Raw genomic sequence first — 102,003 nt, forward strand, 5'->3', positions numbered from 1 at the left:
CCTCATCATGTCCAATCGCCTTTAATAGGTCATCTATGACAGAATAGATAGTAACTATTTCATTTAACATATTTCCCTCCTAATTTTCTGTCTAGAGGGATTTTATTGTTTTTATACCCCTATGTCATCTTTCTTGGTATGTAACTAGCAACTTGAGTTATTAGCCATAATTATCCCTTTTTTTCTTGCTCAGATTATGCCGAACAGCAAGTGGCTAATAGGTTATGCTATTTGTTTTGGAACTTTTGCTATTTCTGAGTATTATAATCACTTAACAACGCCAATCGAGCAACGAGGAAATGGTTTTGTTTACGCCTGGGCAATGCTTGCGAATTATTTAATAAATACATCGGGAACTGTGGGAATAATCGATAGAGCTATTGTATTATACTGTAAGTCAAGAGGTTATAAAATCAATATATGGTTCATAGTTAATATAATTTTTCTTGATTGGATGCTTGTTTACATAGCAGTATTGATAGTTAGCATTCCTAAATAGATAGGCATTATTAAACAGAAAACAAGGATTGTCAGGACTAAAGTCCTTACTACAAACTTTAATTGATTTACGTCTAACGACTTAGTGAGTATCCCTTGATTTCTACTAATTTAAAATCCACTATTGAGGCTCATAGTATACCTCACTAAAATAGGAAAAGCTATAGTGAAGTTCACATAACATCAGGAGTATTCACAGTGAATCAGATACAACTGACTTTAACTATTAGTTACTTGTTAATGACATGCTACTTTTTAAGTAATTGGTTAATATTTTCCCTACGTAATCCTGCTTCTACTCCAGAAGATAAATTTCTATCAGTTGTGATGTTTCTACTAACAACTATCTTCTGGCCTCTGATGATTCCGATGTCTTGTTTAGAAATGCTTCAAAAAAAGCGAATAGACTTTAGTAAAATGATTCCTGTTATTTTAGCAATATTTGTTTTTAGTATTTCATATTATTTGACCAATTGACACTCCCCTTTTCTATTGAGACGGGGATTCTTGGTTCCCTGACTCGCCGTTAGACAGCAGGCTTGCGCCCTTACGGGTGCGGCAGTCGCTCATGGAGGAGACCCCCAAGACCGCGCTGCCTTACCAACAGCCTAAGAGGGCAAATCTCCTGATTATGCCTTCAATCATCAAGTTTGAATATCTCAAGTCAAGTCTCCATTGGACTTGCATAACATATTTGTTATTTTTATCTTTGAGCTAATTTTATAGGATAGAAATTCTAAGCACTGTTTGACCCTATCCTAAGATAGAGCTTTTTATTGCCCACTGTTAGGAGAGAACTTTGGTAAACACCACAATTAAAACAACAAAATCACAAGAAGTCTTCGCCGCCGCTCAAAACCTGATGCCAGGAGGAGTCAGTTCTCCTGTTCGTGCCTTTAAATCTGTGGGTGGACAACCCATTGTATTTGATCGTGTTAAAGGCGCATATATTTGGGATGTAGATGGCAACCAATACATAGACTATGTAGGCACTTGGGGGCCAGCTATTTGCGGTCATGCTCATCCAGAAGTCATTGCAGCATTGCATGAAGCTTTAGAAAAAGGCACTAGTTTCGGCGCTCCCTCAGTCCTCGAAAATGTTTTGGCAGAAATGGTCATCGATGCCGTTCCTAGCATCGAAATGGTTAGATTTGTCAATTCGGGAACTGAAGCCTGTATGGGAGTTTTGCGGTTAATGCGGGCTTTCACCAACCGGGAGAAAATCATCAAGTTTGAAGGTTGCTACCACGGACACGCCGATGCGTTTCTAGTGAAGGCGGGTTCTGGTGTTGCCACACTTGGCTTGCCAGACTCACCGGGAGTACCTAAATTGGCAACTAGCACTACTCTAACCGCGCCTTTCAATGACCTAGAATCCGTCAAAGCCTTGTTTGAAGAAAACCGCGACGAGATTGCTGGTGTCATTCTTGAGCCAGTCGTTGGCAATGCTGGGTTTATTGCACCTGATGCTGGGTTCCTAGAAGGATTACGGGAACTGACCCACGAGTATGGAGCATTATTAGTATTTGACGAAGTGATGACCGGCTTCCGCATTGCTTACGGTGGCGCTCAGGAAAAATTTGGCGTCACTCCTGATTTAACCACCTTGGGTAAGGTAATTGGTGGTGGTTTGCCAGTAGGAGCTTATGGTGGTCGTCGAGATATTATGTCAATGGTTGCCCCCGCAGGCCCCGTATATCAAGCTGGGACACTTTCTGGTAATCCTTTGGCGATGACTGCTGGCATTAAGACTTTAGAATTGCTGCAAAAGCCAGGTACTTACGAGTATCTTGACCGGATTACTAAAAAGCTAGCAGATGGTTTGTTGCAAATTGCTAAAGAGACTGGTCATACAGTTTGTGGTGGTCAAATCAGCGCGATGTTTGGCTTATTCTTTACCTCTGGCCCAGTTCATAACTACGAAGATGCGAAAAAGTCTGATACAGCAAAATTTGGACGCTTTCATCGGGGTATGTTAGAGCATGGTGTTTACTTAGCACCTTCTCAATTTGAAGCTGGGTTTACATCTTTTGCTCACACCGAAGAGGATATTGATCAGACTTTAGCAGTAGCAAGGGATGTAATGTCTAGCCTGTGATGCGAATTATAGCAGTTCTCGTTTGGATGCAACCCACCTACTAAGCACAGCAATACTCATTGGTGTCAACTTAACGTCAAAGTTAGTCAACGAGAATGCTTTGAAACATTACCTCGTTCCCAGTCGGAGGCTGGGAACGCCCCTTGTTGGGGTTACCTCCTCCCTGACTCGCAGAAGATATTTACAAAAAAACCGTCCAAAATTACCATCTGAACGGGATTTTTTCCTATTAAGATTTAATGTCAACCTAATCTACTAAAGGTTGCACTATGATTTCAAAACTACAAGTCAGGAGGCAAAATCACCTGATCAATTGCGTGAATTACACCGTTGCTGCCTGTGATATCTGCCTGTGTCACTCTAGCATCATTGACAGTCACACCAGTAGCAGGATCAACTTTAACATTGATTGCGCCACCTTCCAGGCTTTTAACTTCGCCAGACTTCAAATCAGTGGACAATACCTTACCAGATACTACATGGTAAGTTAAAATCTTGAGCAACACTTCTTTGTTATCTGGTTTTAACAATTCTTGCAAAGCATCTGGTGGCAACTTAGCAAAAGCTGCATCAGTGGGTGCAAAAATAGTTAAGTTATCTGTGCCTTGCAAAGCTCCGGTTAATCCTGCTGCTTTCAAAGCCTTGGTTAAAGTTGTAAAAGAAGCGTTTGACTCTGCCAACGCTAACAAATTTTTGCCTTGATTATCGCTTGCCCCTGGTGCTGGTGGAGTAGTCGGTGTACTAGGTTGAGTTTCTGGTATAGGACGTGGGGTGCGGGGTGTAGGTTCACTAGGTGTAGCACCACCACGGTTATAAGGAGGCTCGTTAAAAATACTCGGTCTGGGATTTAGCGTTCCACCGCCAGTGTTCTGTGCTACTTCTTGGCGTTGTGTGTATTGAGCGTTTGCTTGAAGGTCTTGACCCTGATTATAGGGAGCTTCGTTGAAAATACTGGGGTTAGGATTTAGTGCCGATTTCGCATCAGATGGTAAAGTAATTAGGAGGCTGAAACTAGTAAATCCCGCTATGCCTGCTAACGTAGTCAGCAATTTGCTGTAATTTGTCTTCATAAATTTTGTTTGTCTTTTTGTCCACACATTACATAAAGATTTATAACATTTTGCTAGGCACAAAATCTAACCCAAGAGGAGAGTAAGATTTTTCACCAGAATAATTTGTGCTGGTGAGGTAAAATATCTAACTCCGGCTCACGCTGACATGCATGAAACATATCTAGCATATATTTTATGTAAATTGAGCAAATTTTCTCAATGACACCAAATAAATACTTAAAAAGCCCCATTTAGTGTAGTGTCAGCTATAAGAAAGTGTGAAAATCTTACATCTACAAGTTATAAATTACAATAGGCTTAGAGTAAGATTCTACTTAAAAGCCAATTTATATACAAATCTGTACGTAAAATAGTAGTTTCACAAATCCTGCACCCCAGATGGAAGAAGGCTATATCTCTGAATTAATCATTGATTATTCAACAAAAGTACAGAAATTAATTACGTAAATATCTCAATAGGCTGACGGTGACAGAAATTCAACTAACGGCTGAAGACTTGTGACTGAGCAGTTAGGTTTATTTATGTATCCCGAATTAAATTATTTAATTATTTGATATTTGAATCAATTAGAAAATAATATTTTTTAATCGATAATTTTGCCAAAAATCAGGCATCCGTTCAACGCTGATGTCAATTAAATAGACAACTAAGCAACTAACGCCAATACAAATTACTTTAACTAAAGATACAATTGTTAAAGTTAACAAAGTTGAGCAGTTACAAGGTATACAATATGCTGGAATTATACCAATGGGAACTCTCTCAATACTCAGAGAAAGTGCGCCTAATTCTAGATTTTAAAGGACTAGATTACCGCAAAATAGAGGTAACACCTGGGATTGGACAGGTAGAATTGTTCCGGCTGACTGGTCAGAAACAAGTCCCAGTATTAAAGGATCGTAATAGATACATTGCGGATTCTACGGAAATAGCTAAGTATTTAGACTTAGAGTATCCCGATCGCCCAATAATACCGCAAGATCCCAAAAAACGGGGTTTAACTTTATTAATAGAAGAATGGGCCGATGAGTCCATAGGCATCAAAGGTCGCAAAGCACTATTTGCAGCCGTAAGTCAAGATCAAAATTTCCGTAAGTCTTTATTACCCACCTCAACACCAGATATATTTAAAAGTCTGATTGGAGGAGTACCTAGCGACTTACTGACAGTGTTGGGTTTTGGCGTAGGTTACAGCCCAGATTTGATCCAGTCAGCGATCGCATCTTTGAAACAAGACTTGGAAGCCTTAACATTATTATTGGCAGATAGTCCTTATTTAACAGGAGATGAGCCGACTTTAGCTGACTTGGCAGTAGCCGGGTTATCGATATTGCTAAAGTTTCCCTCTGGCCCCTATCTGGATTTACCAGCTTCTATCAGAGGTAAAGGATTACCAATCTTTTCAGAGAATATAGATTATCAACCATTCTTTACCTGGCGCGATCGCCTTTACGCCCAATTCCGCAGACCGTTAATCACTACCACTTCAGCAACAGGGAGTGCGCCAACTTCGATTCAAATTGATTAGATAATGGGCATGGGGACTGGGGACTGGGGACTGGGGATTGGGAATTAGGGATTAGGTAATGGGAGAGAATAACTTAAGACAAATAACCAATGACCAATGACAAATGACAAATGACAAATGACTAATCAGATGAATTCGGGACAGCCATTAGGTTCGGTCATTCAAGGTTCTCTAACTGAAGGTTTAGAAGTACGATTGCATCCTGACATTTCTGTAGAAGATATGCGAGTAGGTAAATTTCTCGTTGTCCAAGGGATGCGATCGCGTTTTTTTTGTATGCTGACAGATGTAGCATTGGGAGCCGCTAATGCACGAATTATTGCTAATCCCCCCAGTTGGGAAGACACTTTTTTACGAGATGTTTTAGCCGGAAGTGGGACTTATGGTACTATCAACCTCGCGCCGATGTTGATGTTCACTCCCGAATCTGAAGAATCTTTCTCTCCAACAAATGGCAAATCGGCAAATCCCTTCCTCCCATCAATGACAGGTTTGGCTTCATTTGTGCCACAAACTAGCACGACGATGGAATTGTTACCTGTTAAAACTATTCCTAGCCACTTTAGTCAAGTTTACGAAGCCAGTGTTGACGATTTTCGCCGGGTATTTGGTTGGGAAGATGACCCCCAAAGGCGGAATTTTTCTATCGGCAAACCTTTAGACATGGATGTGCCCGTTTGCATCGATTTAAACCGCTTCGTGGAACGGAGTAATGGGGTTTTTGGGAAATCTGGTACTGGTAAATCTTTTCTAACACGGTTACTTTTGGCTGGGGTTATCCGTAAAAATGCGGCAGTCAACTTAATTTTTGATATGCACTCTGAGTATGGCTGGGAAGCTGTTGCAGAAGGTAAGAACGTCAATACTGTTAAGGGACTAAAGCAATTATTTCCTAGTAAGGTGGAAGTCTACACCCTCGACCCGGAATCGACAAAGCGCCGGGGTGTACGTGATGCTCAAGAACTTTATTTGAGTTATGAGCAAATTGAAGTTGAAGATATTAAATTATGTAGCCGAGATTTAGGACTCTCTGACGCAGCCTTAGATAACGCCAACATTCTATACAGCGAGTTTGGCAAATCTTGGATTGTCCAGTTGCTAAATATGACTAACGAAGAAATCGAGATGTTCTGCGACGAGAAGCGCGGACACAAAGGCTCGATTATGGCATTGCAGCGCAAACTCTTGCGGATGGATAGCTTGAAGTATATGCGAGCAGTTTGCCCCCAGAATTACATTAGTAAAATTGTCCAGTGTCTAGAATCTGGGAAGAATGTTGTGATAGAATTTGGTTCCCAGTCTAATATGCTCTCTTATATGTTGGTGACAAACATGATCACCAGGCGGATTCACGAGCATTACGTCAAAAAAGCAGATAAATTTTTGCAAAGCAAGAACCCGAACGATCGCCCCACACCATTGATGATTACCATTGAAGAGGCGCACCGTTTTCTTGATCCAGCGATCGTACAAAGTACTATCTTTGGGACTATTGCCCGTGAATTGCGAAAGTATTTTGTCACACTTTTGGTAGTTGATCAACGTCCGTCGGGCATAGATAATGAAGTTATGTCCCAGATCGGGACTCGCATTACCGCTTTGCTTAATGACGAAAAAGACATTGACGCAATTTTTACAGGTGTATCTGGTGGTAGCGGACTGCGATCGGTGTTGGCAAAGTTAGACTCGAAGCAACAAGCTTTAATATTGGGTCACGCTGTTCCTATGCCAGTAGTAGTGCGTACCCGGCCTTATGACGCAACTTTTTACGAAGAAATTGGTGAGCCAGCCTGGGAAGAAAAACCTGACGCAGAAGTATTCGCTGCGGCTGAACTAGCCAAAGCTGACCTGGGATTTTAGATAGTCATTTGTCATTGGTCATTAGTTATTGGTCAAATAATGAGTCATAACCAATGCCCCATGCCCAATGCCCCATTCCCCATGCCCAATTCGTAACATCCCTCCATCCTGACAGCAAATTAAGTTCGGTTATCCGGATAGTTTTTGGCAACAGAAGAGGAGTTTTTGGCGTCACTATAGATATAGTCAGTGATTTCAAGGAAGTTTAATTTTTTTTTGCAAACAGGCAATTTTGAATTATAATTAGAGGCTTTATCTTAAGATACTTTACTATCTGCCTGATTTATCGTACTATAAAGCTAAGTGAACTCATTCCGACTTCGGATTTATCGGTTGCTGTAAGTGACTGCTAAAAAGAAGAATTATCAAAAAGAACCAGTGTGCTTATAAAAGATTAGATTGAAAATTTAGGAAAGGTAGGGGAACCTATCATTGGGAGCTTACCGTCTTAACAACGGCTGTATCAATTGATTAATTGCTTTTGGTAGCTCCCAATATTTCGTGATAGATGTACTACTTTTTCCAAACCATTTTAGTAAGAAAACATACATTTTATTTACGGAGTAGAGGACATCGCACCAATGCCTACTGTCAATACCCAAACGGAAAACCTCAACACCAAATTTACGGCTGATATGGTGCGAACCTATCTGCGAGAAATTGGTCGTGTAGCACTACTAACCCGTGAGCAAGAAATTGTTTTTGGGAAGCAGGTGCAACAAATGATGACGCTCATCGACGCCAAAGAAGCTTTGGCGAAGAAGTTGCAACGGGAACCGAATATGTCAGAGTGGGCTGACCACGTTCAAAAATCGGAAACCGAGATACAACAAACGGTGGCGCAAGGTAAGCGGGCAAAGCAAAAAATGATCGAAGCGAATTTGCGCTTGGTTGTTGCTATTGCCAAAAAGTACCAAAAGCGGAATATGGAGTTTCTGGATTTAATCCAGGAAGGAACACTAGGATTAGAGCGGGGTGTGGAGAAATTTGATCCAATGAGGGGTTATAAATTCTCGACTTATGCTTACTGGTGGATTCGCCAAGCGATTACCCGTGCGATCGCTCAACAAGGTCGTACTATCCGCTTACCGATCCATATTACCGAAAAACTGAACAAAATCAAAAAAGTGCAACGCGAGTTGGCTCAAACCTTGGGGCGATCGCCTACTCCAGCCGAAATTGCCAAAGAATTGGAAATAGAACCTGCTCAGATTCGGGAGTACCTGAATATGGCGCGTCAACCAGTGTCTTTGGATGTTAAAGTTGGCGATAACCAGGATACTGAGTTGCAAGAAATGCTCGAAGATAACGGCCCGTCACCAGAGTATTACACCAACCAGGAATTCTTACGCCAAGACTTGAACAACCTGCTAGCAGAACTAACCCCGCAACAGCGAGAAGTTGTAGCTTTACGCTTTGGTTTAGAAGATGGTAATGAAATGTCATTGGCGAAAGTCGGTGAGAGATTGAATCTCAGTCGCGAACGTGTGCGCCAGTTAGAGCATCAAGCTTTGGCTCATCTGCGTCGCCGTCGTGCCAATGTCAAAGAATACGTTGCTAGTTAAAACGAGAGACGCGAAACCCCGCGTCTTTACACCACCTTGGTGATGCGCCTCCTGAATTCAGGGGGCGATTTTTTTATGCTGAAAACATTTTCTGCCAAACAGTTATAGCAGGAGGCAGAAGGCAGNNAACTCCAAAAATTCTAGTTTTGTGGCTCTTTTTCAGGAGGGGTTTGAATCCTATAAGTGAAAAAAAACCTTCTGCCTCCTGCCTCCTTCAATAACTTTTTTGGTAAAAAATGACTGCATTGATACTGATGACAAGCGATCGCATCTAGAAGCGCTTGTAAATCATCCACCCAGAAGATGTACATATAATTCTTTATTTGTATAAAATTATATACAAACTTTTATACTATCAATAAAAAATTTAATTTGATATAAGTCTGACGATAGATAAATTTTATGTAAACATGGTTTAGATTTGTAACAGGTTACACATAACTAGGTAAAACACATGGCCAACATAATTGACACTGCCACTAATAATGGTTCTTTCAAGACACTAGTTGCAGCAATCGAAGCAGCTGGTCTGGTAGATACACTGAAAGGCGCTGGCCCATTTACCGTCTTTGCACCTACTGATGCAGCTTTTAATAAGCTTCCAGCAGGTACAGTAGATGCATTACTGAAAGATATTCCTAAGCTCAAGAAAATCTTGACCTATCATGTTGTCTCAGGCAAAGTACTGGCTGCTGACGTGGCTAAACTGAAGACAGCCAAAACAGTTGAAGGTTCAGATGTGAAAATTGATGCTTCTAATGGCGTCAAGATAAACGATGCAAAAGTTGCAACCGCAGATGTTGCTGCTGATAACGGTGTCATCCACGTAATTGACACAGTTTTGATTCCTGCATAAGCAAACCTCACAATAGCGAATGCTATTTGTAGGACGGCGACTACCTAATAGTCGTTTCTCTATTACAGTCTGGTTGAATGTTTTTTAGTAAACACTAACTACCAACAAATCCATCTAGATGCTGTCTAGATGGATTTATTGTTTTATTGGTGTAGGGACGTTGCAATTGCTAGTACAACATGGCGGAAATAAACCAATCATTCCAAATCAACGAAACCCTTATGCTGTATTCATTTTTAATTTTTAATTTTTAATTCCGCCTTGCGGTACTAGTCTCTCTTTATTAGATGTAATCAAATTTTTAATTTTGCCAAACCCAAATAACGGATACCTTCGGGGGAAATGTCAAAACGGCAAGGTAAGACTTCTAAACCGAGAGCGATCGCATCCCTTAATAATTTACCATAGACGGGATCTGTGCGATCGCCAGGAGAGAACTCAGTACAATCACTGCGATTGATAAAGTAAAGCATCACCGCACGAGTAGAAGGTAACAGCGCCATTAGTTCTCGCAAGTGCTTTTGTCCTCTTGTAGTCTCGGTGTCAGGAAATAGGGCTAATCTCCCCTCAGACAAAGTTGTATTTTTCACTTCTAAATAAATCGGGCGTTCTTCATCACTCCCCGTCAAGAAAAAATCCACTCGACTTTTTTTATCTAGTCCATAAACCACCTCGCCCTTGATTTGGCTATAGTCGCCCAATTCTGGGAAAAGGTGTTTCGCCAAAGCTAGTTTCACCACCCGATTGGGCAAAAAAGTATTTATGCCTACCCAAGTCGGCTCATTGTCATGTACTTGAATTAGTTCTAAAGTGTAAGCCAATTTGCGGTTAAGATTATCGCTTTTGGAAAGCTGTACCGCACTTTGGGGAGTCGATACTCCAGTCATCGGCCCTGTATTCGGACAGTGTGCTGTAACTATCTCGCCAGAAGTAAGTTGAACGTCAGCAAAAAATCGCTTGTAGCGTTTTAGCAGAATACCTGGATATAAAGGTGGGTAACGGTAAAGCCAATCTATCATTATGAAACCTTGTTGCTGCTAGTCAATATACGTCGATTCCTTACCCACCGAACCCATATCTGCAAATCTTTTCAGCAGCTACTCTGCCCTGTCAGAGAATTTGAGTAACTTTACATATCATGGATTGTCAATTTTTGTAGTTAAATTAACAACATAGTAATAAAAAGTATTATATACTAAGTACTATAAGTCTCCCATAAAAAATCCGGGAGAATTCAATATGCAAGGAGGTAAATCCTATGCAAAAAGTGTGGACAGCAACGGAATTAGAATATGCTTTTCTTTTTACTCTTAGAAAAGTAAATTCGATAAATCTAGAAGGTTTCAAACCATTTTTTAGTAATATGCCTGTTGATCCTTATATCAAAGGCAACTATCGTTCCAGAAGATTATCTCGATTCACCATTTCGGGAAATGAGTTAATCAAATTACCTCATGGCTACTTCTTTCAAAGTAAAGAGCATAATCCATTGTTGGGCAATATAAAAAGAGAGTTTGCAGAATTAGATGATGCACTCATAAAGCTTGATATTTTTAGAAATCTTGTTTTAGCATTTAGTGATTCTTGTAAACTTCATCCTGAAGCTGAAATCGGAGTTCATCAAATTAGAATTAGTTGTTCACCAAATAATTTTAGTAATCCAGCGCCGGAGGGTATCCATCAAGATGGTACTGATTTTATTGGCATATTTTCCGTAGATAGAGATAATATTCAAGGTGGAGAAACACATCTCTATACTGACAAAAAAGAAAAACCTGTGTTTAGCAAAGTTCTAAATCCGGGTGAACTTTTATTGATAAATGACCGTGATTTTTTCCACTTTGCCAATCCCATAAAACCACAAACTGACGCTCAAGGGAGTTTCGATGTTTTTGTACTGACTTCTCCCAGCTTGCTTTCAGAATAATTTTAGTCAACTGTAAATATTTTACAATCTACGAGATATGGGGAATTGAATGTAGTCATTTCCCCAGCTTTTTTATTTGGAATCGGAAATAATCTGGCTGAGAGTGGTTTATTCAACTTGATAGCTAAAGTTGCCATATCAATTAACAAAGCTGTAATTTTTTCTATTGTTATATCACCTGGAATCGGAACTGTGTCCAGTCCGCAGCCACAAACTGCTGAATATAATAATAAATTTGTAATATCATAGGTTTGCTCATTAGCTCTTGCAGCTAGTCCAACATCTTCACACACTGGAAGCATCAGTCCAGAGTAACCACAGATTTTTACTGATACGCTTTTCAACACACGAGTCAGCATCCCAGAAATTGCGAGAGTTCCTGAATGCCCAAACTTGCCACTCATCAATTTTTCATAAGCAAAAGCAATACTAGTTTGTTTATCCAAAGATGGCGCAATAGATGTATCAATTCCTTTATATGATACGGCAAATTTATCAGATAGTTTTTCAGCAATAACTGCGATTTTATTTAATTCTAATTCTAAAATTAATTGTAGGTTTTGCTCTGCTGTTGTAATATTGTTAGCTTGTGATAATGCTTGCATTATCAAGTCGCCTAACTCTAAGCCAATAGTAAAAGATGTATTACCTGTATGGTATGCAGTAGGGAAAAAGGGAATATCTGGCTGGCAGTTTGCCCATACACAAAAACGAAAGTTGCCATAACCATTTTCACTCTCTTGGGAAATACGTTTAATAGTTTTGGCTGATTCTCTAGCATTCTCAAAATTGATGCCAGTTTCTCTATCACCAATTTTGCTAGAGCAATAAATAATCGATGTATATTTGTTAATATCTGGAATTATATCTATGGTTTCGGGTTTGCTAGCATAACCAATATTGAAAAAGCTGATATTCAGACTTTGGCAAAGTTGTTCTAGAGTTTGAATTTCATTGATCATTTCAATTTTAGATAAGCCTTGCAGATATTCTTCCCAGGTATTAGTGGCAATTCTAGTTGTTTGTACCTCATATCCTTGTTTTTCAAAAAAAATCTGCGCTTGCCGATTAAACTCAGCAGCTTGCTTAATTTTTTCCTGCTTTTGTAGGGATTGAAGTGATATACCTGTTGTAATAGTTCTAATTTTCATTGGTATAAAATTGTTATTGATATTTGTATTAAATCTACCTCCAAAACCGTGGTGTGTTGGTTTTATTTCACAGAAAACATGAAATTAAGCAAAGCCACGCTGGATACTTAGAATATTAAGGGTGAGTGCATAGGTTAGGCTATGAAGCAAGTCTGCTGGAATTCAACTAACTGAATCAACAAACAAATGCCATGAATGACGAATTCTACAATAGAGGATTGGAAAAGGCTAGGCGAAAAGACTACGCTGGAGCAATTGAGGAATTTAACCATGCTTTACAATTGACACCTTACCTTAGCGAAGCTTACTTGCAACGGGGTTTGGCATATTATGACTCAGGAGCAGTCCTTAAGGCTGTTTCAGATTATACCGAAGCCCTGAAGCTGAATCCTGATAGTCTAGAGGCGTATTATTGTCGTGGATTAGCCAGGGTGGCGCTGAAAAATTTACCGGGGGCGCTGGAGGATGTGGAACGGGCTATTCGTCTTAATCTCAATTATGCTGCTGCTTATAATCTACGGGGGATGGTGCGGCGCAAACAGGGTTATATTCAAGATGCGATCGCTAATTTTAAAAAAGCTGCACAATTATATCTAGAGCAACAGGACAAAGAGAATTGTCGCCTGTGTCTGGAATTAATTAAACAGCTACAACCCCAAGAATTACCTGTTGTACAGCAAACACATTCCACTAATACGCCAATTTTATCCACAAAGGAATATTTCACACAATTATTAGAAAAGGCTGAAAAAGGAGATACCCAAGAGGCACTTGCCGATTTAAACTGGGTATTAAAAGCCGATCCGCAAGATGCCCAAGCTTACTGCTGCCGTGGTGTTGTCCGTTGTAAAATGGGAAATTATCGAGAAGCGATCGCAGATTTTAATCAAGCATTGCGACTAAATTTCCAAGATGCCATTGTCTATCGCAACCGAGGCAAAGCCCGTTCTGTATTGGGAGATCATCAAGGAGCGATCGCAGACCTTAATCAAGCACTCCAAATACAACCCGAAGATGCCTTAGTTTATATTGCCAGAGGTAATGCCTATCGGGCAATGGGCAATTATATCGATGCAATTCAAGATTACACCCAAGCGCTGCAAATTAATCCTGATGATGCTCATGCTTACTACAATCGCGGCATTGCCTATACTTGCTTAGAAGAAATGCAAAATGCCGTGGAGAATTATCAACAGGCGGCGAGTATTTTTTGTGAACAAGAAGATTGGGGAAATTATCAACAAGTCTTAAGTAGCCTAGAAAAAATCCAGAAATTTAGTCCAGAGTCAAAAAAGCAAAAATATAACTTGCTACGTCAGCGACTTTTACGAATGGTGGGGGGATACTGGGAAATTGCCGAACGATTGATTGAGCAAAAGCAAGATTACTATCCTGGGATGTCAGACGAGTGGTATTTGCAAAAAGTGATTGATGATTTAGAACGCGATCGCGGTAGATAAAATATAAATGCCACTAAACACATAAATTCACCCGTACACTTGTACGGGTGAAAATGCGATCAATCACTTCTTATATTAAACGCACCCTATATTAACAACGTTTTAAAGTTTAGTTAGAAGTGCGAGTTTGACGGCGACGACGCAATCCAAACATACCAATTGCTCCCACTGCGAACATTGACAGAGTAACAGATGGTTCAGGAACGGTAGCGCCAATTAACTCTCTAACATTTGCCTCGCCGACATCAAGAACGACAATAACATCATTAAAGTCACGGTCAGAACCTTCATTCCACTTGCCAGTTGCAGAATCTACCCCTGAAGCGTGTAAACCTCCGTATAAATCCTCGAACGCCAGTATGATGTAGTTGTTGTAAGCGTAAGCAACGGCGTGCTGTAGTCCGTCAGCATTAGAGGCAGTTTCAGTACCAAATATATTGGCAGAGGTGCCACGATTGAGACCATCAGCTCTCAACCATAAGTCGAGTTGAGTACCTGCCGTAACATTACCAATATTGACCCCATCGCCAAATTTTAGGGCATTACCGCCCCAACCACCAACACACCCGTCTCCTTCACAAGAAATATCATTAAAAAGCAGCCCAGACTTGTTAGTAGTTCCTGTGGCATTAAAGGCTAACTGGTTTCTATAACCTGCGCCCTCATTGATAAAGTAAACAGAAACATCATGGTCGTATTTTAAGTTTAATTGAGTGGGGTCTAATTTAAATTGTCCGCTGTTTGGGAGAACAACACTTTCAGCTTGGACAAATTGTTGAAAAGGAGTGTCGTTAAAACCAGTTTGAGACTTATTGTATACCGTTGGTTGAGTCCAGGAATTATCCCAGCTAAAATCAGCAGCAGATGCAGTTTCTACTTTGGAAACTAATCCGGTTAAGGTAGCTGTAGCGGCAATCAAGGCAGTGAGTAAATTAAGTTTCATATCAAGAGTCATTAGTAGGGAAAACAATTTAGATAATGCTTTTGGGAGCAACTATCTGTGTTCTGTCGTCTCTTACTTCTAACAGCTATTCTTCTGCAAAGTCAATCGATAATTTAGCCTTTATTGGTATATTCAAATAGCTCTTTATCTAAAGTAATTCCACTTAAAACAGACTATTTTGTATCAGTTCATTTACTGTTATTAGTACTTAGCATTGAAACTGATAGATGATGAAAAATTTATGAAGAACTTATACTTCTTATGAAAATAAGATGTGCAATTTCGATACTAAAAAGCTAAAAGCTTAATCTATAGGAATTTTCATTTGAATGAGGTAAATAAGTATGGGTATAGTGTCGTGCGTGTCAACTTAAGCTTTGGCGAAGGTTATTCGCCGCTATACAAACAGAGTTTATCTCCGTACCTACGTTGATAAACTTAGTATTCGATCAAGTCAAGGAAACCTGATTAAATAAGTTTGTAGTCAAGACTGAAGTCGTCGCCGGAAGCACTGAAGTGCTTACTATGTAAGAATATTTCGTTGACTTGATGAAGTAGTATTAGTCTGTCAACATCCAGTGGGGTATCGTTAGAAGCTGTAAGTTCTGCCAAGGATGGTAGACAATCTGGGGGTTGTATTTTAGGATGACAGTTCTTGCTTGGACTTGATGACTATACTTTAGAGTGAAATAATCAAGCTTTTCCAGAGCTACATTCCCCTTCTCCCAGATAAAATTTATATATGAATGCTACACAAGAACAACTAAAAGAGCAGGTTGAGCAGGCTTTAGTCGCGGCTTTTGGCGCTGACTTCGCTGGAGTAGATCCAATTTTGGTTCCTGCTAGCAACCCTAAATTTGGCGATTATCAGGCGAATGTGGCATTATCCCTGAGTAAAAAATTAGGAAAGCAACCAAGAGCAATCGCAGGTGCGATCGTTGAGAAACTAAATGTATCCGAAATCTGCGAACCACCAGAAATCGCTGGGCCAGGATTTATCAATCTAAAACTCAAAACGGCATACTTAGAAGCACAACTCAATGCGATTCAAGCAGATCCCAGACTAGGAGTTCCAGCCGCGAAAACGCCAAAGCGGGAAATTGTGGATTTTTCCAGTCCAAATATTGCCAAAGAAATGCATGTTGGACACTTGCGTTCTACAATTATTGGCGATGCGATCGCTCGGATTTTAGAATTTCAAGGACACGATGTACTGCGGTTAAATCATGTAGGTGATTGGGGTACGCAATTTGGCATGTTAATCGCCTATCTCCGGGAAGTTTACCCAGACGCGCTTACTACCGCAAATGCTTTAGATATTGGTGATTTAGTCTCTTTTTATCGCAAAGCCAAACAACGCTTTGATGCAGATGAAGCTTTTCAAGAGACAGCACGCCAAGAAGTCGTCAGATTACAAGCAGGTGCAGAAGATACACTCCATGCTTGGAAACTATTGTGTGAACAATCACGGCGGGAGTTTCAAGTAATTTATGAGTTGCTGGATATCAAGTTAACTGAACGCGGAGAATCTTTCTATAACCCTTTACTATCTGGTGTTGTAGAAGATTTAGATAAATCTGGATTACTGGTAGAAAACCAAGGCGCAAAATGCGTTTTTCTGGAAGGGTTTACAAATAGAGAAGGTGAACCTTTACCCTTAATTGTGCAGAAATCAGACGGCGGTTATAACTATGCCACTACAGATTTAGCATCTCTCCGCTACCGGATTCAGCAGGATCAAGCAAAGCGGATAATTTATGTAACCGATGCTGGACAAGGAAACCATTTCGCCCAATTTTTCCAGGTAGCACGCAAAGCCGGATGGATTCCTGATGATGTAGAATTAGTCCATATTCCCTTTGGATTGGTGTTAGGAGAAGATGGCAAGAAATTCAAAACTCGTTCTGGAGATACTGTTCGGTTGCGAGATTTGTTAGATGAAGCTGTTTCTCGTTCCCATGCAGACTTAAAAACTAGATTACAAGAAGAAGAACGCCAAGAAACTGAAGAATTTATTAATGAAGTTGCTAGGGTAGTTGGCATCAGTGCAGTTAAATATGCAGACTTAAGCCAAAACCGCACCAGTAACTACATCTTCAGCTACGACAAAATGCTGGATCTCAAAGGTAATACTGCGCCCTATATGCTGTATGTTTACGCCCGGATTCAGGGAATTAGCCGCAAGGGTGATATTAACTTTAAGGAGTTGGGAAACAATGCTGTCCTGTTGCAGCATGAAACAGAATTAGCGCTGGCAAAATATTTACTTCAACTAGATGAAGTTATTAGTAGTGTAGAGCAAGACTTGCTGCCCAACCGTTTATGTGAGTATTTGTACGAACTGAGTAAAAAATTTAATCAGTTTTACGATCGCAATCAGGGAGTTCAGGTGTTAGAAGCGGAGGAACCGCAGCGCACATCCCGTTTAGTTTTATGTGATTTGACTGCTAGAACCCTGAAATTGGGACTATCGTTGTTAGGAATTCAGGTATTAGAAAGAATGTAAAATCATCTAGATGAGATTTTTTAACGCAGATGCACTTCGCTGAGTTTGTGATTAAGATTCCCCTGATCCAGGATTCGTCAACATAATTCGTAATTAATAATACTCGCCTCTGGCAAGAAGCAATCTACGTAAGTCATAGTAGAGATTATAGCTACTGGATACAGAAGCTCCTCTAATGTGTTCTCATAACTGGTTTAGTTTTAGAGGTTGTTTGAAAAGTAGTATGTTGTGATTTTAATCGAATTATTACCCCCCTTAGTCCCACCTTATAAAGGGGGGAAACAATAAAATCCAGTTCCCTCACGCCACATGCTTCAAGTCGGCGAAGCCGCCCAACGCAGTGGCTCCCCTTTATAAGGGGAGGGCTAGGGTGGGGTAAAAAAATTTTATACATCAATCATGACTTTTCAAACATCCTCTTAGGGACTCTCAAATAAAAAAACATCCCAAATTTTCTTGTGGGATGTTTTTTTATTTGGAACTCCCTAACCTAATCTCCTTGTTACCGCAAAAAGCAAAATATCCCTAATTCCCAATTCCCTGTAAATACCACAAGTTAAAGATGGGTTTGCTTGTTGCATCCATATTTAGTCTGGGAATAATAAATACTAATCATCATTATTGGTAAGAATTCAGAATTCAGAATGGGCTAAACGCCCCGCTATCGCTAACAGGATTCAGAATATAGGACTCATATTTGATTTCTGAAAAAACTCAGTACAACTAAGAAGCCTTCTTTCCTGTTGCCTGTTGCCTGTTGCCTATTGCCTGTCTACGCAAATTCGTTCATAAATCAAAGCGGATTCCTATAGTTAAACAATTAGGAGAAAATTTGATACATAAATTTACTAATTATGATGCTGCATTCCTTTGAAATTCTGACTTCTGACTTCTGAGTGCTAATTTCTTGCAATTATTGCTTAATTTTAGAGATAAATTCTGGTATGAACCATCCTAGATTCTTAGATAACCCCGCACCAAAACAAAACACGCAGCCACAAAACTTCTCCTTGGTATTTCTGCATCAGATGATCAATGGCATATCTGACGCAATTTTTGTCAAAGACCGTCAACATCGCTGGGTGTTACTCAACGATAATTACTGTGATTTCATTGGTCATAGTCGAGAAGAATTAATTGGCAAGTCAGACTATGATTTTTTTCCGCAAGCAGCAGCCGATGTGTTCCAGCAAACAGATGAACTGGTTTTCACTACAAATATTACTAATGAAAGCCAGAATATTTTTACCGATGCTCAAGGTATAACCCATCTCATATCTACAAAAAAGTCTTGCTTTGAAGATGAGGCTGGTAATAAATTTCTGGTGGGTAGTATTCGAGATATCATTTTACAGAATGAAGCCGAGAAAGTTTTGGGTGTAAATGGCAGAGCTAATGATATTACTGGACTCATGCAAAATAGTGAGGTACTTCGGGAAACCCTAGAAGAACTCCGGATAGTTGAAGAAGAACTGCGCCAAAAAAACGAAAAATTAGCGATCGCTCGTGAAACGGCAGAATTAGAGCATCGGCGTTATCAGGATTTGTTTGATCTCGCTCCAGATGCTTACTTAGTTACCGATGTAGACGGCATCATCAAAGAGGCTAACTATGTAGCCGCAGCCTTATTATCTGTGAGACAAAACTATCTGATAGGTAAACCATTCATCCTCTTTGTCGCTGAAGCAGATCGCCAAATTTTCATTAGCCAACTGTCAAATTTGCAGCAGGTGCAGGATTGGGAAGTCCATCTCAAGTCACGAGGAGGTACAATTTTTCCCACTAGTGTCAAGATGGTTGCAATGTATGATTCACAGGGTCAGCAGGTCGGCTGGCGTTGGTTGCTTCGCGACATCAGCGAACAGCAAGCCATACTACGCTTACGCCAGCAAGCAGAATCAGACCTACACCGCATGAATGCCGTACTCCAAGCTCAACAAGAAGCTTCCATCGACGGAATTTTAATTATTGATGAAAATCGTATAGTTACATCATCAAATCAGAAATTCTCCCAGCTATGGCAAATTCCTGCCGCACTACTTCAAACAGGCGACGATCGTCAACTTCTGAAATGCGTACTAGATCAACTAGTAAAGCCAGACGAATTTCTGGCTAAAGTGGAGTATCTTTACCAGCATCCAGAAAAAAGCAGTCGTGATGAAATTTTCCTCAAGTCTGGAAAGGTTTTTGAGCGCTATTCTGCACCCGTGCATAAACACCAAAGAGCTTGTGGTCAGACATTAGCTTTAAAAGACTATTACGGTAGAATTTGGTATTATCGCGACATTACCGAATACAAGCAAGCAGAAGCAGAACTCAGGGCTTCACAGCAAAGACTGGCGTTGCTGATTGAACAAACACCTTTAGCCATTGTTGAATGGAATACCAACTTTGAGGTTCAGACCTGGAATCGGGCAGCAGAAAGAATCTTTGGATACACCGTCGAGGAAATGTTGGGTACTGGTTTTGAGATCATAGTACCTGAAAACGCCAGAAAGCAAGTAGATGAGATTATAACCGCCCTATTAACACAACGTGGAGGAAGTTTTAGTGTCAACGAGAACATCACTAAAGATGGTAGGACAATAATCGGTGAGTGGTATAACAATCCGTTAGTGGCTCCTGATGGCCAAGTAATTGGCGTTGCTTCAATGGTGTTAGACATCACAGAACGCAAACGCGCTGAAGAGGAACAGCAAAAATTTGTCGCGTTGATTGAAAACAGCAGTGACTTTATTGGCATTTCTTCAATGGAAGGGCAAGTTCTCTATGTGAACCCCGCCGGACTCAAGATGGTGGGACTTAGTAACTTGGAAGTAGCTAAAACCAAGTCAGTGGTTGATTTTCATTCACCAGAAGCTTTTGCCGAGTTTCAGCAACAAATTATTCCTTTGATGCTTGAACATGGTTTCTGGCAAGGTGAGTTTCGCCATAGACATTTTCAAACAGGTATAGAAATTCCCACAGATTGCAGCCTATTTATGGTTAAACATCCTGAGACAGGAGAGCCTTTCTGTCGGGTAGCTGTTGTTAGAGATATCACAGAACGTAAACAAGCCAAGGAAGCTCTGCTAAAGTCGGAAGCGCAACTCCGACAACAGGCTGAAGAACTTAAAGAAGCACTCCGCGAACTTCAGTATACCCAGACTCACTTAATTCAAAGTGAAAAGATGTCCAGCTTAGGTCAACTAGTCGCAGGAGTGGCACACGAAATCAACAACCCGGTCAATTTTATTTATGGCAACCTCACTCCTGCCCAGGAATACACCCAAGATTTACTTTCACTTTTGCAACTCTACCAAAGTCATTATCCTCAACCTGTGCCAGAAATTGAGGATTTTGTAGAACTAATCGAACTGGAATTTTTGAAATCAGATTTGCCACAAATAATTAACTCAATGAAAGGTGGGGCAAACCGGATTCGGGAGATTGTGCTTTCTCTGCGAACTTTCTCACGCTTGGATGAAGCCGAAATGAAAGCTGTTGATATTCATAAAGGAATCGACAGTACTCTGATGATTTTACAAAGCCGCCTCAGTTTTAATGACAAACGCCCAACAATTGAAATAATCAAAGAATACGCCAAACTACCGCTAGTTGAATGTTACGCTGGGCAGCTAAACCAAGTATTCATGAATATTTTGTCAAACGCGATCGATGCTTTGGAAGAGTCATTTGTCATTAGTCATTTGTCATTAGTAAACAATACTGAACAAAGGACAAATTACCAAGGACAAATAACTTCCCCACAAATTCGCATTTGCACCCAACTACAAGAGCCAAATCAGGTAACAATTAGGATTGCCGATAATGGATTGGGAGTAACAGAAGATGTTAAAAAACAGCTATTTGACCCCTTCTTTACCACCAAGCCTATTGGTCAAGGTACGGGGATGGGGCTTGCCATCAGCTACCAGATCATTGCAGAAAGACATGGCGGTTCTTTAGAATGTATTTCGCAGCCAAGACAAGGCGCTGAGTTTGTGATTAAGATTCCTCTGATCCAGGATTCGTCAACATAATTCGTAATTTTAACCCGTAAGTAAAAAACAAAGTATTTCTACTACCGACAGCTACCCCTTCTGAAAAGATTAATACGAATTACGTTAGCGCAGCGTTAGCGACGTAGGAGCGTCATTACGAATTACGAATTAGTAATTATCTAAATGTCTCCACTTCTTCAGGAACCTTCATTTGGTCGAGAATTCTCCAAATTTCCTGTAACATTGGGTCTAACCCGGAGCGAGTAACTGCTGAAATCACAAAAACCGGAGCGTAGGAGAGATGATTAAGTTGGGTGGCTAACGCTTCCAAATCGACGGTTTCCCGATCAACTGCATCAATTTTGTTCAGTGCCAAAATTTGCGGGCGTTCTGCTAAACCCCGGCCATAAGCTTGCAATTCTTCCTTAATTGTGTTGTAGTCTCTAACCACATCATCACTAGTGGCATCAATCAAGTGAAGTAGCACTCGCGTGCGCTCGATGTGGCGCAAGAAATCATGTCCCAACCCTGCACCGTGCGCTGCTCCCTCAATCAGTCCGGGAATGTCGGCAAAAACAGTCCCATCACCAGTAGGTTTCCGCACTACACCTAAATTTGGGATCAGGGTAGTGAAAGGATAATCTGCGATTTTGGGACGTGCTGCTGATAAAGATGAAATTAAAGTAGATTTACCAGCATTTGGTAAGCCAATAATCCCCACTTCTGCCAAAAGTTTCAACTCCAGACGCAGCTGCTTTATTTCTCCTGGTAATCCTGGGAGAGCGTATTCTGGGGCGCGGTTACGGTTACTTAAGAAATGCTGATTTCCCAGTCCGCCTTTACCACCTTGGGCAATCAGCAAAGTCTGCTTAGGCTCAGTTAAATCCCCCAGTAATTCGCCAGTTTCAGCATCATAAATGGTTGTACCGCAGGGAACTTCGATGATCAAATCCTTTCCTCCGGCTCCAGTACAGTTACTTGGCCCACCACGAGTCCCCTTTTCTGCCTGAAAGCGATGGTTGTATCTGAAGTCCAGCAAGGTTTGTAGGTTTTCATCGGCAACGAAAATTACCGAACCGCCTCGTCCCCCATTACCACCAGAGGGGCCACCAGTCGGCACGTATTTTTCCCGGCGGAAGGCGACAATACCATCGCCGCCCTTACCAGCTTCAACTTCAATTTTTGCTTGGTCGATAAATTGCATACTTAAATAATAGTGAGAAGTGAGGAGTTAGAAGTTAGGAGTTAAAAATTATAACTCTTCACTACTCACTCCTCACTCCTAACTCTAACTAAATATATGGTGAAACATCTTCACCACATTTATCTGCCAGATAAGAGAGGGCGCGGAAACGTAAGCCTACCAGTTGGTCATACAAGGGATTAATTTTACACATCGGCGGGATGTGGACAATCTTGCGTCCAAATAAGGTGACATCCCGCTCGAAGGGACACTGGGAGGGAATCATTTTACATAAAAATCGGGCTACTCTTGGGTCTTGGATATCTAGCCCATCTAGCCAGTCACGCAGGGGGTGTAGTGCATCAATTTGAGGCTTTGTAAGTCCAGGGCTGGTGATAGTGGCGGTAACTAGCTCTGGATGTTCTAGGGTTTGGCGAAGGGCTTCTAGTAGATTTTCTGGCTGTTCTAAGGCTTGGCAGAACTGTTGCAGAACTTGATCTTCGCTGGGAGAATAAGTACCATCTGCGATCGCTACCATCACTGCTGTCCTTAAGAAATTTTCCGCTGCTGGTGTACCTTTACCCAAGACTGCGGCCAATTCTTCTGGCGTAATTATCTCTAGTGAGTCCCATTTAATCTTAGGAGCTAATTCATCTTTGGTGATGTTGGCAATTATTTTCTGTTCTTGGTCATCAAAATTACCATCAGCCCAAGCAATAGTAAGCAGTCCACGCAACCAAGCGGCAATCTGTTCGCTGCTGTAGGGGGATTGAACGGTACTTGTCATAAACTCACGTCTCAAGCTTTCCTCAGTCACTACTAAGCTACCCTACACAGTGACTATGAAGATAGTGAGAAAAGCAAAAATCAAGAAAGTGCGTAAGAATTCAGCACTCAGGAGTCAGAATTCAGAAGTCAGAATTTAAAAGGAATGCAGCATGACTAGTACCGCAAGGCGGAATTAAAAATTAAAAATTAAAAATGAAGACAGCGTAAGGGTTTTGTTGATTGGGAATGGGTGGTTTATTTACGCCGTGCTGTACTAGTGCATTTATGTATCAACTTTTTTCCTAATTATTTAACTATTCTGAATCCTGTTAGCGATAGTGGAACGTTTAGCCCATTCTGAGCGGAGGCGGAGCGTCTCCGGCTCCGCTCCTGAATTCTTACAAAAGTGCGTAGGCATCGCCACCTCAAGAAATCAACCAGAGAAGTTTTCAAATCGCAACAGTCGGTCTTGGGGTAAAATCCATTTGAGAGTAATCTTGAGAATTTTTTCTACTTAAACTGAAAAGGAGATTTAATCTGTGCTGTGGAGGTATTCATGAATAAAACCAAAGTTAATCTCGGCATCATTCAAGAAACACTACTAATTACCCTCTGGGCTAGAGCTTGTGAGCTTCAGGCAGCAGATCCAATTATAGTAGATCCTAAATCATCTGAGATTCTTGCAGCGCTCGACTACGAATTTGATAAATTCACTACTGCTAAATCTTCTCAGATAGGCTCTTGTTTACGAGGAACTATCCTCGACAACTGGGTACGCAACTACCTTAATCAACATCCCCAAGGTTCTGTTATCGAGATTGGTGCAGGACTGAACACACGTTTTGAGCGAGTAGATAACGGCAAGGTTTGCTGGTTTGACATAGATTTACCGGATGTCATGGTTCTGCGACGACAGTTTTTTGAAGAAACGGAACGCCGTAAATTAATCGCTGCTTCTGCCTTAGATACCAATTGGATTGAGCATGTCAAGTGCACTACTAAACAACCTGTTATGTTTGTCGCCGAAGGTGTGTTGCAGTATTTCAATGAACAGGAAGTGAAACTATTGTTTGCGAATCTTTTCCAGTATTTTCCTGGTTCATGGTTTGCTTTTGATTCCTTATCACCGCTAATTGTGAAGAATCAGAAATACCATGACTCACTCAAATACACTTCGGCAAAATTTGATTGGTGTATCTCAAATATTCATAAGATTAAAGACTGGAATTCATGTTACGAAGTAATGGAAGTCTGTAATTATGCCAATCTGCCAACTAAATATCGCCGACGGTTTTCTCTAATAAATCGTTTCCTGATGTTATTTCCTCCTCTGTGTGATTCGTCTCGTTTGGCATTAGTTAAATTAGGTTAAATCTAAAAAATTAAGGTATATATAATGTTTCTATTTGGCATTGAGCATGAAGTCGCTTTCTTGAATGAAGAAGGAAATTTTGCTGATTTTTCGCACACCAAATTTGCTGATTTAAATCAAATTATTGAAAAGCTACCCACATACCCTAGCGACTATCCTCAACTGCGGGTTGGGGATGCGGGTATTAAGATGAAAAGATGGTACATTGAGGGATTTGAAAGGTTTGCAGATTCCGATGAAGTGATAGATTGTCATGTTAAAGGTATTGAAATTAGAACAACTATACATTCTAATATTCAAGGCGCGATTACTGAATTATCAGAAAGTTTTCACTTGCTACGTGAGGTTGCCGCTAGCTTTGGGTTATCACCAGTTTTGGTCAGTTTTAATCCCTACAATCCGGTTTTTGAGCCTCAACCCCCATTAAACGATTATGAAATTAAACAGCTAGAGGCTTATCCTGACGAACAAACTGCTAATATTCACATGGTTTCATACGGGCCAGATTTAAATATCTCAGTGGCAGATTTATCTACTGAAGATGTAATTGATATTGGCAAAAAGTTAACCTATTACAGTCCCTATATTGTCCCTTTTAGTTATAGTTCCCCTTTTTATAAAGGAGGTTTATGGGATGGGCTATCGGTACGAACGTTTATCAGAACTGGAAAAAGACCAGCAGCCCTGGTTTTTATTCAGGAGCAGGAACAACTGATTAATAGCATACCTTCCTTGACAAAAATTGCCCGCATTCCGGCTGAAGTGGGACGTATTGAGTTTAAAGCTTGTGATAGTTGTGATGATTTTTCTATCTATGCGGCTTTGCTGACATTATTGAAAGGTTTGGTGTTAGATAAAACCTTGCTGGGTAAAGCAACTGTACCCAATGCAATGTTACACCAACTTTCTGCAAAAGAAGGGTTTGACAATGAGGATATTTTTAGTAATGCGACAAAAGTCTTACAAGCAGCCGAAGTTGCCTTAGAAGATGACCCAGATATTCATTATTTAACGCCGTTAAAAGTGCTGCTGGCGAAGCGAAAAACAAGATCCCATGAATTAATAGAAATGTTCCATCGCCTAAGTTCAATAGAAGAGGTAATAAGGCAGACTTATCAAGTTTAAAGGTAAGATTCATTTCCTCTCTCCTTTAAAAAGCTACTGTGTATACACAAGTCGAGTTGAGAATCAAATGGACAGAAAAGAACGGAAAATGATTTTTAAAATCCTTGGTTTTCCGTTATATCTTTATCAATAAATTGACACTATTGATAATCAACTTGCTCAACTCAAAACCTTGCCTACTAATGCTTGTATATTACCAAACAAGGATTTTAGAACTTGTATATATACCGTAGCTTAAAAAGCGGGGTCATAAGAGATATTTATATAACTTTATCCTTTACAAATATCCTCTAAGGTGCATATCAATTAAATTCCTTTGATTGGATAAAGTTGAGCTAAATGAACATAAAATAGTAGAGGGATTAGCCTGCGAAAACTATTGCGAAAACTATATTAAGTCGATATGTCTAGAGACTGATATTATTGTAACTACAGATATAGGAAACTTCATTCTAGAGATTGATGCAGACGTTAGCGTTTTCAAAGTAAAAGTATAAACAGGGAACCTGGAAAGAAGAACGTCAATATGAAGTGTAATCATTTTGCTAAAGAATTAAGGTGGTATTTGCCTATTATCCCTAGCTAATTCTTATATGCAGAAATACTAAAGACAATTTCTTCCTTCGTCAGGTTCGTTTTTCAATAACTTTCCTATTGCAGTGTAACTTGCTAGTTTTATTATTGCTCAAGTTTGCAAAATAAAGTTACTTGCTTCCACTCTTTCAGTGAAAGTTTTGCGTTGTTAAAGCTGTTATTGAGGACTTCAAATGAAAATTGTTGCTTCTGTTTTATCTGTGTTACGTCCAGTACGTGTTCTAGTTGTCGCTTTTACTTGCGCCATACTATTGTTCTCTAATGCTTTTCCTGCTTTTGCAATGGATAGCTACCAAAGTAACCCTACCGAAGGTACTACACAACTGCTTGACATTCAGCGCAAAACTGATGAAGCCGCTAAAGAACCACCACAAGGATTGAAAAAGGTTCAAAAGGAGTCCAATCAAGGACTCAATGAGGTTCAGGGAGCTGCTGATATTGACAAGCAAAAACGTCCTGAAAATTCACAGGGTGCAACCTCAGTGGAAGAGAATGTAAAGAATTTGTTGGAAAAAGTTACAGGTAAGTAACAGAGTTAATACCTTGATAATTTTTCAATAGTAATGAATGGGTGATTGCTTAAAAAGCAGTGACCCATTACTACTTAGTAATGTTAATATCCCAACTTCAATTCAATATAAAAATGACAAACAAAAATCCTGATTTATTTGAGAAATTGGGGTTTTTAGGTTTTTAATATTACAAACCAAATAGGACTGCGATAGCTAATTATTAAATTGGCTGAATAATACTACCTATTAAGGCATAGGTATTACTATATAATGTGATAATTAATCTAAACTCATAATGTTTCCTTTGGTTGATGTGGATTAGGTGGAAAATTTGAGAAATTAATAAAGAAGTTTGCTTAGGGATGGAAAACAATGCGTGCGATAAACATTGGTTTGACCGAAGAACAGCGTCAAGGTGTAATTAATCTGTTGAATCAAGATTTGGCAGATGCCTATCTACTGTTGGTGAAAACCAAAAAGTACCACTGGGATGTTGTCGGCCCTCAGTTCCGCTCTTTGCATCAGCTTTGGGAAGAACACTACCAAAAGCTAACTCTAAATATTGATGCCTTGGCAGAACGGGTTCGTACTTTGGGCGGTTATCCGGTTGGCACATTAGAGGGATTTCTCAAGCTTGCTACCCTCAAGGAACATGGTGGTAATGTTCCCACAGCAACGAAAATGGTAGCTAATCTAGTACATGATCACGAGCAGGTTATTCGCAACTTAAGAGACCATGTAGATCAGTCTGGTGAAGAGTTTCACGATCAGGGAACTGCTGACTTTTTAACTGGACTACTAGAACAGCATGAAGAGATAGCTTGGATGCTACGTTCATTTATTGAAGGGGAAGCAATAGATCCAGATGGTAAACAGCCAGCAACAAAAGGTAAGACTGCTGTGGGTGTGTAGTCATAACGTTTTTTAAGACCCAGTTCTATTTATCTCCCCAAAATCCGAGAGGCTTTGATTATTGCTCAATACGCTTGGGTTAAGGCTAAAAACTAAAACTGGCGTAGGCATAGGTTGGGTTGAGGAACGAAACCCAACATTATCAAGGCTTTGTTGGGTTTCGCTGTTGCTCAACCCAACCTACTATTCTTCTTAACCCAAGCGTATTGGATGATTGCTCTCCTGCCCTGCTTTTGGCACGCTGCACGAACGTAGGGAAGTTGTTGGGATTACGTTTGAGAGAAAGTTGCACACAGGGTTCATTCTGCGTGCATTTACCTATTCACCATATTTATTGCAAAAACAACATAATACATACAAGGAGTATTTAAATGGCAGAAGTTTATAAAGCAGAACGTACCATTTCTGCTGTATTCAAAGAACAGAAGCAAATTGATGATGTGATTCGACGTTTATTAGACAGGGGTGTGCCTAGAGATCATATTTCGGTCATGGGCAGAAATTTCCAGTCGGAAACGAGAATTGCTGGGTTTATTAGTAAAAAAGATGTGATTCTAGGAGGTTTGAGAACAGGGGCAGTTTTTGGTTCCTTGTTTGGTTCCTTTCTCAGCTTGCTCACGGGTGTAGGCGTATTGTTTATTCCTTTTGTCGGCCCAATTGTGGCAGCAGGGCCCATAGGTGCAGTGCTGCTGGGGGCTGCTAGTGGAGCGATCGCAGGTAGTGCAGGTGCCGGTCTAGTATCGGTTCTAACTACTTTAGGAATGCCAGAAGATAAAGCGACTATCTACCAAACCCGCTTACAAGCTGGCGAATTCTTATTGATGGCAGAAGTTCCGAGCGATCGCACTGGCGAATTTCAATTGCTGCTCGAAAGTGCTGGTGCTGAAGAAATTAACACAATTGAAAAAACCTTTGCTCGTCCTTGTCCTGGACAGTGCAATAGTCCAGAAGATTTGTCTCCAGAGGTTCGCGCTCATCTTTCTAATGAAGCTCAGAGTACATTCATTGAGTGTTATAACACCGTTTTAAATGAGAAAAATGACGAGTTCACTGCTGAACAAGCCGCCTGGGAGTCTGTTCATCAGCAATATGATGAAGATCAAAATGGCGTTTGGTCAAAAGCTAAGGTTAAAGCTTAAGAATTTCCAAGACATAAATTATCCAATCTTATTTGGTGGGTATCTTGTCGCCCTTTAGAGGTTGTTTTCCAAGTGTTTGGCTGTGATTTTAGGTGCTTTTAGATTCCGTTAAAAAGCTACAGTGTATATACAAGTTATAGAATCACAACCAGTCTGTCGAATTACCCCACCCTAACCCTCCCCTTGCAAAGGGGAGGGAACTAGATTTTCTTATTTCCCCCGAATGCATCGGGGGGGATTAAGGGGGTAATTTGACTTGTGTATACACCGTAGCCTTAAAAGGGCAAAAAATTCTCTAAATCCCCCAATTTATCGGGGGATTTAGGGGGATCTAGAACGTTTTACTACCGACAAGAGGATGGTGTGTTAGTCCGTGTTTGTCTGCGGTTTTAAATGCTTCAGTTATGGCAATTTATAGCTACCAACACGCAGATTTAACTGACCTTGGCGTGGATTTTTGCTGAATATAAATGCGCCTTCTTCACTTTCCCCACTAGATAAAAAGTCGATCTGTTGCTCTCCTGTTTCTGTAACTTTACCGTCAATCAGCAACTCAGCCATAATCTGAACTGACTCAGCCGTATCTCCTCCACTATTAACTACTTCAAAGGGAACATAAAATTGTCCATCAATTTCCCTAATTGTTTCTTTTTTAGTAACAGCAAGGATGGGAGGTTGATTTTTTTCATTCAGCCAAGTGTAGCCCACTAAACTTACAATGATTGCTAGGATAAATGAGGCGATGCTGAATGTTACCCACTCAGCGATTGAGCGCTTTGGTTGTTGTTCTGTTTTAGTCATATTGCTAACCTTCCGGCTGCACCGCCAATAGTTGCAGGTAATCCCAGTATCAAAGTGTGATCTAACCACATTGTCCAAGGGTCGCTAAAAGTTAACTTTTGAAAGAACCACAGCATAAAAGCCCCTGCTAGCAGTGAAACTAGGTAGGACATAATGGTTTCGCTAGATGGTCGTTGGAAAATTCCCTTTTGCTGTCTTCGCTTTTGCTGGTCAGAAAAGCCTGCCTGAAATACAATGCCATAGGAAATCAACAAAGATGCGGCGATCATTGCTAATTCCCAAGCTGGCGAAGTTGCAGCTGCTAACATGGGAATTTCATCTGTTGGAGCAATGTTAAATGCAATTACAGTTGCACCAATGAGAGTTGCACCCAAATCTGCGAAGGTGGCGTTTAACTCATTCCCTTTGTTCTTGGTTGTGCTGTTGGTTGCTTGTCCTTCTGCATTGCTGTTTTCAATATCTCCCAAAAGCTGGTTGGCTAATGCTACACCGAGAGCAAAGGGCACACTTTCAAAAATGATTTTACCTAAAGATTCCTTTAGGGAAGTTTCTGGTGTCAATTCTCGTAGTAGTAACAGTACAAAGGTAGAGCAAGCTAGTCCGATCGCGATCGCTTCTACAGTATCCATTGCGGCTTGATGAGCTAGCCCGGTATATCTGCGTTTCCGAAAGCCTTCTATCTGATTGAGTAAGTAAACTACAACAAACATCAATGCGATCGCCGTCATCATCAGTTGTGGTTTTGCCAGCGATCCAATCCACCAAACCTCCATTGTGTACAGCAAGGGTATGCCAAATAAAAATCCTCCACAAGCACCCCGAATGATGTCATTAATCTCACTCCTCCAGATATTTTTTTGACGTTTTGTTGGCACTCCTTTACTTTCCTTTTATTTAAAAATTTGCTTTGACTGATCTCATTCTCTATGAAGATGCATATAGCAGTCATAAATACTTCGTGAAAAGTTAGATCCCCGACTTCTCAAAAAAGCCAGGGATCTAGATAGCGTAAATTTGTGTTACGGCAACACAAGTTCAAATATAGGACTCATATTTGATTTCTGAAAAAACTCAGTACAACTAAGAAGCCTTCTTTCCTATTGCCTATTGCCTGTTGCCTATTGCCTATTGCCTATTGCCTATTGCCTATTGCCTGTCTACGCAAATTCGTTCATAAATCAAAGCGGATTCCTATAGGATTGCTATATATTAATAATATTTTTTTTACTTACGTACTTTTATAGCGTCTCGTATCTATCTTAAGATACATAATCTACCAAATTATTCTATCGGTTGATGGAAGTTAAAAACAATACTCTGTTGTTAGTTTATGTAATAGCTGAATCAACTACAAGCTGGGGATAAAACCATGAGTGCCGAAAAAAGAGTAGAAGCTACTGCAAAAAATATTGAAGGTAAAATTCAAGAGGTTGTGGGTGAAATAACCGGTAATCCACAAGATAAAGCTGAAGGACAAGCAAAGCAAGCTGATGCCCAAGTTACTCACACTGTAGAAAACATTAAAGACGAACTTAAGAAAGCTTTAGACTAATTGAGCTTTTGCAGTGCAAATAGCACTACTAACCATGATTCATTACTAATAGCCTTACATTAATTACTCCACTAACTTTTAGAAAGTGGAGTTTTTGTTATATTGGCGTAGAATCTGAAATGGTTAATCACGAACAACTTGGCCCTAAACATGATTTTTCTACAATTTAATTCAACTAATAACTGGTACGCCCAGCTAATAAGTTCCATAGAAAGATGGCAATTATTGCGCCAATGACGGCAACAATTACACCGGGGATACTAAGGGTTGCAGCAGTTAATTGAAATCTTCCTGTCTCTAAAAGAGTAACTAAAATTCCCCCAATTACAGCACCGACGATACCTAAAACCATAGTTGAAACCATTCCACCACCTTGACGACCAGGATAAATAGCTTTCGCTATAGCTCCAGCAATCAAACCTAGGATTATCCAAGCAATAATGTTCAGCATAATTTCATCCATCAGGAAACTTCATAACTAGCTTAGAAATTACAATATTGTTTTCCTTCTACCCGAAGATATAGCTAGTGAACCTCAATAAAAATTAACAAAATCATGGCTCCTATACTGACCTGTATAAGAGATGAACATGACGGAATTTGGAATATTATTCGTGAATTTACTCCCCCGATTGAACGCCGCGAAATACTCTTTAAGTAAATGGTGACAAAACGCTTCCCAACTTTTCACGCCCCAAAATATCCCTCACCTTCCCTCGACAAATAACCTGAATTCCATTAATATAAACCGCTTGCACAATCTCATCCGAACCGCGCTTAACCATTCGAGGTTCACCATCTAAAACTGGATCTGATATCTGCACTTGCGGGCTAATTGGCTGATTTAAAGCATTGGGATCGAGTAAAACTATATCGGCTTTAGCACCAATTTTGAGTACTCCTGTATCAAGACGAAACCAACGAGCAGGTTCTCCGGTAACGCGGCAAATCGCAGCTTCAGGTGAAAGGAACTTTGTTGCAACTGCTTGTTTGAGCAAAGACAAAGCTCCATCATAGTAGCCCAGGTTGCGGACGTGAGCGCCAGCATCGGTAAAACCAGGCAAAATATGGGGATGCTGCATCATCGCTAAACGGGGTTTTAAGCGATCGTTTGCTCCTGTCGCCACCCAGCGTAAATCTGTATCGTATTTTTGTAATGCGTGGATAAATAAATCTACTGGTTCTTGTTGGTTTTGACGAGCAATTTCTGCAAAACTTAACCCTTGCCAACTTGCTTCGGGACAGTGAATAACTTCCATCAAATCTAATCGGCGATGGAATGATTTACGCTTTTTACTGAGCCATTCTTGGCGAAACTGACGACAAAAAATTTTCGATGCCCATAGTTGTTGCCTTTCCTCTCGTGACTGACAGCCATTGAGTTGTGCGCCTGTGGAAAATTCTTCAAATAAGGGAGTCACAGATCCATCAGAGTAAATGGTGAAGGGTTCGGTTAGGGTTTGAAAACGCACATTACCATTTAGAAGCCGATTCCAAATAAAAAGCAGGGGGGAAAATATTCGCCATAGTTTGCGATCGTGTACGGCATCTAAAGCAGAAAGGACTGTTAGCCGCAGGGGTTTTTGTCCAATCCCTGAACCCATACGTAGAATATCTACAAAGGAAGCAAGTCGTTGTAAATTGGGTGTGACTTGAAAAACGCGATCGCACCGCCGACATAAATCTGCCAACATTGCATATTCTTTAAATTTGGCGTGTTGAGAAGGAATTGTGCAGCCTTGCCATTCTCCACTCATCCGATGCCAGGGAAACATATCAATAGAAATACCAATAAAGCCAGCATCTATTGCATCTCTGGCTATGCGCTGCATAAGTTTTACTTCAAATTTTGTCGGCTGAACCGTTAAACTGCGTTCTAATCCCATCACATGAGCGCGTAAGGCACTGTGTCCAAACATTGGGGCAACATTGGGGCCAAGGGGTAACTGTTGCAAATGCTGTAAATATTCTGCTGGTGTCTGCCAGGAAACCGACTTTTTCAACCATTTTGCAATCAGCCGATGGGAAAGTGTCTCTACCCTCTGAAAAATATCAGCCAGGATTTGGGGTTGGGCGATCGCAACAGACAAGCTACAGTTACCAATAACCACGCTGGTAACACCATGACGCACTGATTCGCTCAATCCTGGTGCAATTTCTAACTCTAAATCGTAATGAGTATGAATATCTATAAATCCAGGTGTCACCCATAACCCAGAAGCATCAACCACTTCACGCGCTGGGGTAGTTAAGGAGGGTGCAAGATTGACAATGCGGCCGTTTTGAATGCCGATATCTCTGCGAATAGCTGGAGAGCCTAAGCCATCGAAAATTAACCCGTTTTGAATCAGCAAATCCAACATGATTCTTTTTGCCCTTTGGTTGTTATTGGATCTATCGAGAGTCATTTGAAGAAAGGGAGGCGTTCAGGAGGCAGGAGGCAGGAGGCAGGGGGCAGGGGGCAGGAGATAGGAGGCAGGAGGCAGGAGGAACCCAGTAATGTTTTGGTAAGCCATTGGTTATTTACTCAGGTCAATCTGTTTGTTATGATTCCCACTGGTAAATGCGATGTCTACGATGGGCTATGCCTATGCACAGTCTGAAGGAATGGGGCAATGAGGGAGATGAGGGAGATGAGGCAGGGAGAGAATTCGTAACTCCTAACTCTTCACTCAGCACTCGGAACTGTTTTGCCAATGACAAATGACCAATGACCAATGACAAATGACCAAATTCTGTGACAATGATTAACAACAAGCCAGAATACTGTATCTAAGCTACTCATGAGCCAAAGTTCTCAAAACAGCCCTTTACCAGGCAACCCTGTTCCATCATCTTTCAATTGGTTATATGCTTTCTGGAAATTCTCTCGCCCTCATACAATTATTGGTACAAGTCTAAGTGTTTTAGGTTTATATTTAATTGCCATTGCCATTAGTACAGACGCAATTAATCATATCTCTACAGACGCGATGAATCGCGTCTCTACAAGTTCTCTACTCCCTGTCTTCGGCGCATGGATTGCTTGTCTGTGTGGCAATGTCTACATTGTGGGGCTGAATCAATTAGAAGATGTGGAAATTGACAAGATTAATAAGCCTCATTTACCGTTGGCATCTGGTGAGTTTTCCCAGCAAACTGGGCAATTCATTGTTGCTTTGACTGGGATTTTGGCGCTAGTTGTGGCGTGGCTAACTGGGCCGTTTTTATTGGGTATGGTGGCTATTAGTTTGGCCATTGGTACTGCTTATTCTTTGCCGCCAATTCGCTTGAAACAGTTTCCCGTTTGGGCGGCGCTGTGTATTTTTTCGGTGCGCGGTACGATTGTTAACTTAGGATTATATCTGCATTACAGTTGGGCGTTGCAACAAAGCCAAGCAATTCCGCCTGTGGTGTGGGTGCTGACGTTATTTATTTTGGTGTTTACCTTTGCGATCGCTATCTTTAAAGATATCCCCGATATGGAAGGCGATCGCCTCTACAATATTACTACTTTCACCATCAAACTTGGGCCCCAAGCTGTGTTTAATCTGTCTCTTTGGGTAATAACTGTCTGCTATCTGGGAATGATTCTGGTTGGGGTGCTACGCATCGCCTCCATTAACCCCATATTCCTGATAGTTACTCATTTGGGGCTGTTGGTTTGGCTGTGGTTGCGGAGTTCGACGGTAGACTTACAAGATAAAAGTGCGATCGCTCAATTCTACCAATTTATCTGGAAACTCTTTTTTATGGAATATCTAATTTTTCCTATCGCCTGCCTTTTGGCTTAGACAATGCTAGAAAACTTTCCCACTAGTTCTATTATCGCTGCTCTTGTAGTTGTTCTCAGTCTGTCAATCCTGGGTTATTTCGCTTGGAAAACTTTGATTACCTCAGACTTGTTTCAAAAAGGAATCAATCTTGCTCAAGCAAAAGATTACCAAGGTGCAGAAGCAGCCTTCCGCAAGGTGATTTCCATCAACTCTACTAATGATGTGGTGCGCTTGTTTTTGGGAGATGTTTTAAACCAACAAGGCCAAGTAGAGGAAGCAACAGAATTATTCCGAGAAGTAATTCGCCGCAGTCCGAAAAATCCCGATGCTTACTTGCGTCTGGCAAATATTCTCATGCAGCAAGAGCGAGAAGAAGAAGCTAAAACTAACCTGTTACAAGCTAAAGATTTATTACAAAAACAGCGCCAACCTGAAAAAGCTAAAAAAATCACTCAACTGTTAGATAAAATGAGTGCTAAGTCAAGTGAATCTTAAGTTGAGTGAAAGTTGCGGAGATTAAATTTTCCTGTTCTGTCTCCTAATTTTTTACCATTTTCATCATAATGATGAGAATGGTTTTTATTTTGAAATTTGTAAAAGTTCAGAATTTATCAAGAATTTAGAATAATTAGTATATTTATCAAATGTTCTTCTGATTCTTTAACTATTCTGACTCCTGAATCCTGAATTCTGAATCCTGAATTCTGACTTAAATTTACCAGTGTTTACTGTAGTTATGTCCACAATTTTCGCAAGTTTCACCACTCCCTTCATAACCTTTACAATTGCAACCTGATGCGCTACAAGCACCATAGCCACAATGAATTAATTTAGATTTTAGACGAGAAAATATTGGGATTTTTAAAAGCTTATCTTTTTGCAAAACAGCGATGCTACTAACAGCTTGTTTGGTTTTTAAAGACATATTATATTATCCTTCAGCATTACAGAAATTAGATGCACTATATCACTAATATTTTAGTACTAGAATAGTATCAAATGAGGACAGGAATTTAGTAGTAAATTTTATAGATAAAACAAATCAAGTGTTTATGTCAGACATAATATCAGAATTGTGGACTAATTTTTTTACATCAGGATCATTTATTCCACATGGGCACTGCTATCTATGGCAAACAAATTTAGTTTGGTTACATATATTATCTGACTCGCTAATTGCACTAGCTTATTATTCGATTCCAGCTACACTATTTTACTTTGTGCGTAAGCGGCAGGATTTGCCCTTTGATTGGATTTTTCTGCTGTTTAGTGCATTTATCGTAGCTTGCGGTACCACACATTTAATAGAAATTTGGACACTTTGGCATCCAACCTATTGGCTATCGGGGTTTGTCAAAGCAATAACTGCCACAATATCTTTAATTACAGCAGTAAATCTTGTGTCTCTAGTTCCCCAAACACTGGCATTTACTAGCCCCGCTCAACTAGAACAAGCAAATCAAGAACTTCAAACCCAAATAACCGAACGCTTACGGATAGAAAAGGAACTGCGAAAATACCAGAATCATCTGGAAGAAATGGTTGCTGTTCGCACCAATGAAATTACCAAAACTAACGAAAAATTACAACAAGAAATCCTGGAACGCCAACGTATTTTAGAAGTTCTCCGACAAAGCGAAGAACGCTACCGCTACTTGGCTGAGGCAATCCCTCAACTTGTATGGACAACTGATGCTAACGGTGAATGTGATTTTTTTAATCAAAATTGGTGTGACTACACTGGGCTAACATTAGAGCAATCTTTGGGTTCTGGTTGGTTGGCGGCATTGCATCCAGATGATATTCAAAGTGCTGATGAAGTGTGGTCTAATGCTGTAAAAGATGGCAGTATATATAACAACGAATATCGCTTCAAACGGGCTTCTGATGGCTCCTATCGTTGGCAGTTAGCGCGAGGTTTACCACTCAAAGATGAGCAAGGTATTGTAGTCAAGTGGTTTGGAACATGTACAGATATCCACGAACAGAAACAAATACTTGAAGAACGGGCGCACCTGCTGGAATTAGAACAATTAGCACGAGCGAAAGCAGAAACAGCCAATCGAATTAAAGATGAATTTTTAGCCGTCCTTTCTCACGAATTACGCACTCCACTAAATGCAATTCTCGGCTGGTCAAAGTTGTTGCAAACCCGCAGGTTAGACCAAGTAAAGACATCTGAAGCACTAGCCACAATCGAGCGGAATGCCACTTTACAGGTTCAACTCATTGAAGACTTGCTGGATATCTCCAGAATTTTACAGGGCAAACTGACGCTGAATATTACGAAGATTAACCTAGAGTCTACGGTATTGTCGGCATTAGAAACAATGCGATTAGCGGCAGAAACAAAGTTGATTGAGGTGAATACGGTATTTGAACCGGATGTGGGGGAAATTCTAGGCGATTCTATTCGTTTGCAGCAAGTTGTCTGGAATCTCCTTTCTAACGCTGTCAAATTTACACCCAAGGGAGGAAAGGTAGAAGTGCGATTAGAGCAAGCTGATGGCTATGCTCAACTTGTAGTTAGCGATACAGGTAAAGGAATTAGCGCTGACTTTTTGCCATTCGTGTTTGATTATTTCCGCCAAGCGGATAGCACCTCTACGAGAAATTTTGGTGGATTAGGACTGGGATTGGCAATTGTGCGTAATATCATCGAAATGCATGGCGGTACCGTCAAAGCAGAGAGCCACGGTGAAGGGAAAGGGGCAATATTTACTGTGAGCTTACCGCTTCTGCCAGATGAAAGTCCAAGTCTGACGGATGAACAAAACTACCCTGCGTTTTTAGCTCCTAACTCCTTACCTCTGAATGGCATCCGAGTTTTAGTTGTTGATGATGATGCTGATTCACGAGATTTTGTTGCTTTTGTATTAGAGCAAGATGGGGCTTTTGTTATTGCGGTATCTTCCGCTTATGAAGCATTACAAACCCTAGCAGAGGTAAAGCTAGATGTGTTAGTCAGCGATATTAGTATGCCCGATATGGATGGCTATATGTTAATACATCAAGTGAGAAATTTGATACCAGAACAAGGTGGACAAATTCCAGCAATTGCCTTGACTGCTTTTGCGAGAAATGATGACCAGCAAGAAGCCTTAAAAGCTGGGTTTCAGATCCATTTACCCAAGCCTCTTAACCCAGAAGAATTAGTTGCAGCCATTGCTCAACTTCTTGAAATAAAAGTGTCAGAAATTACCTAAAAAACACTTTTTTACTCCTAATAAAGCACCATCTATTTTGTACAAATGGACAGTTGCATGAGACAAAACTTGTATCAAGTTGGGTTAATAACTTATAATTCCTGCTAGAACCCGGATAAAGCTACGCTTTTGCTCGCTGCCCCTAATCCCCAGAGGGACTGAGAGTTGAGTGTTTTTACGATGACAGTCGAACTCAATATTACATGTAAACCAAGCAGGTAAGGTAATAACAATGCTGAAAAACAAGAATATACTGGTAGCAGCTATTATCTGCTTGTGTTTGAGTAATGGGAATACTGTCTTTGCTAAAGATGTTGGCGTTGTTTTATCAAAAATTCCAAACTCAAATCAAGCAGCACTTCCTCAGAACAAAAACGCAGTTGCTAACTTCGAGCGAGGAGCCAATCTCCAAACACAAGGAGATTTAAAAGGAGCAGAGGCAGCTTTTCGGAAAGCAATTGAACTAGAACCAAAATTTATCCAAGCTTATATTGCTTTGGGAAATACTCTCGACGATCAAGGCAAACTCCAAGAAGCGATCGCACAATATAATAAAGCCATCAGCCTTGATCCTAAGTATCCTCAAGCCCACTTTCACTTAGGAAATGCTCTGTACGATCAAGGCAAACTCCAAGAAGCGATCGCCCAATATAATCAAGCTATTAGCTTCCATCCGAAGTATGCAGACGCTCACTACTACTTAGGGAACGCTTTGTATGCTCAAGGAAAACCAACAGAAGCAGTCGCCGAATATACAGCAGCCATTGCCTTCAATCCGAAAAATTCAGCAGCTTATAACGCCTTGGGAAATGCTCTGTACGCTCAAGGGCAACTAGAAGAAGCGATCGCTCAGTACAAAAAAGCCATAAGTTTCGCTCCCAAGTATGCAGACGCTCACTATAATTTAGCAAGTGCTTTATACGCTCAAGGAAAACCAACAGAAGCAATCGCCGAATATACCCAAGCGATTCGCCTTGATCCGAAACATGCACAAGCTTACACAGGTTTGGCAAATGCGATGGACGATCAAGGCAAACCACAAGAAGCGATCGCACATTACAAAAAAGCCATTAGCCTCGTACCCAACGATGCTTATGCTTACTATAATTTGGGCGTCACTTTGGGAAGGCAAGGACAACTAGAAGAAGCGATTTTCAATTTCAAAAAAGCCAGAGAGTTATTCCAAGCAGAGGCAAACAAGGAGATGCTTGAGCAAGTTGATCAGCTAATCCAAAAATTAACGCAATAAGGGGATTGGGGATTGGGGATTGGGGATTGGGGACTGGGAATTGGGGATTGGGGACTGGGAATTGGGGATTGGGAAAGAAGCAGGGGGAGCAGGGGGAGCAGGGGAAGAATGACAAATGACAAATGACAAATGACAAATGACAAATGACAAATAACAGAGGTAAAGTCTACCTCGTAGGTGCTGGGCCTGGAGATGCGGCATACCTAACAGTAAAAGCTTACAATCTTTTAGCTACGGCTCAGGTGTTAGTCTACGATGCTTTAGTAGATGGTCAATTATTGCAGTGCGTACCAGATAATTGCCTAAAGTTAGATGTCGGCAAACGCGGTGGCAAACCCAGTACAGCCCAAGCAGATATTAACAAATTACTGGTAAAACACTGTCTACAAGGAAAACAAATTGTACGACTCAAATCAGGTGATCCGTTGATTTTTGGGCGTTGCGCTTCCGAAATTGAAGCGTTGAAAGCATCCGGTTGTGATTTTGAACTAGTACCAGGAATTTCCTCAGCCCTTGCAGCACCTTTGTTAGCAGGAATTCCCCTGACAGATCCAGTTTTAAGCCGCTGTTTTGCAGTATTTACAGCTCACGAACCAGAGGTTTTAGATTGGGAGGCACTGTCACGCTTAGAGACACTGGTAATTTTGATGGGAGGGCAACATCTACCAGAGATTGTACATAAACTGGTGCGACACGGGCGATCGCACTTAACACCTATTGCCATCATCCGTTGGGCAGGAACTCCCGATCAACAAATTTGGACAGCGCAACTGGGCAATATTTTGGAACAAACCACCGGATTATCCCTTTCTCCGGCGGTAATTGTGATTGGTGAAGTTGTTGGGCTACGCAAGTACTTACAACCTGAGAAAATAGATTGTCAGGATTTAACTACAGCCAAAACTCCTAGCCTCCCTGCTATGTCAAGCAACTTCTCCCTCTCTCCCCTTCCCCTTACTGGTAAAACAATCTTGGTAACACGTTCAGTTGGCCAATCGAGTCAATTTGGCGATCGCCTCATCGCATCAGGTGCAACAGTCATCGAAATGCCTACCTTAGAAATCGGCCCACCTTCGTGTTGGGAAGCTTTGGATAATGCGATCGCTCATTTATCTGACTTCGACTGGTTAATTCTCACTTCTACCAACGGCATAGACTACTTTTTTGAAAGGTTAGTCACCCAAGGTAAAGATACCCGTGCTTTAGCTGGCGTCAAAATTGCCGTTGTTGGTGAGAAAACAGCCCAAGGTCTTAAACAACGCTCTCTTCAAGCAGATTTTATTCCCCCCAACTTTGTCGCCGATTCTTTAGTGGAAAATTTTCCAGAGAAACTGGATGGTAAGAAGGTTTTATTTCCCAGAGTTGAAAGCGGCGGAAGAGAAATTTTGGTTCAGGAATTAACTCTCAAGGGAGCAAAGGTGATAGAAGTTGCGGCATATCAATCTTGTTGTCCTAATGGTATTCCAGATGCGGCAAAGTTAGCTCTCCAAAACCGCCAGGTAGATGTAATTACTTTTGCTAGTTCTAAAACTGTACAATTTTTCTGTCAACTTACTAACAATATATTTTCCAACAACTCTGATCCTAGCCCATTCTTAGAAGAAGTTTGTATTGCCTCTATCGGCCCCCAAACCTCCAAAACTTGCCATTCTTTATTTGGGCGTGTGGACATAGAAGCTGAAGAATATACTTTAGACGGTTTAACCCAAGCACTGATTACATGGGCAACCAATTCTTAGAGGATGTTTGAAAAGTCCTCTTGTCGGTATCAAAAATTTTACATCCCCCTAAATCCACCGATAAATTGAGGGACTTTGATTCCGGTTCCCCCTTTTTAAGGGGAGCTAGTGGGGAGCTAGGGGGGATCTAAAAGTACCTAAAGTCACAGCGAAACACTTGTTCATTCAACCTCTGAGATGAGAGAGCAGACGAGAATAACAAATGACCAATGACCAATGACCAATGACAAATAACAAATGACAAATGACAAATGACAAAACATATAATCGGCTTAACTGGCGGTATTGCTACAGGCAAAACCACCGTCACAAATTATTTGGCTAGCGCTTATAACCTGCCGATTTTGGATGCAGATATTTATGCTAGAGACGCAGTAGCTTTAGGTTCGCCGATTCTGGGTGCGATCGCTCAACGTTACGGCGAACAAATTTTACTAGCAGATGGCAGCCTCAACCGCCAAAAGTTAGGCGAAGTTATCTTTAATTGTCAAGATGAACGCAACTGGATAGATGATTTGATTCATCCTTATGTGCGCGATCGCTTCCTCACAGCAATTGCCCAATCTTCCTCACAAACACTGGTGTTAGTAGTGCCTCTCTTATTTGAAGCGGGAATGACTGATTTGGTTACAGAAATTTGGGTAGTGCATTGTTCCCAAGAGCAACAACTACAAAGATTGATACAAAGAAACCATTTAAATAGAGAACAAGCAGAAGCCAGGATCAACAGCCAATTATCTATCGAAGAAAAAGTTGCTCATGCAGATGTCGTTTTAGATAACTCCTCTACCCTAGAATTACTACTGAAACAGGTAGATGTAGTCCTAAAAACCAGGAATGGAGACTAAAGTCTATTTATCTTAAAAAGATACATAGACGACATTCTTAAGACATAAAACATTTATAAATTAATATTATATTTTTAACAAAAAAACACTCATATCTGACCAAATATTGTTCAATAATTCGGTGATTTTACAGTTGAATCTGCGGTTCCCAGTACTGTAAATTTAAGTGAATAGTAAAACAATAGCTGCCATAACATCTGGTGTTGTATGAAATACTGAAGATTAAAGGTAACAAACTAGTCAATAATATGAAAAATAGTGAACTTTTACCTAAAAAACAGCATCATCATGACATCAATAGTTTATCTTACAGAAGATCCATTTAGTATCAATTAAACATTAATATCTCAGAATTAAGTCTTAAACAAACTGACTTTTGAATTATTAGGTCTATTTTTCACTTGTTTTTAAGTGCCTTCTCTTCAATCAGAACAGGTATGAACTTAAGTTTTAGTTTTTTAAATAAGTTATCTTTGGTTAGCTTTCCAGCTAATCCATTAAAACAAAAGAATAAAATCCATGATTATACCCAACAAGTTTGGGGAAGTGACTACGTATTTGAGCGCCTTAATGAAGGAATGATCGGTTACATGACTGGAGTCGGCAAAGGTATTAAACCCTGCGATCGCATTATCTTACGAGAAGGTTGTGAATCTTATCAATATCAAGTTGAAGAAGTTGATTACTACTCCGATCCGTCTGATATGTGGATAGCTTTACTGAAACAAATACCGATTGACTAAATATCAAAGTCAACCAGTTATTTAAATTATAAATGTGAAAATTCTTCTTCTCTTGCTAGATAATAAGAGAAGTCAGTTATCTATTTTAAATTTATCAAAAAATGAGCTATTAAAGTATTCCTTTCGTAGGATAGCAAGTAAAGATGCAAAAGATTTGGGTTATTTTTATCAAGGTGCATTACTGTACCATCTACCGCTAAATGGTGATGATCTATCCAACGCTCTTGTGAATCTAGTAAAAAACTGAAGTAAGGGCTGACATCTGGATGATTTTTTGTTAATTCATCGTAGCTTTGATAAAAAGGAGGTATCCCAATTCCCATTGGCATATATAAGCCGTTAGGATACTCTTGTACAGTCAATTGAGGGAGTGTTTTGAGATCAATCCCACTAATGAATAATTTATTTTGTTCACTAGTCTTAGTATCTGTGAATAGTAACTCAATTTCCTGTAAATTTTGTTCAACACCAATCGGTTTAATGTTCCTTAAAATAGCTTTATCAAATTTGCCTATTCTCCAGTATTGATTTCCCCAAGGCTTATTTTGATCATAAAATCCTGGTGGTCGAAAACTTGCAAATTTAATTTCCTTTTTAGGGTCGTAAAAATCTCCCCATTTTGTGACATTAGTCGCTAGCGTAGTTCTAACTTTTCTACCTTGCTCTCCCGATACAATTATCCTTTCGTCTAGGGGGAACTGAGTAGCGACTTCTTTTTCATCAATTATATTTCTCAGAAGATTAGTCTTTAATATTGTGCCACTTGGGTCTTGCCAGTGTTCTAATTTCCACCAATGCTTCCAATAGGAAATATTATTAATTTTTTCAAAAATATTTTTGTAATGTCCCATCGGAAAGGTAAACCAACTTTGATAATAAAGAGATTTGTTACCATCCTCTTTAGTGAAAAGCAAAATTTCCCAAAATCCGGCATTTAAGCAATTATTAGCCAAAGCAACCTCTACGAGATTTTGCTTTTCAAAACCATCTCCTCCAACAATTTCTAGATTTTTGGAATTAGCGGGAAAACTAACCTGTTGTCTATTCCACTCCCGGTCTGTAAAAGCAATTATTTCTAATCCTTGATCTTTTTTAACCCATTCGGGTGCTTTTGGGACTAATAGCTCTAAATCAACATTTTTTATAATGATTTGTGCCGTTTTGTTGTCTGTTGGCTCAAGCACAAAATCAAAATGCGTATCATCTCTCTTAATAATTGTTAATTTTCTATTGGAATATCTTTGAAAGTTTTTGCCTAGAGGTGCGGGATTAACTGGATAATCGACATTCGATAATTCTTGTAGTTTTAGAGTCATCTTGTCATCAAATTTATATCTGGACTTAAACCAGAAACCACCTATTCCCAGCAAACCAAGGCATAAAATAAGGGTACTGAATAAAATTTGTTTCTTCGTGACTCTAAAATTAGCTTTGCCAAATCGGGAAATGCCTGCATTTTTTTCCTTCGCAGAATTATTTTTCATTAGACAAATTTATTTTTATCAGAAAAATGGGTTTAAAACCCCGTGCTTCTAGCACGGCTTTGATTTGCTAGGTTTACCTCTTCCAGTAAATGTGTTAAAGTCCTGGAATGCTAACCATGAATTACCGCTACAGAATCTATCCAAACATCACTCAGGAACAATCACTTTTTGACTGGATGGATGTTTGTTGTGTTGCCTATAACTACGGACTGCGAGAAATTAAGGATTGGTGTAATAGCCGGAAATGCATGGTTGATAGATGCTCTATCAGTCATGAATACATTATGGCTGCGGATGCTTCTTTCCCTAGCGAAGTAAAGCAACTTAACGCTTTACCAAAAGCTAAAAAGGCATTCAATTGCTAGACTTCATCACACGATTGACAACACTCGCAAAGATTTTCACTTCAAACAAGCTCACGCCCTTTGTGATGCTGGTGATATGGTCTTCATGGAAGACTTGGATTACCGGACTTTGGCTAAAGGGATGCTGGGCAAACAGATGCTTGACGTGGGGTTTGGACAGTTCCGAAACATCACCAAGTATGTTTGTTGGAAGCGTGGTAAATTCTTCGGTGAAGTCAATGCTAGGGGGACTTCTCAACAATGTCCTGAGTGTGGTGCAGAAGTTAAAAAAGACTTGAGTGTTAGAGTGCATCATTGTCTTAGTTGCAATTACATTACAGATCGTGACGTAGCCAGTGGGCAAGTAATTAGAAACAGAGGAATAGAACTGATTAGTACGGCGGGGCACGTCGGAATTCAAAATGCCTATGCAGACGGTTTGCCGGGGATTGGGGAAACTCAGTCTAGGTCAAAGTCGAAAACCCGCAAGGGAGTAACTAGGAAGTCTAAGAAGTGATTCTTAGAAGCTCCGCACCTTCAGGTCGGAGTCATGTCACCAGAATGCTGCTTAATAGCATACTGTTTCATGCAACTGATTCCTTATTTTTCTAGGGAAAGGTCACATTATTAAACAATTACCTGGAATGAAGGGGTTTAATGCCTATTTCCTGCGGATGCGGAATGCTACGTCTCTCTTAGAACGAAAATTGCTCCTCTTGTGGTTTCCCCAAGAGGAGCAATTTTTTGCGCTTAAGTTTTAATCAGGGTCTAAGCTCGACTTTATCCGAAAAATAGGTTTAAAACCCCGTGCTTCCAGCACGGCTTTAAAGTAATGAGTAAGGAGTGGATGAAAAACGGGTATTTACTTATTACTTATTACTTATTACTTATTAATTATTACTTATTACTTATTACTCATTACTTATTACTTATTACTTATTACTCATTACTTATTACTCATTACTCCAGAATCACAGTGCGTACCCTTCTCCTGACGGAGACGCCGCGCGAACGGGAACGCCAAGGGCGAACACGGCGGTGAGGATGTCAACCATTTTTTTCGCAACGCGATCGCATAAATAATTAATGCCTGATAATTAATAAGGCAATCTACACAGAGCAAAAATGCAGACTCTCCAAAAACTCTTCCTCCCAAGCATGGGCTGTGGGACTTGGGCCTGGGGCAATCAACTGCTTTGGGGATATGACGAAAGCATGGATGACCAATTGCAAGCCGTCTTTAACCTTTGTGTAAGCAACGGTGTAACTTTATTTGATACAGGTGATTCCTATGGAACTGGGAGATTGAATGGTCGCAGTGAGTTACTCCTGGGACGATTCAACCGAGAATATGTAGGTTCAGACAAAGACAATATTTGTATTGCTACTAAGCTTGCTGCTTACCCGTGGAGATGGACACGCCAATCAATGGTAAGGGCTTGTAAGTCATCTGCTCAACGCCTGGGAAGAAATGTTGATTTGGTACAGATGCACTGGTCTACAGCGAATTATGCCCCTTGGCAAGAAGAAGGGCTGTTAGATGGTCTTGCCGATGTATATGAGCAAGGACTGGTCAAGGGAGTGGGACTATCCAATTATGGGCCGAAACGACTTAGGAAAGTGCAGAAAAAGTTTGCTGAACGAGGCGTTCCGATTGCAACTTTGCAAGTTCAATACTCTTTGTTGTCTACATATCCTGTCACTCAACTCAAGCTCAAAGACCTTTGTGATGAGTTGGGAATTAAATTGATTGCCTACAGCCCTCTCGCTTTGGGAATACTAACAGGAAAATACTCTGAGCAAGGCCCTTTGCCCAAAGGCATCCGAGGTCTGCTATTTAGACAGATATTACCAGGAATGCGATCGCTGTTGGGATGTTTGCGAGAGGTGGCACAGTCTAGAAACAAAACCATGTCACAGGTAGCAATTAATTGGTGCATCTCTAAAGGAACCATTCCCATCCCTGGAGCCAAGAGCGTCGAACAAGCGAGGGAGAATCTTGGTGCGTTGGGTTGGCAATTAGACGCCAGTGAGATTGCAGAGTTGGACAGTGCAGCGGCAAATGCCGACAAAAAAATGGTACAAAATATCTTTCAAACTAAGTAAAATCTCAATATTTCTCAATTTAAATCTCACATTGCAAAACCTGGTTTAAATTCGAGAATAAAAAGACTTGGATTTTCCATCAATTCCGACATAAATCTCTTAATTATGTCTGAGTTATTAGTGATATAAATTACTATTTTTAGCTGAAAGTATAGCGCTTTTATTCATTTTTTTGTTAAAAATAGCTTTTTATCGACTAGCTACGGAATTAAAACTACGTAGAATTTGTTTTTAGATAACATCTAAAAAAGACTTAAATCAAGGAGTTATGTCCTAACATTTAGTGTGTGGAACTTGATTTTTAACGTTGACTAAGAAAGAATGAATATTGAGTCTAACATCTTGTAGACACTCTTGGTGACAACTTAACCTTATCCAATGTCCACAGTCCGCGAAAGCGGACTTTTTTTATATATTAGCTGAGAGCTATTAATCAAACTAATTAGCTCGTTATTGAGAAGTGAATTAATTACTTGAATATGAAATTTAGAAAATATAAGAGCCTATTTATCGAACAGAATTCAGGAGTCAGGAGTCAGAATTCAGCAATGTTTTCTGTATGACTGGCGGTGCTTCGTAGCGTTAGCGAGTCTTGTCTACGACACGCTACGCGAACGAGCGTCTGAATGACCGGGTTTAAGACCCCCACCAAATCTACGATTTGGTGGTTTTCAATCAGTCGCGGGTCTGAATCCCCGACTGATTTATTCTGACTCCTGTTAGCGATAGCGGGGCGTTTAGCCCATTCTGACTCCTGAATTCTGACTTGTGAATTCTGAATTCTGAATTCTTCTTCAAAAAGTAAATATTAAGTAGGGGCGTGAAAGCCTAAAATGTTTCAATAGATTTTTGAGAAAATTGAGATAAATCAATGTTTTCTGCTTTTTTTCTAATGCACGACTTTAGCTTTGCCACGCCAGTAGGGTGTGTTACGGCTGTGTGGAATTTTAAGAACTGCTGTCTGAGTTATTTTGTAACGCTTCCTAACACTTCCATGACTTCTGCTTCCGGTTTTACCCTAGCTTCTGCTTCCAGAAATTCAGCTACTTGAGCCTCAATTTCATCCCGAACAATTTGGCGATATTCCAAGAAATGCTCAATTTGGGCACAAACAGCTAAATAGCTACTCACCCCACCTCGATTATGCTGATACATGTTCCACAAGTTGCGCCAGAATTGCCAGCGCGTCTGACGAAGTAGACCTTGACGCCAACAAATCACCAGCAACGCTCGGAGTACTTTCCAGTTCAATGGTTTTTTGGCACCTTTGCCCTTTTTCGGGTAGGTTGCTTCGCCCAAAAGACGGAAGTGTTTGTATGTACGCTCTAAAAACCGTTCTGGCTCATACAAATCACAGAAGGCTTGCACATATTCACGAGCGATGTCTTCTAAGGGTCGAGTTGGTACAAAGTTCATCAACGTGGTTTGGTTGATGTTGGCTGATTTATTGCGGAGTCGTCCTTCTTTTTCTAATCTATGCCAGAGGGCTGTATCTGGAAGTGCTTGCAGCATACTAAACAAGGCTGTGGGAATTGCTGTCTGCTCGACAAATTTGACAATGCGTGCGCCTGCACCTGCTTTTTCGCCATCAAACCCAATAATAAAACCTGCCATGACTCGCAGTCCTGAGCGGGTAATCTTATTCACCGCCTCACTGAGTGAGTCTCGCGTATTCTGGTATTTCTGAGTAAAAGTGAGACTTTCTTCGTCGGGGGTTTCAATTCCCAGAAAAACGGCTCCAAAATTACACGCTACCATCAAGTCCATCAGTTCTTGATCTTGGGCTAAATCAACTGAAGCCTCTGTAGCAAAGGAAAAGGGATAGTTATGTTCCACCATCCAGGGCAAAAGGGACTTCAAAAATAATTTGACATTCCGCTTATTGCCGATGAAGTTGTCATCCACCATAAAAATACTACGCCGCCAACCCAGTTGATAGAGGTAATCAAGTTCTGCTAATATTTGTTCTGGGTTTTTAGTGCGGGGTTTGCGACCGTACAGCACAATAATGTCGCAGAATTCACATTGAAAAGGACATCCGCGCGAAAATTGCACTGACATCTCCGCGTATGCTTCAAACTCTAGCAAGTCAAAGCGAGGAGTTGGAGTGTTGGTGACATCTGGTTTTTCACCGTCAGAGCGAAAGATACCTGTGCGATCGCCCCGTGCGATCGCTGCTACAAATAAAGGTAGGGTGATTTCCCCTTCGTCTAATATCAAGTAGTCTGCTCCGGCGGATGTCATTTCATTTGGTAAAGCTGTCGGGAAGGGGCCACCCACAGCGACTTGTTTACCTCTTTGCTTTGCTTCCAATATTTGAGAGAGCAAATCCTCTTTTTGCACAATCATCGCCGACATAATAACCAAATCTGCCCAAGCCCATTCTGCCTCTGTACAGACGCGAACATTACGATCTACTAGCTTGAAATTCCATTCCTGGGGTAAAATCGCCGCTACAGTCACCAAGCCTAAAGGCGGTAGCATTGCTTTACGGTCTAATAAAGCCAGAGTCTTTTCAAAAGACCAAAAACTTTTTGGAAAACGGGGGTATAGAAGTAAAACGTTCATATGTGATGCTTATAAACCTTGATTTTTGTTACTGGTTTACTTCATATAAAACTAAACCAGTCATGAGAACACATTAGAGGAGCTTCTGTATCCAGTAGCTATAATCTCTACTATGACTTATTTAGACAAAGCAATATCTTATCAGGGCAATTATTACTGTTTTCAAACCAGAAAGTAGCGCCAAATTTGTCAATGTGTCCAAGGAGTGTGATGTCTATGACGGGCTTCTCTACAAGACGCTACGCCTAGCTTGCTTCCCCCCAGGGGTACGCCTACGCATTTTCTGCGAATCTTCAAACATCTATGGGGAAAGGACTTCGCCAGAAATAATAGGACTTGTGCCTTCAAGACTTGGCAAATTGGCTATTCTGAGAAAATTAACTGTGTTATTTTCAATGCTATACAAGGTGTATTTGCACTTTCAAGCTATTTAGACGGGCTGCAACCCGTCTTTATTTATGAAGAAGGGGAAGGGGGAAAGGGGAATGGGGAAAGGTAAAAACCTCGCCCGAAGTAAAGCGAAATAATCCAAATTTTATGGGGAAGGTAAAAAGCGAGACCAATTGTGGGCGACAATCATCATCCCTTTCCCCTTTCCCCTTTAACCTTTTCCCTTTTATTGCGATCGCAGATATCTATACATAGAGATACGTCTCTCCAATCCTCTACTTCTTTCCTCCTGCCTCCTGCCTTCTTTGTAATAATAATAGTTAGTTAAACAAGCAGAGATGTAGCTAAGTATGGATAACTTCCCTCAAACCAATTCTAGCTACCCTGTTGGGGGTGGTTTACCTGTGATTCAATATTGGGCAGAAAAAACTCTCTCACCACAAGGATTAAAATTATGGCAAACTCTCAATCATAAAAGTGCGTGTTTATCCTGTGCTTGGGGTACGGGTGGGCAAAAAGGGGGGTTTGTTAATGAAGCGGGAGAATATTTACAACGCTGTGCTAAAAGTGTAGAAGCGATCGCTGCGGAATTGCAACCAGGAATTAAACAAGATTTTTTCTCAGCAAATAGCATCAGTGAATTACAAAAACTGACTTCTCAAGAATGCGATCGCTTGGGTAGATTAAGTTATCCTCTCATTCTCAGATCAGGTTCATCCTATTATCAACGTATAAGCTGGGAAGAAGTTTATGACATCGCGACACAAGCCTTTAATTTACCACCAGCACGAATTGCTAGTTATAGTTCTGGACGTTCATCTAATGAAGCTGCCTATTTACTACAATTATTAGTGCGATCGCTAGGTAGTAATAATCTAGCAGACTGTTCAGATTTGTGTCACGCACCCTCAACAGTGGGGTTAAAAAAAGTTTTCGGCTCAGGTACATCAATGGTAAGCTTAGAGAGCCTGGAACATAGTGATTGTATCTTTTTAATTGGTTCTAACGCACCTGCAAATCATCCCCGATTGATGAACGAATTGATAAAATTGCGGGAAAGAGGCGGGAAAGTAATTATTATTAATCCTCAAATTGAAATAGGTTTAGTTAAATTTGCATCTCCTGCATTTCCCATCAAATCTTTACTCACAGGAGGTTCAGATATATCTTCTTTATATTTACAACCAATTCCTGGTAGTGATGTTGCATTATTTGTAGGTTTGCAAAAATCCCTAATTGAACAGAACTTGATTAAAACAGAATATCTACAATCTTATACACAAGATTGGCAAAAAGTTATAGATTACGCTAACAATACATCGTGGGATGATATCACTAATACCTGTGGTTTATCCCAAGAAGAAATCACAGCAACAGCTTATATAATTGGAAAATCAGCGCGTGTAATTTTTGCCTGGGCAATGGGGATAACTCAACATGCTAACGGTGTAGATAATGTTTTTAGTATTGCTAATACAGCATTAATTACAGGGAACGCTGGTAAAATTGGTGCTGGAACAATGCCCATTCGAGGACATTCCAATGTGCAAGGATTTGGTTCAATGGGTGTCACTATAAACTTGCGGGAAGAAATCAAACAAGCACTATCTGAACTATTAGGAAAACCTCTCAATGAAACTCCTGGCTATCATACCCGTGACTTAATAACAGCGGCAGAATTAGGAAAGATAGATACACTATTTTGTTTAGGGGGAAATTTATATGCAGCTAATCCAGACTTACAGCAAGCAAAACAAGCATTGTCGCAAATAAAAACCATTTTTTATGTATCTACTAAAGCGAACTTAGGACACTTTCACGGATTAGCCAAAAAGCAAACTTTAATACTACCTGTCTTCAACCGCTTTGAAAATCCTCATAAAACAACAACTGAATCAGGTAATAACTTTGTACGGTTAAATAACGAAGGTAAAAGTCATTTACAAGCACCTGACGCTGATCTGATTTCAGAAATAGAATTAATTACAGAAATTGCTCATCGGTTACATGGTAAAACACCGATAGATTGGCGGAAGTTGCAAGATACAGTTTATGTAAGAAAATTAATTGCTAAAACCATTCCTGGCTATGAAAAAGTTGGCATAATTGACCAAGACAAACAGGAATTTATCATTGAAGGACGGATTTTAGATGAACCTAAATTTCCTACCTCTGATGGCAAAGCACAGATGTTTGTCACACCTTTACCACAATTATCGCTACCTTCTAAACAAACATTTGGTGTGACAGAAAATCAGCCAGGAATTGTGGTAATTTTAGGAACAGGACGCAGTTATGGTCAACATAATACTGTAGTTTATCGCAATGAAGATAAATATCGAGGAATGCCCCATCGTCACTGTATTTTAATGAATTCTCTAGATGTAAAAAAAGCGGGATTCCATGAACATCAGCGAATAAGAGTGAAAGGGGATAGGGGAGAATTAGACAATATTGAAATTATTTGTGGAGCAATCCTTGAAGGTGTAGCTTTTATGTTTTATCCTGAAGCTAATATTTTATTTCAAGCAAAAATTGATCCACAAAGTGGCACACCTGCTTATAAAAGAGTTCCGGTTTGTGTTTATAAATCCCCGATCTGACTTTTACAATTATGTCTTATATTTAAAAATTTAAAAAACGGTAGATTGCTAATTGTTCTACCGTTTTTTATGTATGTTTTATGTGGTACTCAAAAGTCAAATGATATTTTTGCTTGCTTTCATGTGAAAGTGAATTTTGAGTATTTATTTTTCCACAGGTGTTAGTTTTAAAGGATACAATGGCTCAGATCCATTTAATTGCCAAATTCTAAATACCAATACAGCTGCTACAGTTAGCCATACACAAGAAAATGATAAAGTCATTCCCGCTAAAGGATTAGTTTGCCAATAAATTGCCGTCACCACTACAGCAGATAACCAAGGGCCTAAAATAACCACAGGAACAGCAGCACCTAATCTCCGTTCTACAGTAAAAATCGTATTCCAAGTATCCCCCAAAGCCAGATGCACCACAAACAAAATTAAAGGCAACACAAAAAACTGGTGATTCATTTGCTGCCAAACTAATGTAGAAGAAATTACCCGTAAAACGGCAATTATCATCCAAACTATGGGAAATACTAAAGGTGGAGGCGACCATCTTGGTCTGATCACCTGGTCATAAGTCTGACGAGAACGGGTATTATCTAAAAGAGAAAAAATTCGTGATCGGATACTTAATAGAGCAAAAAATAATCCGGTTAATAAAGTACTAAACCAATTGGGAAAAGAAGAATTGGTATCAATCAACATTACTATTTTTTCTATTCCCAGCAACACGAGAAGCATGACTACTATTTGTAAGATAGTCCCTAGTGTATAAACTAAAACTGCTCTAACATCTAGTTCTTGTGTAGTAGCTATTGATGTATTTGGAGACTGTTGTTGATTAAGAGTTTTTACCCCCATCACTGCATTGACAAATTGTTCAACTATTCCACTATTATTGGATTTATTCATAATTAAGAGATTGTACGTAGCTTGCAATTAGTAGTAATAAGTCATTATATGATAGTCTAATGGTTCAAAATAATTTTTATAGTATCTTTTAATATCAGAGTTTATAAGTTGCAAATCTAATGTACAGTCTTTCGTAAGTGATATTGAGGAAAAAACGTGGAATTTCAGAAGTTATTGTATATTTTTACTCTAGTAAAGATTGCTACGTTCGCTCTGAGTGTACCTGTATTTGCTCAAATCACACAGACTCCCTCCAATTCTTCACAATCGAGTTGTCGTGCAACTAAAGTAGATACTCCAATTTTCAAAGAACCTTCAACATCATCCAACGCTATCAGAATACTGTCGGCAAAAACAAAGATTTCTCTGGCATATATACCAGTTAGTGGAGATAGATTTGTCAGAATTCAATCTCCGACTTCAGGGTTTATTCAAACCGCTGTGCTGAAATTTTGTCAGACGAATAACAATCCTCAAAACCTGTCGAGTAAACCTACTATTGGCAGTGAATGCCGGCAACTTGTACAACCTCAAACTCTACGTCTCCAACCAAGTACAAAAGGAGCCTATATTGCAACACTTTCTCCAAACACAATAGTGTATGTGAACATGCTTACAGGTAATGTGGTTAAGTCATACAAAGCTGAAAATTTCATTTGGGTAGAAATCGATCTTGCCAGAAGTTTCCCTGGAGAGTTATCCGGTAATGGTTGGATAGCCAATAGTGACTTAATAAATACTCCTGGATTAAGCAGTCTGACTTATTGTAGTTAGTAGCTTATTTCGCTCAATATCTCCACTTGGTATGAGTTTCTTTATCCTAGTGGTGCAGCAAATGGTACTTGGTGTAGACTAATGGGTAAACCAGCAACACGAGAAAACCGTATTATTTTTGGCAGTAAAAAGTTTTTGCCTACTTATCAGGGTTGTAGATAAGGGGAGTTGCCAGTGCGTTGGTGCAACCCGCCCTAGGCATCGCTGTTATTGTAGGCTACGTTAACAAAATATAATCCACTATTTTTGTGAGAGCGATGCCTACGGTGGATAAAGTGCGTAGGCGTAGCCCGTCGTAGACATCGCTGATTAGGAACGTTAACCGACGAAATATGAACAACGATTTTAGCATTGAATTGCTTTTACCCCACACCAGCAATCACCTGCCCAATATCTTGAGGAGTTGCACCTGTTGCTAACATTGCCCGGATCAACAATTCAATTGATACTGAAGCATCGCCATTTTCAGCTTTAGCAATCCGAGGTTGGCTAGAACTAATCTTAGCAGCGAGTTCACTTTGGGTCATCAGTTTTTGCCGACGCTCTTTCAAATTTTGGCTGAGAGCTAGCTTAATTTCAACAAAGATAGTTTCTTCGGGTGTTAACTCCAAAAAATCTGCAACTGTTCCAATTTTCCAGCCTTTAGATTCCAAACGTTCTCTTTTTGCTTGATCCATCACATTACTCCTGTTGATCGTTATCGTATTTGCTCAGACGCTTTTTGCAAACCTCAATTACCTTCTTGGATGTTGTTCTCGTTGTTTTATTAAAGACTTCAACAATCAAGATTGCATCGTCATCAATTCGATAAATGATTCTCCAGTTTTTATCAGCATCTCGAATACGTAATTCATGACAGTAAATTCCTATACTTGGCATAGGGCGTGAATGTGGCAACCCAAGGGATTCACCTTCCTGTAATTGTCTGAGCAGAACACCTGCTTCTATGCGTGCTTCTTGAGTGAAAGGTGGGGTTTTAACTTCACCATGTAACCAAACTAAAGGTTTACTTTGATCTCCCATGATGTATTTATATCATATCTGATATATTGATATAATATACCTATGAAAGGGAACTTATATTAATGGGATTCAGGTTGTTTATGTGGGCAAGGTGAGCGATCGCTTGGGGCGTGAAAAGTTGGGAACAGTTTTGTTTCCCGGTTGAACTGGATTAATTATTAAAATAATAATCGAGAGTTATAATTAACTTTATATGTCGTTAGGTGGTGAATAATTCATGCACCCAAGTAACCCACTGTTTCAGAAATGTCTTGCTTATCTTGAATCGCTACCCAATATTAAGGCAGTCATCAAAGAAGAACCTTATTGTTCTAATGAAGCTTTAGCAGATGGGCAATTAATTATTAACACATCTCATACAACTGTCAATTATATATGTGAAATTAAAACTGGACTTACCAATGATTTAATTGAGCAAGTTGCAGAATATTTGGCAAATTTAGGTAAAAAACTAAATCATGGACAAAGACCTTTGCTCATTACACGTAGGTTATCTAGTTTAGTTGTCGATCAACTTTTAGAAAGAAATATTGAGTTTATTGATGTTGATGGCAACATTTATTTGAATAGTCCAGAAATTTATATAGTAGTTCGCAATCAAGTTTTAAAAGACAGCACAAATAAATCTTTAGAAATTACGGCTGCCGCTTTGCAAGTCATATATGTTTTGCTGAAGCAGCCAAGATGTATTTCTGTGAAAGAATATTTAGATGAAAAAATCGCTTACATTGCTGGTGTTACTCCAAAAACAATAAAAAACACACTTACAAAACTTCAAGAGCTAGATTATATTAGACGTAAGAATAGAGGATATGAAATCATTAATTATCTTAAACTTCTTGAGCGATGGGAGTTAGGATACTCTGAAATATTACGTGCAAAATTACTACTTGGAACATTTACTCCTATAGGGAAACGAAATTTCTCCGAGGTTGAAGCTGAGATTAAAGAATATGCCGATGTATATGGATATTTAATAGGTGGTGAACTTGCTGCCTCAATAATAACCCAATATCTTCGCCCTATTAGTGCGACGCTACATCTCAATAAAAATATCAATGATCGTCAGATAGCAGTCAAGCTAAAGCTAAAGCCTGATTCTGAGGGGAAGATTGTATTGCTTCAAAGTTTTGGTCACGACAACTGCCAACAAAATGAATTTAGAAACTTGGCAAAGAATATTGTTCACCCATTACTAATTCATGCAGAATTAGTTCGGACTGGCAACAGTCGATTAAAAGAAACTGCTCAAATTATTTACAATAAATACATTGAAGAAATAAATCAAAATAATGATTGAATCTAACGAAAAACAAGTATTATCTGATCTGGTAAACATTTTTAGTGCATTAAATATGCCAATGATTGTAGTTGGTGCAGGTGCTAGGTTACTAATATTTGATCAGCAATTTGGAGAAGGGAGAGGAACAAAAGACTGGGATATTGCAATATCTATAGATAGCTGGAAAGATTATCAACAAATTCGTGAAGCTCTAATAAATGGTGATTCTCCTTGTTTTGAGGATACAAGGAATCCTCACAATTTTATACATATTAAGACTAGTATCGAAGTGGACATTGTACCTTTCGGAGAAATTGGTGAACCCGATCAAAAAATTGTTTGGTCTGAAACAGGCAATTCAATGAACGTTTTAGGGTTTACTGAAGCGATGTTATCTGCCAAACATATTACTATTGATGATTTTGAAATACAAGTAATCGACATACCAGCTTTTATAGTTCTCAAAATTTTTGCTTGGGGAGATCGCGGAGAGCGCACAAACAAAGATTTAGAGGATATTGATTTTATTTTATCAAAATATGAAGATGATGATCGAGTTTATAATGAACTAGCAGAGAAACTTGCTGATGGAGTAATTGAGTTACTTGATGCAAATATCTATTTACTAGGACAAGATATTTATAAAATTCTTCAGTCAAAAACACTGCTTGAGTTAAATTTACTATTGAACAAACTACTAGATAAGTTTGATGATGAGCCAGAATCTTTAGGCTATAAGTTGGAAATACTCAAAAAAGGCATTAGCTCTTTTTCCTCGAATAACGTGATTTAATAATGCATTTCATCTTTCTTCTCATGAATGACATGAATTCTAATCCTCAACAAAGTTTCAGAAATGGGATTAATAATCAAATTATAGATCATCATTATAACATTTTAAAAGGGAAAAATTACTCTATCTTTATGAATGTAAAACTCCAGACCGACAAAGATAAGCTACAGGCAAGCAGTAGTATAAACATAAACACAAATAAAGAAACAGAAAATGAAAAAGTTCTATGTCCTCATTGTCAGCGCACTGCTACGAACGGTATTAAATGTAAAGGTATTTGTGTGGCGGATAATGACTATTGATGTATAAAATATATTGCTTTTTCACAAACTCTCTTATGAGTAATATCAATTCTAATCGTCAACAAAGTTTTAGAAATGGGATTAATAATCAAATTATAGATCATCCTTTTACAGACTATTGGGATATTTTTATTCTTAAACATCAACATCCAATTAATATTACTCTACACATTCTAGGAATATTCTTTTTTTACACTTTACTTTTTTCTACTTGGAAATTGCAAAACTTTTGGTTGCTCTTGGGCTTACCGTTAACTCAATTGTTGGGATTAACCGGACATTTTTTATTTGAGCGTAGCCATATTGATTTACAAGATGCTGTTTTTTCTTGGCGGGCTTCTTATTGTTTAGGTAAAATGTTATTTAGAATTTTGACGGGTAAATATCGAGATGATATTTGCCAACGGCAAGAAATATTAAATAATTATCTATCAAACAATTATGCAAATATTCAATAATTGGAATGTAATTGCTCAGGGTTGGTATATTGCCTGTCCTAGTCATGAAATACCCAAAAAAACAGCAAAATCTGTAGAAGTATGCGGACATAAAATTGCCATTTTTAGAGGCGAAGATGGGCAAGTAAGGGCTTTAGATGCTTCTGCCCTCATTTAGGGACAGATTTAGGAATTGGGAAGGTTGATGGTAATTGGATTCGTTGTACATTTCATCATTGGGCATTTGATGAAACAGGGCTTTGTCAAAATATTCCCTGTCAATCAGAAATTCCTACTCAAGCTAAGTTACAAGCTTATGCAACAGAGCAAAAGTATGGATTTATCTGGATTTATCCAGATGCTAAAGCACCAGAGGGAGTGGCTGATTTTGATGAATTGAAGGGAAAAGAAATTGTTGCACAAGCCGATATTGCATTTGAAAGAAGTTGCCATCATCATATTTGTATGATGAATGGGATTGATGCTCAACATTTAAAAACAATTCATCATTTAGATATCAAAATGGATTTGTCGCTACATCGCAGTGAATTAGGGACGCAAATTGACTTTACAATGCGGGGACAATTTCCCAAAACTACATTTCGAGAAAAGTTAGGTCAAAGATTTCTTGGTTCTACATATCAGTATTCAATGCGTTATGCTCATGGTTGCATTGGCTTGTTAACAATGATGAAAGATGTCAGGCTTTTTCCGTCACTGTTTATGATATATGCCTATACTCCCATTGCACCTGGAAGAACGATAATTCAACCAATTTATGTAACTGAAAAGCGTCAAGGTATTGTGGGATATCTGCTAAGTCAGTTTTTGCTATTCTGTACTCGCTTGGCTTACTATATGCTCAGAGATGAAGATGGCAAAATTTACGACAATATTCGCTTTAATCCAAACTTGCTCCTTAGTATTGATCAGCCATTAGCTGAATATATGAAGTATGTGAATCAACTAAAACCGTCTCGATGGTCAAAAAATAGGGGTGTAGAATAGTAAGTTGGATTAGCGATCGCGTAACCCAATAAAAGCTTTGGTAATGTTGCGTTTTGTTTCTCAATCTAAATACATCTTAATTATTTTGTAGAGTGGGCGATTTCCATCAACTCTATATTGAGAAGGTGCAAGATGTGAATATAGAATTGTAGTATAAATAACCATTTTGGAATCTGTCACACTATACCGTAATTTTACTAAGTTGGTCGATAAAGTGTTAAATAAACACATCTCACCAATCAAGTTTAGGTAATTGCCGAATAATGAAGAGTTTGCTGATTCCTGTTGAAAATTTGCAACCAAGCGATCGCACCGCTATGTATGCGTTGCTGCAAAATCACTTTAAAGGTATAACCTGGGATGGGTTTCTAGTCGATTTAGAGCGCAAAAACTGGGTTTTGTTGTTGAGAGATGAAACATCCAACGCACTTAAAGGATTTTCAACTCTGATGTTATGCCAAAAGACTTTTTTGGGAGAAAAAATTAGTGTGGTGTATTCTGGCGACACTATTGTTGATCCTAGTGCTTGGTCGAGTACAACACTACCACGTAGTTGGATTGCCGCTATCAATTTTCTGCATCAACACTATGCAGAAAATAAACTTTACTGGCTGCTAATTTGCTCTGGTTTTCGCACTTATCGTTTTCTCCCTACTTTTTGGCAAGATTTCTACCCCCGTTATGATGTCACAACACCTACTGATGTTAAGCATTTAATGGGTAATTTGGCACAGGAATATTATGGTAGCTTATATCAAGAAGCAAGTGGTATTGTCCGATTTCCGCATCCCCAAATTTTACGGGAAGGGTTGATTGAAATTCCATCAGGACGACAAACTAATCCCCATATCCAATTTTTTGAGGCAAAAAATCCCGATTATCGGTTAGGGGATGAATTAGTTTGTTTAACTGAAATTAATTATGACAATCTCACCCGTTCTGGACAACGGATGTGGAAGTCAGAATCATCTTTAAAATTTGTGCAAGATTGTGTTCTTGTTTAACTTTTATGCCATCTACCAACCCACACTTAAACTTTAATAACTCAACACAATTTATAGAAGGATGGTACTGGGCATTACCATCAAAAAAATTAAAAATTGGCAAGGTAAAAGCGATAACTTTGCTAGGTAGAAATCTGGCGATTTACCGGGGAGTTAGTGGTCAGGTAGTAGCTATAGATGCTTATTGTCCACATATGGGCGCTCATTTAGCAGAAGGTAAGGTAGAAGATGATGGAATTCGCTGCTTTTTTCATAATTGGAAGTATGACAGTCGCGGAATTTGTGTAGATGTTCCTTCTATCGGAAAACCGCTACCTGTGTGTATTAAAACTTGGCATACGGCAGAAAAGTACGGCATGATTTGGGTTTGGGTGGGAGAAGAAAAGCCAAGTTCGCTGCCTTTTGTACCAGAGTTAGAACAGGCAGATTGCGATTATATATTGGGAACTCGATTTGTCAAAAACTGTCATCCCAATGTCTTACTAATTAATGCGATTGATGCTCACCATTTCAATACAGTACACAATCTGCCCTTAGAGATTGTATTTGATTCTCAAAACCTCAACCCTAACGCTATTAGCTTCAGCAACACTACACGAGGAGGTGATGATTCTTGGTTAATTCGCCTGATTCGTCCTTTATATCGCAACGAAGTTACTTATAGTATGTGTTACTGGTATGGCAGCACTGGAACTGTGACGCTAGGCCCGGATTTTCTGCATTTCTACATTATATTTACACTGCGAATGATTGAAGGTGGGAAAACTGAAGGGCAAACAATTCTTGTGACTCCTAAGCGTTCGGGATTTTGGGGATGGGTTTTAAATCGTGGTTTGTTATGGTTAACTCAGCAAGTTGGTAATTACTTTGCTAAAGGGGATACGCAGGTATTTCAGACAATTCAGTTTGATTTGAAAACTCCTACTAAAGCAGATCAATCTATTCTGCAATTTATTCAGCACGTTAATCAACAGAAAGCCTTAACCTGGGGAACTTGGGAAACTGTTAATCATCCAAATATTCAAACTCCATCAGAGGATGTTTGTAAAGTGTCGTATAGCACATCAAATTGTGACATTACCCCACCCTAACCCTCCCCTTGTAAAGGGGAGGGGACTAGATTTCCAGTTTCCCCCCTTTATAAGGGGACGGGACTAGATTTCCAGTTTCCCCCCTTTATAAGGGGGGATTAAGGGGGGTATTAGATGCTTTCGGTAACAAATATAGTTTTTAAAAAGTCTTCTCAAATTCTAATCATGAATTCACTTTAATTGAACAGGAAAAATATGGATTTTAAAGATAAAATTGTCGGTTTTGATCTACCACACACAGATTATGATGACCGTTTGCGACGGATATTAACAGCAGCGTTACCCAATCAGAATAATTCTGCTAATTACCCACAATTAAATTATTGGGATACGGAATTTTTCAATTTACATCAAGTTAAAGTTTTTCAAAAATCTAATATTAATGAACAATCAGCTATTTTGGAACTTGCCAACCGCAGCCTGTTAGAAGAATCATATTTCATTGAGAAAGCAGGTGTTGGCTACATGGCAAAAATGGTATTGTTTGCAGAAACAGTTGAAGAACGCATTCTTTATGGATTGTTTACGGCTGATGAAGCTACCCACCTTCACCAAATTAGCCATTTTTTACCAGCAATGGAAGTAACTAGTACGGACGATCCGTTTTTGCGCTTATTATCAGAAGTGGTTGAAAGTGCAGATAAAACAGTTTTATTGTTTGTGCTGCAAGTGGTTTTAGAAGGATGGGGTTTAAGCCATTATCGGCGTTTAGCTAAGGAATGCCGCCATCCAGTTTTAGCAGAACTTTTTTCCAGTTTTTTACAATCTGAATCTCGTCATCACGCCACGGGAACCACCTTGTTTAATCAAATTACTGTTTCAGCATTGAGTCAAACAACAATTCTTGATGTATTGGAACAGTTTTTGTTTATGGTACAGGTGGGACCACAAAGTGTACTTGCAGCAGTTGAACAAGTGAAAGGACATCTGACGCGATCGCAAAAAATCCAAATTCTAGAAGAACTAGATACAGAGACTCATAGCGGAACCCGATTACAAATATTGCGATCGCTCATGGGGGGAACATCAGCCCAGTCTATCCTGCAAAATTTAGAAGAACGTGGAGCTTTTCAACCCCTCCCCGCCCATCAATGTGTGCAATAAATATCAATCTTATCTCTGCGTGAAATAAAAACGGATATGGAAAAAACTATTCATCGCAAATTACAAATTAACCACACCCGCAACAAACAGCAAGACCATACTGCTTTAATGGATGAAGCTGTCACCAATTTTCGCTATGAAGATTGTCAAAACGAGTATTGGAATCCAGAAGAGTTTTCCCTGTTATATGGTACACCTTTATGGGAACAGTCGAGCCAACATCAGCGTATAATTTTGAACCAACTTTACTGGGTAGCTTATTATTCACAAATTGTTTCTGCTGAAATTGCCACGATCTTTTTCAATCAAACCAGTGCAGCCGGACTTTACGCTCAAGAAGATTTCCGCTTAATCTGCGATACCTTAGATTTGGAATCCGCCCAAGAGCGATCGCACATTAACGCCTTCCGCACAATTGCCAAACAGGTTGAACAAGCGTTGTTTGGGGAACTTATCTTTACCTACCCCATGCGCGGCCCCTTTACAGAAACGATGATTTATGCTGACACCAATGCCCTAAAAACTTGGTGGAAAAAAATTCAACTTCAATACTTTGGGCTGATTTCTGCGAATAATACTTTTTTGGCTTGTCAGTATTTCACGGTACGGGGAGTGCGGACGCTAAACGGCAAGTTAATACAGCATAAACTCAGCAATTATTATCAAAAGCATCCTCATCCTGAAGCTGCTCCAATTCCTGCTAAAGTCTCCTATTATCACTTCATGGATGAAAGTTTTCACTTCAATAGTTCGACAATTATATCGCACGATGTTGTCACTTGCCTTAATCCACCAACTGCATTTGAGAGACTGGTGGCTAATTTAGGGTTGTGGGGATGTCAGCGCGATCATTTTCATTTTTCTGCTGCGATTAATGGGATTTTCTGGTACGATCCGGCGCTGTATAGTAAGATTTATCGGGTGTTGCGATCGCCTATTTTTGAGATGAGTGACATGGATGCTAAAGAAATGATGCGGCGTTGTTTTACCGAGGAGTCGGAAGGCTTGCAGCGCAGTTTTTCAACTCATCAGGAGGCGATGAAGTCTTATCAGGTGTATGTGGAAAAACTCGATTATCTTTGGCAACGTAATCGGGATATGTCACTGATGGGAACTAATTCAATTTCTCGATATTTGGCAACTCAAAGAAGGGCTTTTCAAGGCTTAAAACACCAAGAGGATTTGTTTTTAAATCACGCAGAGACACAGAGGCGCAGAGAGGAATGGAAGAGTGTTGTTTAGGTAAAATTGTTGCGTATTATGGCTGACTTCTGTAAGATATCCTTTCCAGGAAGTGATTTTATTCCGATCGCTCTGGAATGTCATCAAAGTTTGTCTGAACATCTCACGATTCAGAATTCACCTGTTTTATTTGGTTGTCGGACTGGTATTTGTGGCACTTGTTTGGTTGAGGTTATTGGTGATATTCCTCCTCCTCAACCTGATGAACAGGAGATGTTGGAGACGTTAGCAGCTAATTATCCTCATGCACGGTTAGCTTGTCAGGTTGATGTTACAGGTAATGTTGAAATTCGTAGGATTTAGATGGTGATTTAAAAACAACTAAAAGAGCAAGTATGGATTGGTTAAAGCGCGTCGCAGAAATTCGTAAAACTTGTAACGTGCCAGCACCAGCCCGAAATGTTGCTATTGCTAGAGTCTGGATAGATGAGACATTTTCCGAGCTATTCGCCTTTAGTGGTAAGCTGTTGCGAGAGGGAGCGGTTGATGTACCCACTCAACCAATGTTTAAAACCTTTGAAGTTACCGGACACCGAAGAGACTTAGACTCAGAGTACAAAATATTAGAAGCGATTGCCGAAAAATATACAAATAATAGAGAAGTAAAGGGTAAGATTGAGTTATTCACCGAAAGAGAGCCATGTGATTCGTGTGAGTATGTCATTAAGCAGTTTAGGCAAGCTTTCCCGAACATTCAGCTAAATGTACATCACGGAAACATTGCGTAAAGGAGTCGGTATAAATGTCAATTCGCAATTTACCCGAAGCACTTCAGCTTATTTTTAACGAAAATCAGCTTTCGCCATGTTCAGATTTAGAAATAATTCAATTTGAACAACAACAAGGTATTACTTTGCCCAGTAATTATAAAGACTTTCTCAAGATGATGGGGCATGGTGCAGGTAAGTTTTTGCGTGGTTCTGATTGCTTTTACAAACATTTACCGCAAATTCAAGAATGGGCTAAAGAACTTCTGGTAGAAAATGATTTTCCTGAAGCTTTGCCTGAAGATGCTTTTGTATTTTTTATGCACCAGGGTTATCAGTTTAGCTTTTTCAGGCTTTCAGAAGGTGATAACCCACCAACTTACTCATATTGCGAAGGACAGGAAGAGTCTTATTTTGTCAAAAGTCATGATACGTTTAGTGACTTTATAGCGGTGGAAATCGACCTTTATTTAAAGTCTTCAATGTCTCTAACGAGTTAGATATTTAGCACATGAAATTGACAATTATCTTTCTCTCTATCCAATATCGCACTTGTAAATTTCTCGAAATGTCGGTTTTTTTAGCGTCAACCTAACTTACTCGCTTTTATCTTCAGGTACTCGTATTTGTTCAAGTGGTTTTAGTGTGGCAGCCGAATTAGCCATTTGTAACCATGCAAGTTCTTTTAACGCATTTGAATTAGGTATTAGTGTTTGTTCGATTGCTTTTTGCATTAATAAATTAGGTATTAATGCCTGTCCAATTAATTTCTGCATATCTGAATAATTAATTTGTAACTGTGCAAGTCTTTTTAGCGCGTCTGAATTAGGGATTAGTGCCTGTCCAATTAATTTCTGCACATCTGAATAATTAATTTGTAAGTGTGTAAGTCTTTTTAGCGCATCCGAATTAGGTATTAGTGTCTCTTCAATTGCTTGCTCAATAACCTTATCATTTTGTTCATCAATCAAGTCAGTATCAGCAATTGCATTTGTTTCTTCGATTGATCTTAGATCAATCTCAACCATCAATTCCTTTTTAGCCATTTCAAGAAACCGTTGAGTTCGATACATCCAAAAAGGCTGTTTCACATATTCCTGAAATTCGCGTCTTAGTTCTATATGTGGAGCAACTATTTCTCCATTTTTCTTTATCCACCAGTCTGGCTTTTTCTCTCCTGTGACAAAAACAATTGGTAAAGACTCTCTTTTAGCAAAATCTAATATTTGTTTCCAAAGAATGAAGTCTCCATATTTCCGTTCATCTGCTTTGTCTTTACCATCCGAAAAACCAGGAGGTTGTGATTTTTTGTACCTATCGTCAGCTTCTTTATACAGGATCTGCAAACTTTGCTCATCGTAGGGTTCTCCCACTTTTGAATCAAATATTGAGAGAAGATGTTCCAAAATTCTGTCATTGTCTGAATCAAACGGAAAATGAGCATTGGCAAGCTCATTTATCTTTTCTCGAAAAACCTTCTCTACCTCATCCACTGCATCAAGATAATTTTTTTGCTTATCAAATAAATTCTCCACTTCAGCAGCTACAATCTTTCCTGCTTGGTTAAGATGACCTCGGAGACTGTTAAATTTTTGTTGTTCAGATTTCCATTTTTCAAGTGCTGATAAAGCTTTCTTAAAAGATGCTGCCTCCGAGTCAATTATTTCTTCTCGCTGTCTCAAAAACTCGTCAGCTACTTGATAAGGCAACCAAATTCTATTTTGAAGATGTTCCAGTATTTTAAGAAAATCCTCTACGGTAAGACGCGATACCCGATATAAATCAAGGAGAAAATTTGTATCAAAGACAAAAGTGGCATTTTTCCACAGCTTTGAAAAATCAGCCTCAGATGGAGAAAGTCTCCAGGAAAATAAGTTTCTCATGTACAAAGGATTAGATTAGGAATTTTAGTATTATTCAATGTCAAAAGCTGAATATCTTGCATCAGTAGATTCACTTAAAGGTAATTAAATTATGTGGCTTGATATTTCTGTACCTTTTGCAATCCCTCGCAGTCGGGACAAGTTACCCTTTTTCAATTCAGAACTAGTTTCTTGCTGTAGCGATTCCAAAAGGATTTGTACTAATGTCCAGCCGCTAATTGGTAACTCTAATACCTGCTTTTGCAATTGTTGTAATGTCACGATCCTTTTCCCATATCAGGTTATCTCATTTTTAATTGTAAATTAGCTCTTTTGGAATTCGATAGATACAAGAATGCAGTTCTACCCAAGACATTGCCATAATTTAAATACGATCGCTCCCAGCCACCATGCAATTTGCAGACTTCTGGTATATTGTTGCACTCAGCGAACAGTTACAACCCAACAAAGTATTATCACGCACCGTTTTAGGAGAATGGTTAGCGATATTTCGCGCTGAAGATGGACAACCCGTAGCTTTGCGCGATCGCTGTTTACACCGCAATAGCCGTCTATCTACAGGTAAAATCTGTAATGGTGCTTTACAATGTCCCTATCATGGTTGGATATATGACAGCGTTGGAAACGTTATTGCAGTTCCAGCCGAAGGAGATGATTTCAAACCTTCGCCACAGCGTCGAGCCAAGTGTTACGCTACCAAAGAACAGGATGGCTATGTTTATGTGCAGTTAGCCGATACCCCAAGGGTTGATCTTGAACCCTTTTCTATGCCTAACTATGGACAAATAGGATGGGAAACGGTACGGGTAATTAACCGTTTTGCTAACAATGTTACTAATTGTGCAGAGAATTTTATTGATATTCCCCATACGGCTTTTGTTCATCCTGGTGTTTTCCGTACTTCCCGCCAACAAAAGTTAGAGATGACTGTAGAACGCTGTAATGGTTCGGTTTTGGTGGAGTATCGCAACGAAAACAGTAATTTGGGATGGTACAGCCGTTTTCTGAATTTGCATGGTGCAGAGATTAAACATAGCGATCGCTTTTATATGCCAAATATTACCTCTGTAGAGTATAAGATGGCACATAATCGCCATTTGTTCATTACTAGTCAATCTATTCCAGAAACCGATAATTCAACTCTGGTTTACACCGATGTTACCTACAACTATGGTATTTGGAATAAATTAGCGCGTCCCTTTGTGCGGTGGACTGCTCAACATATTATCCGCCAAGACGTGGAAATTTTGGGTATTCAGGGGGAAGCGATCGCTAAATACGGGACACAATTTTATAATACGCCTGCGGACACAATTCATATATTTGTAGAGTCAATTATAGCGGCTATATCTCGTGGAGAAGATCCGCGTTTATTGCCAAATCAATCAGTAAAAGTTACATTTTGGGTTTGAAAATAATTCGTAATTACCCCCCTTAATCCCCCCTTGTAAAGGGGGGAGATTGGAAAATCCGGTTCCCTCCCCTTATAAAGGGGAGATTGGAAAATCCGGTTCCCTCCCCTTATAAAGGGGAGATTGGAAAATCCAGTTCCCTCCCCTTATAAAGGGGAGATTGGAAAATCCAGTTCCCTCCCCTTTATAAGGGGAGGGTTAGGGTGGGGTAAAACCCATGTTTAAAATCAGTGTGAGCAATCAGAAGTGGAAATACAAAACTTTGCACAACTACTAATTTTTGCTGCTTTTATCGGATTAGTTGGTTGGACTCTTAGCAATCAGCTTGGACGAACTCAACTCAAAGTTAAAAGTCGTGAAGATTGGTTGCTAGATGGTACAGGATTAACGATTCAAGGAATTTTAATTCCCTTACTACAAGCTACTTTAGTTTATTGGCTTTATAAATATTTACTACCGACTCAACAAGGATACTTAAAAATATCATTAGTTCCGGCTTTTATTATCAGTTTTGTTGTAGTTGATTATTTATATTATTGGAATCATCGTTTATTACATACTAAATTGTTGTGGAAAGTTCATCAAGTTCATCACACTGTTACTCAGATGGATGTATTAGGAACTTCTCGCAACACACTTTGGACAAGCTTGTTAATTATATATTTATGGATACACACTTTATTTGTATATCTGTTAGCCGATCCCACAGGTTATTTACTTGGAGTCAGTCTAACTTCTGCCTTAGATTTATGGCGACATAGCCGTTTAATCATTCCTGCAAATACCAGGCTATATCAACTTTTATCTACTTGGTTAATCTTACCACAGGATCATGCTTGGCATCATTGCCGCGAAATCCACAATTATAACTATGGGGCTAATCTGAAAATTTGGGATAAGTTACATGGAACATATTATGAAAGCGAAAAATTGCCATCTATAATTGGAATTCCTAGCTCATTAAACTTGTTCCAAAAACTTTTATTCCCATTTTCATGACAGTTATCAGCAAAATACTTTCGTTTTTCCCTACGTTTATATTATTGCTAACTGGTGCAGCAATAATCTACCTTGCCTATTCGCCCAACATCTTCAGCATTCTTGCACTGTTTTTTTCTATTTATGGGCTACCAGTGCTAGTTTACCGCTTGCATGAATGGGTTTATCCTGTGCGCGAGGGTATTAGTTATCTACTAGGTGAAGAATATAATCCCTGGTGGGGTAGTCATCAAATCCAGGTAATTTATATTGCAATTCCGGTGTTGGAAGCAGTGCTGCGACTGATTCCGGGGGTGTTTTCGTGTTGGTTGCGATTGTGGGGTGCTAAAGTGGGGCGAGATGTATACTGGACAACAAGATTGGAGATTGCCGATCGCAGTTTATTAGAAATTGGCGATCGCGTCGTTGTCGGGCATGGTGTCGGTATCTATTGCCACATCATTAAACCCCGCAAGCAAAATTTAATGCTGTATGTTAAAAAAGTCCAGATTGGCAGCAATGTTTTTGTGGGAGCCGGATCTAATCTTGCTCCCGGTGTAGTCGTTGCTGATGGTTCTTATTTACCAGCAGCTACCAAGCTTTATCCTAATCAAAAGGTGCAATAATGCGTCCGATTATTCAGCTTTTTGGGCAAATTCTCGCGCCAACTGCGAAGCAATTTTATCGAGCTTTAGATAATCCAGAGTTAATGCAGACATCTGTAAAAAGGGAAATTTGCGATCGCCTAATCAAAAGTGAGTATGGCAAAACTTTGGGTATCCATTCTATAGACGATTGGCAGCGCGTACCAATTGTAGATTATGATGCACTCGAACCCTGGTTAAATCAGAAACAGCAGCAAATTTCCCTCACGCCAGAACCCATTTTGTTCTATGAAAAAACCTCCGGTAGTAGTGGGGCGGTAAAATGGATTCCTTATACTCAATCTTTGCGGCGATCGTTTAATCAAATGTTTTGCGTCTGGGCGCATGATTTGATTGTACATGGCCCGAAATTTTCCACAGGCAAGCTTTATGCTTGTATCTCGCCGCAATTAAATGTAGGTGATAGCCAAACTTTACAAGATGATTTAGATTACTTAGACGGCTGGTTACGTTGGTTTTTGCGTCCTTGGTTGGTGATGCCAAATAAACTTAATCGACTGCATGATGCGAACTTGTTTAAACATCAACTAGCTTTGGCATTATTAGAGGCTGAAAAACTAGAAATTATCTCTATTTGGAGTCCTAGTTTTCTACAAGTACATTTAAAATATATTCAAGAAAATCAGGATTTATTGCGAAAAGAATTACACAACCGCATTTCACATTATCGCCTCCAACTCCTTAGCGAAAGTAAGATTCCCTGGATGCAACTCTGGCCAAATTTGAAGCTGATTTCCTGCTGGGATAGCGCCAATGCAGCAGATCAAGCGCAAGGATTAAGATTAAAATTTCCAGGTGTATTAATTCAAGGTAAGGGACTACTAGCAACGGAAGCCCCAATAACGATTCCCTTGATTGTCGCTGGGGGATGCGTGCCGGTTCTTGATGAAGTTTTTTTCGAGTTTGAGGATGAGGCTGGTTCAGTGTATGGTTTGCATGAACTCAACATTGGCAAGGAATACACGGTTATTTTATCGCAGAAAGGGGGATTGTATCGTTATCGAATTGGCGATCGCATCCGCGTAACTCATTACTATCGCCACACTCCCTGTTTAGAATTTATCGGACGACATCAAGCTATTAGCGATTTGGTGGGCGAAAAGTTGCAAGAAACTTTTGTAAATAATGCTTTGACTCTCTTGAACTTGCAAGAAACTAATTTTAAAAGTTTGATGCCGATTGCTGATCCTCCACACTATATTTTATTATTAGATTCGGCAAAAGAAAGCCCGGAAATTATCGCTAAACAGCTAGATCAGGCTTTATCAGAATCTTATCATTACAAGAGAGCGCGATCGCTCGATCAACTTGCACCACCAGAGGTTTTAATCTCTAGTCAAATTCATGAAATATTAGTTTCCCATCGTATCCGCACTGGAAGTATTTGGGGAGGTATTAAGCATCCAATTCTGGCAACATCACCCATTAGCGCTGAACTTTTACAAGAATTGAACTCCGGATTAGAGATTGCAGATTAGCTATTTTTGAAGCGCTTGCTGAAAAGTCTTGATGGCATCAACATGATTTACCATATTAATGCAACGTAATAACAAATCCAGATCGATTTCTTTGACCTCCTCACTACTAGAAACTCTTTCATAGTGAAGTGCATTGCCCTCTTTCCGCAGGTGATAAACTTCTAACACACCATCTTCCCAGAACCACACTTCAGGAATCAAGAGCCGCTTGTATGCTTCCAGTTTGTTTATCCCGCCACTGGTAAACACTACCTCAATCGCCAAATCGGGACGCACTCTACCAGGGGAAAGTTTATAGGATTCATCCGCTTCTCGCTTCACAGCACCCGCTTCACTTTCCAAGGTCATTGAACCAGTTGGAGTAAAGTCAAACCCTGCCACAAGCAAGTACAGTTCTAGCAATGCGGCAATTCTTTTCTTAACTGTTTCATGTGGTTCTCCAGGCATTCTTCGGATCTCCAAAACTCCATCCAGAAAAGACAGGCGATATCCCGGACGGTCTAACAACTGCTCAACTGCTTTAAATTCTCTCCACGTCAGTCCCTCAAACAACAGGGGTGATTCCTGACGGGGTGTAGCGTAGACGCTTTGCGGCTTGTCGTCAGACATCGCTGCTGGGGTCATTTTCGTCTCCAGTCTGTTTCCAGATGAGAAATAATTCCGGCGTAGGAGGGCAGTTTAACTTCTTTTTGGAAGCAGGGCGTTTACCTACTGCCAATCCCCATCATAATGGTAATTTATCAATGAAGGCACGAGGCAGAGAGCAGTTTTTGCTGGGGGAAAACTGCCCTCTGCTGTAAGGATTGCGATCGCTTGTATCAACTTTTATTGAGGCACTTTAGCGGGTTTCAAATTTCTAGCTTTGTAGAACATTTCCAAACTATTGCGATCGCCTACAAAACGCCAGTGCCAAGGCTCATAACTCACACCTTGAGCATTATCTTTGGGAAATGACATTTCAAAGCTAAAACGCGCTGCATTTGCTTGCAGCCACCGATAAGCCTTGGTATTTTCAAAGTTGGTTTGGAGATTAGTTGCTGGTACTGATCCGTCTCCAATATCCACAGCATAACCTGTATGATGTTCGCTATGACCAGGAGGAGCGCTGAGGGCAGCTCGTTCTATTGGCGTTTGATTTCGCTGGGCACCGACACCAAAAAACAACGGCTCCTGGTCTTTGACTGAGCGAAAGCCAGAAATTGGTACTAAAATCACACCTGCACTCCGCGCTGCTGCTACCATCTCCTCAAACTTTTGGGCAGCAGATTTTTGCATTCTAATGCCCCTATTTGCGGAGATGGTTACTAGTTCTGATTCAGGGGCTTCTGGGTATGCCAGATGCCCTAACAGAGTATTGACATTATCCGATTCTGTAGTTGGTGTAGGTGTAGAACTAGTGGGCGAGGGTTGAGAATCGGCAATTTTTTTGGGTGAAGTAACGAAAAACAAAAAACCGCTAATTAAAGCCAGCAAGACAAATCCCGCAACTCCCCCAATCAGGATAATTCGGGGTTGCAACCAAATTTTAGGTGTTGCAACAGGGGTATCGCGTACAGCCACTGGAATATCATCACCAAGGTCATTCGATGAGTTTTGCGGTCTTCCAGAAAACCCTGCCTTATTCAAGGATAAACTCCTGTTTTTGTGGGACAGCCATAACAAATTTTGCACTGGACAAAAGTAGAAGTAACAGGTAGCATTTTACATCTGTGGTTTTTAGGCGCAATCTTGACAAACCTTTTAGAACTATACGTCAAGCTAGGAGGATTAGTCCTGGTAGGTTTCATTCTGGGACGCAAACTACCTGTGACAGTTCCTACACGTTTAGGACAATTCCTCTTTTGGGTGGGAGTACCCATAAGCATAGTATCGTTTTTGCGTCAATCCAGTTTATCAGGGCAAATTTGGATTGCACCTGCGATCGCTTACCTAGCCATTTTACTAGGAGCATTTTTAGCTTGGTTAGGGATTAAAGCACAAGCCTATTTTAGAAAGACTGTCCCCCAACAATCCACTCAGGCTAGCTTGATCCTAGCGGCAACGCTGGGTAATACAGGTTATCTTGGCTTTCCCATCACCTTAGCAATACTAGGCAAAGAATACTTTGTTTGGGCATTATTTTACGATTTGTTAGGTTCATTCCCCGGAACTTATGGCTTGGGTGTTTTGCTAGCAGCCCGTTTTGGCGGCGATGTCCAAAATCACTGGCAGACTGCTAGGGCGATCTTAATTAATCCTGCCCTGTGGAGTTTCGGATTTGGCTTGCTGGTTCAAAAAGCGACAATTCCCACGGTAGTAGAATTTTGCTTAGAGAAATTGGCTTGGATTAGTGTAGCTTTATCTCTGGTGTTAATTGGAATGCGACTAGGGCTGCTCAAATCTTGGCGTAGCCTACCACAAGCCGGGATGAGCTTGGGAATCAAAATGCTGCTAGTTCCCTTGATATTGGGCAGCATACTACCACTGTTTGGATTAACTGGTTCCGCAGCAAAGGTAATTCTCTTACAAATGGCCATGCCTCCAGCTTTCGGTACACTGGTAATTGCTGAGACATTCAATCTCGATCGCGATCTGGCAGTTACGGCGTTAGCTGCTGGAACTATAGTATTGCTGGTTACTCTCCCAATTTGGCTGTGGCTGTTTTAATTTTAGATTTAGGCACTGTGATGCGATCGCTTAAAACCCCAGGCAAAAGGCATCTTAATAAAATTTAAAAATTAATTGTATGCTCCATCCACAAAAGCTACCATTTCTAGAATCTATTGGTTGGCAGCTAAAAAATGTATATCAAATGAGTGAAAAAGAAATTGTTCAATTGTATCAACGCAATTGGCATCATCAAACTACATTCAACAATTTAAAAAAAGAAGAAAAGGATTTTGTACATTATTTAGCAAAAAAATATAACTCTTGGATATTACCTGATTTTGAAATGTTTCATCTCGCCCATCACAAGAATATACTTAAAATCCTTAATGCTTTCAATCCAGAAGTTTTTAAAAAAGCTTCTGCATACTTTGGCGGCGGTACACTCTTGGCGTTAGAGTATGATGAATACAGACTTAGTAAAGATATTGATTTTCTCTTCCCTTATGGAACTGAAAATTACAGGTATTTAAGAAATCTGATTTACGACGAAGGAATTGTAGCATTATTTCAAAGTACAACAGATATCGAATTGGGTGACACTACAATCAATCAATATGGTATTCGTTTCCCTGTTGTAGTCAATGAAATAACTATTAAAGTAGAAATTGTAGCCAATGGAATTTTTACTTTAGACCCTCCTGTTTATCCGGAATGGACAAAAATACCTTGTCTGAGTATAAGCGATAGATTCACATCGAAACTAATGGCTAATGCCGACCGATGGAACGATTCAAGTACACAATCTAGAGATTTGATTGACTTAGCAATATTGCGTGTAAATCACGAAATACCCGCACGTGCAATAGCTAAAGCTGAAGAAAGCTACGAAGTAAAAAAACCATTAGTTAAAGCCATCACTAATTTTACTGAAAAAGAAAAATATAGAGATAAATGTTTTCATGAGTTAAACATACCTGAAGAAAAATTTCCAATAATAATGGATGGAATAAATTGGCTTCTTGCTGACTTTGAATCTATGAATTAAAGGAATTTAAATGGAAATTAAACTTGATGGTAAAGCAATTTTTAATTATTGAAGAAGAATTCAGAAGTCAGAATTCAGGAGTCAGAATTCAGAAGTCAGGAGTCAGAATAAAGACGCGACGCTCGTTCGCGTAGCGTGTCGTAAACAAGACTCGCTAACGCCAAACGAGAACCGCTATAGTTAAACTTCTACTGGATGCTGACCATAATATGGCAAAGCCTCTGACCAATTAGGAAATTTGCCTTCTTGCCAATCAAGATTAGCTAGTTCCAAAATACTTGTCACCGTCGCTGCTAACCCAGATTGTGCTTGAATTAACTGATAATTAGTATTCCAATTAGCTAAAGTTTCCTGCCATGCTTCTGGTGTCAACACTCTATCTGATAAACACACTTTTAGTTTAGAAATATCTGGCTCAAACTGATAAATAGCAGCAAAAATTTGACCTCGTTGGGCTGGCATTTCCACAGCAATAGTTTTTAGATTTTGACTTTTGCCTGCTTCTGACCAAGCTACCGCAGCCAAAGTTGAAATCGCAAATACAGGAATATCTAACTGTTGCCCTAAAGTCCGAGCAGTCACAACACCAATTCGAGTTCCCGTAAAGCCGCCAGGGCCTTTTGCTACGGCGATAAATGACAAATCTGCCCAAGTTTGCGGTTTGATAAATTCAATTAAATATTGATGTATTAGACTAGATAAATCACGTCCCAAATTCCAAACTTGAGAGCGAGTCTCGCCTGCAAAATTACTAATTGCTAGCCCTAATTCGGGAGTGGTAGTGTGCAGTGATAAAGCGTATTTTGTGGTTGTGAGGTGTTTTAGTTGTGTGGTCAAAGTTAATTAAAATATTGATTTTTTAGAGTTGACTTGATTTCTCTATTCAACCACATCTTTAAATACATTCCCAGCCTCCAGGCTGGGAACGAGACGACACAAGCTTTTGGGCTTTTCTTAGTGCCATTCAGCTTAGAGATTGTTTGAAAAGTCTAAATTATTACTTGCCTCTGCGACTAAAAGTTGCAGCTATACATAACAAAACCCGCCTACGCGGGTTATAAAACTTAATTTTCTGCTAGTCCACGCAGGTGGAGTTAGCCTGTGTAGTAGCGAATTATATTCGCCTAAAACTTTTCAAATATCCTTTTAGGCATAGTCCGTCGTAGACATCCCTCTATTAATAATAGTGTTTGCTTCCTGATTTGTAAGGGCTGAAACCCCTACTATTAGGTTATTTTTCAAAAATTTATGGTTTACTGGTTATAGTCAAATAGGTGTTTTTGAGCGCTATTGATAGCCATGTTTATCTTCAATCCAAAATATTTTTACTTCACAGTTACATTATTTTTAATAGAGGTATATATTGCTGTTTTTGTAAATGAGAGTTTTATCCGTCCTTTCATTGGTGATGTTTTAGTATTTATACTAATTTATTGCTTTGTCAAAACCTTTTTCAATATACACTCATCCATCGTCGCTTTATCAGTTTTTGCGTTTTCTTGTACTATCGAAATACTTCAATATTTTAATTTTGTAAATAATTTAGGATTGCAAAAATATAAGATTCTAGCTGTTGCCTTGGGAAGTGTATTTGATTGGAAGGATATCATTGCTTATGCAATAGGTATTATAACAGTCCTATGCTTGGAGAAACTCCCCAGAAAAGTTATTGCTGCCAAGTCGCGAAAAGCCACGCGAAATTGCCCTGATGTCAAATGAAGATGGCGTAGTGCGATCGCTACTTTTGAGTGACAGTCACGATCGCACAATTAAGCTGTGGGATGTGACAACAGGACGCTGCATCAAAACGTTGATGGCTGATCGTCTTTATGAAGGCATGAATATCAAAGGAACAACGGGATTCAATACTGCTTGGGTAAAGCATTTTGAACTCGGAATTGGGTTTTGGGAAAAGGTTAAAGGGTAAAGGTTAAAGGTTTTTTCTTTCCCCTTACCCCAAACCCAATTCCCCAAAACCCGACAAGTATTGCAACGGGATTGACTGAAGCTGAAAAAGATACCCTGAAAGCTTGAGGGGGAATTGAGAATTAAGGCGAAAAGGTTGTCAAGGTTGATTGTGCCCAATAAGATTAACGATCGCAGCGGCTAAATCTACAGGATCGACGGGTTTTGGTAAGTGTTTTTGAAATCCTGCTGCCATTGCTTGGTTATAATTAATTTCTCCAGCATAAGCAGTCAAAGCGATCGCTGGAATTTCCCCACCTTGTTCTGGCGGTAATTTTCTCACCTCGCCAAGCAACATATAGCCATCCATAAAAGGCATTCCAATATCACTTAACAGGATATCTGGCTTGGATTGCACTAATATTTCTAGCGCTTCGGTTGCTGATTCAACTGCTGTTACAGTTGCACCATATTGTTCTAGCGCAAAGCTAAAAAACTCTCGCACATCTGCTTGATCGTCCACAAGCAATATTTGCACCCCAGCAAGTAATGTCTCGTCGGTACTAACTTCTGCTTGAGAAGCCTCATCACTGCTGACTCTCAACTCAGAATTTTTCAGCAAAGGTAGTCTGACTGTAAAGGTAGCCCCCTGTCCTTCTCCCGGACTCTCTGCCTGAACTGTACCACCATGAAGTTCTACGAGATGGCGTACAATTGCCAGTCCCAATCCCAATCCGCCAAATACTCTGGTTGTCTTAGCATCTGCTTGGCGGAAGTAATCAAAAACGTAGGGCAAAAATTCCGGGTTGATTCCCTTACCTGTATCAATCACCTGGATTTGGGCATCTAACCCAACTTGCTCTAGACGCACTTCTACAAGTCCTTCTGTGGGTGTGAATTTAACGGCATTGGAGAGGAGATTCCACATGACTTGTTGTAAGCGATCGCCATCGCCGAGAACTTTGCCGATATCATCACTTAACACCGTTTGAATTTGAATTGATTTGGCTTCTGCTGCTAAACGCACCGTTTCTAGTGCAGCTGCGATCACAGCTTTCAAATTCACTGCATAGAGATTTAACCTGACTTTACCTTGTAAAATCCGCGAAACATCAAGTAAATCCCCAATCAATTGGGTTTGTAACTTAGCATTCCGCTCGATTGTTTCCAACGCCCGGATTTTGGTGGGTTCGTCGAACTTGCGGGTTCTGAGTAACTTTGCCCACCCTAAAATCGGATTCAGGGGCGTTCGGAGTTCATGGGAAAGGACAGCCAGAAATTCATCCTTAATCCGGTTGGCTGTCTCGGCTTGCGCCCTTGCGGTCTTTTCGGCTTCGTAAAGTTGAGCGCGGGCAATAGCTTGAGCACACTGTTGTCCCAGTGTCAACATAAATCCCCGGTCTTCTTCGTTAAATATTTGTCCGGTAGTAAAGCTTAATCCCAAAGCCCCAATTACTTTACCTTCTACTATCAAGGGAATGGAAGCCCAGGCATTATTCGCTATAACAGTCACAAAATCTGCTAAGTCGGGATATCTAGCAATCATGGCTGCTAAATTTTCTAAAAAAATCGGCTGCCCAGTTCTGACTGTTTCTGCTATTTGGTTAGGTGCTGTTAGCGGAAAACTTGTCCAAGTATTTATGAGTGTTTGCGGATAGCCAATTGCTTGCACAACTTTTAGGGTAGTATTTCCTTCAGTAAGTAAGACAACGGAACCACCAGTAGCTTCCAAAGCGGCAATGCCTTGGTTCACCACTACATCAGTCACCTGTTGGGGAGTTAAGGCTTCCGAGAAGGCAGCAGTTATTTTTTGTAAAAGTACTGTGCGATTGACAGACCGTTCAGCTTCCTGTTTTGCCTGTTGAGTTTCCTGGTAGAGTCTAGCATTGTCGATGGCTGTCGCCGCCCGACGAGCAATATCCTCTGCTAAAGCCAAGTCTGTTTGTTGGTAGTACCGACCAGATTCGGCGGTAAAAAAAGAGATTGCTCCAAATAATTGCCCACGGGAACGGACTGGAATCACCATGAGAGAACGAATACCCAAGCTTCGCAGCAATTGCAGATGTTCCTCATTTTCAGCCATCTCTACAAGATTAGAGTCAGATAATTCGGAGTAAAAGGCAGATATTCCTAGCCTTAGCTGCCGGACAAGCTGTTTGGCTCTGCTTTTGGGTCGATAACGTCGTCGGATTTCGTCTAAAATATTTAGTTTTGTAGGGTCGGCAATTGCGATCGCAATTTGTTTACTTGACCAATCTTCCTGGAAAACATCTACAATACACAAGTCTGCGAGGGTTGGAACTGCCAGATTAGCCACACTTTCCAAAGCGATCTCATAATCTAATGAGGCAGCTAGTAAGGTACTGGCTTCGACTAAAAACTGTTGTGTGGCTTCAACTCGTTTGCGTTCGCTAATATCCTCAATAATGCCTAATGCATACTTTGGTTGTCCGTTAGCATTCCAAACTGCTGATGAAGTTAGATTTACCCAAACAATGGAACCATCTTTGCGGATGTAGCGCTTCTCTAGGGAATAACCACTAATTTCTTTTGCCAAGACTCGCCGAGCATTCTCCCAATCAACTTCTAAGTCATCAGGGTGGGTAATTTCCTCGAAGTTCATTTGAATTAACTCTTCATGGCTGTATCCAGTAATTTCGCACAGAGCAGAATTAATTTGTAGAAATTGTCCATCCAACGCTACCAGACTAATCCCCACAGCTGCCTGATTGAAGATTGTTCGGAACCTTTCTTCGCTTTCCCGCAAAGCAACTTCTGTTTCCTTTGCTGCTGTCATATCTGCCAAAATAATTCCAATCCCTACTGTTTCACCCATTGCATTGTTAACTGGGTAATAGTTGCCCAGCCAGTAACCGTAACGTTCGGGTTCCTCTCTTGTATCACCGCTAATTTCCACATTCAGCAGGGGTTCTCCAGTATCCAACACCCGTTGTAACTGTTGCTCTAACTCAGCCGCCATCGCTGGCAACACTTCTCCAAATTTGCGTCCTAGATGTTCTTCTATAGTCAAACCGTTAATATCAGCGAAAACTTGATTAATTCTGATATATCGCAGTTCCCGATCTAAAAAGCATACAGCAACGGGAGCAGCACCTAGCAGCGCATCTAGAAGAGATAGAGATTCAGCATAATGGATTAAAGCCTGGTTGATATCTCGATAAAGTCGGGCATTTTCTACTGCTAAAGCAGCACGATGGGTAATATCTGTTGCTAAAGTTAGGTCAGAGCGATCGTAGCGACGGTCTGATTCTGCGGTGACAAAGCTGATAGTGCCGAGGACTCGCCCTTGCCTGATTAACGGCACAATCATCACAGACTTCATCCCCAATTGCCGAACAAGTTCTAAGTGTTCCTGATTCTGAGTACTTGCTACTAAGAGCGAGTCAGATATCTCTGAGATTAATTCGCTTTGCCCAGTTTGTATTACTCTAGTAATTAATGCACTGACACCGTTGTAATCTTTCACATACTCCTGAAGTTTACGCGCCAACTCCGCTTTCGATGGGTCTGCATGGGCAATGGGTAAACGGCGAATGGAGCCATCATCATTTAAAATGTCTACGCTACACCAATCAGCAAGTTGGGGAACTGAGATTTTGGCAATTTGTTCTAATGTTTCTTCATAATCTAGCGAAGTAGAGAGTAAATTGCTAATCTGGGCGATATAGCGCAGTCTTTCCTCAGCTTGCTTACGCTCTGTAATATCGAGAATAAAAAAAGCTCCTCGTTCTACAGTCCCTTCAAAATGGCTACCACCTGCCAAAATTGGGAAGCATGAGCCGTCTTTTCGGATATATTCTTTTTGATATGGAGTGCAAAAGGAGCTAGCTTGAAATTGATTCAGTGCTTGCTTATCAAGCGGCAGGTATTCTGTAGGTGTCAAGTTTTGCCAGTTAAGTTTTCCAGAAACTAATTCTTCACGAGAATAACCCACCATATTCAGGAAGGCATCATTAGCATCTGTGATCCTACCGTCTCTATTCCAGAAGCCAATACCAATCATATTTGACTCAACCACGCTGCGAAACTTCGCTTCGCTTTCGCGTAATGCTTGCTCAGTTTGTTTCAGTTGAGTAATATCAATTGAACTAATGCCCACTCCCAATAACTGCCCATCCGGCAAACATACTGGATAATAACTGGCAAGACCATAACGATATACCCCAGGCGGATAAGTTTCACCACTCACTTCCTGATTCAGTAAGGGCTGCCTAGTTTTCATCACTTGCTCAAAAACAGGCTCAATTTGGGCTGTCCATTCCGGTAGTACTTCTCTAAAGGTGCGACCAATATGTTGACTTTGTGGTACACCGTTGATAGCGGCCAGGGCTTCATTAGCGTGAATATAGCGCAGTTCAGTATCAAGAAAAGCCAGCGCCACTGGTGAACTAGTCAGCCAAGCATTGAGTAACGCCAGAGATTCGTCTTTTTGCTGAACAGCTTCCTGAAGTTCCTGATGCAACCTAGCTTTTTCTATTTCTGCCTGCTTGCGCTCAGTAATATTCACACCTGCACAAGTAATACCCTGAATGTTATCGTCTGCATCTCTTAGTGGTTCAACCAGCAAATCATAGTAACGGTCTTCTCCACAAGTTGTTAGATAAACTTCTTCACGAGTTGCAACACCAGTCTCTATTACCTTTAGCTTAATTGCCGTCAATTGCTCTGCTACTAAGGCTGGAAATAATTCATAATCAGACTTTCCTAACATTTTCTCAGCAGTTTCTAGACCTTGAGGATTATGAATCCACTGATATCGCAAATCACGATCCTGCTGAAAAACTAAAATATCTGAACTGCTTAACGCTAATCGAAATCTCTCCTCACTGACTCTCAATTTTTGTAAATTTCCATCAGCCCGTTTTTTAGCAGTCTTTAATGATTCACAGATGATACTAAAAAGCAATCCCTGTAATGCAAACAACCCAATTCGCACAGAATTTGATAAATCAAAACTTAGCTCAAAAACTGGCGGTAGGAAGAAGTAATTGCTCAGTAGAACAGACAAGGAAGTTGCTAAAAGCCCTGATTTCAAACCACCATACCAAGCACTCACTGTTACAGCGCTAAAAAATAGCAGGAAAGGAGTTCCACTCATGCTTAACCAAGGGTCTAGCATCAGCATTAGCACTAATGCAATTGCAACAATTAATACAGTAATACCATAACGTAGTGAGTGGAAAGAATGAATATGAGGCATGAAAATGTTTTGGAAGAACCAATACTTATTGCAAAAGCTGTATACACCCTAAGCTAGGTTGCAAATTTTAGTAATTTATCTCCAGATAGATTTTTCTTTATTTATAAAAGCTTCTTTTGTTAGAGGTTAATTACTCGGTAATATAGTAATAGAAGCTAGAATTTATCACTAATTTTTTATCAAGAAAGGCAGTAAAGGGAGCAAACTTGCGGTTTAAGACCCCCACCAAATTGAAAACTTGGGGCTGCTTTTTCAGGAGAGGTTTGAATCCTATAAGTGAAAAAAACCTTCTGCCTTCTGCCTCCTGCCTCCTTCAAATCCATAACATGCGTTTGCCGATCATAAATACTCAATTTTAAGAAATCCAGCGACTCAAGTTTATAATAAATGCCAAAATAAAGGGCCTTTTAACTCAGTACTTGGCATGGGCTAAACACCCAGCTAACGGAACTCAGCATTCTTCATAACTGAGAGGGAGCAACACTGATACCGCGCACAAAAATATCTACACAGGTTTCGATATATTCCTCACAACTATAGCTGCCTTGATTGAATTTTGCACTGCGACATAGCATTCCAGCTAGCAGCATTCCTGTAAACATATCGACTGCCGGAAATGGATCAATGTCTGCTCTAACAGCGCCTCGTCTCTGACTCGATTGCAGGTAAGCTACCAGTTTTTCCCCTAAAGGCTTGGCAGCTTCTTGAATCACTTGTTTGGCTGCCTCTGGATGACGTTTGGCTTCCCCAATGAAGGTACGAATTAAGTCCTCCTGTACCTCTAGCATATTATTGTAAAGATGGGCATATTGTCTTAAATCAATTTTCAAATCCTGTGTCCACGCTTCAGGGTGTGCAAGGGCTTCTGTCTGGAGTGCCAAGGCATTTTCCATTACTGCTCCCAGAAGTTGTTCTTTGCTAGCAAAGTGGCGAAATAAAGTCACCTCATTCACACCAGCAACACGAGCTATTTCACGGGTAGTTGCTCCTTGAACACCTAAACTAGCAAATACCTGCGAGGCGGCTTCTATCAAACGTGTACGGGTAAGAGCTGATGAACGGATAATTTTATTCATTTATGCTGGCAAGTACTTACTTACATCATAGGTTATGTAGAAAAAGTTGTTGCATTAGCGTCGCTTACCATAAGCAAGGTATGGCTGAAAGCGGCGAGAAACTTCATCCTAAGAGTGGCTAAAGGTTGCTCCCCCCGCCGCTTGGGGTATGGGGTATTGGTAGCTTCTTCCCCATTCTCCATCCCCTTGTGAGTGGAGTTTTTTATCTCTTGCCCTTTTCCCTTTAATTGGAAATCTCTAATGTTTTACTCATTTTAGTAACTGGAACAACTATCCCACTCCTTAAATAATGAGGTGCTCTTTGGATGGCAGTAAATCCCAGTCGTAAATAAAACCCTTCGGCATAAAGGCTAGCAGTTGTAATTACTTTATCCATACCTTGAACAGTTGCTTCGTCACAAAAATGTTGCACTAAAGCCCGCCCAATTCCTTTACCTTGATATTTAGGATGAACATACAATCCAATCAGTTCATCAACAATGAAACTAGCAAAACCCATAACCACATCTCCCTCGATCGCAACCCAGAAAGTTTCCACTTTCATACTCTTCAAGATATTTGAACCATCAGGTTTGTCACGGTAATTACGCCAAGCTAACAGTTCTTTTTGGGTATAGAAAGTTGCAGGTAGAGCTTTGATAGCAGCAATATGAATTGCACTCAGCACCCACGCATCTGTTTCTTGGGCAGGTCGAAGAGATATTTCGTTAGCGCTCATAAGGCAGGAGGCAGGAGGCAGAAGGCAGGAGGCAGAAGGCAAGGAGGCAAGAGGAAAGAAGTATGAATGAAAACTTTAGTTCTGGGTCATTGTCCAGTTTAATAAGAAGAATTTTTCTGTAGCGACTGTCTTAAAAGTCAAGCGATCGCTTAACGCATCGGTTTCAAATTTCTGTTTCAACTCACTAGAATCTTGCTTAATTTTGGATTTTAGAGACATCTAAAATCCAAAATCTAAAATCCAAAATTCTTACAGTTGCCGCACTAATGGCTGACCATCTTTGACTTCACCAATCAAAACTAAATCGACACAGTTAACGAAAATACCATTTTCCAGAACGCCGGGAATGTTATTCAATGTCTTTTCTAGTCCGGCTGGATCTTCAATAGAGTCAAATCTGACATCTAAGACAAAGTTTCCTTGGTCAGTGATTACTGGCCCAGCTTTTTTTACACCCATGCGGAGTTCTGGTTTGCCACCGAGTTTTTTGATGGCATTGGTTACTGGAGTAATTGCCATTGGAATCACTTCCACAGGTACAGCGAAACTAGAACCCAAGCGATCTACTAATTTTCCACTGTCTACCACGACGATGAACTGTTCTGCCAGGTAGTCTACGACTTTTTCGCGGGTATGTGCTGCACCACCGCCTTTAATCAAATTTTTCTGCGGATCGACTTCATCTGCGCCATCAATGGCAATATCGATGTGGTCAATAGCATCTAAGGTGGCGAGAGGGACACCGTACTGCTTCGCCAGCACTTCTGACTGAAACGAGGTGGGTATGCCTATAATATCTTTGAGTTCACCAGACTTTAGGCGATCGCCTAAAAACTGAATCGTATATGCTGTAGTTGACCCCGTACCCAACCCCACAATCGAACCCGACTTGACTAGGGCGGCGGCGGCTTTGCCAACTTCTTGCTTCATCAACTTTACGGGATCTGTTGTTGTCATTCCCAAAACTCCTGAAAAACTGGCTATAGTCCATAGTAGTGGGCAGATAACGCCAAAAGATGAAAGCTAAAAAACAAGTTTTTGCTGATTTCTACCCCCTTGATTATGAAAACCAGCTAATACCCTACGTAGCTACGCAACATTGCTCATCTGAAGTTCGTCACTAACTGAGTTACGGGTTATTAAGAACACCAAATTTTGCGTTAACCTCAGTAACGTAGTTTTTTAAATTCATTTAGCAGTTAAAAGTGGTTATGGTGATGCGTCAGCTTTCAATTACTCTATCTTTAATGGCACTACTACAAAGCTTGCCAGCAATTGCTCAAGTACCAGAAACTACTTCTGGAATCCCGTCTGATTCAATTCAACAGGTAACTGCTGTCAAATGGATGACAAACTTTCCCGATGGCAAATTTTATCCAGAAAGGTTACTGAGTCGGGCAGAATTAGCGTCGATTATGGTAAAAGCATTTCGCCTAGATAAAAGAGAAGCTGTTAACAAAGCAAATTTAACTGTTCCAGATGTTCCTCGTTCTTATTGGGCATTTAATGATATACAGACAGTCTTAAAAACTGACATCATGAAAGGCTATCGAGGCAATGAATTCTTCCCTAACCAAAAGGTGACAAAGGCAGAAGCTCTTGCTATTTTCGCCCAGGCTTATGGTGTATTTCAGTTTCCCGATGACGCGGTGAATGAGATTCTGGCTTCATATCCAGATGAAAAGTCTATCCCAACTTGGGCTAGAAAGGCGATCGCTACTGTAGCTACCGAGGGATTTCTTAACACAGATGCTCAAGGCAATATTTCCCCATTAAAACCTGTTACCCGTGGGGATATGGCTTATGTCTTGAGTAAATATTTGCAACGGCAACAGCAACAACCCGAAACACCAGAAGTTCCGGTTATTCCAAATAACCCACAATCACCTTAGGGACTTCCAAATCAAAAAATATCCCATCGTTTTTAGGGCAGGGAAGCAGGGGGCACTTAGCTGGGGGAGGAAAAGTCGTTGTGATTCCAAAAATTGGATAATTTATTTTTTGGAGTTCCCTTAGCTGAATAAAATTCAGTTAAGCTTTGTGCTTAAACTCAGTTTTGACCCGGACTTCTATACTTGTCTCGAATCTGGCGAAGATATAAGGAATTAGACTGTGTTGGTTGCTGCAAGACATTATTCCCATAATTAGATTGTGGTGGTTGCGTCGGCTGCTGCAACCCATAATTTCCATATCCCGCAGGGTTTGTGGGTGTGACAACACTTTGACTCGGATTTTGGCTAGAGTAAGGTGCAATATTACTTGGTGCGGCAAAGGTAGCAGAAGGCGTCACTGGTGAGACATTAGGCACTAGCTGACCATTATTTAAATGACCGTAGGGATTTTGCGGTAAGTTCGTACCCGTTGATGTATAACCTGTACTAGGAGTTAAACCATTACTAGGTACTAGCTGACCATTATTTAAATGACCGTAGGGATTTTGTGGTAAGTTCGTACCCGTTGATGTATAACCTGTACTAGGATTTGACTCAGTGCTTGGTAGAGAATTCTGACTGGGTAAGTTGTTGATGGGTGGCATTAGCGTTGTTCCTGGGTCAGAGACTTGTCCCAAGGCATTTGTCGGAGTTGCAGTCCCATTAAAGCTAGACAATTTCTCGTTTGTTGATTGGTTGAGTGCTGCTTGCAGAGGACTGATAGAGAGAGAATTTTGATTCTTATTGGTTTGATTAGTCAATCCAATACCCAGGCTAGAGGACTTTTCTTCCTCCCCTGTTGGTTCAGACGCGGTATTTAAAGTCTTAAGACCTAGAAACTGGTTACTATTATCAACTATCCCAGTACGCAATAAATTTTCTGTTTGTACGACAAAGGGATTTTTCATCACTGGGGAGGTGTTGCCATTAATGCCTATAGGATTTGATTTGGCATCACTAGCAGATTTTTGTTTGTTAATTACATCTTCTAATAAGCTTGTGCTCTTTTTTGCCTCAGTCTTTTCATTAGGAGTATTTGCCTTTAATGAGAGAGCTGCTTCCTCAAAGTCATTAAACAAAACTGGCAGGTTATCAATATCTGCTGCAATGGCTCTATTTTCTGCTGACAGGGAGGATTCATCAGGCTGTTGTGGAGCAACTTGATTTTTTTGCTTATAAACGAAAATATCTGGATTTGACCAGTATTCCCAGGTTACTAGCCCTACTACAGATAAAAAAATTGCAGTTCCCCAAAAACCAGGTCGTCCTAGATTCCATAACCTGGCTCTGAGATAGCGTAAGTAGGCGGGAGGATAACGACGATTTGGCATGTTATTAGTAATTTAAATTTACTATAAATCGGTAAAATTTGACGGAAGAAGCGTTGCTGTTTGATGCTTTTATTTAGCTCAAGAGGAAATATCTCAACTGAAGTTCGTAGTGATTTCATCCTAACTTCTCAAGAAGTTATTAGTCATTAACAATAGACATCTAGTAGTCAAAAATTTACTTTTTTACCTTTTTAAACTAAACCGTTTAGTTTAAAAAGGTAAAAGCAGACGCGCAGCGGCTACATGAATTGCCTGAAAATCAGGGTTTCGGCTATTGTTTACGTAAGTCCTGACCCAATACTTTTCGGATAAGCCTAACAATCTCTCTTTTGGTCTGGGAAAAGGTTAAAGGGTAAGGGGGAAAGGTGAATTCAAACCTTTCCCTTTCCCCTTTCCCCCTTAACCGAAAAGTATTGAATCCTGACCCTAAAAATTTGGTATTTTACTCATGCTTAGACATTTAAGTAGCCGTAAAATCTCCTCAGTGGCTATGTTTGTGCTTGTTATATGCTTTACTCTGGTAAGTGTGCGTTCATTTGGGCAATCAATTATGACATTAACACCCCAACTGCTCACCGATCCATTTTTACAACTACCAACGGAAATCTCAGTGCGAGTAGTTTGGTTTACTGAGTTTGCTGGTGTTAATCACACCGTAACCTACGGTGAAAATTTCAAACAAACTGCTAAGGCAAATACTACCAAACTCACTCGCACGCGTGAAGACCAAGAGTCAAGAGTTGCAAACCAAACCAAAGACGGCGAAGTTTATCAAAAACCCGTCCAGCGTGAAATTTGGCGACATGAGGCTGAGGTAACTGGCTTAACTCCTGATGTGAGGGTAAATTATCGTGTTACGAGTGTGCGAGAAGATGGTGAGAGTATTAACAGTGATGTTTTTACCCTTGCAGCTACTCCCAAAGCAGATACACGATTAAAAATTTTACTCACCTCAGATCATCAATTAAAGCCGATGACAGCAGCAAATCTGCAAAAGGTGGTAGAAACAATTGGACGAGTTGATGGAGTATGGTTTGCTGGTGATTTGGTGAATGTTAGCGATCGCGCCTCAGAATGGTTTGATGATAATAGTGGTGGTGCGTTGTTTCCCGGTTTGCAAGGTCGTGCTAAATATGACATGACGCACAACGACGTTAAGACAACATACACTGGTGGACAAATAATTCAACACGCACCCATGTTTACTTGCATTGGCAATCATGAGGTGATGGGGCGTTTTGCCAGGACGGGAAGTTTAAATGATGAATTTGATGATACAATTCCCCGTGCCGTTGCTCAAAGAATCTATCGAGACAAATCTTTAATAGATAATTCTTTTAATACTAATACCTATGAAGAGATTTTCTCTTTACCAAAAAGTAAAGAGGGTGGAAAAAAGTATTATGCAGTTAGCTTTGGTGATGTACGTTTGGTGGTACTGTACGCTACGAATATGTGGCGGACTCCCAGCTTAGATAGAAAGCGTAGAGGTAGATATCAGGAAGCCGAAAAGGATTTAAATAATCCTGAAAATTGGGGTTATGGACAGGTTATTTATGAGCCAATTGCTAAAGGCAGCAAACAGTACAATTGGCTAGAGGCAGAGCTTAACAGCCCTGAGTTTAAACAAGCAAAATACAAAGTTGTAATGTTCCATCATCCACCCCATACTTTGGGTGATAATATAGTTCCTGCTTATACAGAACCAGTTCAAATAATTGAACGGGATGGTAATAATATTAAAGCAGTGCGTTATGAGTACCCCAAAGACGCAGATTATATTATTCGCGATGTTGTCCCTTTATTAGAAGCTGCTAATGTGCAATTAGTATTTTATGGGCATTCCCATTTGTGGAATCGCTTTGTTAGTTCCAGTGGAATGCACTTTCTAGAAACCTCCAATGTGGGCAATACTTACGGTGCTGCTTGGGGTGAAAGAAAGCGAGAAGTGCCAATTGGATATCAAGAGGATTATGTTAAACTTGGTGATCCCAATGGTCTAGAACCCATAGTGCCAACAATTGCTCCCTTGCTAGGCGAAGATGGGAAACCAATGCCTTATATTGCGAGTAATGATATAACAGTTTTCAGTATCTTTGATACGGGGACGGGTACGATAAGTAGTTATCGTTTTGATACTCGCAAGCCTGATTCAGAAGTATTGAAGTTTGACGAATTTAAGTTGAAATAGCAATTACACCAAGGGAAACACATTATTAAAGAAGGCAGGAGGCAGGAGGCAGGAGGCAGAAGGCAGGAGGCAGGCGGCAGAAGGAGCGTCTTGCTTATTAATTTTAAGAATTTTTAATTGGAGCGTACTCTTTCAGAGAAGCAAGCTACGCGTAGCGTCTCGTAGAAAAGCGAGCGACTTGACTAAAGTTAGAGTGTCACCTTTTGGTTATAAGCATTAACAAAACTCGTGTAGTCATACTCGACTTGAGTTGCATAGTCCACCGCAAAGTTAATAATTTCGTCTTTGAATACAGCCTTGTTACCGCTCACAATATCAGTTACTTCTTTGTCAACGCTTACGGGAATAATCGCAGCATCGTAGTCTTTATCTGAGATTGCATGGTTCTTGGCAACAACCTTCCCTGCATACCCCATTGCATCCATGAATTTTGACTTAGTGGTTAGCAAAGTATAATCAAAGTCCACTTGATAGGGTGATTTTTCATGCAGCATAAAGGGAATGCTAGTGACCGTAGTATAGCCAAGCAATGGATCAGTATTAGAGAGCATTGCTTTCGTGGCGATTGTCACTCTTGCCCCTTCTTGGTTTCCGTAGACAGAACTTGGCAGCAAACCTGGAACTGCGATCGCAACTGCGCTATTACCTTCCTGCTTCATTTCCAAAATGCGATCGTCGTCGGTTGCTGAACTTGGGCCCTCAATCAATAAGTAATATCGGTACTTTCCAAGACTACCAATGCCTGAACCTAATTTGAGGCGAATGTCTTTGAGGGTGTAGTAACTATTGTCGTAGCGCTTACTGCTCGGAATTGAAGCGATGTAGCTGCTCATAGCCTCAGCAATGTCTGAATAGGTACTGGCAGATACAGACTTAAGTTCCAAAGTTGTTTGGAATACTCGATTGTTGCTGTTATTTAACTGCGTATATTTATTTAAAAACTTCAAACGGCTCTTATCTGATACCTTTTCAATCAAATCTTTGACCACACCATTCGTATTGCTGGATTCCAAACGATATGACAGTTCATCATTGGTTCCCTTAAAGTCACTCATCTTGTTCAGATAAGCATCCAAAAAATTCCTGACAATATCCTGAGCATCGCTTGAGCTAATACCGTTTTCTTTAGCTGCCAACAGAATGGAGACTGCCATCCGTCGCAAGTCCCAAACGTAGGGGCCAAGATAGCCTTCATCAAAATCAGTGGTGTCAAAAACGTTGTTATCGTTACTATCTCTTATCCCTCCAATATTTTGCAGATGCATATCTCCCTCTAACCAGATGGCTGATGTTGAAGAATTCACAAATTCTGAACTTGGCAAGGTCTGCATATCACGATAAAAAATGTGAGCCGTCCCTCGATAAAAGGCGAATGGGCTAGCTTTCATCTTTTGTATCTTCGTTTCCAGTTCTTGAGGCAATTGAGAAGCAAAGGGATGATTGTATTGGTAAATTTCATTTTCCACCCAAGTCGAACGGGGAGTTGCAGCTTGAACTGGAGATGCAAACCCCAAAATTAAAATTAAGACAACTGCGATCGCAGATATGTGTTTGGCCATGACAGTCTCTTAGGTGTAAAAAATTGACTCTTGTTAGACTCTTGTGTAGATACAATCATCCAACAACAATTCTTTTACCACCTTTAGCCATAGCTTAGAAAGTGATTTAAAGCACAATGCAACAACTATTCATGTCAAAGAATTCAAAAAGTTCAGGAGGCAGGAGGATGAAGGCAGGAGGCAGGAGGTAACCCACCCTTAAAAGAGTGGGATTGAAGCAAGGACGTTTTATACCTCGCTGCAAGCAGTCTCGGTATAATTATCGCTTTAAACTGGGCTTTAGACCCAGAACTAAAGTTTTAATTGATACTTCTTACCTCCTGCCCTCTGCCTCCTGCCTTCTGCCTTTCTTCGGTAAAATTATAAAGAATTGTCAAAACGTAATCATGTCAGCTATCCAAACAACTGTGGTTCTTGCCATGACGGCCGATGGAAAAATTAGTGCCGTAGATCCTAAAGCGCCTCGTGAATCCGATCCAGATGATCAAGCACACGTGGAGTATCAAGTCTCCTTTGCTGATCTAATTCTGGTAGGAGCAGGGACAATTCGGGCTGAGGGGGTAACTTTTACAATTCGCAATCCCGAACTTTTGGCAGCACGTAAGGTTCGGGGTCAGTCTCCCCAGCCTATTACCTGCGTTGTCTCAGGTTCCCTCGACCTAGCGCTGGACTTGCCTTTTTTAAGTCAGGACATCGAGCGCTGGATATTTACAACACGAACTGGTTTAGAACGCAATTCTGATACAACAACCTTACAAAAACTGGCTGAATTAATTGATTTGGGAGATACAGACCTGGACTGGGATCGGGCTTACAGCTTGATGGCAGAGCGGGGTATTAACAAGGTAGTTGCTTTGGGAGGTGGCTCTTTAACCGCTGCTCTAGTGCACGCAGAGCGAATTGACGATTGGTGGTTGACAATTTGGCCAGTTATTTATGGAGGAAAGCACGCCCCTAGCCCAGTAGAGGGAGAAGGTTTTGTTCCTTATGCTGCTCCTCATCTCCAACTCGTTGAAACTCGTCAGATTGGAAGTGAGTTGTTTTTACACTACCGTACACTCAAGTAGAGAATACTAAAAAGCGCCCTCCCGAAAGGGAGAGCGCTTTTTAATTTAGCTAAACTTCAGAATTAACCGTTGATAGCAGGAGCGGTAAGAGCTACAGGAGCAGAATCGCCAGCAGCCAAATCTAGAGGGAAGTTGTGAGCGTTACGCTCGTGCATTACTTCCATACCCAAGTTAGCGCGGTTGATTACATCTGCCCAAGTTGCAATCACACGACCTTCAGAGTCAATGATTGATTGGTTGAAGTTGAAACCGTTCAAGTTGAACGCCATTGTGCTTACACCCAAGGCGGTGAACCAGATGCCGATTACAGGCCATGCTGCGAGGAAGAAGTGCAGTGAACGGCTGTTGTTGAAAGAAGCGTATTGGAAGATTAGACGACCGAAGTAACCGTGGGCTGCAACGATGTTGTAGGTTTCTTCTTCTTGACCGAATTTGTAACCGTAGTTTTGTGATTCGGTTTCGGTTGTTTCACGAACCAAGGAAGATGTAACCAAAGAACCGTGCATTGCTGAGAACAAGGAACCGCCGAATACACCAGCTACACCGAGTTGGTGGAAGGGGTGCATCAAGATGTTGTGTTCTGCTTGGAACACGATCATGAAGTTGAATGTTCCAGAAATACCCAAAGGCATACCATCAGAGAAGGAACCTTGTCCGATTGGATATACCAAGAAAACTGCGGTTGCTGCTGCTACTGGTGCAGAATATGCGATCGCAATCCAAGGACGCATTCCTAAGCGGTAGGATAGTTCCCATTCACGACCCATGTAGCAGAATACGCCAATCAGGAAGTGGAAAACTACTAGTTGGTAAGGACCGCCGTTGTACAGCCACTCATCTAAGGAAGCTGCTTCCCAGATTGGGTAGAAGTGCAAGCCGATAGCGTTGGAGGAAGGTACTACTGCACCGGAGATGATGTTGTTTCCGTAAATCAAGGAACCTGCTACTGGTTCGCGGATACCATCGATGTCAACGGGAGGAGCGGCGATGAAGGCGATTACGAAGCAAGCGGTAGCGGCTAGCAAGGTTGGAATCATTACTACGCCGAACCAACCGATGTAAATCCGGTTGTTGGTGCTGGTGATCCATTCGCAGAATCGATCCCATACGTTGGCGCTTTCGCGACGTTGTAAGGTTGTTGTCATTGTTTTATAAGTGCGGTTAGTTATTTATGATTTGGATAAGCAAATTTGCTTACCTATGTTTATTACATTAGAAGCAAAATGGAGATTTGTAAAGAAATATTACATAGGTATTGATTATGACAGTAATTTCTTTTGGTGATGAACCGCGTTTAGAGACGCAATTCATCTGGTTTTATCACGTACTTCGTCCCGCTACGCTAACGCCCGCAAGTGGCGCGAAATAATCCTTGTATAGCAAGGTACGTAGAAACCCCACCCCGAAGTGTCTGTCTTGGTTTAATTGCGTTAGGGTAGCGGGGCGTTAGCAAGAGTGCGAATTGCGAATTGCGAATTGGTTTTATCAACCAGGGGGCCAGTCTAACTGCCGTCCTCCCAAAATGTGCAAATGTAAGTGATGGACTGTTTGTCCGCCGTCATCACCAGTGTTGATGACAACTCGATAACCATTTTTCAGCCCAGCTTCTTCTGCAACACGTTTGACGGTTAACAAAAGATGCCCCAACAGAGCATGATCTTCAGATTCAGCATCAGCTAGTTGAGCAATGGGTTTTTTGGGAATCACGAGGATGTGAACGGGCGCTTGGGGATGGATGTCTTTAAATGCCAGGGACAAATTATCCTCATAAACAATATCAGCGGGAATTTCCCGACTAATAATTTTGCTGAAAATCGTTTCTGGAGTTTCACTCATGCCAATTTACCTACTTATCTGCTAGAGATTTTATATTAAGTCCGGCTAATCACTTAAATGAGACAACATTATGGCTAAAAATGAATTTAAATTTATATTAAAAATTAGCGGATTTCTTTGTTACTACTATGTATAAATCACCATCCCAAAAAATCCAAATATTTACACCTATCACAGATTATATTTTATTACCAGTGCTATTTAAATCTTTAAAATATTCTCAGTATTTGTTTGTAATCTTTAATTTAAACTGATGGAGGTCATCTGCGGCAGAAAGGGCGATCGCATGAGCAAAAAATGGTATCGAATCCAAAAGCTGAAAGCAATATTCGTCCTAGCATTGGCAGTTATATTCACTAATGCTGTAGTCTCCTACGGCAACACTGTTAAGCTGATTTACAACCAGCAATGGGTGACATCCTCATATAAAGTTATTACCCAAGTTGAAAGTATCCAATCTACACTCCAAGATACTGAGACTGCACAACGTAATTACTTAATTACAGCAGATGCAGATGATCTAAAAACTTATCTTGTAGCTTATGAACAAACTAATCGCAACATTCAGACTCTCAGTAAGTTGACTGCTGATAACCATCAAAAGCAGCAGTGGGTTTCTTTGCTGGAGCCGAAAATTAACAGTAGACTCAACATTTTGCAACAAGAGATTTCCCTCAGACAAAACCAAGGATTTGAAGCAGTTCGACAGAGAATTTTATCTGTCAAAGACAAGCAAAACAGCAAAGAAATCCAACAGCTTATTCACGACTTTTTAGAGGTAGAGCAAAATTTATTACAGCAGGGAATGCAACAGTCGCAAGCAATTTCTCAAAAGGCGATAGTTACATTTTTTATCGCGGCTATTGTGGATTTGGTGCTGGTGGCGCTGCTGTATGACTTGTTGTGGCGCTATATCAGGCAACTTCAGCAGACGGAATTGGCCCTACGCCAAAGCGAAAATCGTTTACGAGCCATGATAGATGCAGAACCAGAATGTATCAACTTAATTGCCAGGGATGGAACCCTTTTAGAAATCAATGCAGAAGGGCTGGCGATGATGGAAGTGGAAAGTGCTGATGTTTTGATTGGCAAACCAGTTGATGCTGTAATTTTACCAGAGTATAGAGCAGCCTTTGCCGACTTGCATAAAAGTATCTGCCAAGGTAACAAGGGAACTTTGGAGTTTGAAATCGTTGGATTTAAAGGCACTCGCCGCTACATGGAAACTCATGCTGTACCACTGCTTAACGAATCTGATGGGACGTTCATCCATTTAGCACTGATACGAGATGTAACTCAGCAAAAACAGGCAGAACAGAAAATTCGTGAACAAGCAGCGCTGTTGGATGTATCAACTGACGCAATTGTGGTACGAAATATCCGCAACCAAATTTTGTTTTGGAATAAAGGTGCCCAGAGTTTGTACGGCTGGAAGGCTGAGGAAGTTGTGGGTAAGAATGTTTTGCAACTTTTGTATAAAGAGATTTCACCACAGCTAGAAGATGCTTACTTAACGGTGATGAATACGGGTGAGTGGCGGGGTGAGTTGCATCAACTGACAAGGGAAGGTAAAGTAATTATCGTTGAAAGTCGGTGGACACTGATACGACATGATAATGGACAACCCAAATCCATTTTGAGTGTGAACACCGAAATCACACAGCAGAAACAACTGGAAGCTCAACTTTTGCGATCGCAACGTTTGGAGAGTATTGGTACTTTAGCTGGCGGTATCGCCCATGACCTGAACAATATACTATCCCCAATTTTAATGTCAGTTCAACTGTTGCAGAGGAAATTGCCCGATCCGCAGAGTCAGCAAATACTGCAAACTTTAGAAAATAATGTTAAACGCGGTGCTAATTTGCTCAAGCAAGTATTATCTTTTGCACGAGGTATTGAAGGCAAACGAACAATTGTCCAAATTCAGCCTTTGATGGCAGAAATTGAGCAAATTATCGCTCAAACATTTCCTAACTCCATTATTTGCCAGATAGATATCTCTAAAAATCTCTGGTACGTTCGCGGAGATATAACTCAATTACATCAAGTACTGATAAATTTAGTAGTCAACGCCCGCGATGCTATGCCTAGTGGCGGTATTTTGAGGATTGCGGCGGAAAATCTGGTGATTGGTGAACATTCTGCCCAGATAAATATTGATGCGAAAGTGGGTTCTTATATTGCGATCGTGGTGACGGATACTGGGATGGGGATGTCGTCGGAAGTTCAAGAACGAATTTTTGAACCATTTTTCACTACCAAAGAGGTAGGAAAAGGTACGGGTTTAGGACTTTCCACGGTGTTGGGTATTATTAAAAATCACGGTGGTTTTGTCAATGTTTACAGTCAAGTAGGCAGAGGCACTCAATTTACAGTGTACTTACCTGCCTCAACATCCAGAGATACACATTCGCTGTCTCTAGAATTGGAATCAGTTACAGGAGATAGTTAAAAAAACTACAACCAAGCCCTGTTTATATATCAGAAAATTTGTTAACAAAATATACATTCTATATAAAATATACGCTATTAAAACATCTACTCAAACATAAACTCTAACAATAGGATGTTATGGTAAACACTGTTGTTGAAGAAGAATTCAGAATTCAGAATTCAGAAGGCTCAGTTGGCAGAAGGGAACCCACGTTTAAAAATGCGGGATTGATCTTGGAAGCCTTGTGTCTTGTGGCACTTTCCGCGACGCTCGATAGCGCAGCGTTAGCGACGCAGGAGCGTCTGACTCGCTTGCCGCCGGCGCTATCGACACAAATCTTTTTATACTAGTGCGGCTCTAGACCCACAACTAAAGTTTTTATTAATACTTCTTTCATAAAAGCCTTCTGCCCTCTGTCCTCTACCTTTATTTGTAACTATAAAATGTGTGTATTATCTCAATTAGGTTTACTTTTGAATAGCGGAATTATTGGTATTGCATTTATTCTAGTTTTAGACTTTTTAGCAGAGATTGGGATTTAGGAAAATTAAAATTGTTTATAGGTTATATATTTTGAATATTCAAATATTTTTTTGTTTACCATAAAAAATTATGGTGCTGTTAAGAAAGTAACGAAGGTCAAAAAATAGATTTTCTTCCTGCCTCCTGCTTTTATTTGGTAAAACCAACCTAAAATACAAACCTTAGCCGCCAAAGCATTGCGTTACTAAACATCCTCTTATGACATCCGATCGCCCCTCTGAACAACCTGTATCTGAATCTACCGCAAATGAAGCGTCCGACGTAGAGCAGCAAGAAATTGCAGATGCTTTATTTCCCATCGTTGGCATTGCCGCCTCTGCAGGTGGATTAGAGGCATTTACGCAGGTACTTAAGCATTTGCTTACCGATACAGGGATGGCATTTGTGCTGATTCAACACTTAGATCCTAACCACAAGAGTCTGTTGAGCGAGATTCTAGGAAGAACAACTTCAATGCCCGTCAATGAAGTGCGAGACGGCGTGACTGTGAAACCTAACCAGGTTTACATTATTCCGCCTAACACTAAGATGATGCTGTCTGGTGGAGTGTTGCAACTCACGCCGCGAGAGAAAGTTCATGGTAAATATATGCCTGCTGATGCATTCTTTACTTCATTGGCAGCAGATCGAGGGCACAAAGCGATCGCAGTTGTTTTATCTGGAGCAGATGGAGACGGTTCACTAGGGCTGAAGGCAATCAAGGCAGCTGGAGGCGTGACTTTTGCTCAGTGTGAAGACACGGCAAAATTCGATAGTATGCCCAATACTGCTGTTGCCACCGGGAATGTGGATTTTGTGCTACCGCCGCAAAAAATCGCCGAGGAACTGGTAAACCTCAGTCGCAATCCTTTTATTGCTAACTCTTTGCCCGTGATCGCGGTTGAGAAGTTGCCCGAACAGGGAGATGCCCTGGCGACTATATTTGTATTACTGCGATCGCAAACTGGCGTTGACTTCAGCCACTACAAGCCCAACACCCTCGATCGCCGCATCCAGAGGCGAATGCTGTTGTATAAACTAGAACGCTTAGAGGATTATGCCGAGTATTTGCAAAACAATCCGGGTGAAGTCAAGGCGCTCTATGAAGAAATTCTGATCCACGTTACCCATTTTTTCCGCGATCCCGAAGCATTTGAAGTGTTGAAAGAGCGAGTCTTTCCTAGCATCATCCAAAACAAATCAACAGAGTTGCCGATTCGGATTTGGGTAGCTGGGTGTTCGACGGGTGAAGAAGTGTATTCCATCGCTATCTCCTTGCTGGAGTTTTTATCAAATAAAGTCACCTCGCCGCCGATCCAGATTTTTGCCACAGACATCAGCGAGATAGCGATTGACAAAGCGAGAACGGGTATTTATGCAGAGAATCAAATGGTGGAAGTCTCACCAGAGAGCCGCCGCAGATTCTTTAATGCCCTTGAAGGCGGTGGATATCAAATTAGTAAAGCTGTCCGCGAACTGTGTGTGTTTGCTAGGCAAGACTTGGGCAGTGATCCCCCTTTTTCTAACTTAGATTTAATTAGCTGCCGGAATGTACTGATTTACTTGGACGAAACGTTGCAAAAACGGATATTGCCCATCTTTCATTACAGTCTTAATCCGACTGGCTTCTTGCTGCTAGGGACTTCAGAAAGCACAGGTAAATATTCGGACTTGTTTACTTTAATTGACAAAAAGTATAAAATTTATGCCAAAAAGCTAACTGCAATTCGTCCAACTTTTTCATTCATTACCAGCAATTATCCGATAGTAAAAGTGGACGAATCAAAGCCAACCGATGAGAATCCATCGGATGAGTTTGATTTAGAGAAAAAAACTGACCAACTAATCTTGAATCACTATGCCCCAGTGGGTGTAGTAATCAACGACAAGATGGACGTGCTGCAATTTCGGGGAGAAATCGATCTCTACCTCAAACTTGTACCGGGGAAACCGAGTCTTAACTTATTCAAAATGGTGCGCGAGGGTTTGCTCATCGAGCTACGCGCCACAATTTATCAGGCACAACGGCAAAAAATTCTAGTTAGAAGAGAAGGGTTACGAATTGAAGAGGGCGATCTTGCAAAAATCATCAATCTTGAGGTGATTCCATTCAACCCTGGGACTGGCGAAGAACTCTACTTTCTAGTTTTATTTGAATCAGCCCCACCCACAATTAACAACCCCAGCACAGTAAATCCTGAGAGCGAAGTGCAGTCAGACTTAGCGCAGGAGATTGTTCAGCTAAGGCTTGAACTTGCAACCGCCATCAAAGAGCGGGCTGCAACTCAAGAATATCTGCAAGCGGTGATCCAAGAGCAGGAGCATATCAATCAAGACCTGAAAGTTGCCAATGAAGAAATCCTCTCTAGTAATGAAGAGTTGCAAAGCACCAATGAGGAGCTAGAAACTGCCAAAGAAGAGATTCAGGCAACTAACGAAGAACTCAACACCACTAATGAAGAACTTCGTAGTCGAAATCTGGAATTACACCAAGTTAACAACGATCTCACGAATTTGCTTGCCAGTATTAATATTCCCATTTTGATATTGACTTTGGACTTACGCATTCGCCGTTTTACGCCAATGGCGCAGCGACTTTTTAATTTGATTCCCACCGATGCTGGACGACCTTTGAGCGACATCAGAGCAAATCTCGATGTTCCTGAGTTAGAAACTCTAATTTTGGAGGTTCTTGACACACTCAGCATCAAAGAATTAGAAGTCCAAACTCTGGGGGGACATTGGTACAACCTCCGCATCCGTCCTTATCGCACAACAGAAAACAAGATTGACGGTGTAGTGTTGGTGTTAATAGATATTGATGTTCTTAAACGCAGTGCCGCAACCTTAGAACAAGCCAGAAATTATGCTGAAGCGATTGTGGAGACAGTACAAGTGCCCTTAATCGTCCTTGATGCGGATTTCCGGGTGAACAAAGCCAATCGCTCGTTTTATGAAACATTTCAGGTTTCACCATCAGAGACAGCGCAATCTCTGATTTTTGAACTAGGGAACGGTCAATGGAATTTGCCCGGACTGCGATCGCTCTTAGAAGAAATTCTCGCCAACGATACCAGTATTAACAACTGGGAAGTAGAGCATAGTTTTGAGCGGATTGGAGAGAAAACCATGCTGCTCAATGGTTGGAAAATTATTGACCAGGGCGAGTCTCAAATGATTTTGCTGGCGATTGAAGATATTAGCGATCGCAAACAGTTAGAGTTAGAGCGATCTAAGCTACTAGAACAGGAGCAGTCAGCCCGTCAACAAGCAGAAATTGCCAACCGAGCCAAAGATGAATTCCTGTCGAACCTCTCCCATGAACTTCGTAACCCGCTCAATACTATACTGGGCTGGGCGCAACTTTTCCGCACCCGCAATTTAGATTCAGAAGCAGTCATTCGTGCCTGGGAAGTTGTGGAGCGGAGTGCTAAAGTGCAAGGTCAGTTAATCGATGATATGCTGGATGTCTCCCGAATTACGAGTGGCAAGCTTCATTTAAATACTCGTCTAATCGATCTAGTTTCAGTAGTGGATGCCGCCATTGAGTCTATCCAATTTTCCGCAGAGGCGAAAAGCATTGAAATTGTTTCACAGTTGAACTCGGCGACGGTTGTCGGAGATTTTGACCGTTTACAGCAAGTTCTGTGGAATTTACTTTCTAATGCCATTAAGTTCACTCCAGCCGGTGGGCGAGTGGGAATTATACTCGAAGCTGTATCTACTCACGCTGAACTTCGAGTCAGCGACACAGGAATTGGCATCCGGGAAGACTTGCTGCCATATATTTTCGATCGCTTCCGTCAAGGAGATTCCAGCAGCAGCAAAACAAGTCAGGGACTTGGATTAGGCTTGTCAATCGTCCGTCATCTGATAGAACTTCATGGTGGAACAGTTCAAGCGCAAAGTCCAGGTGAGGGACTAGGAACTACGATCATTGTCAGGCTGCCTCTGCGCTTAATGCCACCGGAGATTACACCACCAACTTATTTAGAGCCGAGCATTTTATCAGAGACTCCAGATACATTAGATGGTAAAAATCCACCCCTTACCCTTGAAGGATTATGCATCTTGTCTGTAGACGATCAAGAGGATAGCCGCGACTTATTAAAGTGGATGTTAGAAGAGTTTGGGGCTGAAGTAGTGGTTGTGACATCGGCAAGGGAAGCGATCGCTGCTTTAACTGAATCCCCTGGCAAATATGATGTGCTTCTAGCAGATATTGGGATGCCAGATGAGGATGGTTACTCCCTGATTCGTCAGGTGAGAGCCCTTGAAACTGAAGCTGGGGGACAAATTCCAGCAGCAGCAATTACTGCCTATGCCACCGAGCAAGAGCGGCAAAGGGCAATTGATGCTGGTTTCCAAATGCATCTCGCTAAACCGATTGAGCTTACTGAATTGGTATTGATGATTGCAAATTTGACTGGACGAGGCACAGATAATTCGTAATTCTTCAAGGAGGCAGGAGGCAGGAGGCAGGAGGCAGGAGGTGTATAATGATGTAATTTCTCCCAACTTCCTACTTCAAACTTCTTGCTTGCGCCATGAGTTATAGAGAACAATTTATTTGGCAGCGTGGTGTCAAGCTTGCCATTAACTGCTATCGACTTACCGAAAAATTCCCGAAATCTGAACTCTACGGATTAACTAGCCAGATTAGACGCTCGGCAGTTTCCGTGCCATCAAATATAGCTGTTCGCGCAGCGTCTCGTTAGAGAAGGTTATGGAAGACGGACGCAGAACGAATATATCCAATTTCTACACATTGCTTTAGGTTCGCTTCGAGAACTTGATACTCAATTGATTATTTCTAAGGAAGTCGGATTAGCATCGCCTGAACTATTTACTCCTATTTTGGAAGAAGTCGATAGGTTTCAAAGAATTTTAGTGTCAAGTATTCAAAAGATTAAATCTTAAAACCTTTCTGTCTCTTGCCTACTGCCTCCTGCCCTCTGCCTCCTGCCTTCCTCGATCAAATGTTTGAATCAACGTTTCAATTACGTATAAATTGTATAATCTGCACCTAAAACATTCCAAAGGTACAGGTTATATCTTACATTTTTACTTAAAAAGATATAGAGGATCTTTGATTTTTTTTAATAAAACAGAAGGTATCAACTATTAATTAGAGGAGTCTTACACATGACTGCAACCTTCATGAGGAGGCCTAAGTTTCGCAATGCCCAATGGGTGAGCTTTGTTGGTGGAGAAGGGATTGTACGCAGCTACACACCTGAATATGGCAGATGGATGTATGTCATTGAGATGGTATTAGGGCTAGAGCCTGACTTTGGCAGAGTTGGTGTAGAAACGATGATACTCCTTACCGAGACAGATTTACTTACGACATACAGCGAATTTCAAGCTGGTGAAATGAAGAGTGCTGAGTGCAGTGGGGCGTAGCTAATTCTGACTTCTGAATTCTGCTGTAAGTAGGTTTTTGATAAGGAGGTGGAAAATGTTTAAATCTACCAATTTAATTCGGGGTAAAATCTACTCTTGCCGAGGGGAACAAATCAAATTTAGCCATCAATCTCGTAATCAGAGATTCTTTTTTGTAAACAGTAGTGGTAAGCGCTTGATGTTTACATCCAATTTCATTCAGCGAGAACTTTATGAAATCAAAGTACTAGCAGAACAGTAGGGGAAGCTTCATGCAGCAAGACAACTCTGATTTAGTCAAACAAATCAAAGATTTCAAGACTTATAGTTACTCCTGAGATGAAGTTATCCAAAAATTCAATTTTGGCAAACAATTAGAGCAAGACTTCAATATCATTAATGCTCATTTTCGCTGATTATAAATCAAGTACTAGTCCCTTCTCTTCGTTCGCGCAGCGTCTCGTTGGCATTCACGTTACCGTCTCTGAAAGAGAAGCCTCTCTCCTTTTAGGCTACGGTGTACACACATCTTTCTAGAAAACCAAAATCGTTGTAGATCCCCCTAAATCCCCCTTAAAAAGGGGGACTTTGAGAGCTTTTTGCCCCCTTTTTTAAGGCTACGGTGTACACACAAGTTTATTGACTTGCACCTTTGATGCATCGAC

The 102,003-nt window shown here is 40.5% G+C and carries 85 protein-coding genes and 2 pseudogenes; 57 read left to right on the forward strand and 30 right to left on the reverse strand.

All coding sequences use genetic code 11. The features are described from left to right. Window positions 1-1,297 precede the first annotated feature (1,297 nt). Window positions 1,298-2,596: a glutamate-1-semialdehyde 2,1-aminomutase gene (gene hemL / locus A4S05_RS13345; RefSeq protein WP_069070318.1), complete on the forward strand. Its 1,299-nt coding sequence runs from the start codon at window positions 1,298-1,300 to the stop codon at window positions 2,594-2,596. Window positions 2,597-2,877: 281 nt separating this feature from the next. Here hemL and A4S05_RS13350 read toward each other — a convergent pair whose 3' ends face one another. Beyond that, window positions 2,878-3,666: a fasciclin domain-containing protein gene (locus A4S05_RS13350; protein WP_069070319.1), complete on the reverse strand. Its 789-nt coding sequence runs from the start codon at window positions 3,664-3,666 to the stop codon at window positions 2,878-2,880. A 737-nt stretch (window positions 3,667-4,403) separates the two neighbouring features. Between A4S05_RS13350 and A4S05_RS13355 the strand changes: the two genes are divergently transcribed. The 4 genes from A4S05_RS13355 to A4S05_RS13370 all read left to right on the forward strand — a co-directional run bounded on the left by A4S05_RS13355 (window position 4,404) and on the right by A4S05_RS13370 (window position 9,479). Continuing rightward, complete coding sequence (locus A4S05_RS13355; protein WP_069070320.1) at window positions 4,404-5,198, forward strand: glutathione S-transferase family protein; 795 nt, start codon at window positions 4,404-4,406, stop codon at window positions 5,196-5,198. A gap of 129 nt (window positions 5,199-5,327) precedes the next feature. Next, window positions 5,328-7,058, forward strand: coding sequence for a helicase HerA domain-containing protein (locus A4S05_RS13360; RefSeq protein WP_069070389.1), 1,731 nt, complete (start codon window positions 5,328-5,330; stop codon window positions 7,056-7,058). A 581-nt stretch (window positions 7,059-7,639) separates the two neighbouring features. After that, complete coding sequence (locus tag A4S05_RS13365) at window positions 7,640-8,623, forward strand: RNA polymerase sigma factor, RpoD/SigA family (RefSeq protein ID WP_069070321.1); 984 nt, start codon at window positions 7,640-7,642, stop codon at window positions 8,621-8,623. A gap of 454 nt (window positions 8,624-9,077) precedes the next feature. Beyond that, window positions 9,078-9,479 (forward strand): fasciclin domain-containing protein, encoded by a 402-nt coding sequence (locus A4S05_RS13370; protein WP_069070322.1) that lies wholly within the window; start codon window positions 9,078-9,080, stop codon window positions 9,477-9,479. Between the two features lie 293 nt (window positions 9,480-9,772). Here the strand turns inward: A4S05_RS13370 and sfsA are convergent, their stop codons facing one another. Further along, a complete protein-coding gene (gene sfsA, locus A4S05_RS13375) occupies window positions 9,773-10,498 on the reverse strand; it encodes a DNA/RNA nuclease SfsA (RefSeq protein ID WP_069070323.1) in 726 nt (241 codons plus the stop codon). 239 nt (window positions 10,499-10,737) lie between these two features. On the opposite strand from sfsA, the gene A4S05_RS13380 reads away from it, so the two are divergent. After that, window positions 10,738-11,406 carry a 2OG-Fe dioxygenase family protein gene (locus A4S05_RS13380; protein WP_069070324.1) on the forward strand — a complete coding sequence of 223 codons (669 nt, stop codon included), beginning with the start codon at window positions 10,738-10,740 and terminating at the stop codon, window positions 11,404-11,406. Window positions 11,407-11,408: 2 nt separating this feature from the next. On the opposite strand, the gene A4S05_RS13385 is transcribed toward A4S05_RS13380, so the two are convergent. Continuing rightward, on the reverse strand, window positions 11,409-12,557 hold the full coding sequence (locus A4S05_RS13385) for a DUF711 family protein (RefSeq protein ID WP_069070325.1): 1,149 nt from the start codon (window positions 12,555-12,557) through the stop codon (window positions 11,409-11,411). A 191-nt stretch (window positions 12,558-12,748) separates the two neighbouring features. Here A4S05_RS13385 and A4S05_RS13390 point away from each other — a divergent pair, with 191 nt between their 5' ends. Then, on the forward strand, window positions 12,749-14,017 hold the full coding sequence (locus A4S05_RS13390; RefSeq protein WP_069070326.1) for a tetratricopeptide repeat protein: 1,269 nt from the start codon (window positions 12,749-12,751) through the stop codon (window positions 14,015-14,017). Window positions 14,018-14,126: 109 nt separating this feature from the next. On the opposite strand, the gene A4S05_RS13395 is transcribed toward A4S05_RS13390, so the two are convergent. Beyond that, entirely contained in the window at window positions 14,127-14,960 is an 834-nt protein-coding gene (locus A4S05_RS13395; RefSeq protein WP_069070327.1) for a DUF4114 domain-containing protein, read from the reverse strand. Between the two features lie 742 nt (window positions 14,961-15,702). Between A4S05_RS13395 and argS the strand changes: the two genes are divergently transcribed. Next, window positions 15,703-17,466 (forward strand): arginine--tRNA ligase, encoded by a 1,764-nt coding sequence (gene argS, locus A4S05_RS13400; protein ID WP_069070328.1) that lies wholly within the window; start codon window positions 15,703-15,705, stop codon window positions 17,464-17,466. A gap of 944 nt (window positions 17,467-18,410) precedes the next feature. Next, the gene (locus tag A4S05_RS13405) at window positions 18,411-21,488 is read left to right on the forward strand and encodes a PAS domain-containing sensor histidine kinase (RefSeq protein ID WP_069070329.1); all 3,078 of its coding nucleotides are present in this window, start codon (window positions 18,411-18,413) and stop codon (window positions 21,486-21,488) included. A 136-nt stretch (window positions 21,489-21,624) separates the two neighbouring features. On the opposite strand, the gene obgE is transcribed toward A4S05_RS13405, so the two are convergent. Both obgE and A4S05_RS13415 read right to left on the reverse strand, forming a co-directional pair. After that, a complete protein-coding gene (gene obgE, locus A4S05_RS13410; protein ID WP_069070330.1) occupies window positions 21,625-22,653 on the reverse strand; it encodes a GTPase ObgE in 1,029 nt (342 codons plus the stop codon). An 88-nt stretch (window positions 22,654-22,741) separates the two neighbouring features. Further along, a complete protein-coding gene (locus A4S05_RS13415; RefSeq protein WP_069070331.1) occupies window positions 22,742-23,419 on the reverse strand; it encodes a Mo-dependent nitrogenase C-terminal domain-containing protein in 678 nt (225 codons plus the stop codon). A 537-nt stretch (window positions 23,420-23,956) separates the two neighbouring features. On the opposite strand from A4S05_RS13415, the gene A4S05_RS13420 reads away from it, so the two are divergent. From A4S05_RS13420 to A4S05_RS13440, 5 genes are all read left to right on the forward strand, one after another. Continuing rightward, entirely contained in the window at window positions 23,957-24,772 is an 816-nt protein-coding gene (locus A4S05_RS13420) for a class I SAM-dependent methyltransferase (RefSeq protein ID WP_069070332.1), read from the forward strand. Between the two features lie 24 nt (window positions 24,773-24,796). Further along, entirely contained in the window at window positions 24,797-25,897 is a 1,101-nt protein-coding gene (locus tag A4S05_RS13425) for a glutamate-cysteine ligase family protein (protein ID WP_176727002.1), read from the forward strand. 767 nt (window positions 25,898-26,664) lie between these two features. Then, window positions 26,665-27,021: a hypothetical protein gene (locus A4S05_RS13430; protein ID WP_069070334.1), complete on the forward strand. Its 357-nt coding sequence runs from the start codon at window positions 26,665-26,667 to the stop codon at window positions 27,019-27,021. A 354-nt stretch (window positions 27,022-27,375) separates the two neighbouring features. Beyond that, entirely contained in the window at window positions 27,376-27,915 is a 540-nt protein-coding gene (locus A4S05_RS13435; protein WP_069070335.1) for a Dps family protein, read from the forward strand. Between the two features lie 371 nt (window positions 27,916-28,286). Continuing rightward, complete coding sequence (locus tag A4S05_RS13440) at window positions 28,287-29,054, forward strand: ChaB family protein (protein ID WP_069070336.1); 768 nt, start codon at window positions 28,287-28,289, stop codon at window positions 29,052-29,054. A 402-nt stretch (window positions 29,055-29,456) separates the two neighbouring features. On the opposite strand, the gene A4S05_RS13445 is transcribed toward A4S05_RS13440, so the two are convergent. Together A4S05_RS13445 and A4S05_RS13450 are read right to left on the reverse strand one after the other, a co-directional pair. Continuing rightward, window positions 29,457-29,855: a TIGR02588 family protein gene (locus tag A4S05_RS13445; protein WP_069070337.1), complete on the reverse strand. Its 399-nt coding sequence runs from the start codon at window positions 29,853-29,855 to the stop codon at window positions 29,457-29,459. Then, the gene (locus A4S05_RS13450; RefSeq protein WP_069070338.1) at window positions 29,852-30,730 is read right to left on the reverse strand and encodes a TIGR02587 family membrane protein; all 879 of its coding nucleotides are present in this window, start codon (window positions 30,728-30,730) and stop codon (window positions 29,852-29,854) included. Before A4S05_RS13450 ends, A4S05_RS13445 begins: the two co-directional genes overlap by 4 nt. 494 nt (window positions 30,731-31,224) lie before the next feature. On the opposite strand from A4S05_RS13450, the gene A4S05_RS13455 reads away from it, so the two are divergent. Continuing rightward, window positions 31,225-31,407 carry a CsbD family protein gene (locus A4S05_RS13455; RefSeq protein WP_069070339.1) on the forward strand — a complete coding sequence of 61 codons (183 nt, stop codon included), beginning with the start codon at window positions 31,225-31,227 and terminating at the stop codon, window positions 31,405-31,407. 175 nt (window positions 31,408-31,582) lie between these two features. Here A4S05_RS13455 and A4S05_RS13460 read toward each other — a convergent pair whose 3' ends face one another. Next, entirely contained in the window at window positions 31,583-31,855 is a 273-nt protein-coding gene (locus tag A4S05_RS13460) for a GlsB/YeaQ/YmgE family stress response membrane protein (protein WP_069070390.1), read from the reverse strand. A gap of 205 nt (window positions 31,856-32,060) precedes the next feature. Beyond that, complete coding sequence (locus tag A4S05_RS13465) at window positions 32,061-33,770, reverse strand: N-acyl-D-amino-acid deacylase family protein (RefSeq protein WP_069070340.1); 1,710 nt, start codon at window positions 33,768-33,770, stop codon at window positions 32,061-32,063. Between the two features lie 420 nt (window positions 33,771-34,190). Between A4S05_RS13465 and A4S05_RS13470 the strand changes: the two genes are divergently transcribed. Then, window positions 34,191-35,180, forward strand: coding sequence for a homogentisate phytyltransferase (locus tag A4S05_RS13470; protein WP_069070341.1), 990 nt, complete (start codon window positions 34,191-34,193; stop codon window positions 35,178-35,180). Between the two features lie 3 nt (window positions 35,181-35,183). Then, complete coding sequence (locus A4S05_RS13475; protein WP_069070342.1) at window positions 35,184-35,657, forward strand: tetratricopeptide repeat protein; 474 nt, start codon at window positions 35,184-35,186, stop codon at window positions 35,655-35,657. A gap of 220 nt (window positions 35,658-35,877) precedes the next feature. On the opposite strand, the gene A4S05_RS13480 is transcribed toward A4S05_RS13475, so the two are convergent. Then, complete coding sequence (locus A4S05_RS13480) at window positions 35,878-36,087, reverse strand: hypothetical protein (protein WP_069070343.1); 210 nt, start codon at window positions 36,085-36,087, stop codon at window positions 35,878-35,880. A 127-nt stretch (window positions 36,088-36,214) separates the two neighbouring features. On the opposite strand from A4S05_RS13480, the gene A4S05_RS13485 reads away from it, so the two are divergent. The 5 genes from A4S05_RS13485 to A4S05_RS13505 all read left to right on the forward strand — a co-directional run bounded on the left by A4S05_RS13485 (window position 36,215) and on the right by A4S05_RS13505 (window position 42,947). Then, window positions 36,215-38,368 carry a hybrid sensor histidine kinase/response regulator gene (locus tag A4S05_RS13485; protein ID WP_256090962.1) on the forward strand — a complete coding sequence of 718 codons (2,154 nt, stop codon included), beginning with the start codon at window positions 36,215-36,217 and terminating at the stop codon, window positions 38,366-38,368. A gap of 232 nt (window positions 38,369-38,600) precedes the next feature. Next, complete coding sequence (locus A4S05_RS13490; protein ID WP_069070344.1) at window positions 38,601-39,617, forward strand: tetratricopeptide repeat protein; 1,017 nt, start codon at window positions 38,601-38,603, stop codon at window positions 39,615-39,617. Window positions 39,618-39,760: 143 nt separating this feature from the next. Next, a complete protein-coding gene (cobA, locus tag A4S05_RS13495) occupies window positions 39,761-41,356 on the forward strand; it encodes a uroporphyrinogen-III C-methyltransferase (protein WP_069070345.1) in 1,596 nt (531 codons plus the stop codon). A 251-nt stretch (window positions 41,357-41,607) separates the two neighbouring features. After that, window positions 41,608-42,204 carry a dephospho-CoA kinase gene (gene coaE / locus A4S05_RS13500; RefSeq protein WP_069070346.1) on the forward strand — a complete coding sequence of 199 codons (597 nt, stop codon included), beginning with the start codon at window positions 41,608-41,610 and terminating at the stop codon, window positions 42,202-42,204. Between the two features lie 437 nt (window positions 42,205-42,641). Further along, on the forward strand, window positions 42,642-42,947 hold the full coding sequence (locus tag A4S05_RS13505; RefSeq protein WP_069070347.1) for a hypothetical protein: 306 nt from the start codon (window positions 42,642-42,644) through the stop codon (window positions 42,945-42,947). An 80-nt stretch (window positions 42,948-43,027) separates the two neighbouring features. On the opposite strand, the gene A4S05_RS13510 is transcribed toward A4S05_RS13505, so the two are convergent. Then, on the reverse strand, window positions 43,028-44,431 hold the full coding sequence (locus A4S05_RS13510; RefSeq protein WP_069070348.1) for a hypothetical protein: 1,404 nt from the start codon (window positions 44,429-44,431) through the stop codon (window positions 43,028-43,030). A 116-nt stretch (window positions 44,432-44,547) separates the two neighbouring features. Between A4S05_RS13510 and A4S05_RS43270 the strand changes: the two genes are divergently transcribed. The 3 genes from A4S05_RS43270 (at window position 44,548) to A4S05_RS13520 (ending at window position 46,881) form a co-directional block, all read left to right on the forward strand. Next, window positions 44,548-44,796 (forward strand): helix-turn-helix domain-containing protein, encoded by a 249-nt coding sequence (locus A4S05_RS43270; RefSeq protein WP_256090963.1) that lies wholly within the window; start codon window positions 44,548-44,550, stop codon window positions 44,794-44,796. Window positions 44,797-44,809: 13 nt separating this feature from the next. Further along, the gene (locus A4S05_RS43275) at window positions 44,810-45,292 is read left to right on the forward strand and encodes an RNA-guided endonuclease InsQ/TnpB family protein (protein ID WP_256090969.1); all 483 of its coding nucleotides are present in this window, start codon (window positions 44,810-44,812) and stop codon (window positions 45,290-45,292) included. A 608-nt stretch (window positions 45,293-45,900) separates the two neighbouring features. Continuing rightward, window positions 45,901-46,881 carry an aldo/keto reductase gene (locus A4S05_RS13520; RefSeq protein ID WP_069070349.1) on the forward strand — a complete coding sequence of 327 codons (981 nt, stop codon included), beginning with the start codon at window positions 45,901-45,903 and terminating at the stop codon, window positions 46,879-46,881. Between the two features lie 966 nt (window positions 46,882-47,847). Here A4S05_RS13520 and A4S05_RS13525 read toward each other — a convergent pair. Next, window positions 47,848-49,449, reverse strand: a complete 1,602-nt coding sequence (locus A4S05_RS13525; protein ID WP_069070350.1) for a B12-binding domain-containing radical SAM protein — start codon at window positions 49,447-49,449, stop codon at window positions 47,848-47,850. Window positions 49,450-50,189: 740 nt separating this feature from the next. Between A4S05_RS13525 and A4S05_RS13530 the strand changes: the two genes are divergently transcribed. After that, complete coding sequence (locus A4S05_RS13530; RefSeq protein ID WP_069070351.1) at window positions 50,190-52,442, forward strand: FdhF/YdeP family oxidoreductase; 2,253 nt, start codon at window positions 50,190-50,192, stop codon at window positions 52,440-52,442. A 144-nt stretch (window positions 52,443-52,586) separates the two neighbouring features. Here A4S05_RS13530 and A4S05_RS13535 read toward each other — a convergent pair whose 3' ends face one another. After that, complete coding sequence (locus A4S05_RS13535; RefSeq protein ID WP_069070352.1) at window positions 52,587-53,342, reverse strand: TspO/MBR family protein; 756 nt, start codon at window positions 53,340-53,342, stop codon at window positions 52,587-52,589. Between the two features lie 156 nt (window positions 53,343-53,498). Here A4S05_RS13535 and A4S05_RS13540 point away from each other — a divergent pair, with 156 nt between their 5' ends. Next, window positions 53,499-54,116, forward strand: coding sequence for a hypothetical protein (locus A4S05_RS13540; protein WP_069070353.1), 618 nt, complete (start codon window positions 53,499-53,501; stop codon window positions 54,114-54,116). A 362-nt stretch (window positions 54,117-54,478) separates the two neighbouring features. Here the strand turns inward: A4S05_RS13540 and A4S05_RS13545 are convergent, their stop codons facing one another. Further along, window positions 54,479-54,793, reverse strand: coding sequence for a helix-turn-helix domain-containing protein (locus A4S05_RS13545; protein ID WP_069070354.1), 315 nt, complete (start codon window positions 54,791-54,793; stop codon window positions 54,479-54,481). Between the two features lie 4 nt (window positions 54,794-54,797). Next, the gene (locus tag A4S05_RS13550) at window positions 54,798-55,139 is read right to left on the reverse strand and encodes a type II toxin-antitoxin system RelE/ParE family toxin (protein WP_069070355.1); all 342 of its coding nucleotides are present in this window, start codon (window positions 55,137-55,139) and stop codon (window positions 54,798-54,800) included. A 217-nt stretch (window positions 55,140-55,356) separates the two neighbouring features. Between A4S05_RS13550 and A4S05_RS13555 the strand changes: the two genes are divergently transcribed. From A4S05_RS13555 to A4S05_RS13610, 13 genes and pseudogenes are all read left to right on the forward strand, one after another. Beyond that, the gene (locus A4S05_RS13555; RefSeq protein ID WP_069070356.1) at window positions 55,357-56,439 is read left to right on the forward strand and encodes a type IV toxin-antitoxin system AbiEi family antitoxin; all 1,083 of its coding nucleotides are present in this window, start codon (window positions 55,357-55,359) and stop codon (window positions 56,437-56,439) included. Then, entirely contained in the window at window positions 56,432-57,214 is a 783-nt protein-coding gene (locus A4S05_RS13560) for a nucleotidyl transferase AbiEii/AbiGii toxin family protein (protein WP_069070357.1), read from the forward strand. The genes A4S05_RS13555 and A4S05_RS13560 overlap by 8 nt, the downstream gene beginning before the upstream one ends. A gap of 23 nt (window positions 57,215-57,237) precedes the next feature. After that, a complete protein-coding gene (locus tag A4S05_RS13565; RefSeq protein WP_141699716.1) occupies window positions 57,238-57,516 on the forward strand; it encodes a hypothetical protein in 279 nt (92 codons plus the stop codon). 35 nt (window positions 57,517-57,551) lie between these two features. Then, on the forward strand, window positions 57,552-57,974 hold the full coding sequence (locus A4S05_RS13570; protein WP_069070359.1) for an Mpo1-like protein: 423 nt from the start codon (window positions 57,552-57,554) through the stop codon (window positions 57,972-57,974). Beyond that, a pseudogene (locus A4S05_RS43280) lies at window positions 57,958-58,190 on the forward strand (Rieske (2Fe-2S) protein); the annotation flags it as partial. The gene A4S05_RS13570 and the pseudogene A4S05_RS43280, both read left to right, overlap by 17 nt. Before the next feature lie 141 nt (window positions 58,191-58,331). Continuing rightward, complete coding sequence (locus A4S05_RS43285; protein WP_256090965.1) at window positions 58,332-58,961, forward strand: hypothetical protein; 630 nt, start codon at window positions 58,332-58,334, stop codon at window positions 58,959-58,961. 263 nt (window positions 58,962-59,224) lie between these two features. Next, window positions 59,225-59,965 carry a hypothetical protein gene (locus A4S05_RS13580; RefSeq protein WP_069070360.1) on the forward strand — a complete coding sequence of 247 codons (741 nt, stop codon included), beginning with the start codon at window positions 59,225-59,227 and terminating at the stop codon, window positions 59,963-59,965. Between the two features lie 5 nt (window positions 59,966-59,970). Further along, window positions 59,971-61,056 carry an aromatic ring-hydroxylating dioxygenase subunit alpha gene (locus tag A4S05_RS13585; protein WP_069070361.1) on the forward strand — a complete coding sequence of 362 codons (1,086 nt, stop codon included), beginning with the start codon at window positions 59,971-59,973 and terminating at the stop codon, window positions 61,054-61,056. A 195-nt stretch (window positions 61,057-61,251) separates the two neighbouring features. Beyond that, on the forward strand, window positions 61,252-62,160 hold the full coding sequence (locus A4S05_RS13590; protein WP_069070362.1) for a ferritin-like domain-containing protein: 909 nt from the start codon (window positions 61,252-61,254) through the stop codon (window positions 62,158-62,160). A 36-nt stretch (window positions 62,161-62,196) separates the two neighbouring features. Then, window positions 62,197-63,402, forward strand: coding sequence for a P-aminobenzoate N-oxygenase AurF (locus A4S05_RS13595; protein WP_069070363.1), 1,206 nt, complete (start codon window positions 62,197-62,199; stop codon window positions 63,400-63,402). Window positions 63,403-63,420: 18 nt separating this feature from the next. After that, entirely contained in the window at window positions 63,421-63,705 is a 285-nt protein-coding gene (locus A4S05_RS13600) for a 2Fe-2S iron-sulfur cluster binding domain-containing protein (RefSeq protein WP_069070364.1), read from the forward strand. Between the two features lie 32 nt (window positions 63,706-63,737). Beyond that, window positions 63,738-64,130 carry a deaminase domain-containing protein gene (locus A4S05_RS13605; protein WP_069070365.1) on the forward strand — a complete coding sequence of 131 codons (393 nt, stop codon included), beginning with the start codon at window positions 63,738-63,740 and terminating at the stop codon, window positions 64,128-64,130. A gap of 14 nt (window positions 64,131-64,144) precedes the next feature. Next, window positions 64,145-64,609, forward strand: coding sequence for an SMI1/KNR4 family protein (locus tag A4S05_RS13610; RefSeq protein ID WP_069070366.1), 465 nt, complete (start codon window positions 64,145-64,147; stop codon window positions 64,607-64,609). 96 nt (window positions 64,610-64,705) lie between these two features. Here the strand turns inward: A4S05_RS13610 and A4S05_RS13615 are convergent, their stop codons facing one another. Next, window positions 64,706-65,992 (reverse strand): PIN domain-containing protein, encoded by a 1,287-nt coding sequence (locus A4S05_RS13615; RefSeq protein WP_069070367.1) that lies wholly within the window; start codon window positions 65,990-65,992, stop codon window positions 64,706-64,708. Between the two features lie 84 nt (window positions 65,993-66,076). Next, the gene (locus A4S05_RS41580; protein ID WP_176727003.1) at window positions 66,077-66,253 is read right to left on the reverse strand and encodes a hypothetical protein; all 177 of its coding nucleotides are present in this window, start codon (window positions 66,251-66,253) and stop codon (window positions 66,077-66,079) included. Between the two features lie 128 nt (window positions 66,254-66,381). Here A4S05_RS41580 and A4S05_RS13620 point away from each other — a divergent pair, with 128 nt between their 5' ends. From A4S05_RS13620 to A4S05_RS13635, 4 genes are all read left to right on the forward strand, one after another. Beyond that, the gene (locus A4S05_RS13620; protein WP_069070368.1) at window positions 66,382-67,404 is read left to right on the forward strand and encodes an aromatic ring-hydroxylating dioxygenase subunit alpha; all 1,023 of its coding nucleotides are present in this window, start codon (window positions 66,382-66,384) and stop codon (window positions 67,402-67,404) included. 246 nt (window positions 67,405-67,650) lie between these two features. After that, a complete protein-coding gene (locus A4S05_RS13625; RefSeq protein WP_069070369.1) occupies window positions 67,651-68,403 on the forward strand; it encodes a sterol desaturase family protein in 753 nt (250 codons plus the stop codon). Beyond that, window positions 68,400-69,008: an acyl transferase gene (locus A4S05_RS13630; RefSeq protein WP_069070370.1), complete on the forward strand. Its 609-nt coding sequence runs from the start codon at window positions 68,400-68,402 to the stop codon at window positions 69,006-69,008. The genes A4S05_RS13625 and A4S05_RS13630 overlap by 4 nt, the downstream gene beginning before the upstream one ends. Beyond that, a complete protein-coding gene (locus A4S05_RS13635; RefSeq protein ID WP_069070371.1) occupies window positions 69,008-70,525 on the forward strand; it encodes a GH3 family acyl-acid amido synthetase in 1,518 nt (505 codons plus the stop codon). The genes A4S05_RS13630 and A4S05_RS13635 overlap by 1 nt, the downstream gene beginning before the upstream one ends. Here the strand turns inward: A4S05_RS13635 and A4S05_RS13640 are convergent, their stop codons facing one another. Further along, window positions 70,526-71,149: a Uma2 family endonuclease gene (locus tag A4S05_RS13640; protein ID WP_069070372.1), complete on the reverse strand. Its 624-nt coding sequence runs from the start codon at window positions 71,147-71,149 to the stop codon at window positions 70,526-70,528. It abuts the gene before it with no gap. 23 nt (window positions 71,150-71,172) lie between these two features. On the opposite strand from A4S05_RS13640, the gene A4S05_RS41585 reads away from it, so the two are divergent. Continuing rightward, window positions 71,173-71,325, forward strand: coding sequence for a hypothetical protein (locus tag A4S05_RS41585; RefSeq protein WP_176727004.1), 153 nt, complete (start codon window positions 71,173-71,175; stop codon window positions 71,323-71,325). Between the two features lie 25 nt (window positions 71,326-71,350). On the opposite strand, the gene A4S05_RS13645 is transcribed toward A4S05_RS41585, so the two are convergent. After that, window positions 71,351-72,151, reverse strand: coding sequence for a M15 family metallopeptidase (locus tag A4S05_RS13645; RefSeq protein ID WP_069070392.1), 801 nt, complete (start codon window positions 72,149-72,151; stop codon window positions 71,351-71,353). 102 nt (window positions 72,152-72,253) lie between these two features. Between A4S05_RS13645 and A4S05_RS13650 the strand changes: the two genes are divergently transcribed. Then, window positions 72,254-73,171: an AEC family transporter gene (locus A4S05_RS13650; protein ID WP_069070393.1), complete on the forward strand. Its 918-nt coding sequence runs from the start codon at window positions 72,254-72,256 to the stop codon at window positions 73,169-73,171. Between the two features lie 79 nt (window positions 73,172-73,250). After that, entirely contained in the window at window positions 73,251-74,159 is a 909-nt protein-coding gene (locus A4S05_RS13655; protein WP_069070373.1) for a nucleotidyl transferase AbiEii/AbiGii toxin family protein, read from the forward strand. Window positions 74,160-74,339: 180 nt separating this feature from the next. Here A4S05_RS13655 and tsaB read toward each other — a convergent pair whose 3' ends face one another. After that, window positions 74,340-74,996 (reverse strand): tRNA (adenosine(37)-N6)-threonylcarbamoyltransferase complex dimerization subunit type 1 TsaB, encoded by a 657-nt coding sequence (gene tsaB / locus A4S05_RS13660; RefSeq protein WP_069070374.1) that lies wholly within the window; start codon window positions 74,994-74,996, stop codon window positions 74,340-74,342. A gap of 462 nt (window positions 74,997-75,458) precedes the next feature. Between tsaB and A4S05_RS13665 the strand changes: the two genes are divergently transcribed. Both A4S05_RS13665 and A4S05_RS13670 read left to right on the forward strand, forming a co-directional pair. Then, the gene (locus A4S05_RS13665) at window positions 75,459-75,878 is read left to right on the forward strand and encodes a ribosomal maturation YjgA family protein (RefSeq protein WP_069070375.1); all 420 of its coding nucleotides are present in this window, start codon (window positions 75,459-75,461) and stop codon (window positions 75,876-75,878) included. Further along, window positions 75,868-76,086 (forward strand): hypothetical protein, encoded by a 219-nt coding sequence (locus tag A4S05_RS13670; RefSeq protein WP_069070376.1) that lies wholly within the window; start codon window positions 75,868-75,870, stop codon window positions 76,084-76,086. The genes A4S05_RS13665 and A4S05_RS13670 overlap by 11 nt, the downstream gene beginning before the upstream one ends. Window positions 76,087-76,224: 138 nt before the next feature. Here the strand turns inward: A4S05_RS13670 and A4S05_RS13675 are convergent, their stop codons facing one another. The 5 genes from A4S05_RS13675 to rpiA form a co-directional block, all read right to left on the reverse strand. Next, a complete protein-coding gene (locus A4S05_RS13675) occupies window positions 76,225-81,285 on the reverse strand; it encodes a PAS domain S-box protein (protein WP_069070377.1) in 5,061 nt (1,686 codons plus the stop codon). Window positions 81,286-81,746: 461 nt separating this feature from the next. Further along, window positions 81,747-82,361: a TetR/AcrR family transcriptional regulator gene (locus tag A4S05_RS13680; protein ID WP_069070378.1), complete on the reverse strand. Its 615-nt coding sequence runs from the start codon at window positions 82,359-82,361 to the stop codon at window positions 81,747-81,749. Between the two features lie 223 nt (window positions 82,362-82,584). Next, window positions 82,585-83,079 carry a GNAT family N-acetyltransferase gene (locus tag A4S05_RS13685; RefSeq protein WP_069070379.1) on the reverse strand — a complete coding sequence of 165 codons (495 nt, stop codon included), beginning with the start codon at window positions 83,077-83,079 and terminating at the stop codon, window positions 82,585-82,587. A 75-nt stretch (window positions 83,080-83,154) separates the two neighbouring features. Beyond that, window positions 83,155-83,298 (reverse strand): hypothetical protein, encoded by a 144-nt coding sequence (locus A4S05_RS41590; protein ID WP_176727005.1) that lies wholly within the window; start codon window positions 83,296-83,298, stop codon window positions 83,155-83,157. A gap of 30 nt (window positions 83,299-83,328) precedes the next feature. Next, window positions 83,329-84,036 carry a ribose-5-phosphate isomerase RpiA gene (gene rpiA, locus A4S05_RS13690; RefSeq protein ID WP_069070380.1) on the reverse strand — a complete coding sequence of 236 codons (708 nt, stop codon included), beginning with the start codon at window positions 84,034-84,036 and terminating at the stop codon, window positions 83,329-83,331. A gap of 260 nt (window positions 84,037-84,296) precedes the next feature. Here rpiA and A4S05_RS13695 point away from each other — a divergent pair, with 260 nt between their 5' ends. After that, on the forward strand, window positions 84,297-84,971 hold the full coding sequence (locus tag A4S05_RS13695) for an S-layer homology domain-containing protein (protein WP_069070394.1): 675 nt from the start codon (window positions 84,297-84,299) through the stop codon (window positions 84,969-84,971). Between the two features lie 158 nt (window positions 84,972-85,129). Here the strand turns inward: A4S05_RS13695 and A4S05_RS13700 are convergent, their stop codons facing one another. Further along, a complete protein-coding gene (locus A4S05_RS13700) occupies window positions 85,130-86,341 on the reverse strand; it encodes a hypothetical protein (RefSeq protein ID WP_069070381.1) in 1,212 nt (403 codons plus the stop codon). Between the two features lie 550 nt (window positions 86,342-86,891). Here A4S05_RS13700 and A4S05_RS13705 point away from each other — a divergent pair. Next, window positions 86,892-88,532, forward strand: a complete 1,641-nt coding sequence (locus A4S05_RS13705; RefSeq protein ID WP_069070382.1) for a purple acid phosphatase family protein — start codon at window positions 86,892-86,894, stop codon at window positions 88,530-88,532. A gap of 188 nt (window positions 88,533-88,720) precedes the next feature. On the opposite strand, the gene A4S05_RS13710 is transcribed toward A4S05_RS13705, so the two are convergent. After that, window positions 88,721-90,091 carry a DUF2252 domain-containing protein gene (locus tag A4S05_RS13710; RefSeq protein ID WP_069070383.1) on the reverse strand — a complete coding sequence of 457 codons (1,371 nt, stop codon included), beginning with the start codon at window positions 90,089-90,091 and terminating at the stop codon, window positions 88,721-88,723. A 386-nt stretch (window positions 90,092-90,477) separates the two neighbouring features. Between A4S05_RS13710 and A4S05_RS13715 the strand changes: the two genes are divergently transcribed. Then, entirely contained in the window at window positions 90,478-91,158 is a 681-nt protein-coding gene (locus A4S05_RS13715) for a RibD family protein (RefSeq protein ID WP_069070384.1), read from the forward strand. Between the two features lie 62 nt (window positions 91,159-91,220). Here A4S05_RS13715 and psbA read toward each other — a convergent pair whose 3' ends face one another. Further along, window positions 91,221-92,303 (reverse strand): photosystem II q(b) protein, encoded by a 1,083-nt coding sequence (gene psbA / locus A4S05_RS13720; protein WP_069068940.1) that lies wholly within the window; start codon window positions 92,301-92,303, stop codon window positions 91,221-91,223. A 340-nt stretch (window positions 92,304-92,643) separates the two neighbouring features. Then, the gene (locus A4S05_RS13725) at window positions 92,644-92,994 is read right to left on the reverse strand and encodes a histidine triad nucleotide-binding protein (RefSeq protein ID WP_069070385.1); all 351 of its coding nucleotides are present in this window, start codon (window positions 92,992-92,994) and stop codon (window positions 92,644-92,646) included. A gap of 253 nt (window positions 92,995-93,247) precedes the next feature. Here A4S05_RS13725 and A4S05_RS13730 point away from each other — a divergent pair, with 253 nt between their 5' ends. From A4S05_RS13730 to A4S05_RS13745, 5 genes and pseudogenes are all read left to right on the forward strand, one after another. After that, complete coding sequence (locus A4S05_RS13730; RefSeq protein WP_256090966.1) at window positions 93,248-95,449, forward strand: PAS domain S-box protein; 2,202 nt, start codon at window positions 93,248-93,250, stop codon at window positions 95,447-95,449. Between the two features lie 723 nt (window positions 95,450-96,172). Further along, entirely contained in the window at window positions 96,173-100,405 is a 4,233-nt protein-coding gene (locus A4S05_RS13735; protein ID WP_084227101.1) for a chemotaxis protein CheB, read from the forward strand. A gap of 95 nt (window positions 100,406-100,500) precedes the next feature. Next, window positions 100,501-100,873 (forward strand): annotated as a pseudogene (locus tag A4S05_RS38865) (four helix bundle protein). A gap of 225 nt (window positions 100,874-101,098) precedes the next feature. After that, window positions 101,099-101,359 (forward strand): hypothetical protein, encoded by a 261-nt coding sequence (locus A4S05_RS13740; RefSeq protein ID WP_069070387.1) that lies wholly within the window; start codon window positions 101,099-101,101, stop codon window positions 101,357-101,359. Window positions 101,360-101,414: 55 nt separating this feature from the next. Continuing rightward, window positions 101,415-101,600: a hypothetical protein gene (locus tag A4S05_RS13745; protein WP_069070388.1), complete on the forward strand. Its 186-nt coding sequence runs from the start codon at window positions 101,415-101,417 to the stop codon at window positions 101,598-101,600. The last annotated feature ends 403 nt before the right edge of the window (window positions 101,601-102,003 follow it).

The organism is Nostoc sp. KVJ20 (genome assembly GCF_001712795.1).
Taxonomy (GTDB): Bacteria; Cyanobacteriota; Cyanobacteriia; order Cyanobacteriales; family Nostocaceae; genus Nostoc.

Excerpts from the sequence above, each read along its gene's own strand:
- A4S05_RS13415 (WP_069070331.1), bottom strand. The coding sequence starts at position 23,419 with ATGACAAGTACCGTTCAATCCCCCTACAGCAGCGAACAGATTGCCGCT.
- A4S05_RS13525 (WP_069070350.1), bottom strand. The coding sequence starts at position 49,449 with ATGAACGTTTTACTTCTATACCCCCGTTTTCCAAAAAGTTTTTGGTCT.
- A4S05_RS13365 (WP_069070321.1), top strand. The coding sequence starts at position 7,640 with ATGCCTACTGTCAATACCCAAACGGAAAACCTCAACACCAAATTTACG.
- A4S05_RS43270 (WP_256090963.1), top strand. The coding sequence starts at position 44,548 with ATGAATTACCGCTACAGAATCTATCCAAACATCACTCAGGAACAATCA.
- A4S05_RS13665 (WP_069070375.1), top strand. The coding sequence starts at position 75,459 with ATGTTTATCTTCAATCCAAAATATTTTTACTTCACAGTTACATTATTT.
- A4S05_RS13585 (WP_069070361.1), top strand. The coding sequence starts at position 59,971 with ATGCCATCTACCAACCCACACTTAAACTTTAATAACTCAACACAATTT.
- obgE (WP_069070330.1), bottom strand. The coding sequence starts at position 22,653 with ATGCAATTTATCGACCAAGCAAAAATTGAAGTTGAAGCTGGTAAGGGC.
- A4S05_RS13435 (WP_069070335.1), top strand. The coding sequence starts at position 27,376 with ATGCGTGCGATAAACATTGGTTTGACCGAAGAACAGCGTCAAGGTGTA.
- A4S05_RS13570 (WP_069070359.1), top strand. The coding sequence starts at position 57,552 with ATGAGTAATATCAATTCTAATCGTCAACAAAGTTTTAGAAATGGGATT.
- A4S05_RS13620 (WP_069070368.1), top strand. The coding sequence starts at position 66,382 with ATGCAATTTGCAGACTTCTGGTATATTGTTGCACTCAGCGAACAGTTA.
- A4S05_RS13455 (WP_069070339.1), top strand. The coding sequence starts at position 31,225 with ATGAGTGCCGAAAAAAGAGTAGAAGCTACTGCAAAAAATATTGAAGGT.
- A4S05_RS13595 (WP_069070363.1), top strand. The coding sequence starts at position 62,197 with ATGGAAAAAACTATTCATCGCAAATTACAAATTAACCACACCCGCAAC.
- A4S05_RS13560 (WP_069070357.1), top strand. The coding sequence starts at position 56,432 with ATGATTGAATCTAACGAAAAACAAGTATTATCTGATCTGGTAAACATT.
- A4S05_RS13505 (WP_069070347.1), top strand. The coding sequence starts at position 42,642 with ATGAACTTAAGTTTTAGTTTTTTAAATAAGTTATCTTTGGTTAGCTTT.
- A4S05_RS13485 (WP_256090962.1), top strand. The coding sequence starts at position 36,215 with ATGTCAGACATAATATCAGAATTGTGGACTAATTTTTTTACATCAGGA.
- rpiA (WP_069070380.1), bottom strand. The coding sequence starts at position 84,036 with ATGACAACAACAGATCCCGTAAAGTTGATGAAGCAAGAAGTTGGCAAA.
- A4S05_RS13545 (WP_069070354.1), bottom strand. The coding sequence starts at position 54,793 with ATGGATCAAGCAAAAAGAGAACGTTTGGAATCTAAAGGCTGGAAAATT.
- A4S05_RS13745 (WP_069070388.1), top strand. The coding sequence starts at position 101,415 with ATGTTTAAATCTACCAATTTAATTCGGGGTAAAATCTACTCTTGCCGA.
- A4S05_RS13605 (WP_069070365.1), top strand. The coding sequence starts at position 63,738 with ATGGATTGGTTAAAGCGCGTCGCAGAAATTCGTAAAACTTGTAACGTG.
- A4S05_RS13555 (WP_069070356.1), top strand. The coding sequence starts at position 55,357 with ATGCACCCAAGTAACCCACTGTTTCAGAAATGTCTTGCTTATCTTGAA.
- A4S05_RS13405 (WP_069070329.1), top strand. The coding sequence starts at position 18,411 with ATGAACCATCCTAGATTCTTAGATAACCCCGCACCAAAACAAAACACG.
- A4S05_RS13640 (WP_069070372.1), bottom strand. The coding sequence starts at position 71,149 with ATGACCCCAGCAGCGATGTCTGACGACAAGCCGCAAAGCGTCTACGCT.
- A4S05_RS13480 (WP_069070343.1), bottom strand. The coding sequence starts at position 36,087 with ATGTCTTTAAAAACCAAACAAGCTGTTAGTAGCATCGCTGTTTTGCAA.
- A4S05_RS13530 (WP_069070351.1), top strand. The coding sequence starts at position 50,190 with ATGGATAACTTCCCTCAAACCAATTCTAGCTACCCTGTTGGGGGTGGT.
- A4S05_RS13535 (WP_069070352.1), bottom strand. The coding sequence starts at position 53,342 with ATGAATAAATCCAATAATAGTGGAATAGTTGAACAATTTGTCAATGCA.
- coaE (WP_069070346.1), top strand. The coding sequence starts at position 41,608 with ATGACAAAACATATAATCGGCTTAACTGGCGGTATTGCTACAGGCAAA.
- A4S05_RS13440 (WP_069070336.1), top strand. The coding sequence starts at position 28,287 with ATGGCAGAAGTTTATAAAGCAGAACGTACCATTTCTGCTGTATTCAAA.
- A4S05_RS13510 (WP_069070348.1), bottom strand. The coding sequence starts at position 44,431 with ATGAAAAATAATTCTGCGAAGGAAAAAAATGCAGGCATTTCCCGATTT.
- A4S05_RS13705 (WP_069070382.1), top strand. The coding sequence starts at position 86,892 with ATGACATTAACACCCCAACTGCTCACCGATCCATTTTTACAACTACCA.
- psbA (WP_069068940.1), bottom strand. The coding sequence starts at position 92,303 with ATGACAACAACCTTACAACGTCGCGAAAGCGCCAACGTATGGGATCGA.
- A4S05_RS13520 (WP_069070349.1), top strand. The coding sequence starts at position 45,901 with ATGCAGACTCTCCAAAAACTCTTCCTCCCAAGCATGGGCTGTGGGACT.
- A4S05_RS13490 (WP_069070344.1), top strand. The coding sequence starts at position 38,601 with ATGCTGAAAAACAAGAATATACTGGTAGCAGCTATTATCTGCTTGTGT.
- A4S05_RS13655 (WP_069070373.1), top strand. The coding sequence starts at position 73,251 with ATGCTCCATCCACAAAAGCTACCATTTCTAGAATCTATTGGTTGGCAG.
- A4S05_RS13725 (WP_069070385.1), bottom strand. The coding sequence starts at position 92,994 with ATGAGTGAAACTCCAGAAACGATTTTCAGCAAAATTATTAGTCGGGAA.
- A4S05_RS13635 (WP_069070371.1), top strand. The coding sequence starts at position 69,008 with ATGCGTCCGATTATTCAGCTTTTTGGGCAAATTCTCGCGCCAACTGCG.
- A4S05_RS13475 (WP_069070342.1), top strand. The coding sequence starts at position 35,184 with ATGCTAGAAAACTTTCCCACTAGTTCTATTATCGCTGCTCTTGTAGTT.
- A4S05_RS13580 (WP_069070360.1), top strand. The coding sequence starts at position 59,225 with ATGAAGAGTTTGCTGATTCCTGTTGAAAATTTGCAACCAAGCGATCGC.
- A4S05_RS13735 (WP_084227101.1), top strand. The coding sequence starts at position 96,173 with ATGACATCCGATCGCCCCTCTGAACAACCTGTATCTGAATCTACCGCA.
- A4S05_RS13425 (WP_176727002.1), top strand. The coding sequence starts at position 24,797 with ATGTTTCTATTTGGCATTGAGCATGAAGTCGCTTTCTTGAATGAAGAA.
- A4S05_RS13710 (WP_069070383.1), bottom strand. The coding sequence starts at position 90,091 with ATGGCCAAACACATATCTGCGATCGCAGTTGTCTTAATTTTAATTTTG.
- A4S05_RS13550 (WP_069070355.1), bottom strand. The coding sequence starts at position 55,139 with ATGGGAGATCAAAGTAAACCTTTAGTTTGGTTACATGGTGAAGTTAAA.
- A4S05_RS13380 (WP_069070324.1), top strand. The coding sequence starts at position 10,738 with ATGCAAAAAGTGTGGACAGCAACGGAATTAGAATATGCTTTTCTTTTT.
- A4S05_RS13590 (WP_069070362.1), top strand. The coding sequence starts at position 61,252 with ATGGATTTTAAAGATAAAATTGTCGGTTTTGATCTACCACACACAGAT.
- A4S05_RS13610 (WP_069070366.1), top strand. The coding sequence starts at position 64,145 with ATGTCAATTCGCAATTTACCCGAAGCACTTCAGCTTATTTTTAACGAA.
- A4S05_RS13715 (WP_069070384.1), top strand. The coding sequence starts at position 90,478 with ATGTCAGCTATCCAAACAACTGTGGTTCTTGCCATGACGGCCGATGGA.
- A4S05_RS13600 (WP_069070364.1), top strand. The coding sequence starts at position 63,421 with ATGGCTGACTTCTGTAAGATATCCTTTCCAGGAAGTGATTTTATTCCG.
- A4S05_RS41585 (WP_176727004.1), top strand. The coding sequence starts at position 71,173 with ATGAGAAATAATTCCGGCGTAGGAGGGCAGTTTAACTTCTTTTTGGAA.
- A4S05_RS13730 (WP_256090966.1), top strand. The coding sequence starts at position 93,248 with ATGGAGGTCATCTGCGGCAGAAAGGGCGATCGCATGAGCAAAAAATGG.
- cobA (WP_069070345.1), top strand. The coding sequence starts at position 39,761 with ATGACAAATAACAGAGGTAAAGTCTACCTCGTAGGTGCTGGGCCTGGA.
- A4S05_RS13395 (WP_069070327.1), bottom strand. The coding sequence starts at position 14,960 with ATGAAACTTAATTTACTCACTGCCTTGATTGCCGCTACAGCTACCTTA.
- A4S05_RS13680 (WP_069070378.1), bottom strand. The coding sequence starts at position 82,361 with ATGAATAAAATTATCCGTTCATCAGCTCTTACCCGTACACGTTTGATA.
- A4S05_RS13740 (WP_069070387.1), top strand. The coding sequence starts at position 101,099 with ATGACTGCAACCTTCATGAGGAGGCCTAAGTTTCGCAATGCCCAATGG.
- A4S05_RS13670 (WP_069070376.1), top strand. The coding sequence starts at position 75,868 with ATGTCAAATGAAGATGGCGTAGTGCGATCGCTACTTTTGAGTGACAGT.
- A4S05_RS13685 (WP_069070379.1), bottom strand. The coding sequence starts at position 83,079 with ATGAGCGCTAACGAAATATCTCTTCGACCTGCCCAAGAAACAGATGCG.
- sfsA (WP_069070323.1), bottom strand. The coding sequence starts at position 10,498 with ATGATAGATTGGCTTTACCGTTACCCACCTTTATATCCAGGTATTCTG.
- A4S05_RS13700 (WP_069070381.1), bottom strand. The coding sequence starts at position 86,341 with ATGCCAAATCGTCGTTATCCTCCCGCCTACTTACGCTATCTCAGAGCC.
- A4S05_RS13470 (WP_069070341.1), top strand. The coding sequence starts at position 34,191 with ATGAGCCAAAGTTCTCAAAACAGCCCTTTACCAGGCAACCCTGTTCCA.
- A4S05_RS13430 (WP_069070334.1), top strand. The coding sequence starts at position 26,665 with ATGAAAATTGTTGCTTCTGTTTTATCTGTGTTACGTCCAGTACGTGTT.
- A4S05_RS13420 (WP_069070332.1), top strand. The coding sequence starts at position 23,957 with ATGAATAAAACCAAAGTTAATCTCGGCATCATTCAAGAAACACTACTA.
- A4S05_RS13630 (WP_069070370.1), top strand. The coding sequence starts at position 68,400 with ATGACAGTTATCAGCAAAATACTTTCGTTTTTCCCTACGTTTATATTA.
- A4S05_RS13675 (WP_069070377.1), bottom strand. The coding sequence starts at position 81,285 with ATGCCTCATATTCATTCTTTCCACTCACTACGTTATGGTATTACTGTA.
- A4S05_RS13565 (WP_141699716.1), top strand. The coding sequence starts at position 57,238 with ATGAATGACATGAATTCTAATCCTCAACAAAGTTTCAGAAATGGGATT.
- A4S05_RS13355 (WP_069070320.1), top strand. The coding sequence starts at position 4,404 with ATGCTGGAATTATACCAATGGGAACTCTCTCAATACTCAGAGAAAGTG.
- A4S05_RS13350 (WP_069070319.1), bottom strand. The coding sequence starts at position 3,666 with ATGAAGACAAATTACAGCAAATTGCTGACTACGTTAGCAGGCATAGCG.
- A4S05_RS13370 (WP_069070322.1), top strand. The coding sequence starts at position 9,078 with ATGGCCAACATAATTGACACTGCCACTAATAATGGTTCTTTCAAGACA.
- A4S05_RS13445 (WP_069070337.1), bottom strand. The coding sequence starts at position 29,855 with ATGACTAAAACAGAACAACAACCAAAGCGCTCAATCGCTGAGTGGGTA.
- A4S05_RS13465 (WP_069070340.1), bottom strand. The coding sequence starts at position 33,770 with ATGTTGGATTTGCTGATTCAAAACGGGTTAATTTTCGATGGCTTAGGC.
- argS (WP_069070328.1), top strand. The coding sequence starts at position 15,703 with ATGAATGCTACACAAGAACAACTAAAAGAGCAGGTTGAGCAGGCTTTA.
- A4S05_RS13615 (WP_069070367.1), bottom strand. The coding sequence starts at position 65,992 with ATGAGAAACTTATTTTCCTGGAGACTTTCTCCATCTGAGGCTGATTTT.
- A4S05_RS41590 (WP_176727005.1), bottom strand. The coding sequence starts at position 83,298 with ATGTCTCTAAAATCCAAAATTAAGCAAGATTCTAGTGAGTTGAAACAG.
- A4S05_RS13390 (WP_069070326.1), top strand. The coding sequence starts at position 12,749 with ATGAATGACGAATTCTACAATAGAGGATTGGAAAAGGCTAGGCGAAAA.
- A4S05_RS13360 (WP_069070389.1), top strand. The coding sequence starts at position 5,328 with ATGAATTCGGGACAGCCATTAGGTTCGGTCATTCAAGGTTCTCTAACT.
- A4S05_RS13695 (WP_069070394.1), top strand. The coding sequence starts at position 84,297 with ATGCGTCAGCTTTCAATTACTCTATCTTTAATGGCACTACTACAAAGC.
- A4S05_RS13385 (WP_069070325.1), bottom strand. The coding sequence starts at position 12,557 with ATGAAAATTAGAACTATTACAACAGGTATATCACTTCAATCCCTACAA.